Origin of the sequence: Nocardia sp. NPDC050793, assembly GCF_040654065.1 — a bacterium.
Lineage (GTDB): Bacteria > Actinomycetota > Actinomycetes > Mycobacteriales > Mycobacteriaceae > Nocardia.
The window spans coordinates 515290-629318 of sequence record NZ_JBFAHG010000001.1; the positions used below are offsets into that span (position 1 = coordinate 515290).

Consider the following 114029-nt stretch of genomic DNA (forward strand, 5'->3'; position numbering starts at 1 on the left):
CAAAGTCGCTGCCCGCCAGCTGGGTTGGATGGCCAAAAGCCGACCCGAACTGCGCGCCATGATCACCGATCTCACCGCCGACTCCGATCCCGGTCTGCACCGGCCCGCGCTGCCCGATCCTTCGCAGGTGTCCATCGAGGCCGCCGAGTGGGTGCGCCGCTCCATCCGCGAGCGCCGCAACTGCGACCGCCTCACCGCCACACCCTCACCCGCGACCGACGCCGCCCGCTACACCCCCGCCGCGATCGCCCACCGCCGTTCCCGGCGGCCGGTGGCCGGTGCGGTGAGCCTGCGCCACCGCGACCGCGACCAGCGCAGCGCCGAGCAGCGACGTCGCGCCGATGCCGAGTTCGCCGACTACGCCGCCGGGCGGCTCTTCGCCATCGACGGTGAGGTCGAGCCCGATCACACTGTGCCGGTGGCGGATCCGCGTAAGCCCGCGCATCTGTTGTGGGCGCATGTGCAAGCCGAGTTGTGGGATCGCAGCTACTTCCTGCACGTCGCCGAGAACTACACCGAACACGACTGCGACCTGCTCGCTCCCGAATCATCCACCTCCCGCTCGACCCAGGGTCACACCCGACACGGTCGCCACGCGGTCCTCGACGACGCCGCCCGCGCGTTCCTCGACGAACGCGACACCGACCCCGTCGACGATCGCCGCCGTTCGGGTCGTCGCCGCGGCTGGGCCACCCTGCCGCCGAGGATCACCGCGGCCGACCGGATGCGGTTCGCGTCCAAGCGGACCGGGTTGTCGACCCCCAGCGACTACGACGAGTTCCTGCCCTACAGCGACCTCGATGTTCCCGAGGACACCTGGCAGGGTTCGGGTTTGGACTACGACCTCGCGGCGATGGTGCCCTACCTCGGGTGGCCATGTGTCGGCTGCTGGATCGACCGCCCCAGCGCCGACCGGCGCGCCATCCACACTCGTGATGGCCGCCGGGTCAGTGACGACGGGCTCTGCGATGTCTGCCGCGCCGACGGCCACCCCGGCATCGCGCCGTTGCCCGCCCCCTGGGGGATGCCCAGGAAGGGGTCCGACGGACAGGTGCACCCGGCCGCAGGCCTCACCCGTGAGGAGATGCAGCAGTTCGTCGAATCCCGCTGCGCCTATATCGCCGCCACCCATCCGCAGCAGGTGCGTGCGCTCCTCGACCGGGTCCGCGCCGCGGCCGCCAACACCGGACCCACGTGGCGGATCATCACTCGCTGGATGGCGATGAACCTCGAGCAGCCCGCCGTCGAACGGGCGATGCGACGTCCGACTGCTCCGTGTCGGCGGCGGCCCGCCGCGCTGGGTGCCGGGCAGCGGATCGGCCGCTGCGACGCGTGCGCTCGTCCCGGTGTCGTGCACGCCGACAACTACTGCACCTCCTGTCGGCTCGACCTCGGCCTGGTGCCCCGACGCGAACGCACCGCCCGCGGCGCCTGATCCATCGCTTCCCTTTTCGGCTCCGGTCCGCCGCGGTGACTCGCTCCCGCGCCGGACCGGCCTACCACCGATCCCGTCAGGAGGCCCGCATGCACCATCCGCCGATTCGTCCCCGCCTTCTTCTTCGTGCCTTGCAACGATGGCTACAACCTCAGGTGACCGTCACGGTCTTGCTCAACGACGAGCACGACGCCATCATCGTCGGTTTCCGCCCGGGCGCACGACTGGTCCTCGCCTACCGCTACACCCTGCCCGCCGCGACCGCCGGAACCGATCCGCTACTGCTGGAACGGGTCTTCGCCGCGTTCAACGGCGAGCCCGTCCATCCCGACGATGAACGCCACGCCGACGCGTGGCCAGCCAAAGGACTTCGGTCGCTATCGGTTGGTGATGTGGTCGCGATCGACAACCGCCATTACGCCTGCGACTCGGCGGGCTGGACGCCTATCCCCGCCCTGCGCACCTGACCGATCCCGACGGTGACCGCCGGACCGGGACCCGCCAAGCAGCACGGTCCCGGTCCCTCAGCCCCCACCACTGCTCTCTCGCAATCAAATCCACACAACCCCAGCCCTCACACCCCCTCATCGCACCCCATATCCCGCCTCCTCAACCATCTGATCCCCACCACCCCCTCCCTCCTCTTCCCTTTTTCACAAGCACACCTCTGGCATCCAAGGTAACGATCAGGTAACGACCAGCGGTTTTGTGGATTGTCCGATATTTCGGACAGTCGGAGCCCTGGAGATAAATGTCGCGGGCGCGCTGGATGGGTTTATGACCGCGACGATTCATAAAGTCGTCGCAGGCAACGGCTTTCAGTACTACCTGCGAAATGTCGCCGCGAATGATGCTACCTCCCGCGGCCGTTCGAGCCTGTCCGACTATTACTCGGTGCACGGTGAGTCGCCGGGGCGTTGGCACGGCACCGGCTTGAGCGCACTGGGCATCGATGTCGGCGCGGAAGTGACTGAAGCGCAGATGAAGTCGCTGTTCGGGGTGGGTCGCCACCCGAACGCCGAGACGATCGAAACAGCGGTCTACGACCGGCAGATCCACCTCGGTGCGAAACCCAAAGACGCCGCCCGCGCCGCCGACGAGGCGTCACGTTTGGGGAATCCGTTTCGTGTTTATGCCGAGGTTTCCGAATTCCGCAAACGCTGCGAACAAGCCTTCCGGGAACACAATTGCGCGCACGGCCGGGACCCGACCGCAGCGGTTCCTGATGAGGAACGGGCTCGGATTCGCACGCATGTCGCGTTCGATATGTTCACCGACGAGTACGGGCGCGCGCCCTTGGATGCGCGCGAGTTGTCGGGGTGGATCGCGAAGCACTCGCGCCCACCGACCACCGCGGTCGCGGGTTTCGACATCACCTTCTCCCCGGTCAAGTCCGTCTCCGCGCTGTGGGCGATCGCGCCGCGGGCGGTGGCCGAGAAGATCGAGGCCGCCCACCAGGCCGCGATCGGCGATGCGTTGCGGTGGCTCGAACAGCACGGCATCTACACCCGGTTGGGCCGCAACGGGATTCGACAGGTCGATGTCGAGGGCATCGTCGCCGCTTGTTTCACCCACCGCGAGTCCCGCGCCGGGGATCCAGACCTGCACACCCACGTGCTGATCGCCAACCGCGTGCGCACCCTCGACGGCCGCTGGCGCACCCTCGACAGTTCCACGCTCCACCAGGTCGTGGTCACGGTTTCGGAAATCTACAACACCCGCCTGGAACACCACCTCTCGACCACCGTCGGGGTGGAGTTCGCCGCACGTCCCGACACCGACCCGGCCAAGCGCCCGATCCGCGAAATCGTCGGTATCCCCGTTGAGTTGATCGAGCGGTGGTCACAACGGGAGGCCGCACTCAAAGTGCGGTTGGGTGGGCTGGCCGCGGAGTTCCAGACTCGGTTCGGGCGTGAGCCGATGCCGATCGAGATGTACAACTTGGCCCAGCGCGCCACCCTGGAAACCCGGCCCGCCAAACACTCGCTGCGCTCCCGAGCCGAGCAGCGCGCCGCGTGGCGCGCCGAGGCAGTCGAGCTGCTCGGCGGCCGTCAGGCGTTGGCCGATGTGGTTGCTCGTGTCTTGAATCCGGTGCGTGCCGCGCGGGTTTCGGTGTCGGCGGAGTGGATCTCTGGTGTCGCGCAGCGGGTTCTCGAGGTCGTCTCCGAGCATCGCTCGACGTGGCGGGCCAGCAACATTCGCGCCGAGGTCGAGCGCCAAGTCCGCGGCCACATCAGCGCGGCGGATTGGGAACAGGCGACCGAAGCGGTTCTCGCCGAAGCACTCTCACCGGTGCGGTCGATCCAACGCGGTGACCCCGACCTGGCCGAAGAGCCCGTACTACGCGTAATCCCGCAGTTGGTGCGCCGCCGCGACGGCACCAATGTCCACGTCCGCGCCAACACCCAGCTCTACACCAGCGCGCACACATTGGCCGTCGAGCAGCAGCTGATCGAGCTGTCGGTGCAACCCGGCGGACGCCAACTTCGCGCCGAAACTGTCGCCGATGCGGTGGGCGACTACAACGCCGCGAATCCGGATCGTCCGCTCAACGCCGGGCAGGTCAGTGTGGTCGAGGGCTTCGCCAGCTCGGGTTTGCGGGTGCGCACCGCGAACGCGCCCGCGGGGTCGGGCAAGACGACCGCGATGCGGGTGCTCACCGACGCCTGGCGCGCCAGCGGCGGAACAGTGCTCGGTTTGGCGCCGACCGCGGCCGCCGCGGCGGTGCTGGGTGAGTCGATCGGCGCGCGGGTGGAGACCGTGGACAAGGTCCTCGACGTGCTGAACCGGCACAGCCTACGTCCGGACAACCCCGCGCTGGCACGGGAACACCCGCCGTCGTTGCCGCAGTGGGTGCTCGACATCGACGCCGACACGTTGGTCATCGTCGACGAGCACGTCAAGATCGGCAACCGCAAACGTCTACAGCTCCTGCAATTCCTGGCGCGGCGCGGCGCCACGATCCGCTGCCTGGGCGATGACCAGCAGCTGCCCGCGATCGAGGCAGGCGGTGCGCACACCGACATGGCCGCCGCCGCACCCGAACACCTCATGACGCTGACGCACGTCGTTCGTTTCGCTTCCGCGGCGGAGGCGAGTGCGAGTTTGCAGCTGCGCGAGGGTGATCCGGCCGCACTCGGGTGGTATCTGGACAACGGGCGCATCCACGCTGGACACCACGGCGCCACCCACGACGATGCCTACACCGCCTGGATGCGCGATCACCTGGCCGGTCGCGACACCATCATGCTCGCCCCCACCCACGAGGTGGTGACCGCGCTCAACGCCCGCGCACGCACCGACCGCATCGCACGCAACGGGGGCCGATCTGGTGCGGAAGTGATGCTCTCGGACGGGCTCTATGCCTCGGTCGGTGACACGATTCGCACCCGCCGCAACGACCCCAAGCTGCGTTTGGGTGCACGCGATTGGGTCCGCAACGGCTACGCCTGGACCGTCGAGCACGTTCACGACGACGGCAGTCTGACCGTCACGCACCTGCGTTCCGGCACCAAACCGGGCGCGACGGTGCGCCTTCCCGCCGCCTATGTGCGCGCGCACGTGCGCCTCGGATACGCGACGACGATCGATTCCGCGCAAGGAATCACCGCCGACACCTGCCACGTCGCGCTCACCGGATACGAAACCCGCCAACAGCTCTACGTCGCCCTCACCCGCGCCATCCACGCCAACCATCTCTACGTTCCCACCGCGCTCGACGGCAGCGAGGCCTCGTTTTGGAGCGAGCCCGCGGTCTTTCCCCGCACCGCCGTGGAGGTCCTGTTGCGCGTTCTGGACCGCGACGGCGCCCAGAAATCCGCGCACACCGCACTGCGCGACGCGCTCGATCCGTATCAACGGATCGGTCGTGCGCTCGATATCTACCTCGACTCCATCGGTCTCGCCGCCGAACACGCGCTCGGCGTCGAGGGCCTGGAGCGTATCGACACGGCTGCGGAAGCCGTGCGCGCCCACCTCACCGACGCCCCCGCCTACCCGGTGCTACGTCAGCACCTGGCGATCATCGCATTGTCCGGACACGACCCGATCGCCGCCTTGCAGGCCGCCGCAGCCGAACGCGAACTCGACACCGCCGACGACCCCGCGGCTGTTCTGGATTGGCGTTTGGACCCCACCGGCGCGCACTCCAGCGGCCCCGGCCCTGTCCCGTTCGCGCGCGGTCTACCGCGCACGCTGGCCGATCATCATCCTCTCGCCGAGCAGCTGGGGGCGCGCGAGCACATCGTCACCGACCTCGCCCACCAAATCCGCGAGCACACCCAGACCTGGACACCAGCGACCGCACCGCACTGGGCGCGATCCCTGCTCGGCATCGACAACCAGCTCGTCGCCGAACTCGCGGTCTGGCGCGCGGGACTGCATGTCCCCGACCGCGACCTACACCCCACCGGCCCCACCCGCTACGCCGTCGTGGAGCGCGAATACCAGCAGCTCCTCGACGAACGCCTCACCGACGCCCTCGGCGACACGAACCTGCCCATCAACAAATGGGGCCCGGTCCTCGAACAGCTCGACCCCCGCATCACCGACGACCCGTACTGGCCCGTGCTGGCCGACAAGATCGAACTCGCCGACCGCGCCGGCCTCGACATCACCACCCTGCTCACCGACGCCGCCGCCAGGCGCCCGCTGCCCGACGAGATGCCCGCCGCCGCGCTGTGGTCCCGGCTCGAACTCGAACCCTCCGCCCTCGACCAGAACCTCACCAGCCACGAACTGCGCCCGCACTGGCTGCCCGCACTACACACCGTGCTCGGCACCGTCACCGCCGAACGCGTCATCGAAGACCCCGCCTGGCCGCGGATCGTGGCCGCGATCGACCGCGCGACCGGCACCCGCTGGACACCCCACGACCTCCTCGCCACCGCACACGAACTGCTGCTGAGCGCCCAACCCGACCACGCCCCCAACCTGCGCCCCGACCAACTCGCCTCCGCCCTGGCCTGGCGCATCGACGCACTCCTGCGCCACCACCCCACCCCAACCCCACCCTCTCCCGCCGACCCGAGCGCACCCGAACCGGCCGAACCAACCGTCACCGCCCCCAACAACCCCGCCATCGACCCTGTCCAGGAGCCCCACATGGACACCGACCACAACCAACACCCCTCCCCCGAACCGACATCGACCGCCACGACCACGGCCTCCCCCGGAACCGACAACCTTGCCGCCGACCTGCGAACAGTCGCCGAACTCTTCCGGACCGGGCAGATCCCCGCCGCCATCGCCGCTTTCCGCACCGCCACCGCCTCGCTCACCGACGATCAACACGCCGTCCTCACCGCGATCGCGGAAACCCTCTACCACAACAGCTTTCCCGTCGCCCGCGCCCGCCTGGCATGGGCCGCCGAACAATTCCCACAACACGCCACGCTCATCCGCGCCTGCACCCCCACAACCGACCCGAACACCTATCAACCCGACACCGACACACGCCAACCCACCTATCGGCGCGACCGCCGCCACGAAGCCGCCCACGATCACCGCCAACACCGTGACCCCACCCGGCGACGAGCACCCCGCACCCGCGCCGAGATGGCCGCACACGACCTCGCCGAGGACTTCTTCGACCAGCGCGCCGACACAGCCATCCCGCCGCCGGACCAGCCGCTGGACGACGGCATCTGGAACCCCTTTTCAATCCACCCGCCCACCAAAAAGCGACCACCCGGCTACACCATTGATTACGATCGCGCGGCCCTCCCCGACACCCGCGGCCTCGAATGTGTCAGCTGCGGACTCGAACGCCGCCGCGCCGACGCCACACCCATTCCCCCGCGCCGCAGCGACGACGGACTGTGTAGCCAATGCCGAGGCTTCGGCGAAACCGGCATCCCCGACCACGACCCCGCCGAACACATCCGCGCCCGCTGCGCCCACCTCACCACCACCAAACCACCCGCCGCCGCACGCGCCATCCTGCGCCGCGACTGGCGCGCCACCCCAAACCCCCACCACCGCAGCATCATCGAAACCTGGGTACGCGAGCACCTCCCCGACAACACCACCACCGAGCCAGCACAGACCTCATCGATCGACCAAACCCCCGACAACCCACTGATCCTGCTCACCGACGACCAACTCGCCCAGGGCATCGACCACCTCGAGCTGCGCTTAGCCCTCACCGACACCGAAACCGCGATCTTCAACCCACCCACACACAGCCCCGACGAAACCGACCCCGACGAACTCGCACTCCGACATCGAGATGCCCAAGAGGCCATCCGCCACGCCCACCACACCGCCCAACAACTCCACCAGGCGGTGCAAGTCGCTCACGCCGCCGCCGTCGAACTCGACGATGCTCGCGCGACGCTCGAATCCACCCCCGGCTACCGACGAAACCAACGCCGCGAACTACAGACACGAATCACCGCGTTGGTCGCCACGCACAACGACCTCGCACGTCAGCGCGACGACGCCCGGACCGCCGCCCGCAGCGCCCACCGGGAAGCCATCATGCTCGCCGGACCCGAAACCGACTGGCACCACATCCTCACCAACAAACCCGAACCCCCAACCGCCGCAGCAGCAGCCGAACCCAGCAACACCGCCGAACAGGAAACCCGAGCGCGCATCACCGACATCACCAACGAACTCGATCAACTGCGAGCCGAACAGCATCGCCGCCACACTCTCACTCCAGACCAAATCCGCCATGAGCAGCACCAACGCACATCAGCAGCCGAGGACACCGGCGCGTTCCTCTACGAGGCCGATGCCAGCTCTTCGTCTCCCGGCCCCGACGACGGCATCGGTCTGTGACCGCAATCGACAGCGATAACACCGTGCGTGATGATCAGAACTGTCGTGTACGCAACCTACGCCGCCGTAGCGGCATCGGAGTATCCGGAGCGCCCGCATGTGTTGGGCCGCAGAGTATTCAGCCGCCTCGAACGGCCAGACTCTCAGCATCGCACCTCAACACTCGTGAGCTCCGGCCTAACGGATTCCGGTTGGACGCGTCCGTAACGACAAGACACGGTCATCTCCGGTCGTGTTCCTTCTCGTCCGATCGAATTTCATCCCACCGCCGATGCGTGTGGACACGATCGCCTCCGGATCCACCCAGCACGTTTGTGGCCATTCCGCCACAGCGATGGCAGCCGAATTCGAGAATGGGAATGACACGAGGAGGGGACCGCGCTGATGCCATCGACTGCCCTACTGGTGATCGACATGCAGAACTCCTATCTGCGCCAGGACGTGCGCGATGCGCTCGGATGGCCGCCGATCTGGCGGCTCCCGGAAGTCACCGACGAATGCCAGTCACTGCTGAGCGCCGCCAGAGACCTCGGCGTTCCCGTGATGTATTCGCGTCAAACAACCACTCCCGCAGGTCATCTAGCGTTCAATCCACGTTCGGCGCGGCACCTGCGGGCTCGATCGCCCCTCGTTCCAAACCTGCCGGTCGCGGAGCGGAAGTGGCGCGGTCAGGTGATGGACGCCGTCGCGCCGCAACCCGGCGATATCGTGCTCGACAAGACCCGTCACAGCTTCTTCGCCTACACCGAGCTCGACCCGATCCTGCGTACCCTCGGCGTCCGACGACTGATCGTGGCGGGCCTGCAGACCAACGTCTGCGTCGAAGCCACCGTCCGGGCCGCCCTCGAACGCAACTACGAGGTCGCCGTCGCCGAGAATGCCGTATCGACCGACGGCCCGGCGCTGCACGCCGCGTCGCTGAACTCGATGCGAGTCATGTACGTCGAGGTCGCACCGTGGCAGGAGCTGATCGAGCCGACGGCCACGTGGAGCCGTGCCTACCAAACCCCTGACTACGGACGCGATCCCACCTACTGGTCCGACCCGACGATTTGCGCCCTCGAGGAGCAGCAATCCGATGGCGACGCCTCGACAAGCTCGGCGGGGAGCGCTTCCCTAGGCATCGGCAGTACGTCGGAGTCGATGCAGTACAGCACCATGGGGTCGAAGCCCTCGCCGGACGCTTGAACTACGGCCCATCCGAGTAGGTTACGGGCTCACTTGCCGCTGGTCACGTCATCCCCGATGTCGGTGCGCGTAGCGATGAGCTGGAAGAACCTCGCTGTGTAGATGTAGGGCGTGCGTGTGGCCAACGCGAGTTCGAGGCGTTCGAGCTGAGCGAAGAAGACCGGGTCGGTCTTGCGGTTGTCGTCGACGATGAGGTCGCACACGCTACGGATCCCGCAGTGGGCAACCACCCGCAGCCCGGCGGCGGCCAGATCGAGCGCGACGCGATCCGCGTAGCAGGCACGAGTCTCGGTGCTGTAGGTGGCGGTGAAGCGAATGGGTGCATCCAACAGGCGCAACGCCTCGTCCAGGTCCAGGCTCCGCACTGCGGTGAGCAGCGGATCAGCATCAGCGTTCGGCGCGATCACCGAAACAAGTCCCGTCGCAGACAACGGCGCGGCCAACTCGGCGATCACGCGGCCGGGGTCAGCAACGTACTGAATGAGGTTGTGGCACAGTACGACATCGAAGTCGGCGCCCCCGAACTCACGAGCAACGGATTCGACACCGACCAGACGCGTGCTGATCCGGTCACCGACACCGCGCCCATCAGCGAGAACCCGCGCTTCTGCGAGGGAGGGCTCGGAGATGTCGGCGATCGTGACGCAATGACCTCGTACAGCGAGTTCGATGGCGTCGAGGCCGCTACCGCCACCGACATCGAGAACCTCGAGCGGTCCGGGCGGCAGATGCGCAGCCAGGTTGGCCGCCGCCGTCGTGTATCGCAGCCTTCCCCACGGGCTGGCCTGCCACCGCCGGAACTTGCCCAGCTCGAGGTCGAACACAGTGTCACTCGATTCGCCCATCGCACCTGTTCCCTTCGTCATCGCCTTCGCTGTCCCCGCCGACCCGGACGTCGCCGACTACGACCGCGGACACGCGAAGACCGCACACACCTCGTTCAGGCTCAACAACTTCGGAGCACTCGACTCCGCCACCACGAACCCGCCCCTGCGAGGACGGAATGTCCCCTGCCGCATCAGAATAGGCATCCCTCCCGCCGACACACTTCCCACACTGCCTGCGGCCCGGCAAGGCCCGCCATCTTGGTTGGCACTACGAGAGTCCTCGTAATGGACCCGGCGCGGCGTCGATCCCAGAGAGCCGGCAGGCGTGTCTGCGCGCCGGTGAGGGCCTGCTCCAGTTCGGCGATACGCTCGCGTCTCGACGATAATGCGTTGCGCCGCTGGCTGGTTCTGATCAGGCTCAAGCGATGCGCATCTACCGAGTGGCAGCTGACAGTTGGCAGCTCGTGCGTGATGTACGTCTGCAAGCCCTGCGGGAAGCAAGGTTCGGTGTTTTCGGTTCCGGGTTCGAGGTCGCCTCGGCGTGGAGCGAAGAGCAGTGGCGGCGCTGGATGGCTCGGCACACGCTGTTCATCGCCCAGCACGACGATGCGCTGGCCGGTTCGGCCAGCGGGTTTCTCTATGACGGGCAGCCCTCGTTGGGGTCGGTGTGGGTCCATCCGGATACCCGCGGCACCGGTCTCTCGGATGCGCTCGTCGGCGCAGTCGTCGACTGGGCACGCGCAGCCGGACACCACCAGCTACACCTGTGGGTGTTCGAGGACAACAACTCGGCTCGTGGCCTGTACACGCGGCTTGGATTCGCCGAGACCGGCAGGCGCAAACCGGCATTGGATGATCCTGATGTCACCGAGATCGAGATGTCGCTGCCGCTGATCTCAGGTACCAGCAACCGGGCTGATGTCCGGCTGCGGCTACTCGGGCAGGGCGACGAGCAGCAGTTCCTGTCGGTCCGCAGCCGTCTGCAGGCCGATGGCTTCACCTTCGCCAAGGACTACCGCGGACCGTGGGTCGCCTATCTCGATCGGCTCGACAGGACTCGCCGCGGCATCGACCTCGAGCCCGACGCGGTGCCGAGCACGTTCCTGATGGCCGAGGACACCACCGGGCAGATCATCGGCAGCAGCGACATCCGCCATATGCTCACCGACAAATCGATGCGCTGGGGCGGCCATATCGGCTACGTCGTCGTCCCCGACCGGCGCGGACAAGGAATCGCGACCGAGATTCTGCGCCAAACGCTGCCGCTGGCAAAGGATCTCGGCATCGTCCAAGCCAGGATGACCTGCCGAACCGACAACGTGGCCTCCCGCCGGGTTATCACCGCCTGCGGCGGCGAGCTCGACACCATCACCAGCGACGGCATCTGCCAGTATTGGCTTCCAATCTGAAGCTGGCCGTGCGGCGGTTCGCCGAATTGCTCTGGGCTCGAGCGGATCAGCCGGTCGGATACGATTCGGGGGCGGTCTGTATCACCAAGGGGGAGGTCATGTCTGGCGAATTCGAGGTCGAGGTTGGGCGTCTGCGTGAGGTGTCTCGGTTCATCGCGGATAAGGCGCGCGCCATCCAGGACGAGCTGGGTCGATTGGACTCCACGATCGGCAAAGAGCTCCTCGCCGACGGTTGGCAGGGCAAGGCAGCCAGTGCATATGACGAGTCGTGGGTGGAGTGGAAGCAGGGCGCCGACACGATCGTCGCGGCGCTGGAGGAGTCCGCTGCGAGTTTGGCCGAGGCAGCGATCCAGTACGAGATGCAGGACGAGGCCACCAGCTCTGTGCTCGGCGGTCTGCGAGGGCTGGATCTGCCGTGACACATGATGACCGCTTCCGGGTCGATCTCGAGCAGCTCGATGCCGCGATCGACACGATGGACAAGTTCGGCAAGACGGTTGCCGACTGGCTGGCCGAGATCGACCGGCAGATCGCTGATCTGCATTTGAGCTGGTCCAGTCAAGCTGCGACCGCGCAGCGCACTGCTCATGACAAGTGGAGCGCAGGGGTGGATGAGATGCGGGAGAACCTCAGCGAGCTGCGGGAAGTGGCGCGGATCGCGCACACCAACTATTCGAGCGCGATCGAGTTGAACCAGAAGATGTGGCCCTGAGATGACGGCCCTCGTCGTGACACCGGCGGAGTTGCGTACGGCGGCGGGGTCGATCAAGACGGCGTGGCAGTACTCGTGGAACGACATGAACGCGCTGTTCACGCGTCTACGGGAGTGCGGGGGCAGCGCGGGCACCGACAAGCCAGGGCGCCAGTTCTCCTCGGACTACGACCCCGTCGCGCAAGCGGCGGTCGACGCGGCAACAGCGTTTGTGATCGGCCTGAGTCAGATGCACGATCTGCTCCAGGCCACCGCCGCCAACCACGCCAACGCCAATCAACTCTCGGTGCTCGGCGGCCCGCCGGACGCACTGGCATTTCCGCCGGGCTCGCTGGAGTGGATGCAGCGACCCGAGATCCCGAACATCTTCGGCGGTGACTCCGGCGCGCCGTCGTGGTGGGACAAGATCGCCGAGTACACCCAGGGCGAGGTGTGGCCCAACGCGAAGGTCGACACCCTTCGCGATGCCGCGACCGGGTGGAGTTGGTGCGCTGAACAGCTGAACACGCATCTGAACTTCCAACCCGCCCGCGATGCCGTCAGCGGTCAGCAGACCCCGGAAGCCCAGCAGATCCTCGACCAGATCACGCTGCTCGAGAACCAAGCCAAAACCCTGTCCTCGCAGTTCATGACGCTGGCGCACGGGTTGGCTGGCTACGCCCAAGCTGTCGAGGACACCCGCAGCACAATCCTGCACGAACTCGGTGAGTTCGCGGCACTGTTCGTCGCTGTCGAGGGCGTCTCGTGGGTTCTGGCCAGCGGCACGGGTGGGTTGTCGGTACTGGGCGGCAACGGCGCTCTGGCCGCGCGTGCGGCGGTGGTCGGCGGCCGGATCGCCAACGCATGCCGCGGTCTGGTCGTCACCGCCCAAGCCACCGGTCTGCCGGTGATCGCGGCGACCGGTGCGTTCGTGCGGTCGGTGCAGGAACTCACCCCGCTGATCACCTCGCAGGTCAGTCTGCTCACCGCGCAATCAGCGGGCTTGGTGAATCCGCTGACGCTCGATGATCTGCGGTTGCTCTCGCGCACGCGACCGTATCTGCGGGTGACCACGACGCGGCCGGTCCAAGCAGCCGCGCCGAAGACCACCGTCAACGGGCAAGAGTTCTACATCAGCGCGACCGATCAGAACGTGCTGATCCCGGTCAGCGGCAAATACGATGATCCAGCGATCCTGAAGCTGCCGAAGGATCCACGCGGTGAGTACTACCTCGGTGCGGGCGGTATGAAGTACCCGATCGACTCGACGCCGATCATGGGTCACCAGTACGGCCACGAGTTTTGGCGGATGCGTGAGCACGCCCTACGGGAAGGGATGACCTGGAAGGAGTTCTGCGACTACGTCAACAACCCGAGGTTCTATCGAATCGAAGACGCCCCCGGTAACTCCCGCCACCTGTTCGAAGCCCCGCGATAGGAAGGACCACGGCCGATGTGGAAGAAGAAGCAACCCACCGTCTCCCGCGACCGCGAAGGCCGCACCGAACTGCACTACGCCGCCGCCGACACCGAAGGCGACAAACACGCCCGCGTCGCCGAACTCCTGGCCTCGGGCCTGGATCCCAACGACCGCGACAACGACGCAGTCACACCCCTGCACGGCGCCGCCCAATACGACGGCGTCGAGACCGTGCGCGTACTGCTCGACGCCGGCGCCGAGGTCAACGCCCAAGACCATCAAGGCGACACCCCACTGTTCTACGCACTGCGCAGCCCCTGGAGCAGCGCGGCGGTCGTGCAGCTGCTACGTGACCGCGGCGCAGACCCGCTGCTCGCGAACGCCCGCGGCAACACCCCCCTGTCCTACATCCGCATGATCACCAACAAACCCGACATCCGCGCCGTCTTCACCGACCTGCTCGACGACAAGCCGTCATGACCGACCTCACGGAATGGGAGCGCCAACTCGAAGCCAACCTCACCGAAATCCGCCAGAACACAGCCCAACTTGGCAAAGCTGTGGCGGCTGTACGTGGACGAGCGGAGATACCCGGACTCGCTGTAGAGGTCGACGCTCACGGCACCATCACCGACCTACGAATCACGCCGGGCGCGATGCGCTGGACCAACACCCAACTGGCCAAAGCAATCACCGACACCCACCGCCGCGCCCGCGCCGACGCCACCGCGAAGACCGACCAGCTCCTGCAGACAGCGGACCCCCGCATCCGCCCCGCAGCCGAACATCTGCGCGGCGAACCCACACCCACACCCATACCCAGCCCAGCCGATCCTCGGCCGATGACCGAAGACGAGATCCAAGCCGCCGACGATGCGTACTTCGAACGGCGCAACCGCGAAGGCTGGAACGCAAGATAGGACAGTGGCGCGAGCATTCGCCGTCGCAGGCGGTGACCAGCCACCGCACGCCTGGCCCTGGCCAACAACCCAGAGGAACAACCACTGATGCGCGCCCACGAACTCACCCTCGGCCGAACATTCGGCCTCGTCTTCGACCACGGCGAAGACTTCTACCCGACTCTCATCGACTTCTGCCACCACCACGGCATCCGCAGCGGCTACATCCCTTCCTTCATCGCAGGCTTCAGCGAAGTCGACCTCGTCGGAACCTGCGACCGCCTCGACAACCCACAAGCACCACTCTGGAGCAAAGTCCACCTCCGCAACGTCGAAGCATTCGGCGGTGGCACCCTTGCCCATAACCCCGAAACCGGCGAGATCAAACCCCACATCCACGTCGCAGTCGGGTTGAAAGAACACTCAGCCACCGGCCACACCAGCCACCTCCTCGACGCCCGCATCCAATTCCTCACCGAACTGCTCATCATCGAAGTCGTCGAACCAGGCTTCCACCGCATCCCTGACAAAGATCTCTATGACGTTCCACGCCTGCATTTCACCCCGAATGTGGGCAATTCGTGACCAAGGAGCTGGCGGGTAAACGGTTGCCCGGCCGGGATCCTCAGCCATTGAGGATCAAATCGCAGCTGGCGCGCCGAGATCGGCAGCCGCAATAATTGCGTCGTGAGGCCAAACTCTCGCGACCTCGATCCGCGTGACACAGCCGAGGCTCTGTTCGGAGCCGAGCTTCGAGCTCGGCGGGTTGCGGCAGGGCTTTCGCTGCGGCAGCTGGCATCGCTCGTGTTGATCAGCCACGCCCTGCTTGCGCGGATCGAGACCGCTCAGAGACGCCCACAACCGGACGTGGTCGACCGGCTCGATGCCGTCCTTAGGGCAAACGGAGAACTAAAACGCTGGGCAGAACCTCTCACAGACTTCGCCCGACCGCCGTATCGCATTGAGTTGGATCCTGATTCGGCTGAGATCGCGGTTCGCAAACTGATCACGAAAGTGCGCACAGCGGATCACACGATGGCTGCCGGACATCTCGATGACGTAATCGTCTATGCCCACGGGGCTCAGCAGATCGTGTCGCGGGTCGATGCATCGCAACGTGTTTCACTACATCGGGCTATTGCCGAAGCTCACCAGTTAACTGGCTGGATGCAGTTCGACCGCGGCAGCGTTGCGGCGGCCGAGCGCTCCTTCACTGCCGCGCGGCGAGCGGCAGAACAGGCCAACGCGTTGGATCTGCTGGCTTTCGTCGGTGGACCGAACGCGGGCTTCGTGAGCACATGGGCCGGCGACCCGGACCGTGGCGCCGAACTTTGCTATGCGTCACTGGGCTGGGCGCGCCGCAGTCAGAACCACCGTCTGACCGCGTTCGTCACAACGATGGCGGCGCGTGCTCACGCTCGAATGGGTGAGACGGAATTGTGCCTACAGATGTTGGGCGAGGCGGAGACAGCATTGTCCAGGCATCGGCCCGACGAACCTGATCCGGTGTGGCTGGAAGTGTTCGATGATGCGGCGCTGGCTGGGCATCGCGGATCGTGCTTGCTGGACCTCGGTCAGTTCCGGGCCGCGGTGGATGCGTTGCGTGAGCAGGAATCCTCTAGCCCGGCGGCGTTCGTGCGTAACCGGACGATCTGGCTGCTGGAGCAAGCTGAAGCACAGTTGCGCATGGGTGACCAGGAAGCTGCGGCAGCGACGGTGGAGCAAGCGATGAATGGTGTGGAGTCTGGGTTGATAACTCCACGAGTCGCACGACTGTTTCGCTCGATCGATCTGAAACTTCGTGCCTGCGAAGACGCGGCCATCGCTGAAATCCGGGACCGCTTGGAGCTGTTCATCGCGGCGTCCTTGTGAGCGGGTAAGTCGCCCAGCGCATCTCGATACCTCGAAGTGATTCGGCGACCTCGAGTAGTTCGCCCTGGAGTCGACCTTCAGCGGCGCGAAATCGTCCAGGGCCTTCTTCGATGAAGTGGGTGTCGGTGGTGTCCGGTTCGCTTGCGAGTCGGGCGTGTAGGCCGTCGTGCTCCCAGCGAAACACCGTTTCGTCAGCTTCTGACCACCAGCTGCCCAAGATCTGCTGGATATTCTCCGGGCACGGTACAGGGCGCCATTCCATTTTTGGGGCTGCTGGTTGTAGTGCGACCACCTCCAGAAGAACCTCTTTCGCGAGATCAGCTGGTCGTACTCCGCGGGTCACGTTGGCCAGCACCACAACGGTTACGCCGGCACAACGATCCATTATCAGCGCGGATTGGAACCCCGGCATCGCGCCGGTATGACCGGCGACCACCCGGTCGCCGCACCGCTCCAGGATCAAACCGAGGCCCCATCCGCGCGTCCACCCTGTGGTGTCGACCATGACTTGCAGGGTGTGCATCTTCTCGACGACAGCCGCGGGCAGAACCGCTGATTCGCCTCCCGCGAGGGCATAGCCCCAGCGCAGAAGATCATCAGCTGTGGACCACAGCTGGCCCCCCACGCCGATCGCTGCTTGATTCATCACCGGCTCGCGGTGCACCCCGTCGATATTAGGGTCCAGCCGGTACCCCACTACAGCACTGGCCGGTTGAGTCCACATCGTGTCAGTGAGCCCCAACGGGGTCAGTAGGGTCTGTTCGATCGCGGCTTCGCATGGCCGATTGGTGACGGTCTCGATGATCTGTCCGAGGACCGCATAACCCAGATTGGAGTAGTGCCATCGCTGGCCAGGCTCGGCGACCAATTCGACCTGGCGAAACGCGTCACGCAACTCCGCAGCCGATGGTCCTTGCATGGTCTCCCACATCCTGGTCGGAGCTTCACGCTGCAGCCCGCTGTGGTGGGACAGAAGCATCCGTAAGGGCAGGTGTCCGAACGGCGTGTCAGGTAGGTATCGGCCGACCGTGTTGTCTAGGTGGAGATCGCCTTGTTCGGCGAGCAGCAGTGTCAGCGCGGCAGTGAAGGTCTTGGTGATAGATCCGATCCGGTAACTGCTCTCACCGGTCACGCGAACGCTGTTCTCCCAATCAGCCCAACCAGCCCAGGCGTGGGCGAACAGCTTGCCATCAACAGCGACGGCCACCGTCAGCCCCGGGATCCGCGCGGTTGCCTGCGCGTGGACGACCCGGCCAACTAGTGCCTTCTGGAAGTCGCTGTCCATAAGCCTCTTTCCGTCGGCTCCAGCATCCCACACGCCGTCCCGACCGCCTGTCGCCAAATTATTTGTCAACATCATCAGCCTTCCAGACACCGTCACCGCAGGCCAGGGTAGGGGGAGCACTCGGCGCAAGCCGTTCGGTTTCCTCCGCAACACCAAACGGCGGGCACCAGCTGTCGATCGGACAAACCCGGCGAACACGACAACATGTCCGAGAAACGGTCCCGGTGCCCAAGTCGCCGAGTGCCCCGACAAGGAGGCTCTCGAATGCACCCCACATCAGCAACCGCCCTATCAGCAGCCATCACGCCCACACCGTCATCGCCGGTGCAACTCGCCGCGCCGCAAACCGACAGGACCATCACCGCGGAGGTCGCCCGCAATGTGTTGAGTCAGGAGCCTTGCGTGACGCCCCAGCTGTGGACGCATGCTGCGGCGCTCTTGTCGGCCGGGCTCGACGAGGACTAGCCGAGGGGACACGTCCATGTGGTTCGGCTATGCCCGCTGGGAATTGCTGTCTGGCCAGGAGCACGCGGCCATGTACCGGGCAGCGATGCACGAGTACGCAGCGCACTTCGGCTTCGACGGCCCGGGGGAGGTGATTCTGGAGCCGACAGCGCCCGAGCAGCTGCTGCGACAGATGCTTCAGGAGGTCGATCACCACGATCCGGCGGTGGCGGTGATGTGGCGGCTGCAACAAATCGCCCAAGCCCGGGGCGTGGATTTGGACCGCGTCTTCGACGCCAAATCGCCTCGCACACAGAGGTTGTGGCAGATCATGGACGCGCTCGAGGGCTCTGCCGGTGGTCACCTGATCGTGCCGTCGCGGGCACATTTCAGCGGCCTCGGTCCGTCCGGGCGTGCGGTCATCGCGCGGCTCACGCGGATGCCTCAAGCCCACCTGTATTTCCTCGAACCCCCTGACGTAGACCTTTTCGAACCGCTCCCAGGGGCCGAGGCGCACGAGGTGGCTCCTGCACGGCGCGACGGTGAGCACGTGCTGGTGGAATCGCGGGTGGGTGCGATCCCGACCGTGACGCGCCTGGAAGTGATCGAAGAGCTGGCGCGGCGTGGATGGCCGGAGCTGATGGAACCAGTCGACGGGCTGTATCTGGCTCTGGTCGAGGACGCGACCGCCGCGGCCGAAGCAGCCGGTGTTCTCTCGTTCGGGGTGGGCGGCGGAGACGGCGTTATCCGCCTGCTGCAGCGCGAGGACGGGCTGCTGGTGGTCGAGCTCGAAGAGTCCCGCCACCGTGTCGACGAGCCCAGTGCGAGGTTGTCGGCGCTGTGCGCGAACGCGCAGCGCCACATCGCGCACGGCCGGACGTTCACCCGATGCACCCTGCCCCCCGAGTTCGCGCCGCAGCTGGCCGCGCGGTCCGCCTACGGAGGTGTTCGGTGATGAGCGGCGCCGTGCAGGGCACGCGGATGGCGCGGTGGCTATCGAGTCGTGACGGGGACAGCCCTGCCAATGCGACGGCGTTCTTGTCGCCGGAGCAGCTGCTGGCCGCGATCGCCGGCCATCTGGTCAACCACAGCGGCGGCTCGCCGCTGATCGGTTGGGCGCGCGAGCTCGGCGACTTGCACGCGACCTTGCTGACCAGCTGTCTGGATCCGCTGCGGCGGCCGACGGATTTCGACGAGGCCGTGCTGCGCCGACGGGTTTGTGAGGTGGTCGGTGAGATCGATTCGTGGGCGGTGTTCGTTTTGCCCCGCCCAAAAGTGGGCGCGCGCAAGCACACCCACACCCTCGGTGAGGTCGTCAGCCACCTCGCCACCGCGTATGTCGATGCGTGGTGGACAGTGCTGCACACCGGCGACGAACAGCAGCGCCATGAAGCGTGGTTTCACCTCGGCCAACTCCATGAGGGCTATGCCTGCCTGCTCGATGACCTCCATGCCCGCCGCATCGAGCTGCCCCTGGGATGGCGCGGCATCACCCCAGCCCCCTGATTACCGGATGAGGAGTATCGCTCACAGTGGATTCTGATGCCCTGCACCTGAGTGGGCTTCCCCAGGCAAGAGACTGGATCGCCCAATTCGCCACCCACCGGCCGCTGCAGCGCAGCCTCGGCGAGGCCATCCAAGCCCTGCTGCGGTACGCGCTGAAATTGGTTGTCCCCCGGCCCCGGCCACAGCCGCGGGCGCCCTTGCCGGGTTGGTTCTTCATGCTCGCCGCACACCTGGTCGATGACCACGCACGCCACGCGGCCACCGACGACCCGAACCCGCAGGTGGCCCTCGACCGGCGCATCGCGCTGGCGGTTCGGCGTATCGACATCGAATCCGCCGCGATCGTCCAAATGCCTGCTGCGGAAGTCGGTTTGGGTGAGCTCGTCTCGCACATGGCGCGGTGCTGGATCGCCTTCGCCGCCTTCCCTGGTGACCAGACCGCACTGACCACGACGATCGCGGCTCAGCGCGCCTACAGCGACCGCGTCGAGCAGCTGGCGCACCTGCTGTCGGGAGGAGCCCGGTGACCCAACCAGATTGGTATGAACAGCTTCCGAGCGCACGCACGCTGTGGCGTGCACTGCGGACGCCGGTGTTCGATCCCAGCGACTACCCCCACCCGGAGATGGTGGCCGCCGCAGTCGGGCTGCTCGATGCCCACTACCGCCACAAAGCAGCGGTCGACCAGCTCACACGAATAACGCAATCCAGCACACAGATTGAGGAAGGCGAGTGGCGGGTGGTCAGCGACTTCTTCGCCGAGGCCAGCCGCGACATCGCTGCCCTGATCGCCCGCGTCGACACCTTCGCCCACCACCGTGTGCTCGCCCTCGGTCTGGACAGCTCTCTCGCCGCGATGCATCCGTGCGGGCTCGGGACCGTACTCACCCGCCACATCCGCCGCTGGGCACTGGCGACCGCGCAGACCGGCACGCTGATTCCCTCCTCAACCGCACTGACGATCTTGGTCGAGGAGGCCAGCGGCTACAACCGGCTCGTCGAGCAGGTGATCACCGGACAGGTGCACCTGCCCGCGCCAGCCCGAACAGCTCGGACGCTGTCGTGAGAGGCCTGTCGCAGCGCAAGCCGCCGCCACCGCCGTCACCGCAGGTCGCCGTCGGCTACTTCAACACCCGGCTCGTGCCGACCGCGAATATCGCGCTGATCGGTGCCCGGATGCGGCATCGCGCCGAAGGGTGGGGATATGCCTGGGGCGGAACCTATCTCGATCACCGCCCCAGCAGCGACACCGTCGACGCGCTCATCCGCCGCGCCGCCCGCGACCCCGACATCTGGGTGATCGTCGTCCCCGACCACGCACACCTGCCCGCTGGACGAGCTCTGCTGTGCACCGGAACCAGCCTGGTGCGGGTGGTCGACGTCGGCAGCGACGACGGCACTCCTCGCCCACCGCAACAGATCCCCGCCTACCCCTGACCCCGGCGCCGCCCCGGCGCACCGACCGATGGCTCCGTCCCTCGTGAAGGACTCCCTGTGATTTCCGTGTTCTCGTTGTCGTTTCCTTTCGGCACCGACGTCGATGGTGTGCTGTATCGCCGGTCGCGTGACGAGGTTCGGTGAGCATGACCCTTGCGCTGCTGCCCGACATGAAACGACCGCACTCGTTGCCGGTAGTTCTCGCCAGCCTCGCCGTCGTTCCCACTGCGCGCTGCCGATCGCAAAACCACGCCGCATCGCGCTGCGTATCCGCCCCCGGCGAGATCACCGCATGCGCTGATCGCACTGTCCACGTGTCGAGTCGTCGAACTGCTTCGCCCCCAGGAAAAGAACAAGGTGATGTTCGAGAACTGCCACACCCCTGATGATGTCGCTGGCGTCTACCGCCGCCTCGGGTTCACCGTGACCTGTGCGGGTGGCCGCGTCGCGCTCGTCGCCACCCCCACACTCGGTGGCATCGCCATGCCCGCCCACCTCGTCGCGGGCGTGCGCTCCCGGATGACCGACATCGGCGACACAACCACCACCCTGGTCGTCGGTCGTCATCTGGCCGGACCAGCGACTCAGGTGTTTCTCGTCGGCCCAGCCTTCAACCGCCGACTCAGCACCGAAGCGCTGGCCCTATTAGAGGACGCGGGTGTGCGGATTCTGGATGATGGCCAACGGATTTGGTTGCCGATGAGCGATTCGGTGACCGGCTGGACCTGGATCGGCGGTATCCAGCCGTTCCTCGGCATTCGCCTGCCATCGGCGACCAGTGTGCTCACCGCCGCACATGACCTACTGCTGGCAACACGGCGCGGCGCCCTTCCCTTCTGATACCGCGTTTTCTCTCGCTCTGCCTCGATCCTCAGCAGTTCCCACGATTCCGAGAGGAGGACTCCCCGTAGTGACCACCAACCGCCGCACCGGCACCTCCGCCGACGAACTCGGCGAGTACCAGCAGCTGCTCGCCGCCACCGCCAGCCTGTTCCTCACCCGCAGATATGACGCAACCTCGGTCGGGTTCATCTGCGTGCACGCAGACACCCGCCGCGGCAGGTTCTTCCGTCACTTCGACCACAAGTACGACGCCGCCCATGCCGTCGCCGCCCACCTCACCGGCCACGCCCTGCGCCGGATCGACGGCTTCACACCCTGTGACGGTGAGCACCTACTCGCGACGCTGACCACCTGGGCTCGGCTGCTGGCCACCCGGCCGGGCTGGGTCTGGCTCGAACTCGACCTCGCCGACCTCGCCTCGCTCAGCCGCGCCGAAGTCCACGCGCGTGCCGAGTGCCTGCGCAGAGCCGTCGCCAACCTATTCGCCCGCAGCCCAGGCCTGGATGCCTCCGAACGCACCGACAGCGAACGCGAGCAGCTGGTGTCGCTGCTTTTCACCCTCGTGTTGGGCATGGCCATCCAGCACACCCACGCCACCACGCTCACCACCGCAACGGTTCGCTCCCACCTCGCGCTCATCCTCGGCACCGACCACTCCAGTGAACGCCGCCTGGCCGACGCCGCCGACGTCCTCAGCGGCTACGGCACCGACCACCACCACTGAGCCACCGACACCTACATCACCGACCAATTCGCTTTCCACCACACAAACCGATCCGATTTCGAGGAACTCCCATGGAAACAGGCATCGTCAAATGGTTCGACTCGACGAAGGGCTACGGATTCATCGCCAGCGACACCGGCGGCAGTGACATCTTCGTCCACCACTCCGAGATCCAAACCGAAGGCTGGCGCTCCCTCAACGAGGGACAACGCGTCCAGTTCCGCCGAGGCACAGGTCCGAAAGGACCCGCCGCACAGCAGGTTCAGCCGCTGTGAACCTCGACCACCACCGGACCGACTGTGCGCTGGGCGCCGCGGACACCGCCGCTGCCCAGCCAGCCACCGCGGCCCGCGACCGTCTGCTGGTCGCGGCGACGCAGTTGCTGCTGACCGGCGGATACGCCGACACCAACATCGACAGGATCTGCCGAGCCGCCGGCACCAGCTACAGCACCTTCACCCACCACTTCGGCCGCAAACGCCACATCGCACACGAAGTCGCCGACACCCTCGCCACCCGCGCGACCCACCGTATCCTCGCGACCATCCCCCGCGACACCGACCACCTCATCACCATCCTGGCGATCTGGGCGAGCATGCTGGCGAGCAGACCCGGATGGGTGTCATTGGAAATGGCCCTGGCCGCACTCGACGACACCAGCCGCCGCGAGGTCAGCGACCGAGTCGCCGTCATCGGCGACTCGGTCACCGAACTACTCACCGCCACAGTTGGTTTCGAGCCATCCGAGCCGAGGCTCGATGTGGACCTGGTGGTGTCGTTCCTGTTCACCGTGGTCATCGGCATGACTGTGCAACACGACAACGGCATCTCGACGACGATCTCCGGCATCAGACCTCAGATCGAGCTCATTCTGCGCGCCGCCCAACTCCCCTGACACCAGAACGATCTGCCGCGCAACAGCTTTCGGGAGTCGGCAGTTCGCATCGCCAGCAAACGCGATCGGCCCACCACGCTGCCGCAACTACACTCACCAGGAGCATCATCATGGACACCACCACCGAAACCGGCTTTCCCGCTTACCTGCGCGAGGACCCAACCAGCACCGACGCGCTGGTGAGCGAAACGGAGGTCCTGGCGGTCCCAACCAGCGCTGACCTCGAACTGCTGCACGCGACGCTGTGCGGCCTGCGCGCCGAACTCGACCGCGCCGCCAACCGTGGCCGCTCGGCGTAGCGGACCAGGAGACCACCAGTGCCTTACAGCGAGAACCCGCTGTTGGTCCGCGAGGATATCCCGCAGTCGGCCCGGATCTGGAACTACTTTCTCCGGACTAACAGCTCGGGGAATACTGAGGTCGGGTTGCCCCGCATGTCGGAGTCGCCAGGATCAACTCGCGTCGATCACCTCGTCGAGTGCTGCGCGTGCGACGCCGATGAACTCGTGGTGGGCAACCAGATAGTTGAGTCCGGTCGTCTCGGCTGCCCTGGCCCGTTCATGGGAGGTTTCCGCCGAAGCTGCATGTGCCTCACCATATTCTTGCACTTCCCGGACCAGAACAGCCTGCACTCCGACCAACTTGGAGGCCGCTTCAGCAACGTCCGCTGGCCCTTCGAGCAAAACCTTGTTCCCAGCGTGCTCCGTCTCTTTGAACAGTTGCCTGATTTCCGCAACCCGGGCTTCTTGAACTGGCACCGATTCGGGCGCGCCGCGGCGGTCACGGAAGTACTGCTGGTTGGCCCGATCTGCGGCGTTGAGGGCATCGAGGAAGTCAATGTAGGCAGACTGGCGGCGCTCACGGCGCCACCGGAGATGCTCGATCCGCACTTCGAGAGCCTGGTTGCCCTTTTGAGTCAGCTCTTGCCGCGCCTGCTGCCGCTCCAAGGCAGCCTGTCGACGGTTCTCGGTGCGGGCCGAAATGATGGCTGTGAGCGAGGCCCCGAGGGCAGTTCCCAAGACACCGACGACTGCAACAAGAACACTGATCATGATTCATCAGCATGCCAAACTCCGTTGCGACGCAGGGGGAATCGTCGATACGTCGGGCAATGCGGCCCTGGCAGTGTCGGTGTTCACGGCGATCGTTCACCTGCGCGGCCCGTGCACCGCCGGCAGCGGCAATTCGGTCTGTTCCAGCGTGGCATCGGCAACGAACGCCGGGCTTACACCGCTACCGGCTTGCGGCGCGCTCGCACGCGTCCTCACCCGACAAGCCCTCGGGGAACGAATGACGAACAGACCAGCGCGGCGGCGAATGATGACACTTGCTCGCACGATTCGGCCGGGCGCTGATCGCCGGCCACCCCCGCTACCGCGGCCCGAACGGCGAACTCGCCGACGACGAAGTCGATCAACACGCACTGCCGCCGTGGATCTGGCCCGAAGCCGACAGGACCAGCGCATCCCGCCGAACACCGCATGAACTGCTGCGCAACCGTGATCGTTGTCATGCAACATGGTTCACGCGCGTTTGTGGAAGGGTCGAGGATGATCCCTGACAATGGCTGGGCACGCCCGATTCGATCGATAGGGAGTACGACATGGCCGACGCCTTCTTCACCGTGAACAACCGCCCTCGATCCGTAACCGGCATCCGACGCGACAGCGACGGCAACCCGCAAACGCTGGAACGATCCATCCCCGACGGCGACACCACCGGCGTCCACGTCCAAGGCAGCATGCTGGTGCGGTTCCTCGGAATCGACACCCCGGAAAAGAGGATCGACCTTCCCGGGCCAGACTCCCAGACATCGCTGGACTCCGATGACTGGGAAACCTATCTATCGGATCCCTTCCGCCCCGAATTCGGCGCGTTCGACCTCTATCCGTCACTTGCCGCGCATCTCGCAACCAGGATCGGCGCCGGTGCGGCCGCCAATCACCACCGCCACGCCCTCAAGGCCGGGGACTCGCTGCGCGAGCTCGTGCAGTTGGACATGACCGCACTCGGTCAGACCGCAGCCGAGTTCAACTACTTCCTGGCCTTCGAGTTCGAGGTGTTCGATTCCCGTGGCCGCTTCCTGGCCTTCGTCAACCGCGATCAGCCCAACCCCACCGTGCCCAGTCCGCGGCCGCTGTCCTACAACGAACGCCAGCTGCAGCGTGGCGTCGCGCTGCCGTTCTTCATCTGGCCCAACATCGATCCCTTCCGCGATGTCACCCTCCTCGACGCCGTCCTCGAACCGGGCACCGCACACGATGTCGCTACGACCTCGCCGTCGCTGAAACGTGCGCGCGAGTTCGTCAAGCAGGCCCGCGCCGACAAGAAAGGAGTGTTCGATCCGCAGGATCCACTGCGCTTCGAGGCCTTCGAGATCAGATACCTGGCCCGTCGCCAATCACCGGACCGGGCGGTGATCGACCTCAGCCGCAACGACGACACACTGCGCGCCGCGCAGCGGTATTTCGAGATCCCCAATCCAGAAGACCGCCTCTACATTCCGCCGCAATTCGTATCCCTGTTCGTGAGCCGCGGTTGGCAGCTCGAAGACTGAGTGCCCATGCGGCTGCAGAAGCCCGGAGTAGCTGCACGCAGTAGCGCGTTTTGGCGCACAACCGGGCAATGCTCGGGTGGGCGCCATTGGCGTGTGAGGGACGATTCGAGCTGCGATGGCTGCTCGATCGTCGTTCTCGTCGGCTGATTGGCAGGTAATTGGGTCGTGGGCGCCATGGCGTGTGTGGTGGGGTCTGCGCCGTGAAGATGAGCCAGTACTGCTATTTCTCGGTGATGAGCACCTCGCTGACGGCCGCAGACGTGACTGCGCGGCTGGGGATGGAGAAGACAAAGTGCGTGTCATGGGCAGCCGGTCACCCGAACGGGTCCTTCCGCGCTTCCATGCCTGGAAGATTGTCCGCCGCAGCAATGACAGCGTTGGCGACCAGGTTCAGCATCTGGTCGATCGGCTGGAGCCGGTTCGTGCCGAACTGGTCGCTTTGTGCTCCGACGATGAGGTCAGCCCGGTGATGCAAGTTGTCCGCTATTTCGGGGATCCGGATGGCGTCGAGGCCTCGCCCGATGGCATTGCCTGGGATCAGGCCAAGGATTGGCCGCGACCGCTGGGATGGCATCTGCCGCTCTCGGTGCTGGAGTTTCTGGTGGCGACTCGAACCGAGCTCGACATCGACGAATACGACTTCGAGTCAGGACAGCCGCAGGAATACTCGAAGTCGGCCTCAGTGTGACACCCGCGGTCGGCCTTCGGCGCCCTCCGCGTTGAATGCGAGGGTGCGGGGTGAGCCGTCTGCGCCAAGCACAGACGGCCGGTCTCGGTGTCCTACGCTGCAACGGTACCCAAGATGTCCTCATGTGAGTCGCTGTCAATTCCGGCGGCTTCTCGCGCTCGGGTTGGCCTCGCTGTAGCGGAGGGGCGAGTCGATGGGGACCAGCAGACGCCGCAGTCTGCGGCCGGGAAGCACCAACGCTGAGAGGTCCTGGGGCGGTGGCAGACTTGAGCGCATTGTTTCGGTCGATGATGGGAAGGCGGCAGCGTTGCGGGTAGCGATCGCAGGTGGTGGTACCGGTGGGCATGTGTTTCCCGCGCTCGCTGTGGCGCGCGAGCTACGGGCTGGGGACGATCCGGTGCAGGTGCTGTGGCTCGGGCAGGCGGATTCGCTCGAGCAGCGGACCGCGGCCGCCGATGGCATCAACTTCACCCCGGTCGCAGTAGGCAAGCTGCGTCGTGAACGCAACCCGCTGCGGATGCTCAACCGCGCCAACATCACCGACATGGCGCGGGTGCCGGTCGGGGTAGCCCAGGCCGTGCGGCGGCTGCGCGCCTTCACTCCCGACGTCGTGTTGACCACGGGCGGATACGTGGCCGTTCCGGTCGGCGCGGCCGCCGGTGTGCTGCGCATTCCTCTGGTGGTGCATGAGCAGACGGTCGGGTTGGGCCTGGCCAACAGGGTGCTGGCACGGGCCGCCACAGCGGTGGCGGTGACATCGGAGGCGACCGTCGCGGTGCTGCCGCCGCGGGCGGCCGCGCGCGCGGTGGTCACAGGCAACCCTGTCCGGGAGTCGGTGCTCGCCGGCAGCGGCCCCGCTGCGCTGGAGCGGTTCGGGGGCGGGTTCGACCGCAGGATGCCGACCGTGCTGGTCACCGGCGGTGCGCAGGGCGCTCACCAGATCAACACCGCCATCGCCGAGGCGCTGGAATCGTTGCTGGTCCAGGCCAACGTGATTCACCAGGCCGGTGCTGCGGATCTGTCGATGTTGCAGAGTGCAGCGGCGGCGTTGCCCGGGGAGATGGCCGGGCGCTACGTCGTCGTCGACTTCATCGATGGTGCGGGGATGGCCGATGCGTTGGCGTTGGCCGAGGTGGTGGTGTGCCGTGCTGGTGCCGGCACGATCGCCGAGCTGACCGCGCTGGGTAAGGCCGCGGTGCTGATTCCGCTGGCGTCCTCTGCTGGTGGCGAGCAGGCGCGGGCGGCGCGGCTGCTCGAGCAGGCCGGGGCGGCGATCACGGTGTCGGGCACGGTGGCCGGGCAGAGTATCGGCGCCGCTGTGACCGGGTTGCTGGCCGATCCGGACGCCCGCGCCCGACTGGGCAAGGCCGCGCGGGAGCTGGGGCGCCCGGATGCCGGGCAGCGGCTGGCCGGGCTGGTGCGCGCCGTCGCCGACGGCGCTCCGGTCAGGTAGCCGCGGGCGCGAGCGCAGCGGCCAGCGCCTCGACGACAGTGGCGACATCGGCGTCGGTCATCGCAGGGTGGAACGGCAGTGACAACAGTTGCGGCGCGGTGCGTTCGGTGGCGGGCAGGCGGCGGTGCCAGCGCTCGAAGGCGGGCTGTGTGTGGTTGGGCGGATAGTGGACCCCGACCCCGATCCCGGCGGCTTTCATCCGCGCGAACACCTGGTCACGGTCGTCGACGAGTACGACCACGTTGAACGGCACCGTGTTGTCGATATCGACATCGATGAGCTTCACTTCCCCGAGCGCGGCGAGCGCGCGGGCGTAGCTGCGCCACAGGGCCGTTCGCAGGCCCACGACATGGTCGAAATGGGCCAGCTGGACACGGCCGACGGCTGCGTGCACGGCGGACAGGTGATAGGGCAGTCCGTGTCCGTCGACGCGGTAGTCGGTGGTGCGGATTCGGGTCAGCTGGTTAACGCGAATGCCCAGTGTGCGCATGGTGCGCAGGCGTTCGGCTTCGCGGCGGTTGCGGGCCACTATCGCCCCGCCCTCGAGGCAGGTGATGTTCTTGATCGGGCCGAAGGAGAAGCAGGTGAGCTGGCCGGTCGCGCCGACGCGGCGGCCGTCGCGGTGGCGGGAGCCGAAGGCGTGGGCGGCGTCTTCGACCACGGCGATCTCCCGGTCGCCCAGTCGGAGTTCGGTCAGGTCGACCGCGCGGCCGCCGTAGAACACCGGCAGCACCGCGCGGGTGTTGGCGGTGATCGCGGCCTCGACGGTTTCGGGGGTGACACACTGGGTGGCGGGGTCGATGTCGGCGAAGCGCGGCACCCCACCGGCAGCGCGGATGGCGTGGATGGTGGCGCAGAACGTCTGAGAGGGGACCACGACTTCGTCGCCGCGCCCGATCCCGACCGCCATCAACGCCATGTGCAGGGCCGCGGTGCCGCGATGGACGGTGACGACGTCGGCGACGCCGAGGTATTCGGCCAGTTCCTGCTCGAAGCTCTCGGTTTCGGTGTTGTGCCCGTACTGGCCGGCGGCCAGCGCGCCGGTGAGGGCGTCGGTTTCGGGACCGTGCAGGTAGGGGGCGGCGTTGCGGGCGACCGCCGGGGTGTCAGTGGGTGCGAGCATCACGGCCTCCTGTGGTGACGGCGAGGGTGTCGACGTATTTGGTGAGGGCCACCCCGGGTTGGTAGGCGAGCTGGTCGTAGTCGATCGGCCCGCCGAGCAGGGCAGCGAGGTATTGGCCGGTCAGATCAGCGCCGGCGGCTTCGGCGGCCAGGAACGCACCGGCGGGGCGGGCGTTGACCTCGGTGATCTGCGGCCCGGCGTCGGTGGCGAATCCCTGCACGCAACACCACCCCCGGATGCCGACCGCGGCCAGGGTGGCGCGCACCAGCGCGTCGATGTCGGGGTCGGTGAAGGTGCGGGTCACGATCGACAACCCGCCCTTGGTCAGCAGCCGCCACCGCAGCACGACACCGGCGCGGCCGTCGTCGCCGACGAGACAGTCCGCGGTGAATTCGGCGCCGATGACCCGGGTTTGCACGATCGGGTCCTCGATCAGCAGGCACGCCGCGCGCGCCTGTTCCCGGCCCCGGCATTCCAGGACTCCACGCGAGCCCTGGCCCGTGCGGGGTTTGACGACGAACTCCCCGTCGGCGGGCGCGTCGTCGAGCTGTTCGGGCAGCCACGTCGCCGGGTGCGCAACCGCCGCTTCTGCGAGCGCCTGAGCGAAGACGGCCTTGTCCCGGCAGGAGGCGGCCGCACGGTAGGTCGGCAGCCAGGTCCGTGCACCCACTGCGGCCAGTTCATCGGCGAGGCCGATCAGGGCGGGCAGCTCGGATTCCACGGTCGGGGCCACCGCGTCGACGGCCTCGGTGTCGCACAGCTTCACCAGCGCTTCCCTGTAGCGGGAGTCCTCGACGTGCGGGCACGAACGCGGCTCGATCCCGTCCAGCAGCAGCCCGTTCGCCAGAGGGTCGGCGTCGACGCCGATCACCGTGGCGCCGAGCTGGTGCAGACGCCGGGCGAGGTCGAAGCCGGGCTGGCCACCGACACCGGTGACCAGCACCCGCGCCCCGGTCACTGCCCGACCCTGGCGCCGGTGCGGGCGGCCAGCATCGGCGCCCACATGTCGGCGTTGGCCCGGTACCAGGCGATGGTCTCGGCCAGCCCGTCTGCGATGCTGCGCTGAGGCCGGTATCCCAGCCCGGCGATCTTGTCCCAGGTCATCGCGTAGCGGCGGTCGTTGCAGCGGCGATCGGGCACCCGGATCACGCGATCCCAGTCCGCGCCCATCGCGTCCAGGATCAGCCCGGTAAGCGCTTCGTTGGTCAGATCCGTGCCGCCGCCGAGGTTGTAGACCTGCCCCGGGATCCCGTGGCGGCGCACCAGGTCCAGGCCCGCACAGTTGTCGGCGACGTGCAGCCAGTTCCGCACGTGCTGGCCGTCGCCGTGCAGCACGATCTTGGCGCCGTGCAGCAGCGCGGTGATGTGGGCGGGGATGATCTTCTCCGGGTGCTGGTGCGGGCCGTAGTTGTTCGACGAGCGGGTCACGCACACCGGCACGGCGTGAGTGCGGTGGTAGGACAAGGCGATCAGGTCTGCGGCGGCCTTGCTCGCCGCGTACGGCACCGTCGGTGCCAGCGGCGCGTCCTCGCTCGCGGCACCGTCGAGCACCGGCCCGTACACCTCGTCGGTGGACACGTGCACCACCTTGGCGATCCCGTGCCGGAGCGCGGCATCGAGAATCGTCTGGGTGCCGGCCACGTTCGTGGCGATGAACCGGGCCGCCTGGGCGAAGGAGTGATCGACGTGCGATTCCGCGGCCAGGTGGACGATTTCGTCATGATCGGCGACCAACTCGTCCACCAGGGCGGTGTCACCGATCTCGCCGGTGACCAGACGGAGTCGCGCCGAGAGCATCGCGGTGCCGAGGTTTTCCGCGTGCCCGGCGTAGGTGAGTGCGTCGAGCACGGTGACCTGCTCGACGTCGTCGTGGTCGAGTAGATGCCGGACGTAGTGCGAGCCGATGAAACCCGCACCGCCGGTCACCAGGACTTTGCTCATGGTGTGCCTCCCCGAACTCGATCGGCCCAGCGAACTCTCCCGGATCGGTCAGAGGGTGAAGTTCGGGCCGCTGGTGTTCCATTTCCCCACGGATGCAGGGTGTTTCGGCAGTGTGGGCGCATACTCACGGGGTACGCACGCACACGCACACCCGGCGAACAGGAGCACCGCGACAGTGACCCCGGCCGATACCTCGCCCGCCGACGATGCCGCGGCGCAGGTCAACGTCTTCGCACTCGAGCTGCGCCGCTGGCGCGATGTCCGCGGCCTGTCGCGTCGGGCGCTGGCTGCCAAACTGGGCTACAGCCGCCCGTATGTGTCCAAGATCGAGTCCGGCACCGAGAAACCGTCGAGGGAATTCGCCGCCTGCGCCGAATCGACCCTGCAAGCCGGCGGGGCGCTGCGCGCCGCCTTCGCCGAGTTCAACGCCACCCGCACCACAACCACCCGCACAGCCACCATCGCCGACCCCGCCGACACGGCCGGATCGCTGGTGGTCGACCACGACGATGCGAGCCTGTCCTTCGACGGACACACCTACCGGCTCCGTCAACGGCGGCGCCTGATCAACGGCGGCGCCGAACCGATCACCCGCTACCTGATCAGGATCTCCGTCGATCGCTATCCCGGCGACCCTGAACAATCCAACCAGCTCTACCAGGAACACCCACTGACCTGGGACGAGATCGACCTGCACGCCTGGCACGGCGAACACCGCGCCGAGCCCATGGCCTGGACCGCCCACCACGACCGCGATGCGTTCAAGGAAGTGTGGCTCGAGTTCAGCGAACTCGGCGGCGGCCGCCATTTCCCGCTCTACCCCGGCCACGCCTGCTGGATCGAATACGAGTACACCGTCTCAGCGACCCACTGGGGCAACTGGTTTCAGCGCGCAGTCCGCCTGCCCACCAACCGGCTGTCGGTGCGGTTGGACTTCCCCGCCGCGCTGGAACCCTCGGTCTGGGGACTCCAGACCTCGATGGCGGCCGAAGGCCAACCATTCCCCACACCCATCACCCATCACGCCGAGCAGGAACGCCACATCTACGCCTGGTCCACCGACGACCCGCCCCTGCACGCGCGCTACCGCCTCGAATGGGACTTCCGCGGCCGCAACGACGACGAACGCACCCCACCGAGCAAGGTCATGGCCGGCCTCGGCATCGCCCAAGAAGGTGACGAGATCCTGCGCCAGATCGCGCGCCCGTTCGACCTGCCGACCGAAGCCGAAGACGCCCGCCGTGTCGTCGCCGAACTGAATTCGGCCGCCGAACGTGTAGCCCAGGCGCACGTGTTCGGCAAGGGAATGGGCATCGCCGCACCCCAGATCGGAATCAGCCGTGCCGCAGCGATCGTGCGCACACCCACCGGTGACACCATCACCCTGTTCAACCCCCGCATCGTCGAAACCAGCGGCGAAGACGAACAATACGAAGGGTGCTTGAGCTTCTTCGACCTACGCGGACGGGTACCGCGACCACTGACAATCCACGTCGAACACACCGACATCAACGGCACCACCCGGATCACCGTGTTCGATCACGGTCTCGCGCGCCTGGTCGCCCACGAAGTCGACCACCTCCACGGACAGCTCTACCTCGACCACATGAAACCCGGCGTCGAACCCATCTCCGTCGAGCAGTACCGAGGCACCGGCACGAACTGGACCTACTCGCGCGAATAGCGAGGTTGACCATATGGCGGAGATGTTGCCGAAATCCAGTTGCGCGGGAACCCGCCGCCGCCGCAGAAGCGATACGGCAACGGGCGTAAACGGCTCAGGAACCGAGGTCCTCGTTCAAGACGAACGTGCGCTTCTTGGGCGGCTCCATGAACGAATCGGCCAGGTCGGCGTGCTTCTTCTTGAACGCGGCATTGTCGTAGGTGGTCTTTTGGAACTGCTCCCACAGCTGCGGATGTTCGGCTTGGGCCCGCGCGGCGTTGAACCAGCGCACCGAATCGGCCTTGTCGAACGTGGCGATCCCGGCGATGCCGCGGTTCTTGCCGATCGCGAGCATGATCGCCCGCCGCAGCGGCTCGGCCTCGGCGTTGAGCCGGCGCAGGTCGGCTTCGATCGCGACCAGGCGACGATGCGCGGCGAGGATGTCGGCGGAGGCCTCGATCATGGTGTCGTCGTTGTCGACTGTTTCCAGCTCGGCCAGCTCGGCTTGCTGGGCCAGTTCGGCCGGCAGGACGTCGGTGAGGTAGCGGCGCAGCTCGTCCATCCCGGCGCGGACCTCGTCCTCGGTCAGCCGGTAGACCTCTTTGCGGTGCTGGTGCAGCCGCACGATCCACAGGCGTTTGAGGAACCGTTCGCCCTCGAGCGCGTGCTCGGTCTCGACGTAGTCGAACAGCTCGAGCTTGCCCGAGCTGCCGGTGCGCAGCGAGCTCTGCCGCTGCGACAGAGTTGTCGCCTTGCCGATCTTGTACAGCGAGCCGGTGTCGTACTGCGAAACATAGGTGTAGCCCATCAACGTCCCCTGCCACGTGAAATGTGTTCTCGCCCAGCCGAGAACACGACTAGACCCACATGGTCGCACCAGCCACCGACAACTCCGGCGCTCGCGGAAACGGATCAGCCTGCAGCAGAGCCTATTCTGGCCGATCGGTGTCGGCCTGGGCGAGCAGCGCGCGGGCCGCAGCCTCGGCTTCGGCGCGGTCACGACCGCTCGGCCCCTCTCCGTCACCGCCTCGAGCCTGCCAGACCTGCTGCGCCACCTTGTGGGCGTACTGCTCGGCCTCGACCTCGCGAAAGCCGCGGGCGCGTTAGGCGCTCGCCACCGCAGCTTCGGCCGGATGCTGATGCTCCACTCAACGAGGGCCCAGCATTCCTCGCTCGGCAGCCGGGACGGACACGCTTTCGCGATCCAGCCAGACGGATCGCCTCCGGCCGCGGCCCGTACCTGTGCCATCAGGACATCATCGAGGGAGATGATCGTGGTCGCCATACTCGGCAACGATTGGTCTCTGCGGCAACCCTCACCTGCCAGCTGGCGGGATCAGCCACGGAATCTGCAGGACTGGGCCAAGATTGACCGATGGGGTATCAGCAACCCGGGAAAACAGGCCAACCCGGTGTCGAAGTGGGGATCATCCGCCCATCATGGTCGATGTGCACGATGAAAAGGCCATGAAGCATTGTGGATTCGGATGTACGCGAACCCCAGCTGAGCGACAAGCTCCAACCAGTGTCTACAGCAGCGCCGGGCAGGCCGCAGAGATAGCGCCTCGATCAGGTCACGCACAGGGTCGATTCGCTCGCGGTGCGGCGCATCAGACAAGGCGGCAACGATGTTGGTGACAGGAGGGATGTGTGAGACGGGTCGGGGTGGACAGCGAGTTCGGCCAGTTGCGATCAGTGGTGATGCGCCACGCCGGACCGGCCGCCCTGGACTTGTCGGGCTCACTGGATCCGGTGCTGACGCGGCAGCGTGAGACCAGTCGGTGGGCGCCGTACTCGGCGGAGCGAGTGCGCGCTCAGCAGCACCGTTTCATCAACCTGTTGCGCTGCCGGGGTGTAGAAATTGTGCTCGCGGACCAGGTGCCGGGATCCTATGGCCAGCACTACACCCGTGATCTCGGGTTCGTCATCGATAGCATTTTCATTGTGTCTCGGCTGAACTCGCGGCGGCGGCAGGGTGAGTTCGCTGGGGTGCGGCGTCTGTGCGAGCAGATCGACCATGTCGCCTACCTCGATGCCGGGACCATCGAGGGCGGCGATGTGATGCTGCACGACGGAATGGTGTTGGTTGGGCTGAGTGAGGAGACCTCGCCTGCCGGGGTTGACGCGCTGCGGTACCAGCTCGACCGACTCGGCGTCGAGCGGCAGGTCATACCGATCGAGTTCGTCTGCGGCGGCATCGTGCACCTGGACGACCACTTCAACATCGTCGCACCGGAGGTGGCGCTGGTACATCCGGCGGTGTTCGATGATCTACAGATGCGCTGGTTTGCTTCGCATTTCGACTTGATTCCGGTCACTGGCGAGGAAGCCTTGGCGGTGGAGGTGAACGCGTTGGCTCTCGCACCGGGGGTCGTGGTTGTTGCCGAGCGCAGCGAGCGAATCGCCACCGAGCTCGACGCGCGGGGGATCGAGGTGATCCTGGTCGACTATTCGGAGGTCACCAAGATCCCGGGATCGTTTCGCTGCTCGACACTGCCTTTGGTCCGCTCCAGTACCTCCCGCCGAGACTAGGACGCGGGCAGTAGTTCGAAGGCGGTCTCGGCGACCCGGGTGCCGTTGATCTGGATCTGCAACAGGCTGGGACCCGGGGCGAGCTTGCGGCTGGCCGTTGAGCGCAGCGGCTGCGATCGTGTCAGCGGACGGGATTCGCCGGGTGACAGGTCTGCGGTGGTCCACTTGAACACCGCCTCGCCGTGTCCGGAGCTGGCGCGCGGATACTGTACGACGCAGTCGATGATGACGCGCTCGGAGTTGGCCCCGGTCGCGTGGATGGTGCAGTCGAAGATCAACGCTTTCCCGATCGGGACCGCGTGGGAGTTCACGCGCAATCCGGTTACCTCGACGGCGGGTGTTGTTGACAGGCCGAGGAATTCGAAGGCTTCAGGGTGGCCCGTTTTCACCAGCGTCCGCAGCGATTGTTTGATGATGAAGTTCATTTCGCCTGGACGTTGCTCGTTCGAGATCTGCCATCGATCCAGCGTGGCCAGCGCGAGGCCGGGAGCGGTGCGGGTGATGTCGTTGAGATGGTTGGCCACCGATTGTGTGACGAAGCGCGAAGTGTCGGTGTAAAGGTTGTCCAGCACCGGAATTGCCGCTTCTACGGGCAACATGATGCGCGGCGACCAGGGCAGGATCGGACGCGTTCCTTCACTGGCCAGACGCCGGACGTGATAGTCGGGATCGCGGCTCCACTGCATGACGGCGTCCATCGCGGCGTCAGGGAAGGCGTTGAGGAAATAGCGCAGCGCGTCTTCGGCGGTGAAATGCTTTGTCGTCTCTTTCAACGCATTCAGCGATGATTCGAGATGTTCGGAGGTGCAGCCGTAGCGGGCGATGAAGTCCGAATAGGGGGCGTATGTGTAGAGGCCGAAGTCGCTGCCGGTGAAGGTGGCATCGTCGTGCGGGGGCAATGCGGCGAGAATTACTGCGGTCGCAGCCTCGACTTCGGCGGGCAGGTGGACTGCCAATGCGTCCGCGACACAGGCGATTCGGGCCTTGAGCTCTAGTCCAGGTAGCTGTGCCATGACGGCGGTGACGAAACCAATGGCGTTGAAGCCGGGTTCGACACGGGATAGGTCGGCAGCCAGCGACTCGACACGTGCCTGGTTCATGGCAGAGTCTTTCAGCGGTATCCCCTGACTCATGCCGGAATGATAGCCCACCTGCCCCGTCGGCCAGCGCATTCACATCGGCAGTCGCAGAATCGGTGAAACCTGGCGTGGCACAGCATGATTCTTCGCACCGCACACCCGAATCCGGCCTGGAATCCAGCGCTGTTTTGCTAGAATTCGGCGGTGAGTCGCTATCATCTCGACCCTCTGACACCGAAATTCGGTGCAAGCATTTTCGGCATAGACCTTTCCCTGCCAGTGGACGAGTCGGATGCCACTTCCCTCATCGAGGATCTGCTGAAATACCGGGTTCTGGTCGTGCGGGATCAAACCCTGTCGCATGAGGACCATCTCCGGGTGAGCAGGTTCTTCGGTAAGCCGGAGACTCATGTGCAGGATCAGTACACTGTGCCGGGCTTCCGCCAGATCGTGACGATCAGCAATATCCATCGCAACGGTGTGCCGATCGGCATGTACGACGGCGACAACGAGCAGGAGTGGCACACCGATCTGTCGTGGAAGGCTCAGATGAGCGCGGTGTCGCTGCTGTACTCGGTGATCGCGCCGGAGGTCGGTGGCGAAACGCGCTTCGCTGATACGATCGCGGCCTACGACGATCTGCCCGCCGGGCTGCGTGCCCGGATCGATGGGCTCGAGACGGTGCATTCGATGCTGCACCTTTTCGAGCGGCAGGCCGCGGACAATCCGGCGAAGGTGCCGCTCACAGAGGCTCAGCGCGCGCAGGTGCCGGATGTGGTGCATCCGCTGGTGCGGTTGCACCCTGAGACCGGGCGTCGCTCGCTGCTGCTGGGCGACATGATCATCCGGGGAATCGTCGGCGTCGACGAGACCGAGTCTGCGCAGCTGCTCGACCAGCTGCACACCCATGCCACCGCCAGTCGGTACGTGTACTCCCACCGGTGGGCGGTGGGTGATCTGGTCATCTGGGACAACCGGGCCACGATGCACACCGCCTCGCCGTGCGATCACACCCGCCATCAGCGTCTGCTCTATCGCACCACGGTCATGTGATCCGCGGTTGCCGCGCCGACGCAAGGCACTCGGCACGGCAATCGTGTGGTCATGAGCCAGCGTCGATGGTTTCGATGACCGGCAGCCACGGCACGGCATTGTCCTTGCAGGACTGGTGCACGGGGGTGAGCGCGCTGTGGTCGTCGAGGGACATCATCGTGATGCCCATCGCGGTGCCGCCGTCGTCGATCGCGGCGACGAGCGAACCGCAGGTGGGGCAGAACCCGCGCGCGGTGGTCGGGTAGGTGTTGTACCAGGTCGGTTCACCACCCTCGCCGGTCCATTCGAACTTCTCGAGCGGGAAGTCGACCCACGCGGTGACCGGCCCGCCAGCCAGCTTCTGGCAGTGCGGGCACGAGCACAGGTGCGGCCAGCCGGCCTGCGCGTCGGCACGGAACCGGATCCACCCGCACAAACAGCCACCCTCATACATCAACTCTTCCCCTTCTCTATCCAATTGCGTTGTGGCCACGGTGAATTGAAGCCCGGATATGTGTGTGGTCCGGGCGTCGGACCCGGCAAGCGTAGAGCAGCGAAGCCCGCCGGGCGGGGACTTGCGGGATGTGGCGCGGTGGTCGGGTCAAAAGCACGCAGATTGCTGGAATAGCGCGATGTCGCGGGCGCCGGTGGCGGCCATACAGAGCCGTTCGATGCCGATACCGAGTCCGACGCTGCGGGCGGGCACCGCGCCACCGAGTATCGCCTTCTGCACCAGGGCCTGCTCGTGGTTGTAGAGGCCGATCGCGCCAGCGCGGGCGATGAACGCCTCGGCGTCGGTCTCGTCCTCGTAGCCGTGGACGACCTCGATGCCGTCGATGAATACCTCGAACCGGTTGAGGATCGCGGCGGTGCCCTCGCGCAGCTTGGCGCATGGCTCGTTCCCGCCGAGGGGCATGTCGACCAGGAACGTCGCCGCGCCGATGCTTTGCGGTTCGAGTTCGACAGCGATGTAGGTGTCGAGCAGGTCGCGCAGGGGCGTGTCGGCCGGTCGGCCGAGGTGGTGGGCGAGCGCGCCGATGTGCGGCTCGAGGGTGTCGAAGGTCAGGTCGATCCTGAGGGTGGCGCCCAGGTGCTCGGCGACCGAGATCCGTCGGGTGGGGCCGGGGTAGGCCAGTTGAATCAGGTTCTCGGCGAGTTCATTCAGGGTGTCGAAGTCAGATTCGGCGGCGTAGAGGTCGAGCATGGTGAACTCGCTGCGGTGCGTGGCGTCGGCGGGATCGTGACGGAAGCAGGCGCCGATCTCGAACACGTTGGCTGCGTGCGCGAGCTGATAGCGCAGGGCGGGGCCGATCATGCTGCGCAGCCAGCCGTCGCGGCCGCCGACGGTGGCGGAGGCACGTTTTCCGGTGAGGTCGTCGGCCTGCCGGAAAGTTGGGGTGATGACCTCGGCGAAGCCCTTGCTGCGCAACAGGATTCGGATGTTGAACAACAGCTCGGATTTGATGTCGATGGCCTCGCGGGCACCGAGTTTCACGGCCGTCGCCGAGATGGTGGGGTTCATGCGAAGTAGTCCTCGCATCCTCCGGCACGCACGGTGTCGAGGGTGAAGCAGTGGAAGCCGCCGCCGAAGAGACGACGGTGACGGTGCTGGACCGGGATGACGGTCAGGCCCTTCTTTTCCAGGGTGCGCATCAGGTCCGGGCACAGCGAGTTCACCACGACTGTGTCTTCGTCGACCGAGAGCACGTTGATGTCGATGTAGCGGCTGGCCAGGTTGAATCCGAAGTCGCTGTAGTCGGGGAAGGCGTCTTCGTCCTGTTCGGGCGGGATGATGATGTCCCAGCGGTGCAGCGGTTCGGGCAAGGGGTCGAGGTAGTCCATCGAGCGCAGCATCAACAGGCCGGGGCGCAGGGGCACCACGATGCTGTCGATGTGGCTGTCGGCGATGGCGTCGAGCCGATGCCACCGCAGCTGAGGGAAGGCGCGCCGCAGCCAGGTCAAGCCCAGTTCGTGGTTGGTGTTGGCGACGTTGACCAGCACGTCACGGCCCAGGCGGATGCACTGGGCGCCGTCGAAGATCAGCTCGTGCCCCAGGCCGGGCAGCACACGGGTTTCGGTGTCGGCGGTGACTGCCGACAGGTCGAAGGGCTGGCCATCGAAAAAGCTCGGGTCCAGCGACTGGCGTGCCAGCGCGGGCCGCGGCATCGACATCCACGCCGATCCGGCGTTGAGGTATCGGTAGAAATGTGGCTTGAGGTAGTCGTTTTCGAAGATGCGGCCGCGGATGTGGGGTGCGGTCTCGACGATGGTGTCGCCGAGGATGATCGTCTGGTCGCGAACATTGAGCGGCGGGGTCTCCCGGGCATGCCACCATGGCGAGCAGATCATGGTCCGATCGGTGACCGGTTCGGGACGCAGCACCCGCACCCTGGCCTCGGTCAGTGCAGCGCACAGGCCTTCGACGTCTTCCTCGAGCTCGTCGACCAGCCGCGGCGGGATCGCCAGTTCCCTGCTGCCGCCGGCGACGAGAGGGGTGACGTTGTCGAGGTAGAACAGCCGAAAGCTGCTGTCGGTGTCGTGGGAGGTGTAGCCGTGGGGTTCGCCGACGATGACTTCGCGCAGCGTGGTCCATTCGTCAAAGCTGTTGATGGGCTGAGACATTGGGGTGGTTCCTGTTCGGTTGGATTCCGCGGGACCGCGAAAGAGGCGTGTCAGGTGTTGAGCTGGTGCTCGGTGAGCTGGAGATGCAGCCTGGTCACGATGTCGTCGAGCACCGAGGGGATGTGCGGGGTGGCGCGGCGGCGGAAGAAGAACCCGGAGCACCAGGGCACCTCGTCCCAGCGGGGATAGTGCTCGCGCAGGATCGCGGCGGCGTCAGGGAGCTGGCGCCAGCCGATGTTGGGGAACCAATGGTGGATCGGATGGAACATGTCATCGTTGTGGCCGCCGAGCAGGTGGCGGGTCACGGCATGCGAGCTCCAGCCCCGGGTCTGCGCGATCACGTCGGTGTTGTGGATCAGGCCGGCATGGTTGCCCAGATCGGTCAGCCACGTGACGATCGGGCGGACCACGATCAGCGGAAGCACCCAGTACAGCGCGAAGTCGCCACCGTGCCCGAGCGCGGTAGCCACACCAGCAACGCCGAGCCAGGCCGCCCACCGGGTGACCGCGGCCGTCCAGCTCTCGTCACCGGTTTTGCCTGCCAGGGTGAGCAATCCGTACTTGGGCAGCTGCCACAGCGAGTTGCGGATGATCACGTGGGTGACGAAGGCACGTTTGTCCGGCCACGGGGCGTGCGCGCGGCGGGAGATGTAGGAACGCAGCATCGGATCTTCGGGACTGCCCAGTTTGGCGTGGTGGATACGATGACCGCGCCGGTAGGGGGTGAACGGCTCCCCGAGCGCTAGGCAGTTGAGGTGTCCGAGGATGGTGTTCGCGCGGCGTGAGCGGGTGAGTTTGGTGTGGATCGCCTCGTGGGTCAGGTTCGACAGGTGCCGTTGCCGGATGCCGATGTAGACCATGCACAGCATGGTCAGGATCGGATGGCCGACGATGATCCCGACCGCGGCTGTCGCGGCGGCTGCCAGATAGTCCCGCGCCAGGTCGAGTGGGCCTTCGGCGCGCCCGCGCGTGCACAGCGCGTCCATGCGCGCGATCAACTCGGGGCCGAAGGTGCGCCGGACCGGGCCGGACGCTCCTGCCGACGGGCGCCGCTGGGTGGACTCGCGCGCCGCGATGGTCATGCTCAATCTCCACGCTGAGGGTCAGGGGCGAGGGGTCCGTGGCCCGCGGCGAGAACACGACCTGCGAGCGGGATACCTCAAGAAGGGCGGATGGGAGAGGTGGTGGCAGGGCCACGCGACCAGACACGGGCGTGCCGTCACGTGGCCCCGCACACGGGTGGTGCAGACCTCAGCAGGCGTCCGGGCGAACCCCGGCCTTGAGTCCAGCGTCCGGACGCACCCCGGCCTTGAGTCCAGCGTCCGGACGAACCCCGGCCTTGAGCGCGGCGTCCGGGCGAACCCCGGCCTTGAGCGCGTCGGGCCGGACACCGTTCTTGAGCATGGGCGACATGGTGTTCTCCTTCTTATCGGTGGGTTACTACAGGACCGGTGGTCAGGGGAGGGCGGCGACGCGGGCGGCCAGCTGCGACCACCAGAACGTCATGCCCTCGAGTATTTGGAGCCAGCCGTCGACGATCTGCGGCAGATCCAGGCCAAACAGCTGGTGCTCGCGGATGAACCGCGCGATGCCTTCGATGTGGGCGGCCTCGACGCTGAGCCCCTTCACGGCCGCGGCCTCGTGGTCTTCGTCCAAGTGCAGCGAGTAGTAGTAGTTCAGCTGCGGCAGTTCGGCGTCTTCGCCGAGGGCCAGATCGGCGTAGCGGTCGGTGATCTTGCGCAGCAGCACGGTTTCGTCGATGGCCACACCCTCGGTGGCGTAGTAGCCACCGCAGATGCGGCTCGTCGACGACCCGGTGACCAGCCAGTCGTGCAGTGACACCAACGTCACGGTCTCCGCGGCGGGGACGTGCCCATTGACAAGCAACCCGACATCGGACAGCAGTGCCCCGGAGTAGAGGGTGTAGTGCGCGGGCACCTTGCCTCGTTCTCCGCCCTCCTCGAGGTGGTTGCGGCGGAGCTCGTGCGCGAGCTCCATGCATCCGCCCTGCACTGTGTCGGCGGCGCGGCGCAGGAAGTCGGAGTTGTGGCGGGCGAACACGCTCAACTCCAGGATGTAGAGCGCCGCTTGCTCTTTCGACAACGTCGCTGGTGACACCTCTGCGGTGATCTGCTCGAACAGGGCGGCCACCATCGGCACCATGTGTTTGTCGACCAGGTCGTCACCGCTGACCGCGGGTTCGTTGAGCAGGACGCTGGTGATCGCGGCCTTCGTGTCGGGGTGTTCGTCGAGGTAGCGCTGGACTTTCGATGTGCTCATGCCGTCTTCCTGGCGTCGTCGTGGGTGAGGACCTGGATTCCGCCGGACGCGAGCAGCAGCGCCAACGTGTCCCCTCCGAGCTCGTCGGTGCGCACTGTTTGACCGTCGGCCAGCGCCGCCAGCGCGCGACCCCACGCCGGGGATTCCGGCAGGGTGAGGACCTGACCGCGGATCGTGACGGTGATGTGGAGGCTGTCATCGATGCCTGGATCGGCGTGCAGGGTGAACGGCGCTGCAACGCGCAGGTGAGTGCCGCCCGCGGCGAGGGCAGCGGCAGCCTCGCGGGCCGCGTCGCTGCGGGCGAGGTCGTGTTCGGTGAATTCCCAGCCGCCGTTGCTGAGCAGGGTGCGCCACCGCGCGCTGAGCAGCTCGCCGATCTTTGCCTCCAGCTGCATCGACACCGCGGTGAGCATGCTGGTGGCCGCAGTGGTCAGCGTGGCGACGACTGGGCCCGGCCCGGCGGTGAGGGAATGCATCGGCGAGGGCGTCGTGTCGGCGGCTGCGGCGGACTCGAGCAGTTCGGGCAGCACCGACAGCGCCAGCATCCGGGTGTCGGGGAAGGTGTAGAGCGGGACAGCTACCGAGGCCGAGAACTCGTCTTGGACGCCCACGTGGAATACGCGCCGGGGCAGGAACAGCACATCCCCAGGTTCGAGGTCGAAGCGCTCGCCACGCTCGAGCAGTGCGGTGTAGTCGCCGAAGGTCGGGGCGTCGCTGCCGGTCAGCTCTCGGTAGAGCTGACCGGACCAGCAGTAGAAGTGCTTGGTGCCTGGGCCGAGGTGCACCAGGAAGGCGTCCTCGTAGCCCTCGTGTACACCGAACGCCGTGCCGCTGTAGTTCCCTACGAAGGCGACCTGTTCGGCACCGCCGATGGGTACACCCCACCCAGCGAACGCCGAGCCGACCAGCTCACCCAGTACTGCCGACAACTTCGACGAGGTGGTCTCGAGGTTGTTGATCACCAGCGAAAACCGTTCGGCCCCGGTGAGTTGCTGCATCCAGCCCACGAAGTCCGTGTCGGGTGCCCACGGCGCCGACAGCACGCTGTCGATCGCCTCGTCGCGGCGGTCCTCACCGACGTAGACGCGGGTGCGGGCGCTGCTGTGCTCGCCGGCGGCAGTGGCGCTGCGCAGCCTGCGCAGGCCGTCGAGGACATCGTTCGGACCGAGCCGATCGGCTGGCACGATGCCTTTGAAAAGGAACGGTGCGACCGCACCTGCGGTCTTCTCCTGGAATTGCGTCGACCAGAATTCTGGCGAGGGCGGCCAGGTGATCACGGGGTCCGCAGCGGTGGTCATGACGTCGGTCCCGTCTCCGGTGAGGATATGCAGGTGTTCAAGGTCTCTCCTCTCCTGCTGCCCAGCCCGCGGGATCGGCAATCGAGACATGCGGGTGCGGACTGCGACAGACGAACGTCTTCGATGCCCCGCCGCATTCGGGCACGCGCCCGGGCGGCGTACGAGAAGTGTTCGCGCTCAACGTGTCTAGTCGCGTCGCCGTGCCGGTCCGATCTCGCCCACTCTGGTCTTATCTCGTCCACTGGACTCGGGATTGTCGCTAAGATCGGGCGCTAGCTCGACAGCTCGACATCTGAGAAAAGGGGACTCTGGTTGGGGACCGTGCTCAAGATGCTTCTGGCCGAACGGCATCTGGCGAGTCATCAGGATTTCTGCGCGGCATACAAGCAATGTGCCGCTCAGCTCGGTGCTCCTCACGCGAAGGACGACCCGCCATCGAAAGCCCAGTTCTACAACTGGATGTCGGGGGAAAAGATGGTGGGCCTTCCGCACAACCACCACCGCCGGGTCCTGGCACACATGTTTCCTGGCTGGTCGGTCAAGGCGCTGTTCTCACTCGCGAACGCGCCGGGCGTGGCATCGCAGGCACCAGACGAACCGGCAGTCATCGATCAGTGCCTGGCGGCGTTCTTCGGAAGCGAAATGATCGATCGCGGCGCCACGTTGGTCGTGCCAACCTTCGAGCTGGCCACACGCTCGGTTGAAGTGCTGGAAGCGGCGGGCATCCCACGCCAACACATCTTCAGCAAACGGGCGAGCGTGTTCAACGCTCAGCACCGCATCGACGTTCCGACCGCGCTGGCGGAGAACGACGTCCGCGGGATGCTGTATGTGATGTCGATGATGCAGCGGCACGACGGGATGACAGTCGAGATCCAAAGCGACCGCGAGGTGGTGCTGGCCTGCGACCGCCCCTACATCAGCTTCGGGCTCTCCAGCAACGACTGCACCCACATGTACCTCGAAAGCACCAACACTCCGCTGTTCACCATCCAGGACACCGCACCCTCCCACGGCCCGTACCTGGAACACCTGGTGCTCGCCGACGGCCACCGCTACAGCTCCGACGACAGCCGCAACATCGGCATCATCGCCCGGGTGCGTCCGTCGGCGGATCTGCACCCAGACAGGTACTGGATACTCTGTGCCGGCCTGGGATCGCGTGGCACGACCGGCGCCAGCTGGTATCTGGCCAAGCACTGGCGCACATTGCAAGAACGCGCGATCGATCGAGAGTTCGTGGCCGTCATAAGCGTGCGCACCTACTCCGACCAGACCGCCTACCTCGAACACCTGCTGATCAATTGACACGAAGGAGAGACATCCGGTGACCGCAGCACTGTTCGTCGGTCTGGCCACCCTCGACATCGCCTACGCCGTCGACCACTATCCCGGCGAGGACACCAAAACCCAAGCCCAAGACCAGTTCCTGGGCGCCGGTGGACCAGCCGCCAACGCTGCTGTCGCCTACGCGATCGTCTCCGGCCAGGAGCCGACGCTGATCACCGCCCTTGGCCGTCACCAGCTCGCCGACCTCGTACGCAATGACCTGACCAGCCACCGCGTCACCGTCGTCGACGCAACACCCGACAGCGTCGACCGACCGCCGGTGTCCTCCATCGTGGTCGCGATGGAAGCGCAGTCCCGCACCGTCGTCGGGCTCGACGCCGCCCGGATCCACGCCCCATTCACTACCGAGTTCACACAGTACGTCGACCAGGCGTCTGTGGTGCTCGTCGACGGCCACCATCCCGATCTCGCGATCGGAGTCGCACGTCACGCCACCAAGATCGGGGTGCCGGTCGTCCTCGACGCAGGACGATGGAAGCCGGTCCATGACCAGCTCCTACCTCTTGTCGATGTCGCGATCTGCTCGTCCGCCTTCGCACCGCCCGGCTTCGACGGTGACAGTGCAGCGCTGCTGGATCACCTGCGAGCGACCGGACCGAAGCATGCGGCCGTGACACGCGGACCGGAACCGATTCTGTACACCGCAGACGGCCGACACGGCGCCATCGACGTCACCCCGGTCACCCGCGCCGATACCCTCGGCGCCGGCGATATCCTCCATGGCGCGTTCTGCGACGACTACGGCCACAGCCGTGACTTCGTCGGTGCCCTCACACGCGGCTCCGCGGTTGCCACGCTGTCGTGCCAATCTTTCGGCACCCGCCGCTGGGCCGAGAGCGTCAGCGAACTTCGCAGATGAGGTAGCTCCCGGACGTTCCGCGCAGCACGACACCGGCGCGGTCGCGAGTGTGCGCAATCAACCGGGCGTTGGGCATATCGCTGTCGGCGATCTTGGATTGCGCCTGCTCGGCGGTCTTGCCTCCGAGCAGATGCCGATCGGTCAGCCGCTGCTCGATCACGCCCTCCTCGGCATCGAGGTACCACACCTCATCCAGATGGCTGCGGACCTCTGCCCATCCAGGATCGTCGAGTAGCAGGTAGTTCCCCTCAACCACCGCAATCTGCTCATCGGCGAAAGTGATTGCGTCCGGGACCGGATCATGCAGTTCGCGGTCATAGATCGGCCAGCCCACACGCGCGCCGAGCGGGGCTTCGCGCAGCAACTTCAGCCGGGTGAGGAACCCGCCCACATCGAAGGTGTCGGGCTGCCCCTTGCGGTGCCGTGCGCCGACAGCGTCCAACTCGGCCGAAGTCTTGTGAAACCCGTCCATCGGAGCGATCTCCGCTCCAATCCCGCATGCGGTGGTAATGGACGCAGCCAGATTCTGCGACAGCGTCGACTTGCCCGCCGCCGGTGGACCGGCGATGCCCAAGACGTAGCGGCGCTCACCGGGGACGCGCGCCGACACCCACACCGCGAGCTCGGTCACGGAGACTTCGCTACCTGCACGCATCACGGAATCCTTTGCACGTGAGTCGAATCAGTGGTGCGACCACGGTACCAACCGCGCGCCTCGCACCCGCTTTCCGCAAAATGGCGTTCACAGGGGGTGGTCGGTGCCGAGGGCGAGCGCTAGGTGGGAGCGAACCGTCGCAGCGGTGAACGTGGTGTCGCGGCTGTGCTGGTTGTCCCCGTTCACGGGGCTCTCTCCCAACTGGAATCGGTGGCTTGGTCTGGCTCAGTCGGCGAGGCGGCCGAGCAGAGCGCCCTGTCCCGATTGCAGGACGTGGGCGGCTGCGAGCGGAATCCAGAAGCATTCGAACCGTGTCGGCTTCGCCCGACCGTCGTGGTCTTCCTGGCTCGCCCACCGGTCCGGCGCGTCCTGGCACAACTCCAGCTCGAAGAAGTGCCGGTGCTGGATCTCGAATCGATAGGGGCTGATGTCGTACTCGGCTTCTCCGAGTTTGCCTACGATCTTGAAGTCCAACATCCCGGTCTCCTCCCGCGCTTCGCGCAGCGCCGCATCCTCGGGTGTTTCCCCGGCGCGAATGCTGCCGGCGGGCACCTGGATACCGACTTCCTCCAAGGAGTAGTCGGTGTGCCGGAACACCAGTAGCTTGCCGTCGCGAACGACGTAGACCAGGACCTTCTCCTTGACGACCTTCTCGGGCATCAGGCGCAATCCTTTCTGCGGATCATGAGATCACGATGGCGCGGAATGAACGAGCGGCCAGACCGAGCGCAGCCCCCGGATGGCACGTACGGCCGACTCCAGCCAGGCAGTCTTGTAGCGGACCCAATATGTTCACCCTGGCGCCAGGGTACCGGCGCTATCGTCAAATAGACTGCGTTCCAGATGTTTTCGCAATGGCGACGATACTGGTCGGTGTGTTACGGGCTCTGCCTGGGCTGTCGTAGGACCACGACGTCGCTGCTCGGTGTCGAGTCAACCTGTTTTCGGAGCGCACACCATTCCAGGGCGGGCGTCGGTTGGACTTGCTGGGCACAGCGCGATCAGTCTGTCGTGTGCTGACAGCATTCGGTAGGCGATCTCGACACATCCAGGCTCCGAGCTGGTGGCCGCGCAGGGGTTGTGCCAGTTCCGCATGCAGCACTATGACGACGTCGTTGATGGGTGTTGCGTCGAACTGGTCTTGCGTTTGAACCAGTCACCCTGGTGAAGTCGTCGTTGGGCCACGTCGCGCGGACCGCTTCGACGCGGTCGACGGTCTTCTTGGGCGTCGTGGTGTCCCCCTTCGTAGTCAGATTGTCGGGTCGTGGTGCAGCGCGGTCAGGGCTTCGAGGCTTCCTTGATCCAGAGCACCGCGTCCGGGTCGGCGAACGCTATCGCCGAGTCGGTGCGGGTGAGCCGGGTTCTCCCCGAGACCATTTCGAATCCGGCGTCGTAGAGCGCCGGCACGACCTCGGCCGCAACGCGCTCGGCGGCGGCCGCGCGCCCGGGAGTTCCGGGTTCGCCGTAGTCGTCGAGGTTGTTCGAGTCGTGCCGGATCGTGAGCCCGCGCCTCGGTTTGCTGACGGTGTGCACCCAAACTTGCTCCGTGTCGTCGGAGGTGAGGACGGCGACCCCGGCGTCGGCAAGGATCTGGTTGACCTTGTCCTTGCGGTCGATCAGCGACAGCACCGACAGCACGGTAGGTCGGGAAAACATGGGCACCCGGCGTGCAACTTCGTTGCGGGTGACGCCGCGCTGCAGCGCATATGCCATCACCTCCACCAGCTCAGCATCGGCGAATTGCCACTGCTCCACGGCGACGTCGAGGTGTTCCAATACCTTGTCGCGGTCGTTGTCGGTCACCATGTCGGCCAGGCTATCGGCAAAAAGTTTGACCGGTCAAGAGTTTGACCGGTTCGAGTCAGGGCTTCTTGGAGGTTCGATGCGGCACTGATGCAAGGTCGCAATTCCCTTGTATGGTGTCGCCGATGGGGTTAGTCGTGGCTGCCGAAGGGCTTGGTCCACCTGGCCATTTGGTCGGCGGTGAGGGTGATATCGCGGTCAGCGATCCGGTCCAATGCGGTGCGGGCGCTTTCGAGTGCGGTGTAGGCGCTGGCCTGCGCCAGGAATCCTTGGCAGTCGGTGACAGGGACCAGGCCGCAGCTGCGCCAGTGTTGGGTCAACCGTTCGGTGGCCACTCGTCCGGCGTGGGTGTTCGGGTCGATGTCGTCGGGTATGGGCCGGGCCAGGACAAGACCATCGTGGGAGGACAGCATCCGGTCGGAGACTTCGCTGAGCATCCAGGCGCCGAGCTGGTGGCCGCGCACCGGCAGCGCGAGCTGGGCATCGAGGACAACGACGACGTCATTGATCAAGGTGGCATCGAACTGCTCTTGCACCGCCTCATCGAGCCACAACCCGTCGAACAGCGGAGCAAACTCGACGGCGGCTTGGGAGTAGGAGTCCAAGATGTGTCCAAATCGTCGCGGTCAATGCCGAACACCGCCACCGCGGGGGTTGGGTGGGTCAGCACGCCGTTCGTCGGTGAACGGAGGGGTTTTCGGGTTGTCGTGCTGGAGTGGGGTTCGGGGTGGTCGCGGTTGTGCGGGTGCTGTGTGCGGTGAAGGTTCGCGCGGGAGCATGACGGCGCAGTAGCCGCTTGTAGCGGCGGGTGCTGGCGGGCCAGGGGTTGGTGATGCGGCCGGTGGGGTGTTTGAACCAGCTCGGGGTCACGGCGGGCCAGACGGTGTGGGCGAGCGCGTCGTCGAGCCAGCGTTGGTGTGCTCGCATCGCCTCGTGGCTGACTTCGATTGCGGCAGTGCCGATCTGGTCGCGCCAGCGTAGGCAGTCGATGATGTAGTCGATTTGGTGTTGTTTCATGGCCGGGTTGCTGCCCGCGGGGTTGAACGAGTTGGGTCCGGCGATCAGGAAGGCGTTGGGGTAGCCGGGCACGGCCAGGCCGAAGAATGCGCGGGCCCCGTTGCGCCACTGCTGGTGCAGCGAGATTTCTCCTCGCCCGCGGACATCGATGGGGAGGAGGAACTCGCTGGCTTTGAATCCGGTGGCGTAGATGATCGCGTCGGCGGGATGGGTTGTGCTGCCAGCGGTCTGGATGCCGTTGGGGTTGATGCCGGTGATGGGTTCGGTGACCAGTTCGACGTTCGGTCTGGTCAGTGACCGGTAGTAGTGGTTGTCGAAGATGATGCGTTTGCCGCCGAGGGGATAGTGCGGGGTGAGCTTGGCTCGCAGCACCGGGTCGCTGACCTGGTGTTGGAGGTAGCGGCGGGCGGCCCATTCGGTGGGTCGGGCCGACCAGCCGCGGCGCATGATCGGCGCCAGCACGGCGTCGGCACCCACGCCGAGACTGTGCCGGTAGAAGTGGTGTGCTCCCGGCAGCCGCAACATCGTCCGGGTGATCGGGCCGAATCCGGTGGCGGGCTTGGGCAGCACCCAGTGCGGTGTGCGCTGAAATACCCGCACGTGGCGGGCGAGCTGGGTCAGGTGCGGCAGGATTTGGGCGGCGCTGGCGCCGGTGCCGACAACCGCGATGTCCTTATCGCACAAGTCGACGTCATGGTCCCAGCGCGCGGTGTGAAAAACCGGTCCGGTGAAGGTGTCACGGCCAGGGATCTCGGGCAGGTGAGGGCGGTGCAGTTGGCCGACGGCGAAGACGACGGCCTCTGCCAGTACACGCTCGCCGTCGCCGGTGATCAGTTCCCAGCATGCTTGGTCGTCGAGGTAGGTGGCTTGGGTGATCGCGGCGCCCAGACGCAGGTGCCGTCCCAGGTCGTGGTTGGCGACGACGCTACGCAGGTAGGCCAGGATCTGCGGTTGGCTCGGATACCGGATGCGGGTGTCGCGGTAGGGCTGGGCGGATAACGAGTACAGGTGGGCTGGGACATCGCAGTGGCAGCCGGGATAGGTGTTGTCGCGCCACACCCCGCCGACGTCGCTGGCGTGGTCGAAGATCGCAAAACGGTGGATTCCCGACCGCTGGAGCGCGACACCCATTCCCAGTCCACCGAACCCGACCCCCACGACCGCCACCTGCAACGCCGAGTCCTCAGCGGTCGAGGTCCCGGCGGACCGACGCGGCTGCACCGGTAGAGCGCTCATTGCCTCACCGCCCGGTGAAACAGGGTCTCGCTCGGTAGGGGCGCCACGACGGCGGGCAGGTCTGCCCAGGAGCGCAGGTCCACAGGCAGGCCGGGTGCGCACAGGTTCATCCCGCATCGGCGATAGAACGCCGCGACACCTGCGGCGTAGGTGGGGAACTGGCCGTAGGTGATTCGGGCACTGCTGTTTTCGGCGATGGTGAGCGCTTCGTTCAGTAGCGCCCGTCCGATGCCGCGACCACGGTATGCGGGTAGCACTGCCAGGGCATGGACTTTGATCGTCCTCAGCGCCGCCTGCACGACAGCGGCTTGTCCCAGTACGGCCAGCTGCGAGACCAGGTGAATCGATGGTCCGGCCGCCAAGCCGCCCACCGCACGCCCCTCAGCGAGGGCGACCAGCGCCATCGTTCGTGCGGCCAGCACCGTCGATACCCCACCGGCGGCGCTGACCTCGGCGCGCGCTGATCTCGTGTAGTCGCGCGACAAGCCGGTCGACAACACCTTGTCGTCGTGGGCTTGCAGCAGGTTTCGTGCCGCACGGCGGGCGTGGGGCACCCCGCAGAGCCGATGCCATCGCTGGAACTCGCGCAGTTCGACTCTGTAACGGGCGGTTCGGACCTCAACGGTCACGCCGCCGGAATTGGGCGAGGGTGTCATTGTGCCTCCTGGAGTAAAGGGGAAGGGTTCGGCGGTGGCTGGCATGTCCGCCGAGTTCGGTTGATATGCAGGCTTATTCGGGCTGCCATATGTGTTGTCCGTCGTCGTTGGTGGTGACGCGGCCGATTTGGATGTCGGCGAAATGCCCGCCGAAGCCGCGGGTGTCGGGTCGGGCGAGTTCGTCGATCAGTCGCATCGCGGTCGCGCGGGACAGCGCGGGTTGGTCGTCGGTGACGGTGGTCAGGTGCGGGTGGGCAATTTGGGCGGGGGTGGTGAGCGCGTCGCCGAAGGCGATCAGCCGCTGCCCGCCGGATTCGATGAGGTAGCCGGTGTGGCCGAGGCTGTGGCCGGGGGTGGCCATCGCGGTGACGCCCGGGAAGATGTCCTCTCCGGCGCCGATGGTGCGGACTTGGTGGGCGAAGATGTCGAGGACTTCTCGGGGTGTGCCGTCGACCGCGGCGAGTTCGGGGTGGTCCCATTCGGTGCGTCCGACCACCACCGAGGCGTCGGCGAATGGGCGGTGGGTGTGGCCGGGCGCGTGGGCCCATAGCCAGCCGATGTGGTCCATGTGCAGGTGAGTGATAGCGATGAGTTCGATGTCGGCGGGGTTCTTGCCCGCGGCGGCGAAGCTGTCGAGCAGCTGCCCGCCCCGCAACAGCCCGACCGCCGTCGGGACCGCCAGCGGGCCGAAGCCCGCGTCGATCAGCATCGCCCGTCCACGGTGTTCGACCAGCAGCGCGCCGACGCTGGCCACGAGGTAGCCGTCCCCATCGATCAGATCGGAATGTTCGGTCCATACCTTCTCGTCGCTGTCGGGCAACCAGGCGTCGGGTTCGAGCAGGGCAACGCCGTCGGGTAGGTAGGTGATGGTGTGCTCGCCGAGCTGGTGGCTGTGCACGGCGGCGGGGCGAGCGCTGCGGTCGAGGCTGAGGGTCATGGCGGGGACTCCTGTTCGTGCGGGGCGGGTGTGCCGCCGTCGTCGGCGGCGGGGGCGGGTCGGCGGTCGGCGAGTGTCGCGGCGGGGCGGTGGTCTGGTCACTCGCGGGGCGGGTCGGTGGATAGGTGGGGGAATTGGATCGCGAGGCATTGGTCGTGTTTCCGAGTGGTTGGTTCGGGCAAGCCAGGTCGCCGCCGCTGGGGTTAGGGATCGGGTCCGGCGTCGCGATATGCCTCGGTGCTGTTCGGCTCTTCGCCGTCGAGGTTTGGGTCGGTGTCCAGGTCGGAAGCGAGATGGTCTGGCATGGCGGCGGCGATCGCGGCCTCGGTCGCGTCACCGGACTCGGCGTGGTTCACGGCTACCGCCTCGCCGAGGGCGGCGCGGGCGCGTGCTCTCAGCTCTGCTGGTTTGGGCAGGTAGGCGTCGATGAGATCCGGGATGGAGGTTGTTACGGTCGTGCGGGCGTCGCGGCGCAGGCTCGACAGTGAGCGCCGAACACTCGCGGCGATTTCTGGGTTTGTGTGGCTGCGCCATTCGGCGTTGAGCTCGTCGAGTCCATAGAGCAGGTACTGCTCGGTGCGCTGCTCCACCTGATCGGTGAGGGTGAACGCGCGGGTGCGTTCGCGCTCGTTCATCCCGATCGCTGCTGCGGTGTGCACCGCACGCGTCCACAGCGCCTCCATGGTGCGGCGCAGTTGTTGGGCGGCAGCGGGTTCGGGCTCGCTGGTGAATCCCTGGGCGGTAAGCAGGTGTTCGCGGGCGGCGGTGAGTGCGGCCATGTCGACCAGCTGGCGAATATCCGCTGTGACCCGTTTGACCGTCCGACGGCCTGTCTGCTGGCGCGGCGGGGTCCGCAGCAGCTGCTCGTCGGTCCAGGCGCGCCCGGTTTGCCCGGCTTGGCGTGCCTGCTCGACCCAGGTCGGTGGGAGACCTTGGTTGCGGGCTGCGATTTCGGTGAGTTCCCGGTCCCGGTCTAGGTTTCCGAGCTGGGTGAGGGCTCGGGCATGATCGGCGGCGCTGCTGGTAGTGGTGTTCATGGTGTGGCGCAGTCGCGCGCCTTCGGCGGCGAGGTGGTGGATCGTGCGCAGCAGCGCGGCCTGCTCGCGCGGGAGATCCCCGACGCGCGTATCGGTGTTCGGGGCGCTCATCGCTCCACCCCCTCGGCCGTTGGCAGGATCGTGATCTCGGTCCAGGGATCGGCGCCGTCGGGATCGCTGAAGACCGGTGGCGCGGAGGCGGATTCGAGGTCGGCCTCGGGGCTGTAGGTCAGGTTCGCGGCGTCGACGGCGGCCTCGATCTGCTCGGCCGCGCTGCGCGCGGACTGGAACAGCGGTTGCGGTGGTTGCACAGCGCCCGCGACGCGAGCCCGCAGATTCTCGAGCCGAGGGAGTGCTGCGGCGGTGTCGATCGGTATTCCGGCCTCGGCCAGCGCGGTGGCCTGCTGGGTGTAGCTGCCGGTGTCGGTGCGCATGGCGTGCTGCCAGCGTTGAGCGATGCCCTCGGCGGAAAGGCCGTCGAGCATCGTCACCGAACCCTGCACCCAGTCCTGGGTAGTGCCCCACAGCTGGCGGCCTTGGCCAGCGGTGAGGCCGAACAGGTTCGCCACCCCGGTGATCCGGGTGTTCAGCGCACGCAGGTTGGCCTCGAGCCCGGCGCCGTCCGCAGCGCCAGGCCCGGGGTGGGCGGCATCGAGTGCGGTCCATTCGCGTAGCCGCTTTACGTCGCGGTCGAGGCTGTCGAGTATCTGGTCCCACGCGATTGGTTCCGGGGCCCGCAGATACAGGTCCGGGTGCCAGGTGATGCTCCGCTCGCCTCGCTCACGGACGTGGTCGATCCACGCCCGCGGGACGGCGGCGGCCAGCGCGGCCTCGGTCAAGGCCTCGCGGGTGACGGCGTGGTGGTGGAACTCGGCATACCACGCCGGTGGTGGGCGTTGACCGGTCCGTTGCTGGTGTTCGGTGGCGGTGGCGTTCAGGCCGTTCAGGTGCACTGACTGGTTCTGCACGGTTTCGAGCACCTTGACCTGTGCTGGTGTCGGTTCCTTCATGACCGGCCTGCTGCCGGGTCGCTGCCGAGTGCGCGGAAGTCGGGCCCGAATCCGAGCCGGTCGATCGGGGTTGTGGCTCCTGGTGGGCCGAACCAGTTCTCTGGGATCGGTGCTGCGGGTAGTCCGGGTGTGGGGTTGTGCTGGTCGGGGGTGCAGCGGTGCAGCGGTCCGTTGGCGGCATCGAGGATGGTGCGCATGTGTGGGTCGATGTGGCGGGTGAACAGGCTGCTCATCGCCATTTTGTCCTCGGCGCGCAGCGCCGCTTCGAACACCGCGTGCAACCCGGCCAAACGTACAGCGACCCCGTGGTGGCCCCACCACTGCCGACACCAGGTGTATTGGCCCTCACGGTTGCTGGCTGCGATCCGCACCGAGGTGACCGGCAGCAGCCACTCCTGCACGAACTGGCTGAAATGAGAGAACCGCGGCGGCGGCTTCTTCTCCTTCTGCTCGCCGCTGGGGCTGCTGCTGGTGTCGTTCTTGGCTTTCGCGAGTTTGCCCCAGCTGGCCGGGACCGGGGTGAACGGCAGCGAGGGTGTGGCCACATGGGTGGCGCGGGTGCAGCGGTGTAGTGGTCCGTTGGCGGCGTCGCCGATGACCTTGAAGTGGGCATCGACGTGGGAGAGCAGATACGAGCTGAACGCGTTGCCGGTTTGGGCGCGGCGTTGGGCTTCGAAGGCGGCGTGTAGGTGGGCCATCCGGACCGCGACCGCGCGGTGGGCCCACCACTGCGAACACCAGGTGTAGGTGTTTTCGCGGTTGGCTTCGGCCAGGCGGACGCTGATGACCGGCAGCAGCCATCCTTCGACGAAGTCGGTGAAATGGGTGAACTGCGGCGGCTTGGGCGGCTTCGGCTTCTTCGCGCCCGCCGCGGCGGGCGGGGTTGGGCTGGTCATGGCTGTTCGCCCGCCGTGGGATCGCTGCTGCCGCTGGGCAGGGCGATCGGTTGGGCGGCTTTGTCGAAGCGCGCCAAGGACTTGAGGATCAGGGGTGCGTATTCGGTGTCTTGCCACCAGATCTTGCGCACCACCACCGGCCCGTGATTCGGCAGCCGCACCAGGGCACGGTCTTTCGGGAGCGCGGCGAGCAGAGAGACATCCAGGATCGGCTCGACGCGCCAGGACAGGCTCCGTTGCACGCCTTGAGCGCCGTGGCTGCGGGAGCGCTCGGCCACATCGTGCGGGCCGGTCATCGCCGCCCAATGCTCGAGATAATCCGTCGCGGCGATCCCACCGCCGTAGACCTCGATCGACTGAGCGCGCATCGTCTTCAAACCGCTGGCACCCCAGAGATCTTCGCCTTGTTCGAGGACCTGAAGGATGGTCATCAGGATGATTCCGCAGCCCCCCGCGTAGGTGTAGTAGCTGGGCAACTCGGCTATGCGGGCGCAGTTGGCGGCCTCATCGAGCACCCCCAGCAGCGGCACCGCCAACCGGCCATCGGGGCGGGCGCGGGCGGTCTCGAGTCCGGCCTCCAGGATTTGGCCGACCAGCGCCGAGGTCAGCGGTGTCGCACCATCGGGTCCGGCCATCGACAGCGCATACAGGGTGTCGGTGGAAGTGACGAACTGTCTCGGGATGAACTCCGGCAAGCTATGGGTCGGGTCCTGTGCGGTCTTGACCACGACGAGGCGGGTCTTGCCCGCAGCGTCCTTGTCGGGTTTTTCCTGCACTTGCAGTTTCTGCCGCTGAGGTGGGGTGACCAGCTGGGCGTAGCCCTCGTCGGTGAGCACGTTGAGGTAGCGGCGCGCCATGTCGTAGAGGCCGTCGCGTTGGCGGGCGTAGAGGGCCTGGGATTCGAGGATGCGTTCGGCCGACCGCGAGTGGCCGTAGCTGCGCAGGATCAGGGCTGGGGTTTGGTCCTGGTCGCGGCCCAGCCACTCGGCCACGTGCAGCAGATCCCCCTCGGCGCGGGCGGCGGCGAACATGTACAGCGCCAAAAGTTCTTGCGCGCCACCATCGAAATAGCTGTCCACCTTGGCATTTGCCGCTTGGGACGCCGAGCCGGACGCGGCGGAGACGAAGAACCCGGCCAGCTTGCGGGCAGCGGGCAGGCTGCTGACCTGAGCCAGCAGGTTCACCCAGAACCCGCACTCCACTCCCCCAGTGACCGCTTGCAGATCGCACAGCCAGACCCGGCCGCGCTGCTCGCGCCCGAACGCGGTGTGCCGGTACAGGTCCGGCTTGTTGCTGGTGGCCAGACACGGCCCCCACGCCGCCAGCACCGCCGGAATGGCCCAGGCCATGGTCTTGCCGGTCCGGGTGCCCGCAGCGATCGTCACACCCAGCTCGGTGGGCACGAACAACTCCACCCCACCGATCACCGTCCTACCCAACGGTGGACCTTTCATCGCCTGTATCGCTGGGCTGGCATCGCGCAGCAGCCGCTGGTTGGCGGCGGCGTTGTCGCGGGCGCGAGCCATCCGGATCCGGCCGGGGCGTTGCATGGTGCGTGCGGCCGCGTCGAGTTCACTACCGGCCGACAGCGCCCGCCACCCGGCCACCGCCACCGCGGCTGCGGCGAGGAGGAAAGCGACCAGCAGCACGCTGGATTGCCAGGGCCAGCGCTGCTGCCCGGAGACCACGGCCAGCAGTGCGCGCACCGGGTGGGCGATGACCGGTTGCCCGGCCCACCAGCTGCCCACGCTCAGTGCCGCCCACGCCATCAGCGCGACGACGATCACCGCGAGCGCCAGCAGAAGCAGGGTGGTTTCCTCACCGAGGCCGCCTTTGGTGCGGCGGCGGGTTTCCCGGGTCGAGATCATGAACAGAACTCCTTCGTCATGGGTTGCTGTGCTGTGGGGGTGTTTTCACGAAGCGAGGTCGACGCCGAGGTGGGTCTGTGTCGCCTCGGCGGGGACGTCGTGGGTCGGTTCGCCGCTCCAGTCGGCGACCGATCCGGCAGGCATCGCGGCCTCGATCGCGGCCTCGATCTCAGACCCGTCTGGGAGTGGATCTGTGTGGGCCGCCTGCCCGTCGCGGTCGGGCAGCTGGGGGCCGGGCTGTTGGTGCCAGTAGTGGCCGTCGCGTCCGGCGAGGTAGGCCGCGTCGATGTCGGCCATCGGCACCCCGGCGTCGGCTGCGTTGATTCGGGCGGTGCGCGCGGCATCCAGTAGCGATTCCAGGCGCGCGATCTGGGCTTGATCGTGTTCGGGTGAGCCGTCCCAGGTTTCGGCCAGCCGCGCGTGCTCGGCGGTGTAGTCCTGCAACGCGCGCAGCGCGGTGAGCTGGCGGGTCTCGCGCTCGGATTCCTCGCTGGCGCCGGTGTCGGGCACCGGTGCCGCACGCAGCTGTTCGGGCAGCAAGTCGGTGTGCTCGTGTTCGCCGCGGTCGAGGTCGCCGGCCTGTTCTTCGACCGCCAGCAGGCGATCGGTTTCGGCGATGACCGCGTCGACATCGGTCAGGTCCAGCTCGGGTCCGCGCCCGCCGAGGGCGCGGTCGAAGGCGGTTGCGCGGTGTGCCTCACGGTCGAGGGAGCGCTGCGGTGGTTGCCAGCGAGCACCGTCTTGGTCCGAGCCGGTGACGGTGGTTTCGAGGTGGCCGGTGAGTTCGGCGGCCTGGCGCAGGTTGCGCCACACCATCTCATCGACGGGTAAATCACCGGCTGCTCTGGCTTGATCGAGGCGGGCGAAGAGTTGACGGGTGGTTTCGGGGCGCAGTTCCCACCCGGCGACCGCGGCCTGCATCTGCCCCCACAGCGTGCGAGCCTCGATCGATTCGTGGCGGCCGTGCTTGGCGGCCAGCTCGTCGGCGCGGGCGGTGAGTTCGCGCTGCTGTTCGGGAGTCTCGCTGTGTGGGGCGATCAGCCGTAGCTGGTAGTAGAGCGAGAAATCGGCGCGACTCTCGGCTTCGAGGCTGCTGGCGGTGTCGCGCCAGTAGGCGGGGTCGGTGGGTCCGCGGGGCGGATCGGGCCAGCTCATGCCCGAGCCCCCGGCTCAATGTTCACCGATGAGTGGGACAGGTGTGGTGATGCGGTGGTGGTGGTGGACATCGACGACCTCCGGGGAATGGAAGGCGTAGCGCCAGGCGACCGCCATGTGGTGGTGCGAGGCAGGAATGTCCCGGCAGTGATGGTTCGACGTCACGGTCTGTTGGCCCGTAACCGGATGTCGACGAAACACGCGGTAGCGGAGATGGTTTCGATTCAGTGATGCATGGGGTGCTCCTTCCGAATTTCGGGGGTCACATCTCGGTGCCGAAATCGGTTGCCCGGTAGGGCTCGTAGGGGTCGGCGGGATGGTCGAGCTGCCCGGCCCCGATGGTGTCGCCGTCGGGCAGTGCCGCATCGGCGCCGCTATCGGGCAGCGCGGCCTCGATCGCGGTGGTGATGGCGGTGTGGTCGGCGGTGAGGTCGTCGACCTCGGCGCTGTCGGACAAGGCGGCGTCGATGAAGCGCGCGCGCAGCGAGGCGCTGGCGGCGTTGATCATCTGCTGCGGCGTCGGCGGTAAAGCGTGCGCGCCAGCGGTGGGGGTGTCGGTAGCGGAGTCGGCGGGAAGGTAGGGCGGGATCGCCAGGTCCGGGCTGGCGATGGCGTAGGAGTTCCATTCGGCGACCACACTGAGCTCGTTGTGGGTTTCGATAAACACTGCATGCGCGCGGCGCGCACCCTCGGCACTGGCGCCCCACAGGGTTTCGGCTTCTGCCGGGGTGATCTCGGCGGCGTGGGCCAGGGCGGTGACGCGCTGGTGGCGCAGCTGCATGTTGTCGGCAAAGCGTTGTTCGGCGATCGGGTTGGCGCCGAAGCTCCACCGGCCGGTGGCGATGCGGTCGGAGCGTGCGGCGGCCAGGCTGGCCATGCGTTCGAGGTGCCACAGGTCCAGTCCGAGCATGTCGACATACATCTCCTGGGCGGCGTTGTCGCGCGCAGGTGCGTGCCGTGTGGCGGACCGGGTGGGTGGTGGAGGGGCGTCGCGGCCGCCGAGTTCCCGCATGTCTTCGATCCAGCTGGGATCCAGCCCCGCCGACAGCGCGGTCTGTTCGACCTGCTCGCGCTCGGCTTCCAGGCTGTCCAGATGTGCGAGGTAGGCCGCACGGTGCTCGACGTTGCGGTCGGGGTTTTCGGTGATTTCGTAGCCGGCATCGCGGACGCGGGTGTGTTCGGCGGCCAGCGTTCGGATCCGTAGCAGCAGCTGGGCTTGCCAGCCGACCACGGTGTCCGGCGGTGAGGAGTCAGGGGCGCTCATCGCCGTGTCCTCAGAGTTCGTGGCCGGTCGACGGGCCGGGTTCGGGTGGTCGATGCTCGGGTTCGGTCGCCGGTTCGCTATCCCAGTCCAAAGCCACACTCTGTGGAAGTGCGGCCCTGACCGCTGTACTGAGCCCGTCGTTGGTTGCCATGAGGGTGGGATCGATGGTGGTGATGGCGTTGGTCGCGTGGTGAATCATCACGTGCGGGGTGGGTGGGGTGAGGGCGGCCTCGGCGGCGGTGAGGTGCTCGCTGGTGCGGCGGGCGCTGTGTTCGATGCCGGGCCAGGCGTAGGTGCGCCACCGTTGGTGCAGTTCGGCGTCGTCGAAGCCGCGCACGCGCATCGCTACCGCCTGCCACCCGGCCGGGTCACGCTCCCACAACTCCGCAGCCTCGTCACCGGTCGGTCCGGCACGACGAGCGGCGGTGTCGGCGCGCGCCCACAAAGCGACCATGTTGGCATCGAATTGCGCGTCGGCGGCCGGATCCCGTGGTACTCGGCCATCGAAGCCGCGCAGCCGGTGTTCCACGGTGATCACGGCCATCTGCTCGAGCTGCCAGACATCGGCAGCGATCTGGTCGATCATGGCCGCGCGCTCCGGATCTTCGCCGTGGCGGTGCGTGCGCGCAGCATGCACACTGTCGTCCCACTGCAAACCGCGCTGCCCCACCGCGCGCGCCTCGGCGATCGCCACCGCCGAAATCCCCACCGCGGCGGCGTGATCCTCGATCTCGGCACGCTCGGCGGCCAGCGCACGTAGATGCGAGTGCCAGTTTTGGATCGGGATGTGCCCGTCACCGTAATGCGGCTGATAGTCCGGATGACCGCGCAAAAGGACCCGGGCATGATCGGCGGAAAGATTCTGGATGCGTTCGAGCAGCCGCACCTTCCAGCTCGCTAGTCGATCGGGCTCCGATACCGGTTGATTCATCAAAGTGCCTTTCGTGCAGAAACGTTGGTGTGCAGTGCTTGTCGCTCACCAGGCGGTCAGGGTCCGAGCCCGAAGTCCAGATCACGCTGGTGAGCGGTCGGCTCGGCGCCGTCACTGGCGGGGTCGAGCTGCCTGGCTGACGTAGCGGTCAGCCCCGCCGCGTCGACCGCGGCCGCGATCCCCGCCGCGGTGTCGCGCTCGCGCACAGGGTTGGTGATAGTCAGCCGCGCGGCGGTCGGGTCGTGACCGGTGAGAGCGGTGGCGGCGAGTTCGACCATGCGATCCGGGGAGATCGGCATCTGGGCGGCGGAGTCTTCATGGGTGATTCCGGCCCATTGCAGGACCAGTACCGGCGCGGCCACCACAGGAAAGTCCATGCGCGCCACGTGATTCCAGGTTCTGACCAGGTCCTGGTCGGGGTAGCCGCGGACCTGGGCGGCGACCACCGTGGACCAGTGCTGGTGCCCGCGCTGCCAGACCTGATGGCGTTCGGGTTCGCTCAGCGTCAGGACGTGGGCGACCGCGCCGAGCCGCTGCCAGGTCATACCCATCACCCGCCGGAAAGCCGCGACCGGACCACCGGTCAGGTGCCCGCGGCTGGTGTAGGCGGCATGGACACCGGCCATGTCCTGCAACCCGTGCACCTCCCGAGCCAGCGCGGCGATCAGCATCTCGCGTGGCACGTGCCCGGAGCCGAGCATCACCTGACCGGGCTGCCACAGCGCGCCGCGCTGCCCGGCCGCGCGGGCGTAGTCGATCCACGCCTTGGGCACGCCGATCGCCACCGCGGTGGCTTCGAGTTGATCACCGGAGCGCTCACCGATATCGAGGGTGCGCAGCACCTCCGGCGACGTATCGGCGTGGCCGGCGGCTCGAGCCCGCGCCCGCAGCTGCTGGTTGTCGTAGGCGAGGTTTTGCACCGCTTTAAGCAGATGCGCCTGTAACGGAGTCGGGGTATCCATCACCGGCACCCGCCCGCACTCAGCAGCAGCGAAACCGTCGGTGTGTTCATCGCTCGACCCCGGCTTCCGGCACGGGCCCCAGCGGAATCTCGACCGGATCGATCTCGACATCCACGTCGATGACCGCCCCGTAGTCCACACCGGCAAGCCCCGCGGCCTCGACAGCTGCCTCGACGCCCGAGCCGTCGACGACAACCTCGGCTTCCACCACCCCGCCGCCGGTTTCGTGCTCGACCTGTGTAGCGACACTCAGCCACTCGGTCAGCCCGGCGACGTCGTCGAGCGCGCCCCTCCACGGCCCGGCCTGCTCCCAGTCCGCGGCCAGATCGGCGAGGCCGTGGTCGAGCACGTCGTCGATGTCGAGGTCGGTGTCCTCGGCTAGGCGCGCCTCGTAGGCGGCCGCGGCCTGCCGATGCTGATCTGAGAGTCCCTCGGCGCTGTGGGCGTTGGCGAAGGCCGCCGCCGAACCCATCGCCGCCCCGGCATCACCCTGCTCGCTCAGCGAGTCGGCGAAACCGGCGGCGCGGCGGCGGATGTCGATGAGCAGCTTCTTGTACTCCACCTCCAGCTCATGCACCTCGACCCCGCGGGCTTCCCGGTTGATGTAGCCGTCGACCTGATGCTGGTGGAGCTCGGTCTTGTGCTCACGCTCCAATTTCCCGGCGGCATTGCGGCGCGCGAGATCGGCATCGGCTCGCGCGTTTTGGCGGATCTTGTGGCGTGTGTCCAGCTCGTGTTGCTGCCCGCCGCGCCAGATCCGGGCACGGACTTCCTCGACCTTGGCCTGATTCAATTCCCGTGTCTGGTTGGCCGATTCGATCGAATCGCGCACACGGATCCAGTGTTCGAGGGTCGAGCGTTGTTCTTTCGCTGTGGCGTGATCCATGCGTTGGAGGTGTTCGGCTTTCGACCGGGATTCACCGCCGCGCCCGCGCATCAGCGCCGCGGTGGTGTGCGCGGTCTGCAACGCCTGGACGAACCCCTGGCGCACGACCTGGCCGCCTTCTTCGACGGGATCCCCGCTCACGGCCGCACCTGCATTCCTGTCAGCAGCCACGCCGAGCTCGCGCTGACCCGGCGGGCGTTGGCGTAGACGGCGAACCCGATCCGTTGCTGGCCGACGGGTTCGATCGCGACGGCCAGGACTCGATCGGCGGTGGTGGCGGTGTCGGGCAGGTGATCGTCCTCGATGATCCGCACGCGGGTGGTGAGCTCGATGTCATCGCGCTGCCAGCGCTGGAATTGCTCGGCGGTGATCGGCGCCCACACCAACGCCGCCGGTTCGGCTGTTTGAGCGAAGCGGGGATCCAACAGCGGGTAGGCGCTGCGGAAGGCGGTGCGCTGGTCGGCGTGCTCACGCGGCCGGTAGCCAAAGATCGTGCTCACCGCTGCGACCAGAACCGCTTCGGCCGAGCACGGATCCAGCTCGTGAAAGGGTGGGGTGAATCGTTCGGCGCGGCATGGGGCTGGATTGGGTGAGGCATCCTCCGAAGAAGACGAGCACCCCACCAGGCTCGAGAACACCGCGCATGCCGCGATGAGGAAGATTGTTGTTTTCATGCTGGTTCCCGTTGTGGGCCAACCAGCCCGCCCAGGTCGGTGCCGCGCCAGTCGATGGAGGTGGGGCGGGTGCATTGTTCGGCGGCGGGGTGGTGCACCGGATCGGTCGTCACCTCTAGGAGCAAGGCGGCGGCGACCGCCGCGTGGTGCAGTGTGACCAGCTCGATTCCGCGATTACGGGCCAAGACCAGATGCAGGGTGGCGACCTCGGCACCCCACTGGGCACGGGCCTGCCCCGCCAGCCAAATCGCCTGTTTGGCAGAGGTTTCGGCGGCGTCGGATCCAGTTTCGATGACGCACTCGCGGGGGAAGCGGTTGTGCCAGATGACTCGCCCGTCGGCGCGGCAGATGGTGAAGGTCTCCATCGTCGCCGCCGACCACAACATCACCTGCGGCCCGCGCTGCGCCATGGACACCAGTCGGCGGTGCACGGTGCGACGCGCGATCTCGACTTGGCGAAGCCCGTCGTAGTCGATGCCGGCCACAGTCTGTAGCGCGGTCACGAACCGCCCGAAGGTGGCCGAGTCGGTGAAGCCGTAGCGCATCGCGACTTGGTCGAATTGGCGCTTCCTGGTGAACTTTCGCAACTCGGTGGCGCGCTGTTGCACGACGATCTCCGGCGTGATTCGGCTACCGGCGGCTGATCTCGATACGCGGTGGGTGTTCATGTTCGACCTCCTGGGAGGCTGGTGTCGGGGTTCGAGGTGGCGGGGGTCGAGTAGCGGCGCACGTCGATGTGCTCGCCGTCCCACGCCGAGAGCGGGGTGAGGGTGACGGTTTGCCCGGACTGCGGGGCGTGCAGCAGCAGGTCGCGGCCCTGTTCGTCGCGGCCGTAGTAGATGCCGACGTGATGGGAATCCGCATCGCCTGGGGCGGTGAAGAAGATCAGGTCGCCCGGTGCCCGGTTCTCGAACGGGACGACTTGGGCGGTGGGGTGGTCTTGTTGGGCTTGGGTGTAGTGCGGCAGCCGAATACGCCCTCCGGAGGCGTGGTAGACCGCGTAGAGCGTGAGTCCCGAGCAGTCGAATCCGCCGCCGGTCGGACCGGTGGTGTCCCCACCGCCCCAGACGTAGGGGGTGCCCATCCAGCGGGCGGCGTGCTCGATGACCGCGCGCCCGAACTCGCTCGCCTCGGCGGGCAACGGGGTGCCCGATCCGCCCGGTCCGCATCCCGCCGCGGGTGATCCGGGCATGGTGCGGGGCATCGAGGCGGGGTCGATGTCGGCGAACAGCGCATACAACCGGCGCGCCAGCTCCAACTGCCCGCTGTAGGCGTTGGGTGCCGAGCGTTCGATCTCTTGGGCGAGTTCGGCCGGGGACATCGCACCCGCCGCGGCGCCGAGTCGCTCGGCTTGGTCGTAGAACCAGTTGATCTGGTAGAGCGGATCCATCAACGTCGCGATGCCGACCGATCCCCAGATGCTGGCCCGCATCTGGTGCGGGCCGACCGAGTCGTGGTCGTATCCGAGCCCGTCGTTGCTGTAGTTCAGCGACTCCGGTACTGCGGGGTTGGCGAGGTTGCGGAAGCTGGATTCTGTTGCCTGGGCGGCTAGTTCGGCGATGATCACCGGCTCGGGCATCCGACGCTGTTTGCCGATCGCGACCCCGTTGCGGGCCAGCTGCAACTGCCGCTCCGAGAGCCCGGCCACCGTCTGCTCGGTCGGGCCCTCCACTCCAGCCGCACCACCGGAGGCCAGCGGTGTGGCGCAGCTCGAGCTGGGGTCGGCGCCGACGACCACCAGCAACAGCAGCAGCAATACCGCAGGTAGGCCGAGGGCTGTGGCGATCACCGCGCGTGAGGAGCTGTCCACTGGCCATCACCTGCTCGCCTCACCGGCGGCGGGGAGGTTGTCGAAGCGGCGGTTGGTGTTGTGCACATCCGCGGCGCGTTCGGTCGGGGTGAACTGCATCCGAAACGGGATGCCGGGCTCGTTGGCTTCGCCGGTTTTGAGCAGGAAACAGCCTGTGCCGGGCGGTGTTTCGCGCCGTGAGGGGTCGAGGTCGTCGTCGCTGGGTGGGCGGGGCGCGGCCCAGGAGGTGACGAGCAGTTTTTCGGTGTGGGTGATGCCGACCGCGTTGCGGATGCGGTCGATTTCCTCCGGCCCGACCGGACCGATCAGCTTCGCGCGCGCTCGTTCGAAGAAGCCGAGTGCTTTGGCTTGGGCGGCCGGGGAGTCGAAGGCCGAGAGGTCTTTGATCGTGTGCGAGCACATGATCAACCCGGCGGCGAGTTGGCGGTTGAGGCGGGTCAGCGCGTCGACGCGGTCGACCATGAATTCGCCGACTCCGAGGACACGCCAGATTTCGTCCATGACGACCTCGAATGTGCGGGGCGGGGCGAGCCCGGCGTCGGCGAGGGCGTGCGCGGCGGCGACCGCGCCGAATCCTTCCGACCAGCAGACCATCAGCACCGCGGCCAGCAGTTTGGTGTCCCCTTCGGGGATGCGAGAAACATCGACGCACACCGCTGGGCTGTCTAGATCGAGGCGGGTGGTGGTGGGGCCGTTGAAGATTGCCCCGAATGGTCCCTCCACCAGTGCGCGTAGTGACCGGCGCAGGGTTTTGGTGCTGGTCCGGTAGGTGGTCTCGTCGTCTTCCTCGGCGAACTGGCGCAGCTGCTCGCCTCCGCCGGAGATGATCTCGAGCAGATTCTCCAGCAGCGGCGGCTTGGCGTAGCTGAATCCGTGTGCCGGGCTGTAGAGTTCGCGCAGCCCGGCGGCGAGGAGGACTTCTTCGTAGTCGGCCACTCGTGAGCCGCGCACCAGCTCGATCAATCCGGCGACGATGTTGACCTGTCCGGCTTCTACTCGGGCGGTGACTTGGCGGCGTTGATCCGGGTCGGTGAGCCGCGCGACGACCGCGCCGAGCGCGCCGATGTCGAGGGGATTGATGGTGCCGTGCCCATATCCGACATCGACAACCTGACCGCCGAGGCGCTCGACGAGGTCGCGGTAGTCGGGCTTGGTGTCGCCCATGCACAGCACGGTTTCCCCGGCCGCGACCGCGCCGGTCACCATCCGTCTGATCAGGCTGGATTTGCCGAAGCCGTTGAGCGCCAACACGAACGCGATCGGTGCGGTGATAAACCCCTTGAGAAACCAGCTCATCGGGTCGAAATGCACCGGGGCGCCGGTGATGTAGTGCGCACCGACCGGGGTGCCGACCGTGGGAGCGCTGGCGCCAACACTGAACGGGAAGAGCCCAGCCACTTGGACGGTGGTCGCACGCCACTCGGGGGTGGCCGCGACCACGGCGGCGCGACCGCCGCCGAGCCCGCGATATCCGCGGTCGGTGAGAGTGGCCAGCGATCGGTCGAAGCCATCACCGCCATGGTCTTCCGCGCGGCGGGCGGCGGTGGCGCGTCGATGATCATCGCTCGATATCGCCAGCCGCGCCCGCCAACCACGCAGACCGGGCCGGGCGGCGGCAGCCTCGGTCGCGGCGCGTGCCTGGGAGGTGAGCACACGCACGCCCGCGACGGTCTCGGTACGGGCGGGCCTAAAAGCGCTGGTGCGGAGGGTCTTCATGCCGAGACCCGCTTGGAGATCGAGGTGTGCTCGGGCAGGATCAACCCGATCCCGAGGGAGGCGGCGAAGGCAGCGGCTTGGCTGCCGTAGCAGCGGCGCACGCCCAGCCGCGAGGCTGCGGCCATGCCTTTGACCGAGGCTTCGATTCCGGGCAGGTCCCCGTTGAGGTGATCGGTGACCGTGACCAGCGCCCCGAAACGCGTCAGGCCTGCGCCGCGGGCTTGTTCCTCGCGGGTGGCTTGGGTGTTGGCGACGCGGATGCGTGCCGAGGCTGTGGAGATGCCGCGTTCGGTTTGCTCGGCGGCCACCGCGTCGCGGAAGTCGGAGTCCACGAGGCTGGTGGCCTCGGCGGCGGAGTGCAGTCGGTAGATGATCGCGACCCGCTTGCGGGGCACGTCCGCGCGGGGACGCAGCAGCTCCTCGAGCACGGTTTCCATCACCGCCCCACGCGGGGCGGCGTCCATCTCCCACGTGATCGAGCGCGCGCCGTCGTGCACGTAGTGGTCCCACCGATCCTGATGGGCTATCGGACCAACCGAGTCCCACGACTGATTCGACGTGATGTCCGCGCCTGCGGCTTCGACATCGCGTTGTGAGGCGAGGTCGTAGCGGGTGCGCACCAGGCCGAGCACTTCCCACGCCTGCAGCGGGGTCGCGGGTAGCCCGGCGCGGGCGAGCTGGGACAGGACCCCTTGCAGGCGTTGCCCGATCTCGCGGGCCTGCTCGGCGTCGTCGCGGCGGATCTTGCCTTTGCCGATCGCGCGGTAGGTGATCGCGATCCGTGCCTCGATCCGCACCCCGACCCCACCGATATCGGCGGCGGCTTCCCGCATCACCGCCTGCGCATACGCAGGCGCGTCCGGACGGACCAGGCGCGCGACCTCACGCGCTTGCTTGAGCCGGGTTTCGACGGTGTTGTCCAGCACCGCGGTCACCGCCACCACTTCCCCGCCGCGGCTCTGGGTGGCGAGGAACTGGCCGTATCCTTCGACCCAGGCGTCGATCTGGGCTTGGTCGACCAATTCCTTGCCGCGCGGAACCACCCGCAGAACGACGGTGTAGTGGTTGCTGCGGCGGATGTGGATCATCGCGAACCGCTTCCCGCCCGCGGTCTCGTACTCACTCAGCCGCGAATCAGCGAGCAGCCCAGGGAGTTTCGCGATACCGGGGATTCTGGAGAACCGTCCGGCGCGGTAGACGTGCTCGCCGCGGGCTTGGGCAGCGGCGAACTGCACTCGCAGCAACAGGATTTCCCAGCCGGTGCGACCGTTGCGGGTGATCGCCAGCGGGGTGAACACCACGGCCGCGGCCGCGATCAGCCCACCGGCGACCGGCAGGGATCGGGTGATCATGAACCCGACCATCACCATCACGATCAGTCCGAGCCCCAGCATCGACACACCCCAGGTCAGGCCGAAGAAGCCGGCGGAGCGTGGCCGTTCCCAGCGGCCGTACATGCGCGCGGTCATCGCCGCACCTCCCCCGGCCCCAAAGCGTCCGGATCCCACCCGGCTTCGCTCGCGTCGCGCACCTGACCCTCGACAGCCGCGACCCCCTGCTCAGCCGCACTGGCCCCCATCTGCGCACCCATCACCACCGCACCGGCCGGGCCCCCACTGGCAGCAGCACCCGCGCCACCACCAACACCGCCAGCAGCCTTGGCACCCGAAGACTTCCCGGCCGCTGCGCCGCTAGGCCGCACGCCGCCTCCGCCACCACCCGACCCGCTCGTGCCGGACTGGGAACCACCGGCGGTACCGAGATCCGAACCTGGCGCCCCCCCTGCGCCACCCGACATCGAACGTCCCCCACCACCGCCACCGGTCGGTCCCGGCGCGGAGCCGGTTGCTGAGGGTCCGCTCGGCGCGTTCTCCCCCTCGCTGACCTTGCGTCCTTCCCCGCGTCCGCCGAGGGAGGCCATCGCGACTCCGGCCGCGCCACCGGCTAGCACAGCGGTCGCGCCGCCGCCTCCGCCGAGGGTCGCGACCGCGGGGGCGACGAGCCGGATCAGGGCGGGCAGGACCACCACGCTCATCACCAGCAGGATCAGCCCCAGCAGCACTAGCTGCGGATCGCGTTGGTCCTCGTTCCCGATGACCGCGAACGCGATTGCGTACACCAGCGCGCCGACCGGTTTCCACAGCACGAACGCGAGCGCCCAGGCCAGCAGCCGCTTGTAGGCCTGCGATCCGGGACCTGTCCCAGAGGCTGCGGCGGCCATCGGGATCACCGCGACAACCACGATCAGCAGCGCTTGCCGGATCACCAGCATCACCAACTGGATCAGCGTGCTGATCAACCCGAGCAGACCAACCAGCAGCAGGACCCCGGTCCCGAGCCCGGAGCGGGTTTCGGCGTCGAAGTCGGTCAACCGGTTGACCACTCCCGCCCAATCACCGCTGCTGGCATCGAAAATGACCCAGTTGGCGAAGGCGTCGCCAGCTCGCGTTCCCGCCGCGATCACCGCGGCAAAGCTCATCGACGCGATCACCGCCCGCGCCAGCATCAGGAAACTCTCCTGCGCCTCACCGGCCAGGCCACCTCGCTTGGCCAACGCCAAGCGTGCGGCTGCGAACATGATTCCGGTCGTCAGGAACACCACTTGCAGGCTGCTGGTGTAGTCGCGGATCGCTGAGAGTGCGGGGCCGGGCTCACCCCCGGGATCGGTCAGTTCTGGCGCTGGGAGGTCGGTCCACCAGGTGATTACCATTCGCAGTCCGGTAGCGAACCCGCTGAGCAGCGTGTCCGCGAGGTCCCCGAAGGCCGAGGACGCGGCCTCGGAGGCGGTTTGTTGGAGTTCTTCGCAGGCTTGCCGTGGTCCCAGAGGTAGGTCGCAGAGGTTGGGTCCGGGTAGCTGTGTTCGCCAGCTTCCAGCTCCTCCGGGGGCGTAAGCGAGGGTGCGGTGGGTCATGGCTGTCCCTTCCATGACCCGAATCCCGCCAGGGTGGCTACTGAAGTCCCTGGTCCCCAGAGGGTTTCGATGTTGTCGGGGACGCGCACGCGCCAGTCACCGTCGATCCAGGTCATCGGCCAGGTCGCGACCGTGTAGCCGAGGTCGTCGCGGGTCGCGAACTGCACGACGGCGAGGTCGTCGGCGTAGCCGGGCTGGACTCGCACGCCGTCGGGGACCACGACGTACCGGGCCGCGCCGATAGTGCGCCGGGAGCGGGCGAATCGGTCCAGCAGTTCCTGGCCGCCGCCGTAGTAGCGTTCGCGCACCACCTGCTGCCAGACGCCTTCCGGCGCGGACAACGCCCGAGCCATCGCGTCGAAGGCCGCCAGCGCTGCGCCTTGTGGTGTGCGCGCGAACGCGATCGCCACACCGTCGAAGACCGCGGTGGGGCCGTCGCTGCCCGAGAACGGCAACGCCGCACCACCCCACCCGCGCTGCCACTGCATCCGCGCCGGTGCCGTGCTCAAGTAGTCGGGGCGCGCCGGGTCGGGCCGGGCAGTGAAATCCTGGGGAAGAACGACACCGGATTCCTGGGCTGGAGTTTCGAGGCGGTTGCCGAACAGGTCGGTACTCGGCGGCAGCGGCGGTGCCGACGTTGGTGTCGGTTGGGGGTAGGTGCGTTCGGTGGGGCCGTGGCCAGGATCGGCGGGAATGTCGCCGGCGCCGGGATCGTCGCGGGTGACGGTGAGCACGAACACCGACGCGACGACGACGGTGATGCCGACGAGCAGGATGATCAGCAGGCGTTGGGATTTCATGATCGAGCGGTTCTCCTCACCGGGGCGTGAAGGCGACCATGTCGGCCGGCGGGGATGTCACTGCGGTGACTGGGCTGGTGGTCGGGTTCTCGGGGAGGTGCAGTCGCCAGTCCTCGCGCTGCCACAGCACGTGGGTGTCGTGGCGGGTGGCGGAGTTGTCGGGATGGCGGCTGTAGACCTCGATGTCGCTGGCCTCGGGGCTGTAGCGGGTTACGCGGTAGCCCAGGAGTTTCGGTGCGCCGTCGGTGATCGGGGCGGTGATCGAGATCTGGGCGCGGGCGGTCGCCCAGGCGTCGCGGCCGGGGCCGGGGCCGAGCATCTGCTGGCCCACCGCGGCCCAGGCGCCGTCGGGGGCGATCGACATCCGCACACTGGCGTGGACCGCGGCCAGCGCGGCACCGGCCGGGGAGCGATCGAACCCGCGCACCACCGCGCCGTCAGTGTGGTGTGGGCCTTGGTCGCTCACCGGCAGGTCGATCCCACGGAAGGGCTGCCAGTGCAATCCGGTCGGCGCGGTCGCGACCGCGGCCGAGGTCTCTGGGTGCGATGCGGTGGGGTCGGTGCTGCTGCACGCCAGCAGTGCGGCGGCGGCGATCGGTCCGGTGAAGGCGACCACGGCCAGGACGCCGAGGCGATGTCGGCTGGTGGGGTTCACAACGGGGTTCTCCTCAAGGATGGTCAGTTGGGTAGGACGGCGGTAGCGATCGAGCTGGCCGCGCCGAGCACGGCTGCACCGAGCAGGGCGCCGAGAAGCCCTTCGAGGCTTTCTTCGCGGTAGCTGCGGATGGCCAAAAGTCCGCCGACCCAGACCGCGCGCGCGATGCACAGCAGCAGCACCAGCCAGGCGAACCAGCCCAGCACTTGCGTCAGCGGTGAAATGACTTGCGCGGGGAGGGGTTCAGCGATCACCACGGGCCACCGCCCTGACGTTGGGTGCGGTAGGCGACTTCGAGGGCAGCCAGAATCGGTTCGGCGGCGCGAACCGGATCGACGAACGGCAGCGAGTGACCCGCGTCGGGCACGCTGTCGAGGTCGGCCCAGATCTGTTCGGCCAACCGCTCAGCACTGCCAGCTGCCACCACCGGGTCTCGGCGACCGGCCAGAACCCAGGTCGGGATGGTGCGCAGCGTGCTGACCGCGTCCTCGGTGAGGCGCAATCGCCCGTAGGCGGCCAAGACATCCAGCGCGACGTCGAGGGTGCCTTGGCCCGCAACAGGATCGTCGATGCCGGAGCCGAGCAGGTCGGCGACCTGCTGGCCGTGGCGGCGAAGTCGGCGTCGTGTCGCCCGACCGGTGGAGGTCACTGGCGTCAGTCGGGGTGGGAAGGCGGGGCAGCCGTTGAATAGGACCAGCCCTGCCAGCGCGCGGGCGCGCTGCCGATAGCGCTCGACCCACGCCGCTACCAGTGAAATCGCCACCGAGTGAGCTACCAGCACCACCGCGCCGGGCGCGTGGGCCACCACCGTATCCAGGTCCTCGACGAACACCGCCAACTCGATGCCCGCTGCCCCGGCCGGGCGCGGGGAGCCACCGTGACCGCGCTGGTCATAGATGATCTGGGTGATCGCGCCGTCGAGGCGCGCGTGCAGATGCTCGACCAAAGGCGTCCAGTAGCGGGAGTCGGTGAGCATGCCGTGGACATAGACCACGCTCGCCGGTGCCGAGGCCGGGCCGAGACGAGTCACGGCCAGTGGGTCCGCACTCGAGATCGAAACTGTTAGTGCGCTGGCGCCTCGATGCGCACCGAGCACGCGAGTGGGGTGAATTCTCGACTCGGCCATGGCTATCGGGCGGTGACGACGGCGTTCATGATCGCTCCAGCGAACGTGGCGACAACGCCACCGAACAGCGCGGCGGCGATGATCTTGGGGCTTTCGACCGCACCGCCGTGCCAGCGTTCCCAGCCGAACTTGCCGCCCGCGTAGATCAGAGCGGCGATGCCGGCGAGCATGACCAACCAGCTCAAGTAGTTGACCAAGTTGATGAGCCCTGGTGCGCCTGGCGGCTCGGTGGGGGTGATCTGTATTTCTTGGGCGAGGACGGTCAGCGTCTCGCCGACCGTGTGGGCGGTGGTCATGACGTGGGCTCCGAATCGGGTTGTGCCGCAGACACTTTCTTTGTGGCGGCGAGGTGGGTGATGATCTGTGTGCCCGCGGCGTGCACGTCGGCGGGCACCGCCTCGGTCAGCGCGGTACGCCGCCGTGGTGCTGGCGGGTCGAACGGGGTGTATTGCGCCAGCTCGGCCAGCTCGCGCACGACGAGTTCGTCGTGCCAGCCGATGTCGTAGACCGCCTCGGCGAGCTCGGTGACGACGCTGCGATACCGGCGCACCGCCGCGGGCAGCTTCCCGGGCCGGGCAGCGGTCAGCGCCAGCCCGATGACTGTGACGCCGTCGGGGGCGAGTCCGGCGTGGTATTCGCGCAGCCGCTGTGCCGCGGCGGTCAAACCCGGCATGCACAGTCGCGCCGCGATCAGCACCCGTTGGGTCGTCGACGATGAGGCAGGCCAGGCCAGCCCGGTGTCGGCGGCCGGAGCCAACCATCGCGCCAAGGTCGAGGCCCCGGCTCCGCCGTGCGCGCCCAGCACCGCGAACAGCGGCGGATGAGCGCCGGTGATCGGCAACGGTGCTTCGCGGACCGGCGCCTGCTGCTCGATGCTGGGAGCGGTGACGGTGGCGGGATCGATACGGCCCGGAATCAGGTGGTGCGGGTGGTTGTCGGCGTCGAGTCGAAGCGGTGCGGCCATCGCTCAGCCCCGCTTCTGGATGTTGGTGATGACCATGCCGCGGTCGGGGTGGTGGGCGAGGTTGATCAGTTGCAGGTAGTCGATGCGCTGCCCGTCTGGGTGTAGCTCGACCAGGTGCACCTCGGCCGCGCCCTCGGCGATCGGGGTGATCGCCACGCAGTGGGTGGTGCCTGCCGGGATGGAGGCGATCCCGGCGGCTAGTGCCTCGGGCACGATCCCGATCTCAGGGGCCACCAGCCGCAGTGCGGCTTCGTGGTTGCGTTGCACGTAGTAGGCGTGTTCGAACGCCGCGATCACCCCTGCCGCACTGCCGGTGTCGCCTGCTCCGGCGGTCACGGTCTGCCCCGACAGCCCCGCACACGCACCAACTACCGCAGTCGAGGTCGCTGTCGGCGGGCTCGCCGTCTCCGTCGGGATCACCGCGGCGGTGTAGTCCCGGTCGGCGATCGAGACGATGCCCGCAACCACCAGCACCCCCGCGACACCGAGTGCAGCGGCCAGGCCGATCCACGCTTTGCGGGGCATTCGTGCGCGGCGCGGCGGGGCGGCGGAGGTGTCCACCGTCGCGGGTGGGTGTGCGATCCACTGCCACTCGTTCGCGCTGCCGGTCGTGCGGTGATCGGGATCGTCCGGTGGAATCGAGTGCAGGACAGCGGGTTCGGCGTGCCCTAGCCATCCCCAGCCGTGCTCGGGGCGGGTGTCGGCTTCGTGGTCGGGGTGGTTGTCGGTCATGTAGGTTTCACCTCCTCGGGGGACGAAGGTTCGGGGTGGGGCCCTCCGGGCGGGAGTGCCGGGACAGCAGGGCTAGACGGACCCCTAGCGGCTGCTGAGCTCCCGCCCGAAGGGGTTTCAGGGCCCGCCGCGCGGCGTCGGTGACGCCGCGGGCGCGCTAGTCGTGGGGACCGCTGTCGAAGTGGACGAAAGGCTGGGATTCACAGGTGGTTTCGGTGCGCCGGGATCGGGTGTGGTGGTGGCAAGATCGCGGGCGACGGCGGTGAGCCAGTCGGCGGTCGTGGCGAGGACCGAGCGCCCAGCGGCGGTCGACGGGACCGTGCGGTAGGAGCCGTGGCGGCCGGTGGTGTCGCTGTAGCGGGCCGAGGCAGCCACTGTGTAGAGCTGGCTGGGGTCGGTGATCGTGGAGGTGATCGCTTCGAAGGCGTCGTTGACCCAGCCGACCGCGGTCTGCGGCGGTACCAGCTCCACGACCGCGCCGGTGAGCTTGGCGCCCAGCGCCGCGACCGCCGCCCAGGGGTTGGCCAGCCCGACGGTCGCCAGCTCGGCGACGGTGGCGGGGGTGAACACTTTCTGCGCCACCGAGACCACCGCGTTCAGCCCGATCGTGCCGATCTTGAACAGCGCCGCCAGCGCCTCCTGCGGACCGGGCGCGGTCGCGTTCGGTTGGGAGGCTTCGGCCAGGCGCTGGCCGAGGGGTTTGGCCGGGTTGTAGGCGAGCTGGTCCAGGCTCGTGCCGGTGAGGTCTTCGTTGACCACATCCACCGCGGTCGAATAGAGCGTCGTCGACATCGCTTCAGCGACAGTGGAAATCGCCGTGATCGGGTCACGCAGGTCCGAGCGTGCGGCGATGTTGGCCACCGTGGTCGCTAGCGCCCCGCCGGCCGGGGTATCGCAGGTGGCATCGCCGGGCACACACAGATCCGCGACCCGACCGGTCAACGCTCCGTACCCGACCGATCGCTGTGCCGCGCTGATTCCCGCGCCCGCCAGTGCCGGGTTGGTCAGGGTGATCGTCGAGACCTTCTCCCCCGCGGTGCCCGGGACAGCAGCGGGTGTCGTGCCTGCCACGCCGGGCAGCACGGGTGTGCCGGGCGTCCGTGTCGGGTTGGCCAGCAAGGCCACTGCCGCGACCCGGTCGGCGTCGACCTCGGCGGTACCGGTTCCGACGCGGTGGGCGAACTCGGACACCGCGGGGGCGCCGTGGGCGTAGCCGACTGCGGCGATCTTGGTGTCCAGGCAGCGCGTGGTGACCTCGGCGGCCATCTGCTCGAGCCGCTCGGCCGCCGCGGCCACGGCCTGCTCGAAGGGCAGCTCGACTCCGTCGGTGCCGCGACCGTAGGGGACGTAGGCGCGCTGCACCAGGTCTCCGGCTGCGGCGCTCAGTGGCCCGAACACCTGCCCCAGCGCACCGGAGTCACTGGTGCTCACCCCGGCCGAGGAGGATTCCTCGCTGCCCTGCACGCCCAGGGCATACAGGCTCGGGCAGCTCGCACCGATCGGTGCGTCGGTGTCGGCGTCGGCGATGTGCATCTGCGCTGTCGTGATCGCGGCCACCGTCGCTGTCACCGCCAGAGCACGGCTCATCACCGTGGCCTGGATGTGGAAGTGGTTGCGCTGCATCGTGTTTACCTCGGTGTCGGTGGCGGCTGGGATGCCTGCCCGCACCCGCGGCGAGGGGTCCTGGGGTGCGGGCAGGCGATTCAGGTGGTTTGGGGAGCCGAGCGTGCGGTGGGGCGACGCAGCAGGTAGCTGGCCAGGCGGGCGATGGCTTCTCCTGCCCCGGCTTGGGCGCTGCCGCGGTGGCCGGTGGGGTATTCGCGCCAGCTCAGATCCACTCCGAGGGCGCGGTATTCGGTGAACAGTTGCCGGCCCATGCCGACGGGGATGAGGGTGTCTTCGGTGCCGTGGTAGAGATGCACCGGCACGGTCGGGGTCTCGCGTGCGCAGGTTTCAGCGGCCAGCACGTAGCGCCACATCGGGTCGTTCCACGGGTCCGGGCGTTCGCACCAGCGCGCCAGCGGCTCATCGCGGTAGGTGCCCAGCAGGTCCAACGCGTCCAGCTCGGCCGCGGCGCTCACCGTGTGCTGGCCCTCTGCGGTGAGGATGTGCCCGACCGGCAGATGCGCATACGCGCGGGCCAACCCGACCAGACCGGCCAACGCCAGCCCCGCCCACGCCCCGCCGTCCATCCTCCTCACCAGCGTGTCGGGGTCGGCGACGACCGCACCGGCGGCGACCCCACGCAGGTCCAATTCCGGGGCGTACTGCGGCTGGTGTTCGGCGGCCCAGACCGCCGCTCGCCCGCCATCGGCATAGCCCCACACCGCGATCGGCGCGTCAACGGCCTGGGCTTCGGGCAACAGCTGGGTGGCGCGGGCCAGGTCGAGTACCGCGTGGGCGGCGGCGCTCCCGGCCAGGAACTGATGCGCGCCCAGCCCGGTCATCCCCAGCCCGAGTCCGTCGGGTATTCCGACGGTCCAGCCGCGCGCCAAGGCCGCGCTGATGAAGACGGCTTCGGGCTCGACACCCGCGGCGAGCAGTTGCGACGGCGCGCATCGCCCACCGAGGCCGTGAAAGGCCGGGCAGTAGATCGCGAGCGGGCGCACGCCGGTGTCCCCGCCGTTCGCCGGGGTGATAACGGTTCCCGAGGCGGGGATGGGGGCGGAGAATCCGCCGCGGCTGGCGTAGACGAGTTGCCAGGCGCGCCCGGCACCGTCGAGCCTGGTCAACTCGATGCTGCGCTGGCGCAAGATGTCGCCGGGCTTGGGTTCGAAGCCGATCTGGCTGCCGGTGTAGAACTCATCGACTGGGCCAGCTCCGCGGGATTTGCTGGGTGGGGTGAGATCGGTCATTAGCGGCTTCCTGCGATGTCGTGGGCCAGGGCGACCATCCAGGCGATGCCGGAATTCAGCTGCCCGCTGATGGCGTAGTTGTTGTGGCGGGCGACGGTGTCGGCGTAGCGCAGCCAGACCGCGGGATTGACCAAATCGGCGTTGTCGGCGACCAACTGCCCCCACGCGGCGCCGAGCTGCCCGGCGAGTTTGGGCAGCAACCCGATCGGGTTCGCGGCGACTGTGGCGGTGATCTCGTTCCACCGCGTCGCCGCCGCACCGACGTCCTCAGGCGTCGGGGCGGGGATGCGGGGGTCGGCGGCGTCGATCAACCGCCCCGCCAGTCCCAACTGCGGGACGTAGTCGACGTTGCCGCCACCGACCTGGAAGTCGTTGAGGATCACCGTGGTCCACGCCTCCCCCAGCGCTGCCTGGAACAAAGCGTTCAGGGTGCCGATCGCGGCCAACGGGTTGCGCAGGTCGGCCTGGGCGGCGATCTCGGCACCGACCCGCAGTAGCGCGGCACGGTCGGGCGCCGAGCAGGCCAAGTCTCCGTCGGTGCAGATGTCGGCGACCCGCCCGGTCAGCTCGCCGTATTCGGTTGCACCATCAGCGATTCCACCGCCTGCTGCGGGTGGGTTGGTGATCTGGACCGCCGACACCGCAGCACCGGTGGTGCCCGGGGCCGGGTCGGGCACCGTCTGGCCGGGGCGGCCGGGGAAGATCGGCGAACCGATCGCGCGGTCGGCATGCGCGTACAACGCGATGCCCGCGATCCGCTCCGGCCCGATCGGACCGGCGCCGGCGCCGATGTCGTGGGCGAAGGATGACATGGCTTGTGCGCCTTGGGAATAGCCGATTCCGGCGATGCGGGTGTTGGGGCATTCGGCCGCGATCTGGGTGACCGCGGCGTCGAGCTGGTGGCGGGCATCGGTCACCGACACCACGTACGGGTCCGGCCCGCCGCCGGGGACCACGCCGCCGAAACCCGCGCCGTAGGGGATGTAGCTGCGCTGCACCACACCGGGCGCGGCGTTCAGCACCGGGGCGATCAGAGCACCGACCACGCCGGTGTCAGCCAGCGGATCGGCGGTGGGTGAGGACTGGCCGGTGCCTTGAATGCCAAGGACATACAGCGCGGGGCAGCCCGGTCCGATGGGCACCGCCGACGCCTGGCCACTGGCGGTGGTCGCGGTGGCCAGGCCGACGGCGGCGGTCAGCGCGGCGGCAGCCGCAGCAGTGCGTGCGCGGGTGGTGGTCGAGATGTTCACGGCTGGCCGACCCCCACCCCGGCGCCGAACCCGGCACCAACGGTGCCGCCGGCGACCGCGCCAACGGCGGCGGCCGGGACACCGACGACCGCGGCACCAGCCGCGGCGCCCGCGGCGGCACCGATCGCGGTACCGGCGACTCCGGAGGTGACGGTGCCAATCACGGGCACCGGGACGATCGTGCCGAGCGCGGCTCCGGCGATGCCGCCGATGGTTCCGCCGATCAGGCCACCGACCACCGCGCCCGCCGCGCCTACTGGTACCCCGGCCAGCCCCGCGCCTGCCGCGCCGCCGATCCCGGCACCGGCGAGGGTGGCGCCGCTGACACGGTCCGAGCGCCCAGCCGGGATACCGATCGAGTCCAGCGCGGTCGCGACCTGCGCCTCGGCGCCCGCGGCGGTGTCGTTGATGACCTCCGCGCACTGCGGGGGCAGCCATTCCGGACGCGGGGCCTGCCACTGGCCGATGCGGATGGTGTTCTCCGGCGCTTCGATCGGCGCGACCGGCGCCACCGGCTCCGGTAGGTGCAGCTCCTCGATCCGGATCGGCTCGACCGGCGCCTCCGGCGGAGGCGCCGGACGCGAGGGGGCTTCGTTACGGACCTGCGGCGGCTGGGAGTAGTACACGACCCGCGGCGGCGCTGGCTCCGGGGCCGGCTCCGGGGCCGGTGCCGGAGGTGCGGGTGGAGCCGGGGGCGGGGTCGTGCCAGGCTGCGCGGGCCCGGTCACCCCGGGCTGGTCTGCGATCACCGCCGGGATGTCCGCGGCGCTCGCCGCACCAGCGGCGGCGATCACCATGGCCATCGGAATCGCCCCGACAAGCAGCGCACGGCTTCTGCAACCGCTGCGGCTCAACAAGATTCGCCGATCGGGACCACTGTCGCACCGGTTGGCAATTTCCGCAGGAATGGCCTGCGCGGTGCATGACTTGCTGAATTTGGGCATGCCGAATAAACCCTTCGACCCTAAAGGAGAAATGGTGAACTAAGTCACTAGAGGTTGTGACCGCTTCGTCGGCCTACGGTCCCCCAGAGGTGAGATCACCTCTGGGAGAGCGCATCTCAGGCGTGCTGGTCAGATGAATGGCAGGACGAGCGTCAGCGCCTGCGCTGCCAAGGTGAGGCCGTTGGACAACACCGACAAACCGGCATTCACCCAACCCAGAATCACGTACGGGTCCAAGACTGTTTCCCTTCACTCGGTTCGGACTTGCTCTTCTATCCAAACCTCGAAACCCGTTGAAGCGCTAGGGGTTCGACTGTCCGAAATATCGGACATTTTCCGCCAGATACGCACCTGCCCGTCGCATGCAGAGGAGTTGCGGATCGTTCGATTACTTGACGCCTGGGCGAATCCTTGTGGCGCCGTGGAGTCCACGAGTGGGGTCGCATCTCCGGGTACGCCTCAGTCAGCTACCGCGTGTGGGCTTCTTGGCGGGCAACTGCCTTGCCGGGCGCTATCCCATCTGGTAGGAACGAACCATCACCTCGGGGGTAACCGCTCATCGTATATCGACCAGCCCTGCAACGGAAGCCAAATCGCGAAGGGGGGAAGCCTGGCATGAGCCAGAATCCCGCACACCGAGCACCGATCAGAAGACCCCAGCCACAAGCCAAAATCCCCACACTCGGCCGCACCTGCCGACTCCTGCGCCGCGAGCGAAAGCTGACGTTCGCCAAGGCCTACGCTCTCCACGGCGTCTCCCGGTCCTACCTCTCCGACGTCGAGAAGGACACTCGCCCACCCTCGCTGGACATACTCGAAAGGATGATCGAGGGCTACGACCCCGATCCCTTGATGGCGCGACACCTACGGGAATTGCGCGCTCCCGCCGAAGATCTCCCTCCCACCGACTACCTGCGCCAGTGCGTGCGCGAGAACACAGCCGCGATCGATCATCTGCGCGATCTGGACGACCGCGGGGTCCTCGCCGCCTATCTCGACCCGCTGTGGAACATGCTGGCCTGCAACAGCACCTTCCGAACCGCGACGCCAGGACTCGGCGACACCGTGCTGCTCCCGGCGTGGCTGTTCAGCCCGTCAGCCCGAGACTTCTTCCTCGACTGGTCCAGTGAGGCAACCCACACCGTCGCCTCTCACAAAGCCATCCTGGGCCGCTACCGCGATTCCGAACAAGCCCGGCACTTCATGCAGATCCTGGGACAGAATCCCGAGTTCGTCCGCTACTGGACCGCGAGCATTCGCGTCGCCTACGGCCGCAACGCCAGCGATCTACTGCATCTCCTCGACCCGACAACCGGCGAACCCGCGTCCTACAGCCTCAGCATCTCCAACCTCACTCAATCCGAGCACGTGCTGCTCGTGACCGCGATCCGCAAGCCCTATTCCGGGCCTGCGCTGCGCCACCCCCCAACTATCTCGCGACATGCTCGCGCGACACGCCGATAGCCTTCTGTTCTGTCATGAGCGCCACACCAAGTCCGACACCGCGAGCGCCACACCACCGTGCCCATCGAACTCGGAGTGCATCAGCCCGTAGCGAACCGATGGCACAACAGCAGCAAGCAACGCCGATGCCCGGTCACCGCGGTCGTGCATCTCCCCCCAATCACCACCACTTCGGATTTGCCAACCAGCAAAACGAAATTGGAAGAGATTAGGCGAAGAGCCAACCACGGCGAGTCGTGAAATGGCTCGTGCGACATGAACAATGCACCCAACGAGACGCTATCGACCGCCGGTCTGCACCCCACGCCCCTCGCCAGGCATGCCGCCGGGCTCGGCACGGACCTGCAAGCCCGCGGTACCGCCACCATGAACAGCAAGGTGCCGCCGGAGCGTGCCGTGGACGACAACCAGGAACTCTGTTGGACGAGTTCAATTTTGATGGTTTGCCCGGCCCGGGATTGACGCTGGATAGAGGTTCGCGCGAGGTGCCGACCGATCGGCAAGGAGCGCCTTTACTCGTTTGGTCGGCGCTCCTGTTGCCTGGGCGATGTCCCCCAGCGTTGTCGAGCGCAGCGCCAGGACAGTCACCGCCGCTCGCAGGGCCGTCGTGTAGGTGTCCTGGACGGCCCGCAGGTTCTCCAGCTCCGGTGTCACCGCGATGATGGTGAACTGTGCGGTCACGCCGATGTGCGCGAGCCCGTCGGTGATGCTGGCACCCACCGCCTTCATCGTCCGCCCGTACCCGTACACCCCGTGCTCGGGAACGTGTGCCACCCAGGCCCCGTCGCGCCTGTAGGCCGACACTCGATGCTCTCGCTCACGTCGCATTCTTCATGTCGGCGATTACCTGTTGCGCGACCATGTCCGGGATCGGGGAGGGCAAGACCACCTTCCGTCCACCGATCCGGTACAGCGTGTGCGTATCACTGCTGCTGCCTTCGGTGACGGTGAGCCCCAGCTGGCGAGCCGCGATGTGTATCAGCAACAGCGAGCCGCCCTCCTGCCGTCCCGCGCGCAGCGCCGTGGTGACTTCTTGGGCTTGTTTCCACTCTTGCAGGCTGACCACCGGCTCGTGCACGATTTCCGGCGACCACACCCACTCCGAAACCGGATTCTGCCGGGAACACCCAGGGCGGCCGGTGCGGGTTGCCCGCCGGTTATACACCTGGTGGCCGGTGAGTTTCGGGTTCGCGGCCAGGCCCTCTACCAGGTTGTGCGTCCATCGGCCCTCGATCGGGTACCGGTCCGGCTCGGCGGCAAGGATGGCGATGATCTCTGCTGACTTCAGGTGCTCCTCCCGTCGCAGGCGGCACAGCTCCCGGGCGGCGTCGAACCGGCGCGAGTCTGGGTGGGGAACGAGTTTGCGCTTCGGCCGTGTCGCGCCGAGTCTTCCCCTGGCAGGCGCGGGGGCGGTCTCGTCGATCACCGTGGTGTAGGGGTAGGGCGGATATCCGTGGTTCCAGCCGTTGATGGCGTGCTGGATCTGCCCGCCCATCGACATTTCCATCAGCACGGTCCGGTAGATCTCCGCATCGACCTGGCTGTAGCGGCGGGTGCGCAGCCGTCCTGATTCGGTGCCGCCGACTGGTTCGTTCGCGTACACGACTTCGACCCCGACCTTCCCGAGCTCGTGCTCGACGGTGAGGCTGGTCAGCATCGCGCGTGCCACACGGTCCGAGCGCTCGGCCAGCACATGGGTGACGCCCAGCTGCTCAGCACGGTCCACAAGATCTTGCAGTCCACCGTCGCGAGGAAGCGGCACACCAAGCGCCTCATACATCTCCCGCGGCCCGAGGCTGCGTAGCTCCGGGGGAAGCATTCCGGACTCGACATCCCAGTAATACCCGGCGAACTCCTCTCCCGCTTCCAGTCGCGCGGAGGCAAGGACCACCTGCCGCGGCAGCGATGAGGCCGGATTCTGATTGTCCTTGGTCGATATGCGCCCGACGAACACCGAGCAACGCGGACGTACATCCGTCTTTGCGAAGTTCGGCAGGTCGGTGAGATCGATGGGCGGTCCGAACTGAAAGGTCATAGCCCTTCCTGAACTGTCAGCTGACACAAAATCTTCCGCAGTACATATATGTATCACATTGGTGGCGCTTGAACGGATTCGAGGAGGACCCGGAATCATGTGGGTTGACGAGAATGGCGACATGCGGCGGAAGGGCAGCGTGCGCGGCGACAAGGCTCCGCAGACCTACACCAAGGGCGAGTGGCCACACGACGCCGTACCTCAGCCGGACGCCCCGTTACCCGTGCACTACAGCCTCACTCTGGCCCGCACGCTCGACGACCTGTGCGCAAGGCGGGGCCTTTCCCATCGCGCTCTGTCGCTGGCGGCTGGCATCGCGCCGAACGCGGTCGGCCGGATCGTGCGCGGCGAGCTCTACCCCGACTTGGCAACCCTCGCTCGACTGGAGGCAGCCGCCGAAGAGCCGATCTATCCCTACAGGGCGTATCTCACCCTTCGTCGCCTGAGTGAGTAGCGTGCCCGCGAGAAGCTGAGATCGCCGGGCAGCGCGCCCGTGGTGAACGTCAGCTGCCCCTCGGTTGATGAGGCCGGATTCCATCCACCGGCGCCGGGCGGGTTCATCGCGGAACCACTGGATAGCGGTACTGCGCGGATGCCATTGCGAGGGTGGGCTGCTCGGCGCCGAGTCGACCATCCGACTGCAGCCACATCCGCAGCGCTCGCACACCGACCAGTAAGCGGTCGAAGGTGGCGCCATCGAGGTCGATGTCGTGCGAGGAATCTCGCCAACGCCATGGGTGATCTGCATTGCTTCAAGCCGCCTGACCCGGGGTTCCCGCTCGACCCCGTTGCCTTCGCTTGACGAAGTGGGCCAGGAACCTCCTCATCACGCTGTCGATCTCAGGCGAGGTCAGATCGGTGTGATGATCGCCGCTGGAGCTGATCAACCATATCTTCTGCGAATTCATCGTCTCCTCGTAGTAGCCGGACCGCGCGCCGACCCGCCCGTCCTGCCACGACTGTGCATCCAGGGCCGGCACGTCGACCCGGCTGGTGTGCAGCATCGCAGTCGCGGTGAGGATTTACCCGGATTGCAGGACTACCACCAGGAGATGTTCGTTCGTCGGGATGCAGGAACTCGAAGACATCACAACACATCAACCTCGACATCAGCGCGGTGGCGATCCTGCGCGGAAGCCCCTGCCCGCGCGCAAAATTCACCGCCCGCATGGCCGAGCGGATCGGCGTGAACCCCGGACTGCGCCAGAGACGGCAAACCGAGCTGCCGCATACAGCAGCCCAGACAATGCGGCCACGCCGAAAACGGGATCCCCGTCTGCGCCGAACAGATCAAGCGCGGCCTTCATCTCCGGATCAACAAAGGATTCAGTGACGCACTGTCCGCACGGCTCGGCGGCACGCGTCTCGGAATGGGTGGCGCCAACGCTGAAGTTCAGGTTTGATGGACCCGGGACAGGCAGGCTCGACGGACAGAGAGTGAACGTCCCGTGCCTCCAGTTTCACCACGGCCCAATCCGCGTGCGTCGACCCACGACTACCGGCCGCCACCAGCCCGTTCGAACAGGTCCAGCACTGAACTCCACACCGAGACACCCGCGACCACGAAGCAGCCCGGACAGACAGTGGCTGACCAACTTGCTGGCAACGACGACCAGCGCGGTCCCTGTCATCCAGAGTCGCGCCTTGAGTTCGACGGCTTGCTCCATCACCGGACAAGAAAAGCTAAGACGCTCGCCACTATCCCATTTCAATTCCCTGAAGCACTGCCCCGATCTCCGATAGGCGATTTCTTCTACGCCACAACAACTCTGGACAACCGCGGCCGTCTCGGCAACAAATCACTGTTCCGCATGATGCCGTGGACATCCAGTGACCGCCTCACGATCAGTGTCGAGAGACGGATTCCGGTAATTCGACGCTCGCGATCGGGACCGTTCTCGATCCACGCAAGCGGCTTCCTTTATATGCCGGCCGCGATCCGACACGGCTGTGCCCTTACTGCCGGCGAACGAATCCTGCTTGCGGCAGCACCCGCACAGGACGTCGTCGCTGTGTATCCACCGCAAGCAGTCGCCGAGGCGCTATGGGGCTACGGTCGCCAAATCTGGGAGCACAGGCCGTGACCACCGAGGAGGACATCAGCACCGCGCTACACCTGCTAGCACGTCTCGGGTTGACCGTCGAAGACCTGCAAACCAGTCCGCAAGCCGCAGCTCCGGTGCCGACGTTCCGGACCTACATCCCCATCGTTTCGGGAAGGCTCAGCGACAGCACACTACGCAACTACGGAACATACTGGCAGTACCTCGAAAAGCAGTGGAGCGAAAGGCATCTCGATGAACCGAATCCGGCCGAGATGGAAGCATTGGTCGAACAATACCGAAAACAGGCAGCGATTCGCGCCAACACACGGGATGGCCGCGGCGCAGCCCGAATGTTCGTTTCCGCCCTGCGGCATCTCTACCGACACGCTGAACGTGACGGCTTCATTCACCCCTCCGCCAACCCAGCCGCAGCCGTGCGCAAACCCGGTCAACTGGCGAGCGCCCGCCACGCCCTCACCACCCGACAGATCAACCAACTCGCACACATCGCATCCACCACAGGCAACGACCCCCAACTCGATGCGCTGCTGGTCCGATTCCATATCGAGACCGCATGCCGCCGAGGTGGTGCTCTACGCCTGCGAGTAGCTGACCTGAACATCGAGCACTGCTTGGTCAGGCTTCGGGAAAAGGGGGGCACCGTCCGATGGCATCCGGTATCACCAACCTTGATGCGCCATCTCGTCCAGCACGTCCACGATCGAGGCGGCGCAACCCGAACCGATCGGGTGTTCCGCTACCGTAACGGCCGTGCGATGGGCCGCCGCCGCTACGACACGCTCAATCAGCGTCTTCGCGCCTACCTTCCCTGGGCTGCCGCCCTCCAAGTCACCGCGCACTGGTTCCGCCACACCACCCTGACCTTCGTGGAACGCGAGTTCGGCATCGCAGTCGCGCGAGCCTACGCTGGCCACACCGGACCTGGCACCGGATCCCGATCCACCCTCATCTACGTCAAGGCCGGACTACCGGAGGTGGTCGAAGCACTCGTGGCACTCACCGGCGAGCCCCACCCCCTCTTCGGCATCGACCAACAACCGCCAATTGCACCATCGGGAACGACGGGGATCACGTAAACGTAACCCGCACACCATATTCGCGCCGATCCCGAAGGCTCGGCGCTGCGGCAGCGGAGGTGGGTGCGGGTGATCGGGCCGGTCATGTTGAGATTCTCGCCGAGCCCTGAGGCTCGGCGCTGCCCAGGAATCTCCGGCCTCTTGGCCGATCCAGACGCCGTTGAGATTCTCGCCGAGCCCGGGGGCTCGGCGCTGCCCGTCCCCGGCGCGCCCGAAATCGGCGGCGCGGCACAGGTTGAGATTCTCGCCGAGCCCCGAGGCTCGGCGCTGCCGACTGGGTGCCCATGGACTAACCCGACGTCCCGAAGGTGTTGAGATTCTCGCCAAGCCCGGAGGCTCGGCGCTGCACCTGGCGGGGCGCGAGGTCGACGAGCACCTCGGCGTTGAGATTCTCGCCGAGCCCGGAGGCTCGGCGCTGCGACTGCGGCAGCTCTCATCACGATCCCCTCGTCGTTGAGATTCTCGCCGAGCCCGGAGGCTCGGCGCTGCACCCGCCTGGCCGCGGGCCGAATCTCGTTGCGCGACTATGTTGAGATTCTCGCCGAGCCCGGAGGCTCGGCGCTGCCCGAAGGTCGCCAGCGGCTTGACCTTCGCGCCGGTGTTGAGATTCTCGCCGAGCCCGGAGGCTCGGCGCTGCTGACCGAAGCGGGCGGCCTTGTCGGCCATGCCATCGTTGAGATTCTCGCCGAGCCCGGAGGCTCGGCGCTGCGCTTTCACCGCGGCGTCGTACTTCTCGGCCATCGTTGAGATTCTCGCCGAGCCCGGAGGCTCGGCGCTGCGGCCTCGACGCGGTCGCCGCCCGACGTACCGCGCACGTTGAGATTCTCGCCGAGCCCGGAGGCTCGGCGCTGCTGCCCAGGCCCCCGGCTTTCTGCGCTCCATCGACCTGGTTGAGATTCTCGCCGAGCCCGGAGGCTCGGCGCTGCTGCCGCGCACCTCGGCGGCGGCGCGCGATTTCGGGGCGTTGAGATTCTCGCCGAGCCCGGAGGCTCGGCGCTGCCGCCATGCTGAAGCGGATGCTCGCCATCGTCAAGGTTGAGATTCTCGCCGAGCCCGGAGGCTCGGCGCTGCCGCCATTGCTCGGGCACATCGTCGTCAGGGTCGTAGTTGAGATTCTCGCCGAGCCCGGAGGCTCGGCGCTGCCTCGTGCAGCTGCGCCCGCTCCCGATCGCGCTCCTGAGCGTTGAGATTCTCGCCGAGCCCGGAGGCTCGGCGCTGCTCCAGGCGGGTCGTCAGCTCGCGGGCGCTGCCGTCGTTGAGATTCTCGCCGAGCCCGGAGGCTCGGCGCTGCCTGCCCGTTGCGCAGGGCCCCGAAGATCGGGCCGATCGTGCGGTTGAGATTCTCGCCGAGCCCGGAGGCTCGGCGCTGCCGGGGCCTACCACGCTCCATTCCTGCCAGAAACAGTTGAGATTCTCGCCGAGCCCGGAGGCTCGGCGCTGCCCGCGCTGGACGCTGAACGCGCCTGGCACGTGGACGTTGAGATTCTCGCCGAGCCCGGAGGCTCGGCGCTGCCGTGATCAGTGCCGGGCGCGGCGGCAGTGGGGTCGTTGAGATTCTCGCCGAGCCCGGAGGCTCGGCGCTGCTCTCGGGTACTGCCTGACCACCGAGACCCGCGAGCAGTTGAGATTCTCGCCGAGCCCGGAGGCTCGGCGCTGCTGACCTTGTCCGTGCTCTGATCCGCGGTCATCGGTCGTTGAGATTCTCGCCGAGCCCGGAGGCTCGGCGCTGCATGAGCATCGACCCGAACGAGCGCGGCACCGAGTTGAGATTCTCGCCGAGCCCGGAGGCTCGGCGCTGCGCGGCGGGGTGCTCGGCTCGTCGGTGACCTTGCCGTTGAGATTCTCGCCGAGCCCGGAGGCTCGGCGCTGCAGGTGTACACCGCGCCACGTGTCGCGAGCATCCGACAGTTGAGATTCTCGCCGAGCCCGGAGGCTCGGCGCTGCCACCGAGGAGGAAACTCGGGTGCGGTGGGACGAAGACGTTGAGATTCTCGCCGAGCCCGGAGGCTCGGCGCTGCCTCGGAGTTCTCGTGGTCAGTCGTTCGTGTAGACGTTGAGATTCTCGCCGAGCCCGGAGGCTCGGCGCTGCCGGTGAGGGGCCCCACCAGAACCGGCCCAGCGGAACGTTGAGATTCTCGCCGAGCCCGGAGGCTCGGCGCTGCCGGGATCAAGTCTTCTGGGACCAGATCCTCGGGGCGTGTTGAGATTCTCGCCGAGCCCGGAGGCTCGGCGCTGCCCCCGAAAAGCAGCGCAGCGGCATCTTCTCCACCGCGAAGTTGAGATTCTCGCCGAGCCCGGAGGCTCGGCGCTGCCTGACCACCTCGACCTCGAAGTCGCAGGGGCAGGGCCAGTTGAGATTCTCGCCGAGCCCGGAGGCTCGGCGCTGCGTCGTGGACGCGCTTGATCGGCTTGCCCGTATCTGTTGAGATTCTCGCCGAGCCCGGAGGCTCGGCGCTGCCCCCGAACCTTCGCTCGTTCTTCCGCAAAACGGTCGTTGAGATTCTCGCCGAGCCCGGAGGCTCGGCGCTGCAGTTGCCGCACAGGTACTCCGACTTGTCCTCGGTCAGGTTGAGATTCTCGCCGAGCCCGGAGGCTCGGCGCTGCCTCGGCTACGCGCTGACCAACGAGACCCGCGAACAGTTGAGATTCTCGCCGAGCCCGGAGGCTCGGCGCTGCTGTCCAGATCCTTGAGCGGATTCGGTTCACGGGGCCGTTGAGATTCTCGCCGAGCCCGGAGGCTCGGCGCTGCGGAGAAGCGCGCCCGTGGCCTGTCCGACGACACGGGGGTTGAGATTCTCGCCGAGCCCGGAGGCTCGGCGCTGCTCGGGAAGGATGAACGACGGAACCGGGCCAGGGTCGTTGAGATTCTCGCCGAGCCCGGAGGCTCGGCGCTGCATCGTCGCGGACGGCAAAGTGGACACCGGCCTCGAGTTGAGATTCTCGCCGAGCCCGGAGGCTCGGCGCTGCGGTCGCGTTTGCGCTGGAACGCGGTCGCCCGGTCGTTGAGATTCTCGCCGAGCCCGGAGGCTCGGCGCTGCGCGACCGCCGGCGGTTGTGGGTCGCGGCGGCCGTTGAGATTCTCGCCGAGCCCGGAGGCTCGGCGCTGCGTCGGCGAGTTCTGGATAGGTGTCCTCGCAGCGGTAGTGTTGAGATTCTCGCCGAGCCCGGAGGCTCGGCGCTGCATGCTCAGGCATCGGGATCGGGACCGAGGCGGTAGGTGTTGAGATTCTCGCCGAGCCCGGAGGCTCGGCGCTGCTCATCCGGGGGCGGATGAGCCCCAACCCGGTGGGTGCGTTGAGATTCTCGCCGAGCCCGGAGGCTCGGCGCTGCGAATTTCGAATCGGCCGCCGCATCCAAGCAGAGCGTGTTGAGATTCTCGCCGAGCCCGGAGGCTCGGCGCTGCCGCTGCCGCAGCATCCAACCGCCCGCGCATCTCTGCGTTGAGATTCTCGCCGAGCCCGGAGGCTCGGCGCTGCCTGCATCGCCACGACGTTCCCGAGCGCCGCGACCACCTGTTGAGATTCTCGCCGAGCCCGGAGGCTCGGCGCTGCCCGGTTCGCTGGACACGTGCCCACACGATTTGCAACCGGTTGAGATTCTCGCCGAGCCCGGAGGCTCGGCGCTGCCGCCGGATCATGCGGTCTCGGCGCAGCGCCTCGCGGTTGAGATTCTCGCCGAGCCCGGAGGCTCGGCGCTGCATCCGCGTGGGCAAGTACGCGGGCCTGCTGCTGCTGGTTGAGATTCTCGCCGAGCCCGGAGGCTCGGCGCTGCCAACGGGCAGGTCGCGGCCGGATCGTAGGTGATCGGGGAGTTGAGATTCTCGCCGAGCCCGGAGGCTCGGCGCTGCCGCGAGAGCCACAAAGCGCGAGTACGCGGGAAGCGACGGTTGAGATTCTCGCCGAGCCCGGAGGCTCGGCGCTGCATTGCAGGTCAGAACATTGCGACCACAGATTACAAGTTGAGATTCTCGCCGAGCCCGGAGGCTCGGCGCTGCGCGACCATCGGCAAGCTGGCTGCGGCGCCGTACAAGTTGAGATTCTCGCCGAGCCCGGAGGCTCGGCGCTGCTCCACCGGATTCGAGGGCTTGCCGCGCCCGGCATGGTTGAGATTCTCGCCGAGCCCGGAGGCTCGGCGCTGCGCGGGGTCGCGTCCGTCGATCGCGACGCAGGCCGGGCAGTTGAGATTCTCGCCGAGCCCGGAGGCTCGGCGCTGCAGTCCGCGCGGCGGGCAAAGCCATCGCCGCCGGTCAGTTGAGATTCTCGCCGAGCCCGGAGGCTCGGCGCTGCCCTGGATGACCTGCAGTGTTGTTCACAGGCTCCAGTTTTGGTGTGTGAAGCGGCGTTGTCGGGTGTCTGTTCGCCCAGGTCGGTACTGCGGAACCCTCCAGGGAATTCGGTCGCACCTAGGGTTCCGAAGCGACTCGACACTGACTACAGGACCAGGGGTCCATCGTGTGGAGGGTTCACTGACGCACCGCGGTGGCGGGCGTTGGCGAAAGTTCCTTGATCGAGTTGATAGATGCGAATGCTATCGCGGATGCGGTCGATAGCGGCGTCGAGCGCAGCTTCGAGCCGAAGTCGTGTAGTGGGTGTACATGTGACTTCGAAGACTGATTTCTGCACTCGGTGGCCGTAGCCCTCGCATATTCGGGCAACCTTACGCAGCCGGGCGGCGCCTTCGGGGGTGGTGGTTTCGACGTCGTAGGTGATCAGCAGTTCCATCAGGACACCGTCCAGGGAATGTAGCTGTCGGTGTCGCCACGGAGGTGCCGTGCGAGTAGCCGGGCCTGTACGAGAGGTATTGCAGCGGCGGTGATTTCGCGGTCGAGATAGCAGTGGCGCCAGGTGCGTTCACGCGCGAGCGACCATTGTTCGAGGAAGTACTTCCGGCCGGTGTCGGTGAGCTGGACTTGTCCGCCCGGCAGAGTTTCGGTGTGGGTCGATTTGATTTGTCCTCGGTTGACGAGGGTGAGGACGAGCCGGTCGACCAGCAACGGTCGTAGCTCTTCCATCATGTCCAGGGCCAGTGCCGGTTTGGCGGGACGGATGCCGTGCAGGTACCCGATATAGGGGTCCAGCCCAACGTGTTCGAGTGCGCCGTGGACCGCCGTGCGCAGCATGCCGTATCCGAAGGACAGCAGGCAGTTCAGCGGGTCGGTGGGTGGGCGCCGAGCCCGACCGGGTTGGGCGGAAGGTGCCAGGGCCGGTAGGGATTGGAAATAGTCGCGCGCTGCCCTGCCTTCGATGCCACGGGTTACATCCAGCGTGTCAGCGTCGCGGAGCAAGGTCAATGCCGTTGCGTGGCGGTCTGCGATCTCACGCACGGTGGTGAGGCGTTGCCCGGAAAGGTCGCGGGCGCTGCGCAGGAGAAGTTGGCGATAGTTGTGCAGCTTGCCGGCCACCATCGCTTTGGCCAATTCCAGGCATGCGGTCGGATTTTCGTGAGCGCGGACTTGTGCGATGCGCAGGTGCGGGTTTCCGCTGACGGGCCCGGACACCCGAGCGAGGAATCTGCCGTTGCGCGTCAGCCACGTCAGGCCCCGTCCGTCGGCTGCACACCGGTGCATGAGGTCGTCGGTGACGGTCACGCCGTTGAACGCGACGATCTCATCGAGCCTGACCAGTGGTAGGAGGTGGCGTCCCGGGCGGTCGGGATGATACACCCGAAGTGCGTCGCCGTCGAGGTGGAGGCTGGTGCCCGGGGTGGTGACGTACAGGGTTTTCAAGACTTCGCTCATAGACAGTCTCCCAGGGCTCGCGGTGCGAACAGATCGACAGCGCGCTGAGGGCGAGTTTCTGGAATGCAGCCGGGCCGCAGTGAACAACGAACGCAGCGTCGATCATTGACCGGCATGGGCACAGCGCTGCCGAGAATGCCTCGACGTAAGTCCTCGACCGCGGACCGTACGGCCTGTTCGAACTCGTCATCGACGACCACAAGGTGATGTTTTCGGTCTCGGCCTGCGAATACCTCTCCGTGGGGCACGTTTTCGTTGAACATCTCCCGCAGGCACAACACTTGTGCTGCCACTTGCAGATCGGCGGGGCCGCCCGGCCGGTAGCTGCCCGACTTGTGTTCGACAGGTACCGGGCCCTGGGCAGTCCAGTGCACGGTGTCACAGATTCCATGGATCCCCAGGTGCGTGCTGTGCACTGGCAGCGACCGCCAGATCCGGGCGCCCTTGCGTCCGGTCAGCACGCCGCCTCGGTCGACGGCTTCGTGCGCCAAGTCTCCGCGAACGGTGTCGAGGTTGGATTCGAAATACGATTCCTGCCAGATCAGTACCGCTTGCCGAGGACAGTAGGCGTGATGCTCCAGTGCCGAGATCGGCACGCTCCACCGGTCCTCGGCCGCGGACTCGACGCACATCTCAGGCGAACACCTGGTGATAGGTGATTCCTGCGGGAAGATCGTCGACATCGACGCTCACGGTGTAATCGCTGAACCGTCGTGGGCTGCCCTCGACCTCGCTTCGGTCGTGCGCAGACGCGACGTGGACGCGTTGCACGAGTTTCTGGGCGGGGGCGTTACCGAAGGTGTTGTCGTGGCTGAAGACGTACAGACCGCGGGCGGTCATGCGACCGCGCGCGGCGGAGGCGTCGTGGTCGAACATCATCTCCATCACCTGGTACAGCAGTTCGAAGTCCTTGGTGTCGACGCCGGTCTGAATACCGCGGGCAGCGGAGTAGCTGACCTCGACCCGGTAGAGGCCGTAAGGCACGGTCCATTTGGAGCCCATCTCGGTGGACTCGCCGCGGTCGATGTCGTCCTTACGGGTTTGGGTGACCCGGGTGATGGCGTGCGTCGCCGGCAGAATCGGGTCGATCGAGCGGGCCAAGCCGAACTGCAGTGGGCCGCGGATGCTTCCGAGGGCGTTGGTGTCGCCGGTGGACAGGACCGCGCCGAACAACCGGATGTCGGCGTAGCGTTCACACAGCCATGTCCGTGCCGTCTGCGCCTCCTCCTTGGTGAGTTTGCCCTTCAACTTCAACCCGTTGGCGGTATAGGACTCGGCCAGACGGGTGTTGAGGGCGTGACCGGCTTCGACGAAGATCCCGTACCGCGGGTTGCCCGCGGCCGCCAACGCGAGGGTGTCACGGATCTTTCGTTTCAACGCGACATCGGTCACCAGCCCGTGCCCGGATTCGATGTCCATGCGTGGCTGGTTCCCGGCATCGGGGTCGCCGTTGGGGTTGCCGTCGGTGACGTCGAACAGGAACACCATGTCGTGGCGCACAGCGGAATTCAGATGAGCAGCGGTAGTCATCACAGGTCCTTCTTGGTCAATAGGAGCAGTTAGTTGCTGGATTCGTTACTGTTGCCGCCGAGCTGGTGGTAGTAGCCCAGGACGAACCACTCCTGCTGACGCAGTCCGTTACGCAATGGGCATCCGATCGGCATGCTCAGGATCTGGCACAGCTTTTCCACGCGCTGTTTGTGCCAGTGCGCCCGTCCATCTCCGTCGCGGCGGCGGATCTTGCTCAGCCATGCCGATGACATCCGATGCCCCTGAATCAGCGCAGGTCGTGGGCTCACAACCGCGCTGCGGAAGTACTTGTCCCCGAACGTCGAATTCAGCGATGCACGCGCAGTCTCGCCTCCGGCCGGTCCGGCGTGGCCCGCTTGTTGTTTCGGCGGCTGGTGTGCGGCGCGCTGCATCTGCTCAAGCACCGCGAACAGTCGTCCGGCGACATAGGCGGGGTCGGTGCAGGATTCGTCCAGTCCCATCGGTACGGGCATGGTTCTCCTTCGGTCAGGGCTGCGGGTGGCGCTGAGACGGATCAATGCGGCGCGCACGTCATCGACGTGTCCGTCGCTGCAGATGCGATGGAGCAGGTGAACCCGCAAGGCCACCGGGACCGGGCGGTTGAGTACGGCGACGTCGAGCATGTGGCGTAGTGCGCTGTCGGGCCGATCCGGGTTAGGACCGGCCGACTTGGAGTTCTTGCCCACGAAGGGCAGATATCTGTTCTTGACCAGATCCGGATCCCAGCGGCCGAGGCTGGCTGCCATCGCCGTCACGCTGTGCCATCGTCGGCCTGCCGGAATCTGTGTACCGTCGGGAAGCGTCACAGGTGCGCTGCGCCGAGGAACGATTTCGTGGTCGCTGAACCACGCAGCGACGTTCGCGTCGTGGTTGACGATGTCAGGATCTTCGGCGGCCAACGGCATATCCACCCATTCACGGACCATGATCCTGGCGACCTGCCCGCCGACCGCTAGCCAGCAGAACCGTCCAGCCAACCGTTCAGGCGCTGGCGGCTTACCCGAATGGACCGACCGGAACAGCTCACCCACGTCGTCGGGGTCAGGTTGGAATACCAAAGACATGTAATCGGAGGCGCCGGTTTCCATGGTCCACCACGCCAGCCGGGTGTCCTGCCCGCTATAGGCCTTGGTGTGGTCCGAGGACAACACCCCAGTCAGACCCACCATCACATCGTCTGCACAACTCATGCAGATCGGTGTGTGGGTCAGCTGGGTGGTCAGGTCATAGCCGAAGCTTCGTTCGTTGATGCTGACCAGGGCCGCGTCGTTGCTCGCACCTGGAACCAGCGACGCAGGTACCTTGCCGGGAATCGTGTTCGCCAGCGGTCGCACAGTGTGACACACCAGGCAGATTCCGCTGCGCCCGCTACCTTTCGTCGAGGCCACCCGGTCACGCCAGAATTGCGCCGCAGTCGAACTACGGTGCGCCAGCTTCCCATCGACGGTGGTCAGCACGCCGTCCTTGGCTTGCAGCCCCTCGGACTCGGGTAACTTTCCGCATCCACCGCCGCGGTAGAACGCGGTGAGCACGTGAGGAATCCGATCTTCCTGCGGCGTGACGGAATCCGCCCACGCATGGATCAGATCGACATACGCCTCGTGACACTGCGCTACCCGAGCAGGGTTGGACTTCTCATCACCCCGCCCCAGCACGTACTGGGCATCATCGGCCGCCAGGTTCGCCGAGACACCGACCGTCCGCGTCGAGGCAGGAACGGTGTGCACCACACCACGCAAGGGCCTCTCACCATCCCGAACCTCCAGCAGCGACACCTTCCGCACACCGATGCCGCCGTCGGTCGTGATGTCCAGGCTCCAGCGGAATTCCCGGTCGCGATGAAACGCCGCCACTTCGCCGCGGTGATCGTCGGCATAGGCCGCCAGACGCTCCAACAGCATTCACGCCTCCCCGTCGGCGATACCATGGCGCGGCACCTGAAGAACCCCGCCTTCGAGCCTGGCCCGGAACCAGCGCGACCGTCGTGGAGTAATCGAATAGTCGATGCTGTGCAGCATCAGCCCGAGATCGGCCGACAAGCCGATCGGTGTGCGATCGTCGGCTTCACCGAAATACCCTGGGAATTCCCGGGTCCCCAGATACGGCTGGCTGAAGCACTGCCCCTTGGCTACACGACGGCGGAACTGGTCACGATAGGCAGCTTCCGGCTTGTCCGCGTGAGGATACAGCTCGATATGCGCCAACACCCGATACTCGACATCCTTCAGACACAGCGCATTACGCTGCGCACGATGCGCGACAGTGTCCACCTGGCGCCGACCTGTCACCGCCTCTGCCAACGACACAACATCGGTGGTCTCGTTACGACGCAGCGTGAACTGACGGATCGGCCGTAGCACTTCGATGCGCTCGATCCGGTACTCGAACTCCGGCTTCCAATACACCGCCTTCAACGCACCCACCGCCGCCGTCGGCGTCATCACCGGATAGGTCACCCGCTCCGCCGATAGACCCGGTTGCGTGAAACACGCCCCCGATCCCCTGATCTGAACCACCACCGGCACCAGACACCCCTCCTAATCGAATCAGACCGAACACCCCTGCGCCTCAACCAGAACCACGAGACGACGCGAAGCATGATGCCCGACCCCACCGACAAGTACCGCCGAAACGATCGTTTCTCACGAAAGTTCCGATGGTGACGGACGGTTCACCACGCCGACGTTCGCGGGCTTCCGAGACGTTGCGCAGCAGCGATGCTGCGACGCCTGCACTGGTCCCATCAACGGTCGATCGACTGCTCGCGGCTGGGCGCCCGAGCATGCATGAGAAGACCGTCGACGCTTTCCGGGCCATGCTTCACGCACGAACGTCCTGTGGCCGTATACGAGGACGTGCCTGATCGGACCTATCGGACCGACCAAATCGGCACACCTCCAGGCACACCCTTCATGCTGAGCGCGCATCACGTACTGGACGGAATTCTCTGTTGTTCAACAGCTTTCGCGCATGAACTCGCGGTCTACGACGGCAAGCTCGGCGGTACACTCGCTAGCCGAAGACTCTGGTTTAGATGAAGCTCGGTAAGGGAGGTTCGGATGCCGTCGGCATATCCGCGTGAGTTCCGTGAATGTGTGCTCCTGCTCGTCGACAGCGGCGAGGTTTCGATCAGGCAACTGGCGCGAGCGCTACCCGTCTCGGAGACGACACTACGGCGCTGGGTCGCAGCCACGCCCCCTCTCGGCCACGGCCGCCTGAGGGCAGGCCTTTCCGGCGTCGACACTTGCGCAGCAGTCCGGCACCGCGACGAGGTACCGGCGCACCGCAAGGGGCGGAGATGCGGTGCGTGCTGCAATGGTTTTCCCTGGCTCATAAACTCGAGCGCCATCGAGTATGAGCCCAACTGTTGGCCCTCCGGCGGCGGCGCAGCCCCAGGCCCGACATAAGACTCGATCCAGTAGAGCAATCGGGCAACACCTCGAGATGTTGCCCGACTCTGCACTAGCCCACTGGTATAGATATTGAGATTCTCGTCAGGCCTCCAGCTTCCGCCAGGACCGGACGCTGCTCGGTAAGGATGCCGCGATCATCCCGCTGAAGCAAACGACGAAGGATCAGAAAACCGTTTCCGCGATCGTCGTTTCCATCCCGATACCGCGGAAGGTCGAGGGATCCCAATCGTAGGGGCCTTTCCACCGGCCCAGATCACCGACGACATTGTCGATCAGCGCGGCGATTTCCGGTCGCGTGGCGGTAGAGCGACGCAATTGGACGATCCATGGCTGCAGTTCCCGCAGGGCCAGCCCTGCGGCGACGGTTCCTGCGGCGAGCTCCCCCAATCGGCTTTCGATCTTTGCCTGGTGCTGGTCGTCGACGACAACGACCGGCATCGTGTCGTCGGTGATCATGCGGAATGCTCGCTTCGGGTCGCGCTGCCCGTTGCCTGTCTCGGGGCCGTCGGCGACAGCGAGGTAGTCCATCTTCGCGCGGTTCTTTTGAATCGTCTGCCCGACAGGTTCTTTCGACCGATTCAGCGTCTGGTTGTCCAGTCCCAGCCGGTCATACAGCTGCCGGTAATAGCTCGCGAGGGCATCCTGGTCGTCCAAGTCCGGACCGGCAGGCCCGAAGCAGGAGACGGCCAGCGCGCTCGGAGTCGCATAGTCAGCTGGTGCTCGTCCATCGACCGGGTCGAAGATCACCACCAACCCGCCCTCGGGGTACTCCCCGCCGCGGTTGGCACGACCACCGGCCTGCTGCAGCGAATCCGCAGGCGCGATCGCCCGCCAAACCACCGGGAAGCTCAAGTCGACACCAGCTTCGATCAGAGGTGTGGACACGACAACGGTCGGCTGCCCGGTCCGCAATCGTGCAGTAATGCACTCGAGCGCCGCGCGCCGGTGCTGCGGGCACATCATCGTGGACAGATGCCACACATCCTCACGCCGATCCGCCAGCAACCGGTACAGCCGCCGCGCATCGGCGATCGAATTGACCACGACCAGCGCCTGGACGAGACCACCGACCTCCTCGGCCACAGTCTCCCAGGTCGGTTGTGGATCGAGACGCCACTGATATCGGACTCGACGTGCCCTGTCGAACAACGGCTGAGGCTCGCTGACGACTTTCCGAATATCCAGCGTGGTCCCCGCTCTGCCAGGCGTGTTCCACACCGACAGCGCTTCGAAGTCCGGCTGCGTCGCCGAAGTCAGTAAGACAGTCGTGTTGAACTGCTCGGCCAGAATGCGCAAACCGTCCAGGATCGGCAACAACAGGCGAGTCGGTAGCGCCTGAACCTCATCCAAGATCAACACCGCATTCGCCAGTCGATGCAACTTGCGCACCTGACTCGGCTTTCGCCCGAACAGCGACTCGAACAGCTGGACCGTCGTCGTCACAACGAACGGAGCATCCCAGTTCTCCGCGGCAAGCCGTGCCCACCGATCTCGCGAATCCGGCCCTCCTTCACCGTGCTCGCGAAAACGAACCCCCGAATGATGCTCCAAAACCACCGACTGCTCGTCGGTGTCGAGCATCTGCCGATACACTGCGGCGTTCTGCTCGGTGATCGTGATGAACGGCACCGCAATGACAACCCGAGACTTGTCATGCAACCGAGCATGATGCAGCCCAAAACCAGCCTGAGCGAACGTCTTTCCCAACCCTGTCGGAGCAGCGAGCCTGAAAATGCCCGGCTCACGCCCCGCAGCAGCGACCGCCGCCCGATACACCTGCTCCCTCAGAGCCCCTATCTCACTGGCCTTCCCACCAACCTGCTCTTGCCGGCGAGCTTCGAAAAGTGCGGCCAACCCGTCCATGTCAGCCGGTGCAGCGACCCGCGGGCCAGCAAGCCCAGCACGATGCGCAGCGGTATCCAGATGATCGGCGTCAACGAGCGCGGAGAACAACATCCGCACTCGCATCTCCCGCACCAACGCGTCATCACCCTGCCAGTCCGCGCCCAGCAAACTCCTACCCGCCAGCACCGCCGTCGCCTCCGGCACCTCACGCCAAAACCGCTCCCCTGTCGCCGCATCCGCTGATTCACGCGGCCGACGCAACAGATCCCGGAAATGCGAAGGGTTGGTCAAACCACCATGGTGACCCGACACCGCCAGCGCAGCTGATCCAGCGACGGGAGCTAGCAACCGAGCACCGAACTCCTTGTGCGGCACCCCGACACGCTCTTGCGTACCATCGACAACCGCCAACCGGTCCTGCCACGCGCACGACGCCTTCCCCGCATCATGAAACAACCCCAACGCATACGCCAGCTCACCAGCGCCGAACGAACCCGCAAAACGAGCAGCCCAAACCGCAGTCGACCGGCAATGCTCCGCCAAACCATGCCGAACACCCGATATCTCACTACGACTATGCGCCCAAAGACTCACCACGCCAACCTATTACAGACACGCGGACAACCTTCCAGCAACGGGTACAAACACCGCAAGCAGACGACATCAGAAACAACAACAGTGCTGAAGGCTCGGTACCACGTGAACAAGGGAGCATAGGTCAACCAACCGACCTGGCATTGAGGTTTTCGGCGGACCCAGACCTCCCGAGTCCTACTACCGCTTAACCTCTGCGCCCCGAGCTCCTGAGTCAGGCTCTCGCCGGACCCGGAGGTCCGGCGCTGCTTGACGGTGCGGGCCACGACGCCCATCTTGGCCCCGTTGAGATTCTCGCCGAACCCGGAGGTCCGGCGCTGCCTTGTCGTAGCCCTTCTGCACGGCGTCCGCGAACGCGGTGTTGAGATTCTCGCCGGACCCGGAGGTCCGGCGCTGCAATCTGCGCCCGCCGGTAGGTAAACGCCTGGTTGTTGAGATTCTCGCCGGACCCGGAGGTCCGGCGCTGCTTTCCTCAACCCAGCAGAGAGGTAGGCCCTGCCGTTGTTGAGATTCTCGCCGGACCCGGAGGTCCGGCGCTGCGACTGCGGCCACGCTACTCGGGTCGGGCGCATGAAAGTTGAGATTCTCGCCGGACCCGGAGGTCCGGCGCTGCTGTTGCTGACTCGTACAGTGCTGAAGCCGACGAGTTGTTGAGATTCTCGCCGGACCCGGAGGTCCGGCGCTGCCCCGATCCGCAAACCCTGTCCGCCGCGCCAGATCCCATTGAGATTCTCGCCGGACCCGGAGATCCAGCGCTGCCCCCAGATGTCGAGGTGCAGATCCTCGTAGGAGGCGTTGAGATTCTCGCCGGACCCGGAGGTCCGGCGCTGCCTGATGGCCGACTTCGCGACCTCGACCGAGCTGGGGTTGAGATTCTCGCCGGACCCGGAGGTCCGGCGCTGCCTTCGCTGGTCACGGATCCACGGATGGATCGTGGTGTTGAGATTCTCGCCGGACCCGGAGGTCCGGCGCTGCATCGGGAGCCATTCGATTTCCTGACCGTCGGTGATGTTGAGATTCTCGCCGGACCCGGAGGTCCGGCGCTGCGGCATTGGCTACCAGCACCTTCGACGCCTCGGCGGTGTTGAGATTCTCGCCGGACCCGGAGGTCCGGCGCTGCCACTGACGGCACCGAAGAGACGTCGGAGGGTCCCGTTGAGATTCTCGCCGGACCCGGAGGTCCGGCGCTGCGTGTGCGCGTCGAACGTGGACATGACCGAGATCCCGTTGAGATTCTCGCCGGACCCGGAGGTCCGGCGCTGCAGGCCGACACCCTCAACCTCGCCAACGGCACGTTGTTGAGATTCTCGCCGGACCCGGAGGTCCGGCGCTGCTCGCCGGGCGACCCGCACCACGTGCTCATGATCGACGTTGAGATTCTCGCCGGACCCGGAGGTCCGGCGCTGCTCGACCGATTGGCCTGCGACTCGGGCGCGTTGGGTGTTGAGATTCTCGCCGGACCCGGAGGTCCGGCGCTGCCGTCGCGGTCGACGTGATCGGGCCACAACTTCGCGGTTGAGATTCTCGCCGGACCCGGAGGTCCGGCGCTGCCCGGGCCGCTCAGCGCCTCGTCGCGGCCACGATGGTTGAGATTCTCGCCGGACCCGGAGGTCCGGCGCCGCCCCCAACGGCCAAGACTCCGCCGCGCTGATGGTCCGCGTTGAGATTCTCGCCGGACCCGGAGGTCCGGCGCTGCCCTGCGTCCCAGCTCTGGGACTGCGATTCGTTGAGTCGGTTGAGATTCTCGCCGGACCCGGAGGTCCGGCGCTGCTGCATGCTCGGCCAGACGACGCAGTACCGATGGAAGTTGAGATTCTCGCCGGACCCGGAGGTCCGGCGCTGCTTGGGAGTTATCAAACTCGCAGTCCCCGAAAAGCGGTTGAGATTCTCGCCGGACCCGGAGGTCCGGCGCTGCCGGTGGGTGACCAAGTCCACCGACGACGAGCCGGTGTTGAGATTCTCGCCGGACCCGGAGGGTCCGGCGCTGCCAGCGGCGAAGCCAATTCCGATGCAGGCGGCCCCGAACAGTTGAGATTCTCGCCGGACCCGGAGGGTCCGGCGCTGCATGCCGAACGGCGCCCAGCACACAGCCCAGCACGAATTGAGATTCTCGCCGGACCCGGAGGGTCCGGCGCTGCACGACTACGCGCATACGCGTACGGACCCATAGGAGATGAGATTCTCGCCGGACCCGGAGGGTCCGGCGCTGCCCTGGATGAGCTGCAGTTTCGCTCTGCCAGGCATTACACCGAGGCGTGAACGACAACTCATTGATGCGATCCTCCCATGTCGCCACTTCGGAACCCTCGTGGGATTTCCGTTGCACCCCACGTTCCGAACTCAGAACCCAACAAGGGCGACCGTCGCATCACCAACCGAACAGCCCGTGCACTCCAAGGGTTCGAGGCGACTCCGCTGACTACCTTCACACCTTCGCTGAAGTCCATGCAGGTTGTCGACTCAGCCTGGCGTCTACCGTCGAAATTTGTTGGTAGTAGGAACATCTCGGCTGATCGTACGCCGGAACAGGATTCCTTGGGCCTATCGACGTGTGACATGGAGGCGAGGTGGGCGGACCGCGCAGTCAACCCGGAATTGGATGGAGGTGTAATCTCACTCGGCATGAACACATTCGCGTTGCAACCGTGCAGCGCGCCGTGGACTCTTACAGATGCAAGAACACAACAGAAAACGCAATATTGCGTTCCCTCTGCGGCGACTTGCTTCCACCTGGCCTACGGACCGCCGCAACCATGCAGCTAGGACGTGTTCCGGGCCACAGAGAGGCCCGAATGCCGTTGCGTAAGGGGCCTTTCCACAACCGGTTCCAGTAGCCGAGACTTCGCCCCGAACCGGACGAAACGCCTGCCTTGCCGAGCGAGCCTCAGGCATTGCACAGGAGGTGCCCGAGCCCTTGCCACGCCGGGATCCCCAGGGCGGCTGTCGACGTCGGCCACACAGATCGCTGAGCGTGTCTGCCTTCGCGGCGGCGCCAGAGCCTTAAGCCTGCCTCTAATGTCCGATGAACGCCGATGAGTTTCGAGCGAGTAGGAGGTCTACCCGGTCATGAGGAAACTGATCTACGGATTCAGCGTGTCCCTGGACGGCTATATCAACGACCGCGACGGCAGCATCGACTGGACCAATCCGGACGAGGAGCTGCACCAGTTCCACAACGACCGCTACCGCGAGATCGAGGTCTCGCTACACGGCCGTCGCTTGTACGAGCTGATGGCCGAGTACTGGCCGCAAGTGCCCGAGGACGCGCCGCGTATCGAGCGTGAGTTCAGCAGGCTCTGGATGGAGAAGCCGAAGGTCGTCTTCTCCCGGACGCTCACCGAGGTCCACTGGAACAGCACGCTGATCAGCGAGAACGCGGTCGAGGAGGTCCGCAGGCTCAAGGCTGGAGGCGATGGCGTCATGGAGGTCGGTGGCGCGAGCCTCGCGGCCTCGCTGATGCCACACGGGCTCATCGACGAGTACCAGCTGTTCGTCTTGCCCGTGGTGCTCGGCGGCGGCACACCGCTCTTCCCATTGCTGGACAAGCGCATCCAGCTCCGATTGGCCGAGACGAGGCACTTCAACACCGCGGTGATGCTGCGCTATCTCGCCGACTGAGGTCCGTTCAACCGCAGCAGCTCCCGCTACCGGACAGGGGCGCCACGTTGATCATTTTGTCAGGACAGTAAGCGAGTGGCATCGGCTCCGGAGCCTTCGCAAACCCGTTGGCAGACCACGGCGACCACTGTTAGCCTTCCGCAAGCCGTGCCAGAGAACGAGGAGGTGGTACCCGTGAACGCAGTATCTACATGGGTGCTCCCCTCCTGGGTCACGGTCGGGCGATAGGTCGTCCGGGAGCGCCGTTCAACAGCACTCCCGAAAGGCACGACCGTGCAATTCATTACCGAACAGCGCCTCGACGACGACATCCTCGAGCGCGAATTCACCCTCGGCGAGATCCCCGGCATCCTGTGGACGCCAGGATCCGCATCCGGGCCGGTACCGCTGATCCTGGTCAGCCCCCCTCCCCTCGGGCTGCGCAAGGTGTACCCGCGACTGCTGGCCAGGGCCCGGCACGCCGTGGCGGAGGGCTACGCCGTGGCCACCATCGAGCTCCCCTGGAGCGGTGACCGGCCCCGTTCGGCCGCCGGCGATCAGGCCCTCACCGACCTGCGCCGGGCGCTGGCCGCTGGCGAACGGGTCACCGACGACATCATCGACCGGCTCATCCTCCCACTGGTCGACAAGGCGGTCCCGGAATGGCAGGCCACCCTGGACGCCCTCCTCGCGCTGCCCGAGATCGGCGGCCCGGTCGGATATTCGGGCGGGGTGATCTCCATCGGCACCCGGCTGGCGGTGGTCGAGCCGCGCATCGCGGCCGCCGTTCTGTTCGCTGGTAGTTTCGTGCCGCGCGCCATGTTCGAGGAGGCCCGGCAGGTCACCATTCCACTGCATGTCCTGCTGCAATGGGACGACGAAGGAAACGACCGGCAGATGGCCCTGAACCTGTTCGACGCCTTCGGCTCCAAGGAGAAGACGTTGCACGCCAATATGGGCGGGCACACCGGCGTCCCGCAGTTCGCGGGGGAGGAGGCAAACCGGTTCTTCACCCGGCACCTGAAGTGAGGCCGGCCCGTCAGGCCGGCAGCAGACGATAGGAACTGCCGGCCAGGACGCCGCTCATCGACGACAGGTCCCGGCCCTTCTCGATGAGCGGTAGCCGGCAGATGCACAACCGCCCCGATCGCGGCGGTACCGGCCATCGGCGGTACCGGCCGGTCGGGGCGGCGCTTCTCAGGCATCCGATATCACACCGCAGTCCGATTCCATGTCATACCAAAGGGTTACGGGTAACGAGAATCCGGCCGATAGCTTCGGGGTATCGAATACGGCGCCCCGCTCCGACATCGACCGGCCGACATCGTCGACGGACGGAGGTGGCGTCTCCGACTCAGCTCTCAGGAAGATCCATGACGACACCTGCCTTGGTCCCCGAGTCATCTCCACGGTCACCGCAGCGCGGCGCCGACGGTGATTACGCCCGTCTGTTGCGCCGGATCTCCGACGCGGGGCTGATGAACCGGCGTCCCGTCTATTACGCCGTCCGGCTCAGCCTCGTCGGGATCGCGTTCGCAGCCGGCTGGGCGGCGTTCGTCCTCATCGGCGATTCGTGGTGGACGCTGCTGGTCGCGGGGTTCATGGCCGTGACGTTCGCTCAAATCGCCCTCGTCATGCATGATGTCGCGCACCGCCAAGTCTTCCGGCTCCGGAAGCCGACGGAGCTCGTGGGACGACTCGTCGGCAACGCCGGCATCGGCCTGGGCTACGGCTGGTGGCAGGACAAGCACACCCGGCATCACGCCAACCCGAACCACGAGGAACTCGACCCCGATGTCGCGCCCGACATTCTGATCTGGTCACAACAGCAGGCACGGTCCAGCCGCGGTCTGCCTCGTCTCATCGGGCGGGCGCAGGCGTTCCTGTTCTTCCCCCTCCTGTTGCTGGAGGGCCTGAACCTCCATGTGGCCGGCGTACGTGCGCTCAGAAATCGATCGGTCAAACACCGCGGATTGGAGGGTGCACTGCTGTTCGGCCACTTCGCCGCCTACCTGGCCGCACTGTTCGCGGTTCTGCCCGCCGACAAAGCCTTCGCGTTCCTCGCTGTCCACCAGGGACTCTTCGGCCTGTACATGGGCTGCATCTTCGCCCCGAACCACAAGGGCATGCCAACCTTGACCGGCGACGAACGCCCCGACTACCTCCGTCGCCAGGTGATGACCTCCCGCAACGTGCGGGGTGGCGCGTTGACCGACCTCGCCCTCGGCGGGCTCAATTATCAGATCGAGCATCATTTGTTCCCGAGCATGCCGACGCCGAACCTGCGTCACGCCCAAGTGATCGTCCGCGACTACTGCACCGAAATCGGCGTGCCCTACCACGAAACTGGGCTGATCTCCTCTTACCGCGAGGCGCTGAGACACCTGCACCACGTCGGCGCTCCGCTGCGCACTCCCGATCGACACCCGGGTGCCGGAGTGCCACAACGCAATCGGTGAACACAAGCTGGACATCACGACGCCCCGGACAGCTACCAGCCGTGCACCGGCCTACCGGCGCAGCCACTCGTCCAGGAGCGCGGCCTCGGCCGAACTCAGGCCGGGTAGGTCGGGCAGGACCGTTCGAAAGGCGGCGACGACGGCCGCCGGTTCGCGGGCGGGGACGGCGGGTTCGTTCACCAGGATGGCGCGGGTGACGGCGTCGAAGGCAGCGTCGGCGAGGTGTGGGTCGCGGTGGTCGGGCGGCAGGGTGAGCAGGGTGTGGACGGTTCCGGTTCCGGCCGCGCGGATGAGGTTGACGGCGCGTTCCTCGCTCACCCGGAGCATCCCAGCGGCGGCGATGCGGTGCACACGCTCGGCGAGGATGCGGACGCCCTCGACCTGTGCGGGAGATTCCCGGGCACGGGACGGGTCGATGAGCAGCGCGAAGACGTAAGGGTTGGCGAGGCCGAAGCCGATATGGGTGTCCCAGCCTGCGCGGAGATCCTCGACCGGGTCGTCGGAGGGGGCGGCGGTCTGCTTGCTCGCCACGTGCTCGACGAAGACGTGCTCGGCAGCGGCGTCGAGCAGATCGCCCTTGTCTTGGAAGAGGCGGTAGAGCGCGGGCGGCTGCAGTCCGGCCTCCTGGGCGACGCGGCGGGTGGTGACCGCGGCCGGGCCCTGCTCGCGCAGCAGGTCGGCGGCGACTTCCACGATGCGGTCGCGGGTCAGATCGCGCCGCTGCGGATTCGGTGGCATACCGATGATGATATCGCCGATACCAGGATTTCCCTTCAGCGTTATTATCAGTGTTATCAAGATTTTGATTCCACTGGAAACGGAGCCGTCATGCTGATCGTCACAGGAGCAACCGGCCGCCTCGGGGCGCTGATCGTCGACCGACTGCTGGAGCGAGTACCTGCGGAGCGGATCGGCGTCAGCGTGCGGGACGCAGGCAAGGCCGCCCATCTCGCCGAGCGCGGGGTCCGGGTGCGCGCGGGCGACTTCACCGAGCCCGGCGGGCTCGCGCACGCCTTCGAGGACGCCGAACGAATCCTGATCATCTCCGCGGCCATCAGGGGCGAGGGTGCGGTCGCCGCCAACCGCGCGGCCATCGATGCGGCGAAAGCAGCGGGCGCCGGGCGCATTCTCTACACCAGCCACCAGGCCGCCTCCCCGACCTCGCTCTTCCCGCCGCAGCGGGTACACGCGGCCACCGAGGAGTACCTCGCACAGCTGGGAGTCCCGTACACCGCGCTGCGCAACGGGTTCTACGCCTCGGCGCTGGAGCAGCACGCCGGGGCGGCGCTGGCGACCGGCACACTCGCCGTACCGCAGGACGGGCCGGTCTCGTGGACCGCGCACACGGATCTGGCCGCCGCCGCGGTCGTCGCGCTCACCGACAACGGGGCGCTGGACGGGGTCACGCCGCCGCTGACGGCCACCCGCACACTCGACTTCGCCGACGTCGCCGGAATCCTCGGCGACCTCACCGGCCGCACCATCAACCGGGTCGTGGTGGACGACGACGAGTGGGTGTCCCGGATGATCGCGGGCGGCGTCCCGCGACCGGCCGCGAACTTCCTCCTGACCATGTTCACCGCCGCACGCGCGGGTGAGTTCGCCGTCACCGACCCCACGCTGGAGCGGACCATCGGCCGCCCGGCCGCGACCGTGCGCGACACCCTGGAGTCCTTTCTGCGCGTCCGCTGAAGCACGCTGCGACGCGGCATCGAATGATCCTGGAAGCCTCAGAAACCCATTCCGGTCAGGGTTGGCAGGGAGATGGGGATTGCTGCGGTAAGGATTTCGAGGCATCGGCGCGTCGGATCGACGACTGGTGCGGAACAGCACCGCCGCGTAAGAACGCGTGCCGGGAGTAATCTTTTCGTAGGTGCGCCGGGAAGTCTGGTCGGCAAACAGTCCGCTGACCAGGAGGGTTCCGATGTCCACTGTCGCGGCGCTGTCCGCGCGCTCCACCGGTACCAGCGCGGCCATTTCGATAGAACGTCTGTCGAAGCGATTCGGTCGCATCGTCGCCGTCGAGGACCTCAGTCTCACCGTTGCTGCCGGTGAGGTGTTCGGCTTCCTCGGCCCGAACGGTGCGGGCAAATCGACCACCATTCGGTTGCTGCTCGGCCTGATCCGGCCCACCGCCGGGGTGGCGCGCGTGTTCGGGGATGTCGCGGGCGACGTCCGTGCGGCGCATCGCCACTTGGCCTACGTGCCCGCCGACGTGGCTTTGTGGCCGTCGTTGACCGGCGCGGAGGTCTTGGAGTTGCTCGCCCGGGTCGGTCCCGGCGTCGACACGGCCTATCGCGCGGAGCTGGTAGAGCGCTTCGCGCTCGAGCTCGACAAGCCGGGCAAGGCATATTCGACGGGTAACCGGCAGAAGGTCGCCTTGATCGCCGCGTTCGCCACCCGCGCACCGCTGCTCGTCCTGGATGAACCGACCAGCGGCCTGGATCCATTGATGGATCGGGAATTTCGTCACTGCGTCGCCGAGGCGCGGGAGCGCGGCCAGACGGTGTTTCTGAGTTCCCATCAGCTCGGTGAGGTCGAGGCGCTGTGCGATCGGGTCGCGATCCTGCGGGCCGGGCGGCTCGTCGACATCGCGACCTTGACCGAACTGCGTCGCCTGCAGCGCACCGTAGTAGAGGTCTCCTACCACAGTGATCGGCCGTCGCTGGACGCCGTGGACGGCGTGCAGGGAGTCGAACAGCTGGACGGCAACCGTCTGCGATTCACCCTGTCGGGTCCCCCCGCGCCGACCTTGCGTGTGCTCGCCGATGCCGAGGTGACCGCGCTGTCGCTGCGGGAGCCCACGCTCGAGGAAATCTTCCTCGACTACTACGGCGAGGCGAATCGATGACCACCACCGCCGACCGGGCACTGGCCGGGCAGGCCACCGCGCCACGGCGTGCGCTCGCATGGCTGACCGCGCGGCAGGTTCTCCGCGGGACAATCCTCGTTGCGCTGACCGCCGCGGGGATGTCCGCGATCGTCGCCGGCCAATACGAAGCCGCCTTCGCCGACGCCCTCGACACCGGAGCGCTGCGTGCGCTGGCCGAAAACCCCTCGATCCGAGTCCTTTTCGGGACGCCGCTGGCACTGGACGACCCCGGCGGGTTCACCGTGTGGCGCACGGGTACGCCGATTTCGGTACTCGGCGCCGTGTGGGCTCTGCTGGCCGCCACCCGCATCACCCGAGGCGAGGAGGATGCCGGCCGGTGGGACCTGCTGCTCGCCGGACGCGTGCGCATGGTGGATCTGGTTGCCCAGTGCATCCTCACGCTGGTTGCCGCTGCCGCGGTGATCGGTATGGCCGTCGGGATCGCGTTGATCGTCACCGGCACCGATGCCGCCGGAGCGCTCGTCCACGGCATCGGCGTGTTCGGCAGCGCGCTGGTCTTCGCCACCGTCGGGTTGCTCGCCGCGCAACTGCTGCCCTTCCGTGCGGCCGCGGCCGGTGTCACCGGCGGCGTCGTCGGTATGTGCCTGCTGCTGCGGATGCTGGCCGACGGCGTGACCGAGCTGAGTTGGATCGCGTGGATCACTCCCTTCGGCCTCACCGCCCGTGCGGCGCCCTACGCCGGCAACCGATATCAGCCGTTGCTCGTGCTGGTGGGTGGTGGCGTCCTGCTGGCGATCGCCACGCTCGCCGCCGCGCGCACCCGCGACCTGGGCGGCGCCATGATCGTCCCAGCGGCAACTCGTCCGCCCCGGAGGCGTTTGCTGGGCTCGTTGAGTGCCTTCGCCGTGCGACGCGCACGATCGACCACCACGGCGTGGGCGGTCGGTGTCGGAGCGTATTTCTTGCTGATCGGTGCGCTGATCTCGGCGATCATCGAATTCCTCGACAAGAACGCCCGTTTCGCCGACCTCGCCGCGACCGCCGGGTTCGCTGGACTGAATTCGGCAACCGGATTCGCCGCGGCGATGTTCAGCCTGCTGACCATACCGGCAGGGCTTTTCGCGGTGACCCGCCTCGAAACCATGGCCGCGGACGAAAAGGCTCGCCACTGGACCGCCCTGTATGCCCTACCAATATCCCGCAATCGCTTGCTAGGCAACGAAATCGCCGTGACGGCAACGGCAGTCGCGCTGCTGTTGGTCACCGCGGCCGTCGCGATGTGGACCGGAGCCGCGCTGACCGGCGCGCCGCTGAGTATCGGCGCCGCACTCGCCGGTGCGCTCAACGCCGCCCCGATCGCCTGGCTGGCACTCGGCGCCGCCGCGGTCGCACTCGGCTGGTACCCGCCCGCGGTCGGCGCGATCGGCGCACTACCGGTCGTCGGCGGGTTTCTGCTCAACGTCGTCGACCACAGTGTGCCCGTACCGTCCTGGCTGGCCACGCTCTCACCGTTCGCTCACCTGGCCGCCGTGCCCCACACCCCACCTGACTGGACCGCCAGCGGTGCGCTCACGGCCACCGCCATCGCCCTGACAGCGCTCGGCCTCCTCGGCTACCAGCGCCGCGACCTCGACACCTGAGCGAAAACCGCTCGGACGCTGTTCAGTTCGATCGGCCATCGGATGGCCTTGGTAGCGCCTCAGAGCTTCCAGATGTAGGTGTCGGGAGCTGGTTCGACATGTTGCAACAGACTCCAATCGAAATGTGCCCAGTAGACACGATTGCGCCCGGAGTCGGGATCGATTGCTCGGAGGGCTACGACGTCTCCGATCCCGCCGAATCCATCGACAAAGTCCGTCGGTCCCATGGTTCCATCGCGGAACTCGTTCCAGGTGCATGACCAGGGTGTCAGGTCGGCGATAGATTCCAACCGCGGCCGTGGGCAGTCGGGGTGCCGGAGAAGCTGCCTGAACAGGCTGGGGTGATGCGGAATCTCCATCCATTCGATCTGCAGGCCGGGCCAGAACGGCAGATCCCACCCCGCATACCGAACCTCGCGATCGCCGTGGCGTTCAATCCGCTCTGAAGCTGGTGCACCCCAAGCTGTTACGTACTCAGCGATCGACCTGAAGTTGTTCGTCGCATCAGCGAAGAACCACCGCTCCTCGGCGATCGCGGTGTCGGCGTGAGATGCCGGGTGCATCGCCCACCCCGCTTGCGGCCGGGCCCCGGTCCGGAAAGAGACCGGGGCCGCGGCTCGCCTTATCTCGCAGCCCTCGTCAGCGGCGCACGGCGGCGACGAGTGCGTCGAGTTCCCGCGCCTGCTCGGGCTCGAGCGGCAGCAGCGGACGGCGCGGGATCCCCGCGTCGACCCCGGTCGCCCGCAGTGCGGACTTCACCGTCGTCGGCAGCCCGCGACTGACCAGGGTGGCCAACAGTGGCTGCAGCGTGTCGAAAAGCGCTGCCGCTCCGGCTTCGTCGCCTGCACGCAGCAATCGCCAGAACCGCACAACCTGCTCCGGCACCAAACATGGTGCGGCGGTGCACCATCCGGCCGCGCCCGCCGAGAAGGCGCGCAACGCCAGTGGATTGCTGCCGTTGAAGAACGGGACGCGTCCGCCGCCCAATTCGACGATGCGGTGCATGCGCCCGATGTCGCCGCTGGATTCCTTGATCATGGCGATGGTCGGCACCTCGTGCACGAGTTCGACCAGGAACTCCGGTGACATGTCGATGCCGGTGGTGCCGGGGTTGTTGTAGACCATCACCGGCAGCGCGGTCGAATCCGCGACGGCGATGAAGTGGGCGCGCAACTCGGCTTCAGTGAGGCGCCAGTACGAGATCGGCAGCACCATGACGGCGGTGGCCCCCGCCTTCTCGGCGAACTGCGCGCGGCGCACGGTGCCCGCCGTGGTGAGGTCGGAGACGCCGACCACTGTCGGCACCGCGCCGCCGGTGTGCTCGACGCAGGCGGTGGCGACCTGCTGCCATTCGCGCTCGTCGAGATAGGCGCTCTCGCCGGTGCTGCCCAGCGGAGCTATCGCGTCCACGCCGGCGTCGAGCATGCGGTCCAGCAGCCGCGCGAGTACCTTCGTGTCGACCTCCCCGGCCGAATCGAACGGCGTGACCGGGTAGGCGACGATTCCCTCGATGGGGCGAGTCATGCGGTGGCTCCTTGCGTTTCGATGGCGTCGGGGTGGTTGCGCAGCGCTTTGCGCGCGTAGTAGGCGAAGTTGGCTTGGCTGCGCCGCGGCTTCAACGTCCAGTCGTGGGCTTCCTTGGCCAGCCGCGGCGGCAGCGGCTTGATCTCCCCCGCGGCCATGGCGAGCAGCTGCAGTTGCGCGGCGCGTTCGATGAGATGCGCTAGCGAGCACGCCTCCTCGATCGTCGCACCGACCACCAGCTGGCCGTGGTGGGCGAGCAGGATCGCCCGCTTGTCGCCGAGGGCCGCGGCGATGATCTCGCCCTCCTCGTTGCCCACCGGCACGCCTGGCCAGTCCGGCAGGAACGCGCAGTCGTCGTAGAGCGGGGCGATGTCCATCTGCGAAACCTGAAGCGGCACTTCGAGCATGGACAGCGCCGCGCAGTGCAACGGATGGGTGTGCACGATGCAGTTGACGTCCGGGCGGGCCCGGTAGATCCAGCTGTGGAAACGGTTGGCCGGGTTGGCCATTCCCGTGCCTTCCAGCACGGTCAGATCCTCGTCGACCAGCAGCAGGTTGGTCTCGGTGATCTCGTCGAAGCCGAGGCCGAGCCGCTGGGTGAGGAAGGTGCCCGGCGCCGTGCCGCGCGCGGAGATCTGCCCGGCCAGGCCGGAGTCGTGCCCAGCGTCGAAGAGCGCGCGGCAGGTCAGGGCGAGTTTCTGGCGGTCGTTCCAGTCGCCGGGTTCCAGTTCGGTCTGCATGGACCGGGTTGCCATGGTCATCAGCTCGGACTTTCCGAGGTTCATGGTGGTGGCCATCGCCTACCTCCTTCTCGAAGACACGAGTTGACTATAGGACACCTTGTGTCATCACGCTAGTCTTGTGTCCTGCCCTAGCCATCAGCAGCGGAAGGAGACCGGTGGCCGCGTACCTGAAAGCGCACCGCAAACGCGCCGACCTGACGCTGGACGCGCTCGCCGAACGGACCGGGCTCACCAAGAGCTATTTGTCCAAAGTCGAACGCGGACTGAGCACCCCGTCCATCGCCGTCGCGCTCAAGATCGCCCGCGCACTGAACACCGATGTGGGGCAACTGTTCTCCGACGACCCCGACCCCACGCTGATGCAGGTGGACCGCGCCGGCGAGCGCGCAGACCTGCCCTCGACATCGGCCGCGCACTACCTCGCTATCGCGACCGGCGTCGGCCACAAGACCATGCAGCCGTTCGTCGTTCGCCCGACGACCGAACCCGGCACGAAATACCTGGAACACTCGGGCGACGAATTCGTCTTCGTGCACAGCGGCAGCGTCGAGATCTCCGTCCCGGGCGAAGACATCGTGCTGCACGCGGGCGACAGCCTCTACTTCGCCGCGACCACACCGCACCGCATCAGGTCGATCTCCGCCGAACGCGCCGAATTGATCGTCGTCGTCAGCGAAGTACACGCCGCCGATTCCGGCGCATGAATGGTCGTGGCCGGTGCGTCACAAGGGTGTTCAGTTCGTCGGCACACAGCAGGGCGGGGTCGGCCTGTTGCCCGGCCGTCCCGTCGCGCGATGTCTGAGAAGTGTCGAGGGCCGCTACATCGATATCCCCGCCGATCTGCACCGCGTCGTGATCACCTGCGTCGAACTCGTCCTACCATGACGACGAGCACAGCGGATTGGACCGCGGTCCACTGCACGAAAGGGACGGGAGCCGATGAGCCTTCGCCAGTTCGAGTACGCCCTGGCCGTTGCCGAGGCGGGCTCGGTGACGGCAGCGGCGGAGCTGCTGCACGTCGCTCAACCGTCGATGTCCCAGCAGATCCGCAACCTGGAGCGGGAACTCGGTGTGACACTGTTCGCCCGCACACCGACCGGACTGGTGCCCACCGTGGTGGGTCGCGCATTCCTGCGCGAGGCGGAGGTCGCGGTGAGGGCGTCGCGGCGGGCGCGGGCGACGGCGCGGGCCGGTGCCGATGAGCTGGTGGGCGAGTTGGTGGTCGCGGCGCAGATGGGCTTCGGCACGCGGCAGCTGCCGGGGGTGCTGAGCACGCTGCGCCGCCGCTTCCCGCGGCTGGAGATCACCGTCTTCGAGGAGCCGAGTTCCGCCGAGCTGGAGCGTCTGTGTCGCCAGGGCGTGCTGGACCTCGCCCTGATGGCGGCCTGCGAGCGTGGCCCCGCCGACGCCCACCACCTCGGCTACGAAGAGTTCGTCGTGGTGCTGGGCGCCGGGCACCGGCTGCTCGCCGTGGACCGGGTCGAGCTGCACGAGCTGGAGGAGGAGTCGTGGGTGCGGTTCGACCGCGACAGCGCGCTCGACGGCGTGCTGACGGGCGTGCTGCGCGACAACGAACTGACCCCCAACACGGCCGCCCGCGTGTCACAGACGGCGACGGCCGTGCGCTGGGCCGCCCACGGACTGGGAGTGACGCTCGTCCCCGCCTCCGTGGTGCCCCACGGTGACGAGCACCTCGCACGCCCGGTGGTCCCGGGCGTGTCCCAGCCCGTCGTCGCCGTGGTCCGGCAGGACGCGGGTCCGGCGGAGACGGCCTTGCTCGAACTCCTGCGTGCGGAGAGCTGGCACAAGCCCGCTCAGAGCTGGGTGACACCTCCGTCCACGACGAACTCGGTGCCCGCCGCGTAAGTGGCCTCGAAAGCGAGAAATGCTGCCGCCCTGGCAATTTCGTCCGGGGTGCCGAAACGCCGCATCGGATTGTCCGCGACCCGTTCCGCTTTGAACTGTTCGGCGGCCTCTGCGGTCATCGTATTTTCCAGAATTCCCGTGTCGATGGGACCGGGGCTGATCGCGTTGACACGAATTCCGCGCGGAAGCAGCTCGCGGGAGAGGGTGCGGGCCATCGAGCGCAGCGCCGCTTTGCCCGCGGCATAGACACTGGTCTCCGGCAGGCCCATGACGTTCGCGTTCGAGGTGGTGAGGACGACGCCCGCGCCGGCGCTGAGCAGCGGGGCGAGCTTCTGCACCGTGAAGAAGGCGCCCTTGACGTTGATCGCGAACAGCTCGTCGAACATCTGCTCGGTCGTCGACTCGAAGGGCGTGAGGGTAGCAATGCCCGCGTTCACGAACAGGGCCTCGATCGTGCCGAGTTCGGTCTTCACCCGATCTGCCAGAGCATCCAGATCGGACAGTGCGGCCACATCGCCTCGGACGGCAATCGCGTTCTCGCCCAGCCGCTCCCGCGCGGTGTCGAGTGTGGCCTGCGAACGACCGGTGATCACCACGCGGGCTCCACCTTCCACCAGCAGCTTCGCCAGCGTGAACCCCATGCCGCTGCCGCCACCCGTGATCACTACATTCTTGCCGCTGTATTCACCCATGCCAGGATTCCTCCGTTCTTGTTTCGA

General features: G+C 66.9%; 108 protein-coding genes and 2 CRISPR repeat arrays (1 of these 110 running past the window's edge). Of the genes, 45 read left to right on the forward strand and 63 right to left on the reverse strand.

Annotated features, from left to right (window positions below; genetic code table 11):
- From AB0H50_RS02295 to AB0H50_RS02310, 4 genes are all read left to right on the forward strand, one after another.
- Positions 1-1435 carry the 3' portion of a hypothetical protein gene (locus AB0H50_RS02295; protein WP_357445405.1) on the forward strand. The gene continues 212 nt to the left of window position 1, outside the view, so the window shows 1435 of its 1647 coding nt (coding positions 213-1647); its start codon lies beyond the left edge, outside the window; it ends in the stop codon at positions 1433-1435.
- A 155-nt stretch (positions 1436-1590) separates the two neighbouring features.
- A complete protein-coding gene (locus AB0H50_RS02300) occupies positions 1591-1902 on the forward strand; it encodes a hypothetical protein (protein WP_357445408.1) in 312 nt (103 codons plus the stop codon).
- A gap of 310 nt (positions 1903-2212) precedes the next feature.
- Positions 2213-8221 (forward strand): MobF family relaxase, encoded by a 6009-nt coding sequence (gene mobF, locus AB0H50_RS02305; protein ID WP_357445411.1) that lies wholly within the window; start codon positions 2213-2215, stop codon positions 8219-8221.
- A 384-nt stretch (positions 8222-8605) separates the two neighbouring features.
- Positions 8606-9409: an isochorismatase family cysteine hydrolase gene (locus AB0H50_RS02310; protein WP_357445414.1), complete on the forward strand. Its 804-nt coding sequence runs from the start codon at positions 8606-8608 to the stop codon at positions 9407-9409.
- A 29-nt stretch (positions 9410-9438) separates the two neighbouring features.
- Here the strand turns inward: AB0H50_RS02310 and AB0H50_RS02315 are convergent, their stop codons facing one another.
- Positions 9439-10254, reverse strand: coding sequence for a methyltransferase domain-containing protein (locus AB0H50_RS02315; protein ID WP_357445417.1), 816 nt, complete (start codon positions 10252-10254; stop codon positions 9439-9441).
- A 407-nt stretch (positions 10255-10661) separates the two neighbouring features.
- On the opposite strand from AB0H50_RS02315, the gene AB0H50_RS02320 reads away from it, so the two are divergent.
- The 8 genes from AB0H50_RS02320 (at position 10662) to AB0H50_RS02355 (ending at position 16527) form a co-directional block, all read left to right on the forward strand.
- Positions 10662-11645, forward strand: a complete 984-nt coding sequence (locus AB0H50_RS02320; RefSeq protein ID WP_357445419.1) for a GNAT family N-acetyltransferase — start codon at positions 10662-10664, stop codon at positions 11643-11645.
- Between the two features lie 98 nt (positions 11646-11743).
- Positions 11744-12064 carry a WXG100 family type VII secretion target gene (locus AB0H50_RS02325; RefSeq protein ID WP_357445422.1) on the forward strand — a complete coding sequence of 107 codons (321 nt, stop codon included), beginning with the start codon at positions 11744-11746 and terminating at the stop codon, positions 12062-12064.
- Entirely contained in the window at positions 12061-12357 is a 297-nt protein-coding gene (locus AB0H50_RS02330; RefSeq protein ID WP_357445425.1) for a WXG100 family type VII secretion target, read from the forward strand. Before AB0H50_RS02325 ends, AB0H50_RS02330 begins: the two co-directional genes overlap by 4 nt.
- Before the next feature lies 1 nt (position 12358).
- A complete protein-coding gene (locus tag AB0H50_RS02335; RefSeq protein ID WP_357445428.1) occupies positions 12359-13774 on the forward strand; it encodes an HNH/ENDO VII family nuclease in 1416 nt (471 codons plus the stop codon).
- Positions 13775-13789: 15 nt separating this feature from the next.
- Positions 13790-14236: an ankyrin repeat domain-containing protein gene (locus tag AB0H50_RS02340; RefSeq protein WP_357445431.1), complete on the forward strand. Its 447-nt coding sequence runs from the start codon at positions 13790-13792 to the stop codon at positions 14234-14236.
- Positions 14233-14676, forward strand: coding sequence for a hypothetical protein (locus AB0H50_RS02345; protein ID WP_357445434.1), 444 nt, complete (start codon positions 14233-14235; stop codon positions 14674-14676). The genes AB0H50_RS02340 and AB0H50_RS02345 overlap by 4 nt, the downstream gene beginning before the upstream one ends.
- Before the next feature lie 87 nt (positions 14677-14763).
- Entirely contained in the window at positions 14764-15240 is a 477-nt protein-coding gene (locus tag AB0H50_RS02350) for a PPC domain-containing DNA-binding protein (RefSeq protein WP_357445437.1), read from the forward strand.
- Between the two features lie 102 nt (positions 15241-15342).
- The gene (locus AB0H50_RS02355; RefSeq protein WP_357445440.1) at positions 15343-16527 is read left to right on the forward strand and encodes a helix-turn-helix transcriptional regulator; all 1185 of its coding nucleotides are present in this window, start codon (positions 15343-15345) and stop codon (positions 16525-16527) included.
- Here the strand turns inward: AB0H50_RS02355 and AB0H50_RS02360 are convergent.
- Positions 16508-17812 carry a serine hydrolase domain-containing protein gene (locus AB0H50_RS02360; protein ID WP_357445443.1) on the reverse strand — a complete coding sequence of 435 codons (1305 nt, stop codon included), beginning with the start codon at positions 17810-17812 and terminating at the stop codon, positions 16508-16510. The two genes, AB0H50_RS02355 and AB0H50_RS02360, sit on opposite strands and share 20 nt — an antisense overlap.
- 670 nt (positions 17813-18482) lie before the next feature.
- Between AB0H50_RS02360 and AB0H50_RS02365 the strand changes: the two genes are divergently transcribed.
- From AB0H50_RS02365 to AB0H50_RS02410, 10 genes are all read left to right on the forward strand, one after another.
- Positions 18483-19211 carry a hypothetical protein gene (locus AB0H50_RS02365; RefSeq protein ID WP_357445445.1) on the forward strand — a complete coding sequence of 243 codons (729 nt, stop codon included), beginning with the start codon at positions 18483-18485 and terminating at the stop codon, positions 19209-19211.
- Positions 19211-19762: a hypothetical protein gene (locus AB0H50_RS02370; protein WP_357445448.1), complete on the forward strand. Its 552-nt coding sequence runs from the start codon at positions 19211-19213 to the stop codon at positions 19760-19762. Before AB0H50_RS02365 ends, AB0H50_RS02370 begins: the two co-directional genes overlap by 1 nt.
- A 26-nt stretch (positions 19763-19788) precedes the next feature.
- Positions 19789-20289, forward strand: a complete 501-nt coding sequence (locus AB0H50_RS02375; protein ID WP_357445451.1) for a hypothetical protein — start codon at positions 19789-19791, stop codon at positions 20287-20289.
- Complete coding sequence (locus tag AB0H50_RS02380) at positions 20286-20828, forward strand: hypothetical protein (RefSeq protein WP_357445454.1); 543 nt, start codon at positions 20286-20288, stop codon at positions 20826-20828. The genes AB0H50_RS02375 and AB0H50_RS02380 overlap by 4 nt, the downstream gene beginning before the upstream one ends.
- On the forward strand, positions 20825-21199 hold the full coding sequence (locus AB0H50_RS02385) for a hypothetical protein (protein ID WP_357445457.1): 375 nt from the start codon (positions 20825-20827) through the stop codon (positions 21197-21199). Before AB0H50_RS02380 ends, AB0H50_RS02385 begins: the two co-directional genes overlap by 4 nt.
- A gap of 357 nt (positions 21200-21556) precedes the next feature.
- Positions 21557-22039 (forward strand): hypothetical protein, encoded by a 483-nt coding sequence (locus tag AB0H50_RS02390; RefSeq protein ID WP_357445460.1) that lies wholly within the window; start codon positions 21557-21559, stop codon positions 22037-22039.
- A 70-nt stretch (positions 22040-22109) separates the two neighbouring features.
- Complete coding sequence (locus AB0H50_RS02395) at positions 22110-22766, forward strand: hypothetical protein (RefSeq protein WP_357445463.1); 657 nt, start codon at positions 22110-22112, stop codon at positions 22764-22766.
- A gap of 71 nt (positions 22767-22837) precedes the next feature.
- The gene (locus AB0H50_RS02400; RefSeq protein ID WP_357445466.1) at positions 22838-23041 is read left to right on the forward strand and encodes a cold-shock protein; all 204 of its coding nucleotides are present in this window, start codon (positions 22838-22840) and stop codon (positions 23039-23041) included.
- Complete coding sequence (locus AB0H50_RS02405; RefSeq protein WP_357445469.1) at positions 23038-23661, forward strand: TetR/AcrR family transcriptional regulator; 624 nt, start codon at positions 23038-23040, stop codon at positions 23659-23661. Before AB0H50_RS02400 ends, AB0H50_RS02405 begins: the two co-directional genes overlap by 4 nt.
- 110 nt (positions 23662-23771) lie before the next feature.
- Positions 23772-23960, forward strand: coding sequence for a hypothetical protein (locus AB0H50_RS02410; RefSeq protein WP_357445472.1), 189 nt, complete (start codon positions 23772-23774; stop codon positions 23958-23960).
- Positions 23961-24113: 153 nt separating this feature from the next.
- Here AB0H50_RS02410 and AB0H50_RS02415 read toward each other — a convergent pair whose 3' ends face one another.
- Positions 24114-24713, reverse strand: coding sequence for a hypothetical protein (locus AB0H50_RS02415; protein ID WP_357445475.1), 600 nt, complete (start codon positions 24711-24713; stop codon positions 24114-24116).
- 275 nt (positions 24714-24988) lie between these two features.
- Here AB0H50_RS02415 and AB0H50_RS02420 point away from each other — a divergent pair, with 275 nt between their 5' ends.
- The 4 genes from AB0H50_RS02420 to AB0H50_RS02435 all read left to right on the forward strand — a co-directional run bounded on the left by AB0H50_RS02420 (position 24989) and on the right by AB0H50_RS02435 (position 28359).
- Positions 24989-25222: a hypothetical protein gene (locus tag AB0H50_RS02420; RefSeq protein ID WP_357445478.1), complete on the forward strand. Its 234-nt coding sequence runs from the start codon at positions 24989-24991 to the stop codon at positions 25220-25222.
- Between the two features lie 42 nt (positions 25223-25264).
- The gene (locus tag AB0H50_RS02425; protein WP_357445481.1) at positions 25265-26218 is read left to right on the forward strand and encodes a hypothetical protein; all 954 of its coding nucleotides are present in this window, start codon (positions 25265-25267) and stop codon (positions 26216-26218) included.
- 292 nt (positions 26219-26510) lie between these two features.
- Entirely contained in the window at positions 26511-26906 is a 396-nt protein-coding gene (locus AB0H50_RS02430; protein WP_357445484.1) for a DUF4279 domain-containing protein, read from the forward strand.
- A gap of 307 nt (positions 26907-27213) precedes the next feature.
- Entirely contained in the window at positions 27214-28359 is a 1146-nt protein-coding gene (locus AB0H50_RS02435; RefSeq protein ID WP_357445487.1) for a UDP-N-acetylglucosamine--N-acetylmuramyl-(pentapeptide) pyrophosphoryl-undecaprenol N-acetylglucosamine transferase, read from the forward strand.
- On the opposite strand, the gene AB0H50_RS02440 is transcribed toward AB0H50_RS02435, so the two are convergent.
- From AB0H50_RS02440 to AB0H50_RS02450, 3 genes are read right to left on the reverse strand one after another with little or no spacing between them, the layout of a single operon-like run.
- Positions 28352-29482 (reverse strand): DegT/DnrJ/EryC1/StrS family aminotransferase, encoded by a 1131-nt coding sequence (locus tag AB0H50_RS02440; RefSeq protein ID WP_357445490.1) that lies wholly within the window; start codon positions 29480-29482, stop codon positions 28352-28354. The genes AB0H50_RS02435 and AB0H50_RS02440 overlap by 8 nt on opposite strands.
- Positions 29466-30440 (reverse strand): ATP-grasp domain-containing protein, encoded by a 975-nt coding sequence (locus AB0H50_RS02445; protein ID WP_357445493.1) that lies wholly within the window; start codon positions 30438-30440, stop codon positions 29466-29468. The genes AB0H50_RS02440 and AB0H50_RS02445 overlap by 17 nt, the downstream gene beginning before the upstream one ends.
- A complete protein-coding gene (locus AB0H50_RS02450; protein ID WP_357445496.1) occupies positions 30437-31423 on the reverse strand; it encodes a dTDP-glucose 4,6-dehydratase in 987 nt (328 codons plus the stop codon). Before AB0H50_RS02450 ends, AB0H50_RS02445 begins: the two co-directional genes overlap by 4 nt.
- Before the next feature lie 175 nt (positions 31424-31598).
- On the opposite strand from AB0H50_RS02450, the gene AB0H50_RS02455 reads away from it, so the two are divergent.
- Positions 31599-33107: a peptide deformylase gene (locus AB0H50_RS02455; protein ID WP_357445499.1), complete on the forward strand. Its 1509-nt coding sequence runs from the start codon at positions 31599-31601 to the stop codon at positions 33105-33107.
- Between the two features lie 94 nt (positions 33108-33201).
- On the opposite strand, the gene AB0H50_RS02460 is transcribed toward AB0H50_RS02455, so the two are convergent.
- Positions 33202-33894: a GIY-YIG nuclease family protein gene (locus AB0H50_RS02460; RefSeq protein ID WP_357445502.1), complete on the reverse strand. Its 693-nt coding sequence runs from the start codon at positions 33892-33894 to the stop codon at positions 33202-33204.
- Positions 33895-34751: 857 nt separating this feature from the next.
- On the opposite strand from AB0H50_RS02460, the gene AB0H50_RS02465 reads away from it, so the two are divergent.
- Positions 34752-35618, forward strand: a complete 867-nt coding sequence (locus tag AB0H50_RS02465; protein ID WP_357445505.1) for an arginine deiminase family protein — start codon at positions 34752-34754, stop codon at positions 35616-35618.
- On the opposite strand, the gene AB0H50_RS02470 is transcribed toward AB0H50_RS02465, so the two are convergent.
- Positions 35615-36751: a hypothetical protein gene (locus AB0H50_RS02470; protein WP_357445507.1), complete on the reverse strand. Its 1137-nt coding sequence runs from the start codon at positions 36749-36751 to the stop codon at positions 35615-35617. The two genes, AB0H50_RS02465 and AB0H50_RS02470, sit on opposite strands and share 4 nt — an antisense overlap.
- Positions 36752-36901: 150 nt before the next feature.
- Between AB0H50_RS02470 and AB0H50_RS02475 the strand changes: the two genes are divergently transcribed.
- Positions 36902-37750: a TauD/TfdA family dioxygenase gene (locus AB0H50_RS02475; RefSeq protein ID WP_357445510.1), complete on the forward strand. Its 849-nt coding sequence runs from the start codon at positions 36902-36904 to the stop codon at positions 37748-37750.
- Positions 37751-37799: 49 nt separating this feature from the next.
- On the opposite strand, the gene AB0H50_RS02480 is transcribed toward AB0H50_RS02475, so the two are convergent.
- The 7 genes from AB0H50_RS02480 to AB0H50_RS02510 all read right to left on the reverse strand — a co-directional run bounded on the left by AB0H50_RS02480 (position 37800) and on the right by AB0H50_RS02510 (position 43929).
- A complete protein-coding gene (locus tag AB0H50_RS02480; protein WP_357445512.1) occupies positions 37800-38165 on the reverse strand; it encodes a GFA family protein in 366 nt (121 codons plus the stop codon).
- A gap of 165 nt (positions 38166-38330) precedes the next feature.
- Positions 38331-39251, reverse strand: a complete 921-nt coding sequence (locus AB0H50_RS02485; RefSeq protein ID WP_357445515.1) for an amino acid--tRNA ligase-related protein — start codon at positions 39249-39251, stop codon at positions 38331-38333.
- Complete coding sequence (locus AB0H50_RS02490) at positions 39248-40351, reverse strand: inosamine-phosphate amidinotransferase 1 (RefSeq protein WP_357445518.1); 1104 nt, start codon at positions 40349-40351, stop codon at positions 39248-39250. Before AB0H50_RS02490 ends, AB0H50_RS02485 begins: the two co-directional genes overlap by 4 nt.
- A 50-nt stretch (positions 40352-40401) precedes the next feature.
- Positions 40402-41433 carry a fatty acid desaturase gene (locus AB0H50_RS02495; protein ID WP_357445521.1) on the reverse strand — a complete coding sequence of 344 codons (1032 nt, stop codon included), beginning with the start codon at positions 41431-41433 and terminating at the stop codon, positions 40402-40404.
- Between the two features lie 169 nt (positions 41434-41602).
- On the reverse strand, positions 41603-41764 hold the full coding sequence (locus tag AB0H50_RS02500) for a hypothetical protein (RefSeq protein WP_357445524.1): 162 nt from the start codon (positions 41762-41764) through the stop codon (positions 41603-41605).
- 42 nt (positions 41765-41806) lie between these two features.
- Positions 41807-42631 carry a DUF3865 domain-containing protein gene (locus AB0H50_RS02505; RefSeq protein WP_357445527.1) on the reverse strand — a complete coding sequence of 275 codons (825 nt, stop codon included), beginning with the start codon at positions 42629-42631 and terminating at the stop codon, positions 41807-41809.
- Complete coding sequence (locus AB0H50_RS02510) at positions 42628-43929, reverse strand: cupin domain-containing protein (protein WP_357445530.1); 1302 nt, start codon at positions 43927-43929, stop codon at positions 42628-42630. The genes AB0H50_RS02505 and AB0H50_RS02510 overlap by 4 nt, the downstream gene beginning before the upstream one ends.
- Positions 43930-44259: 330 nt before the next feature.
- Between AB0H50_RS02510 and AB0H50_RS02515 the strand changes: the two genes are divergently transcribed.
- On the forward strand, positions 44260-45237 hold the full coding sequence (locus AB0H50_RS02515; RefSeq protein WP_357445533.1) for a hypothetical protein: 978 nt from the start codon (positions 44260-44262) through the stop codon (positions 45235-45237).
- Between the two features lie 19 nt (positions 45238-45256).
- Complete coding sequence (locus tag AB0H50_RS02520) at positions 45257-46138, forward strand: PfkB family carbohydrate kinase (RefSeq protein ID WP_357445536.1); 882 nt, start codon at positions 45257-45259, stop codon at positions 46136-46138.
- On the opposite strand, the gene AB0H50_RS02525 is transcribed toward AB0H50_RS02520, so the two are convergent.
- The 33 genes from AB0H50_RS02525 to AB0H50_RS02685 all read right to left on the reverse strand — a co-directional run bounded on the left by AB0H50_RS02525 (position 46119) and on the right by AB0H50_RS02685 (position 78747).
- Positions 46119-46793 (reverse strand): nucleoside/nucleotide kinase family protein, encoded by a 675-nt coding sequence (locus tag AB0H50_RS02525; RefSeq protein ID WP_357445539.1) that lies wholly within the window; start codon positions 46791-46793, stop codon positions 46119-46121. The genes AB0H50_RS02520 and AB0H50_RS02525 overlap by 20 nt on opposite strands.
- A gap of 225 nt (positions 46794-47018) precedes the next feature.
- Positions 47019-47453: an NUDIX domain-containing protein gene (locus AB0H50_RS02530; RefSeq protein ID WP_357445543.1), complete on the reverse strand. Its 435-nt coding sequence runs from the start codon at positions 47451-47453 to the stop codon at positions 47019-47021.
- Between the two features lie 618 nt (positions 47454-48071).
- Positions 48072-48599: a hypothetical protein gene (locus tag AB0H50_RS02535; protein ID WP_357445546.1), complete on the reverse strand. Its 528-nt coding sequence runs from the start codon at positions 48597-48599 to the stop codon at positions 48072-48074.
- A 128-nt stretch (positions 48600-48727) separates the two neighbouring features.
- Entirely contained in the window at positions 48728-49201 is a 474-nt protein-coding gene (locus AB0H50_RS02540) for a hypothetical protein (protein ID WP_357445549.1), read from the reverse strand.
- Between the two features lie 58 nt (positions 49202-49259).
- Positions 49260-50849: an NAD(P)/FAD-dependent oxidoreductase gene (locus tag AB0H50_RS02545; protein ID WP_357445552.1), complete on the reverse strand. Its 1590-nt coding sequence runs from the start codon at positions 50847-50849 to the stop codon at positions 49260-49262.
- The gene (locus AB0H50_RS02550) at positions 50846-51505 is read right to left on the reverse strand and encodes a GNAT family N-acetyltransferase (protein WP_357445555.1); all 660 of its coding nucleotides are present in this window, start codon (positions 51503-51505) and stop codon (positions 50846-50848) included. The genes AB0H50_RS02545 and AB0H50_RS02550 overlap by 4 nt, the downstream gene beginning before the upstream one ends.
- A gap of 73 nt (positions 51506-51578) precedes the next feature.
- Positions 51579-52442: an MBL fold metallo-hydrolase gene (locus tag AB0H50_RS02555; RefSeq protein WP_357445558.1), complete on the reverse strand. Its 864-nt coding sequence runs from the start codon at positions 52440-52442 to the stop codon at positions 51579-51581.
- A gap of 203 nt (positions 52443-52645) precedes the next feature.
- Positions 52646-53590: a hypothetical protein gene (locus AB0H50_RS02560; protein ID WP_357445561.1), complete on the reverse strand. Its 945-nt coding sequence runs from the start codon at positions 53588-53590 to the stop codon at positions 52646-52648.
- The gene (locus AB0H50_RS02565; protein ID WP_357445564.1) at positions 53587-54489 is read right to left on the reverse strand and encodes a hypothetical protein; all 903 of its coding nucleotides are present in this window, start codon (positions 54487-54489) and stop codon (positions 53587-53589) included. The genes AB0H50_RS02560 and AB0H50_RS02565 overlap by 4 nt, the downstream gene beginning before the upstream one ends.
- On the reverse strand, positions 54486-55385 hold the full coding sequence (locus AB0H50_RS02570; protein WP_357445568.1) for a DUF4913 domain-containing protein: 900 nt from the start codon (positions 55383-55385) through the stop codon (positions 54486-54488). Before AB0H50_RS02570 ends, AB0H50_RS02565 begins: the two co-directional genes overlap by 4 nt.
- Positions 55382-57253 carry a TraM recognition domain-containing protein gene (locus AB0H50_RS02575; protein WP_357445571.1) on the reverse strand — a complete coding sequence of 624 codons (1872 nt, stop codon included), beginning with the start codon at positions 57251-57253 and terminating at the stop codon, positions 55382-55384. Before AB0H50_RS02575 ends, AB0H50_RS02570 begins: the two co-directional genes overlap by 4 nt.
- A 45-nt stretch (positions 57254-57298) precedes the next feature.
- Positions 57299-58408, reverse strand: a complete 1110-nt coding sequence (locus tag AB0H50_RS02580; protein WP_357445574.1) for a hypothetical protein — start codon at positions 58406-58408, stop codon at positions 57299-57301.
- 262 nt (positions 58409-58670) lie between these two features.
- Entirely contained in the window at positions 58671-59672 is a 1002-nt protein-coding gene (locus AB0H50_RS02585) for a hypothetical protein (protein WP_357445577.1), read from the reverse strand.
- 10 nt (positions 59673-59682) lie between these two features.
- Positions 59683-60603, reverse strand: a complete 921-nt coding sequence (locus AB0H50_RS02590) for a hypothetical protein (RefSeq protein WP_357445579.1) — start codon at positions 60601-60603, stop codon at positions 59683-59685.
- Between the two features lie 56 nt (positions 60604-60659).
- The gene (locus tag AB0H50_RS02595; RefSeq protein ID WP_357445581.1) at positions 60660-61565 is read right to left on the reverse strand and encodes a hypothetical protein; all 906 of its coding nucleotides are present in this window, start codon (positions 61563-61565) and stop codon (positions 60660-60662) included.
- Between the two features lie 46 nt (positions 61566-61611).
- Positions 61612-62592, reverse strand: coding sequence for a hypothetical protein (locus AB0H50_RS02600; protein WP_357445584.1), 981 nt, complete (start codon positions 62590-62592; stop codon positions 61612-61614).
- Positions 62589-62951 (reverse strand): hypothetical protein, encoded by a 363-nt coding sequence (locus AB0H50_RS02605; protein ID WP_357445587.1) that lies wholly within the window; start codon positions 62949-62951, stop codon positions 62589-62591. The genes AB0H50_RS02600 and AB0H50_RS02605 overlap by 4 nt, the downstream gene beginning before the upstream one ends.
- 170 nt (positions 62952-63121) lie before the next feature.
- Complete coding sequence (locus tag AB0H50_RS02610) at positions 63122-63793, reverse strand: hypothetical protein (protein ID WP_357445590.1); 672 nt, start codon at positions 63791-63793, stop codon at positions 63122-63124.
- Positions 63790-64935 (reverse strand): NlpC/P60 family protein, encoded by a 1146-nt coding sequence (locus AB0H50_RS02615; RefSeq protein ID WP_357445593.1) that lies wholly within the window; start codon positions 64933-64935, stop codon positions 63790-63792. Before AB0H50_RS02615 ends, AB0H50_RS02610 begins: the two co-directional genes overlap by 4 nt.
- Before the next feature lie 6 nt (positions 64936-64941).
- Positions 64942-66651, reverse strand: coding sequence for a hypothetical protein (locus AB0H50_RS02620; RefSeq protein ID WP_357445596.1), 1710 nt, complete (start codon positions 66649-66651; stop codon positions 64942-64944).
- A complete protein-coding gene (locus tag AB0H50_RS02625; RefSeq protein ID WP_357445598.1) occupies positions 66648-68120 on the reverse strand; it encodes an SCO6880 family protein in 1473 nt (490 codons plus the stop codon). The genes AB0H50_RS02620 and AB0H50_RS02625 overlap by 4 nt, the downstream gene beginning before the upstream one ends.
- On the reverse strand, positions 68117-69361 hold the full coding sequence (locus AB0H50_RS02630; protein WP_357445601.1) for a hypothetical protein: 1245 nt from the start codon (positions 69359-69361) through the stop codon (positions 68117-68119). Before AB0H50_RS02630 ends, AB0H50_RS02625 begins: the two co-directional genes overlap by 4 nt.
- A gap of 197 nt (positions 69362-69558) precedes the next feature.
- A complete protein-coding gene (locus tag AB0H50_RS02635; protein WP_357445604.1) occupies positions 69559-70362 on the reverse strand; it encodes a hypothetical protein in 804 nt (267 codons plus the stop codon).
- Between the two features lie 16 nt (positions 70363-70378).
- Positions 70379-71017, reverse strand: coding sequence for a hypothetical protein (locus tag AB0H50_RS02640; RefSeq protein ID WP_357445607.1), 639 nt, complete (start codon positions 71015-71017; stop codon positions 70379-70381).
- Positions 71018-71040: 23 nt separating this feature from the next.
- The gene (locus tag AB0H50_RS02645) at positions 71041-71274 is read right to left on the reverse strand and encodes a hypothetical protein (RefSeq protein ID WP_357445610.1); all 234 of its coding nucleotides are present in this window, start codon (positions 71272-71274) and stop codon (positions 71041-71043) included.
- Entirely contained in the window at positions 71268-72047 is a 780-nt protein-coding gene (locus tag AB0H50_RS02650) for an alpha/beta fold hydrolase (protein WP_357445613.1), read from the reverse strand. The genes AB0H50_RS02645 and AB0H50_RS02650 overlap by 7 nt, the downstream gene beginning before the upstream one ends.
- A 98-nt stretch (positions 72048-72145) precedes the next feature.
- The gene (locus tag AB0H50_RS02655) at positions 72146-72439 is read right to left on the reverse strand and encodes a hypothetical protein (protein ID WP_357445616.1); all 294 of its coding nucleotides are present in this window, start codon (positions 72437-72439) and stop codon (positions 72146-72148) included.
- The gene (locus AB0H50_RS02660; protein WP_357445619.1) at positions 72436-73107 is read right to left on the reverse strand and encodes a hypothetical protein; all 672 of its coding nucleotides are present in this window, start codon (positions 73105-73107) and stop codon (positions 72436-72438) included. The genes AB0H50_RS02655 and AB0H50_RS02660 overlap by 4 nt, the downstream gene beginning before the upstream one ends.
- 3 nt (positions 73108-73110) lie before the next feature.
- On the reverse strand, positions 73111-73839 hold the full coding sequence (locus AB0H50_RS02665; protein ID WP_357445622.1) for a hypothetical protein: 729 nt from the start codon (positions 73837-73839) through the stop codon (positions 73111-73113).
- A 117-nt stretch (positions 73840-73956) separates the two neighbouring features.
- Positions 73957-75462, reverse strand: a complete 1506-nt coding sequence (locus AB0H50_RS02670; protein WP_357445625.1) for a cutinase family protein — start codon at positions 75460-75462, stop codon at positions 73957-73959.
- Between the two features lie 80 nt (positions 75463-75542).
- The gene (locus AB0H50_RS02675; RefSeq protein ID WP_357445627.1) at positions 75543-76694 is read right to left on the reverse strand and encodes a lipase family protein; all 1152 of its coding nucleotides are present in this window, start codon (positions 76692-76694) and stop codon (positions 75543-75545) included.
- Entirely contained in the window at positions 76694-77944 is a 1251-nt protein-coding gene (locus AB0H50_RS02680; RefSeq protein WP_357445630.1) for a cutinase family protein, read from the reverse strand. The genes AB0H50_RS02675 and AB0H50_RS02680 overlap by 1 nt, the downstream gene beginning before the upstream one ends.
- On the reverse strand, positions 77941-78747 hold the full coding sequence (locus AB0H50_RS02685) for a hypothetical protein (RefSeq protein WP_357445633.1): 807 nt from the start codon (positions 78745-78747) through the stop codon (positions 77941-77943). Before AB0H50_RS02685 ends, AB0H50_RS02680 begins: the two co-directional genes overlap by 4 nt.
- A 756-nt stretch (positions 78748-79503) precedes the next feature.
- Between AB0H50_RS02685 and AB0H50_RS02690 the strand changes: the two genes are divergently transcribed.
- Positions 79504-80352, forward strand: coding sequence for a helix-turn-helix domain-containing protein (locus AB0H50_RS02690; protein ID WP_357445636.1), 849 nt, complete (start codon positions 79504-79506; stop codon positions 80350-80352).
- Positions 80353-80781: 429 nt separating this feature from the next.
- Here the strand turns inward: AB0H50_RS02690 and AB0H50_RS02695 are convergent, their stop codons facing one another.
- Positions 80782-81072, reverse strand: a complete 291-nt coding sequence (locus AB0H50_RS02695) for a hypothetical protein (protein ID WP_357445639.1) — start codon at positions 81070-81072, stop codon at positions 80782-80784.
- Between the two features lie 97 nt (positions 81073-81169).
- Positions 81170-82486, reverse strand: a complete 1317-nt coding sequence (locus AB0H50_RS02700) for a recombinase family protein (RefSeq protein ID WP_357445642.1) — start codon at positions 82484-82486, stop codon at positions 81170-81172.
- On the opposite strand from AB0H50_RS02700, the gene AB0H50_RS02705 reads away from it, so the two are divergent.
- Entirely contained in the window at positions 82485-82841 is a 357-nt protein-coding gene (locus tag AB0H50_RS02705) for a helix-turn-helix transcriptional regulator (RefSeq protein WP_357445645.1), read from the forward strand. The genes AB0H50_RS02700 and AB0H50_RS02705 overlap by 2 nt on opposite strands.
- 298 nt (positions 82842-83139) lie before the next feature.
- On the opposite strand, the gene AB0H50_RS02710 is transcribed toward AB0H50_RS02705, so the two are convergent.
- Positions 83140-83391, reverse strand: a complete 252-nt coding sequence (locus AB0H50_RS02710) for a hypothetical protein (RefSeq protein ID WP_357445648.1) — start codon at positions 83389-83391, stop codon at positions 83140-83142.
- 579 nt (positions 83392-83970) lie between these two features.
- Here AB0H50_RS02710 and AB0H50_RS02715 point away from each other — a divergent pair.
- Positions 83971-84471 (forward strand): hypothetical protein, encoded by a 501-nt coding sequence (locus AB0H50_RS02715; protein WP_357445651.1) that lies wholly within the window; start codon positions 83971-83973, stop codon positions 84469-84471.
- The gene (locus AB0H50_RS02720; protein ID WP_357445654.1) at positions 84468-85529 is read left to right on the forward strand and encodes a site-specific integrase; all 1062 of its coding nucleotides are present in this window, start codon (positions 84468-84470) and stop codon (positions 85527-85529) included. The genes AB0H50_RS02715 and AB0H50_RS02720 overlap by 4 nt, the downstream gene beginning before the upstream one ends.
- A gap of 12 nt (positions 85530-85541) precedes the next feature.
- A CRISPR array of direct repeats spans positions 85542-89815; the repeat unit is 37 nt; unit sequence GTTGAGATTCTCGCCGAGCCCGGAGGCTCGGCGCTGC.
- A gap of 144 nt (positions 89816-89959) precedes the next feature.
- On the opposite strand, the gene cas2 is transcribed toward AB0H50_RS02720, so the two are convergent.
- The 6 genes from cas2 to cas5c are packed head-to-tail and all read right to left on the reverse strand — an operon-like array spanning position 89960 to position 95321.
- Complete coding sequence (gene cas2 / locus AB0H50_RS02725; protein WP_357445657.1) at positions 89960-90250, reverse strand: CRISPR-associated endonuclease Cas2; 291 nt, start codon at positions 90248-90250, stop codon at positions 89960-89962.
- The gene (gene cas1c, locus AB0H50_RS02730; protein ID WP_357445660.1) at positions 90250-91266 is read right to left on the reverse strand and encodes a type I-C CRISPR-associated endonuclease Cas1c; all 1017 of its coding nucleotides are present in this window, start codon (positions 91264-91266) and stop codon (positions 90250-90252) included. Before cas1c ends, cas2 begins: the two co-directional genes overlap by 1 nt.
- Positions 91263-91949, reverse strand: a complete 687-nt coding sequence (gene cas4, locus AB0H50_RS02735; protein ID WP_357445662.1) for a CRISPR-associated protein Cas4 — start codon at positions 91947-91949, stop codon at positions 91263-91265. The genes cas1c and cas4 overlap by 4 nt, the downstream gene beginning before the upstream one ends.
- Positions 91900-92796 (reverse strand): type I-C CRISPR-associated protein Cas7/Csd2, encoded by an 897-nt coding sequence (gene cas7c / locus AB0H50_RS02740; RefSeq protein WP_357445665.1) that lies wholly within the window; start codon positions 92794-92796, stop codon positions 91900-91902. The genes cas4 and cas7c overlap by 50 nt, the downstream gene beginning before the upstream one ends.
- Before the next feature lie 29 nt (positions 92797-92825).
- A complete protein-coding gene (locus tag AB0H50_RS02745; RefSeq protein ID WP_357445668.1) occupies positions 92826-94697 on the reverse strand; it encodes a type I-C CRISPR-associated protein Cas8c/Csd1 in 1872 nt (623 codons plus the stop codon).
- Positions 94698-95321, reverse strand: coding sequence for a type I-C CRISPR-associated protein Cas5c (gene cas5c / locus AB0H50_RS02750; protein WP_357445671.1), 624 nt, complete (start codon positions 95319-95321; stop codon positions 94698-94700).
- A 534-nt stretch (positions 95322-95855) separates the two neighbouring features.
- Between cas5c and AB0H50_RS02755 the strand changes: the two genes are divergently transcribed.
- Positions 95856-96203 carry a helix-turn-helix domain-containing protein gene (locus AB0H50_RS02755; RefSeq protein WP_357445674.1) on the forward strand — a complete coding sequence of 116 codons (348 nt, stop codon included), beginning with the start codon at positions 95856-95858 and terminating at the stop codon, positions 96201-96203.
- 168 nt (positions 96204-96371) lie between these two features.
- On the opposite strand, the gene cas3 is transcribed toward AB0H50_RS02755, so the two are convergent.
- Positions 96372-98651 (reverse strand): CRISPR-associated helicase Cas3', encoded by a 2280-nt coding sequence (gene cas3, locus AB0H50_RS02760; RefSeq protein ID WP_357445677.1) that lies wholly within the window; start codon positions 98649-98651, stop codon positions 96372-96374.
- 209 nt (positions 98652-98860) lie between these two features.
- Positions 98861-100858: direct repeats of the CRISPR family, unit length 37 nt; unit sequence GTTGAGATTCTCGCCGGACCCGGAGGTCCGGCGCTGC.
- 856 nt (positions 100859-101714) lie between these two features.
- On the opposite strand from cas3, the gene AB0H50_RS02765 reads away from it, so the two are divergent.
- From AB0H50_RS02765 to AB0H50_RS02775, 3 genes are all read left to right on the forward strand, one after another.
- Positions 101715-102266, forward strand: a complete 552-nt coding sequence (locus AB0H50_RS02765; protein ID WP_357445682.1) for a dihydrofolate reductase family protein — start codon at positions 101715-101717, stop codon at positions 102264-102266.
- Between the two features lie 273 nt (positions 102267-102539).
- On the forward strand, positions 102540-103274 hold the full coding sequence (locus AB0H50_RS02770; protein ID WP_357445685.1) for an alpha/beta hydrolase: 735 nt from the start codon (positions 102540-102542) through the stop codon (positions 103272-103274).
- Positions 103275-103618: 344 nt separating this feature from the next.
- Complete coding sequence (locus AB0H50_RS02775; protein WP_357445688.1) at positions 103619-104704, forward strand: acyl-CoA desaturase; 1086 nt, start codon at positions 103619-103621, stop codon at positions 104702-104704.
- Between the two features lie 51 nt (positions 104705-104755).
- On the opposite strand, the gene AB0H50_RS02780 is transcribed toward AB0H50_RS02775, so the two are convergent.
- Entirely contained in the window at positions 104756-105442 is a 687-nt protein-coding gene (locus AB0H50_RS02780; RefSeq protein WP_357445691.1) for a TetR/AcrR family transcriptional regulator, read from the reverse strand.
- A gap of 90 nt (positions 105443-105532) precedes the next feature.
- Here AB0H50_RS02780 and AB0H50_RS02785 point away from each other — a divergent pair, with 90 nt between their 5' ends.
- The 3 genes from AB0H50_RS02785 to AB0H50_RS02795 all read left to right on the forward strand — a co-directional run bounded on the left by AB0H50_RS02785 (position 105533) and on the right by AB0H50_RS02795 (position 109177).
- Entirely contained in the window at positions 105533-106396 is an 864-nt protein-coding gene (locus AB0H50_RS02785; RefSeq protein ID WP_357445694.1) for an NAD(P)H-binding protein, read from the forward strand.
- A 232-nt stretch (positions 106397-106628) separates the two neighbouring features.
- Positions 106629-107555 carry an ABC transporter ATP-binding protein gene (locus tag AB0H50_RS02790; protein ID WP_357445697.1) on the forward strand — a complete coding sequence of 309 codons (927 nt, stop codon included), beginning with the start codon at positions 106629-106631 and terminating at the stop codon, positions 107553-107555.
- Positions 107552-109177 (forward strand): polyketide antibiotic transporter, encoded by a 1626-nt coding sequence (locus AB0H50_RS02795; protein WP_357445699.1) that lies wholly within the window; start codon positions 107552-107554, stop codon positions 109175-109177. Before AB0H50_RS02790 ends, AB0H50_RS02795 begins: the two co-directional genes overlap by 4 nt.
- A gap of 59 nt (positions 109178-109236) precedes the next feature.
- Here AB0H50_RS02795 and AB0H50_RS02800 read toward each other — a convergent pair whose 3' ends face one another.
- The 3 genes from AB0H50_RS02800 to AB0H50_RS02810 all read right to left on the reverse strand — a co-directional run bounded on the left by AB0H50_RS02800 (position 109237) and on the right by AB0H50_RS02810 (position 111498).
- The gene (locus AB0H50_RS02800; RefSeq protein ID WP_357445702.1) at positions 109237-109740 is read right to left on the reverse strand and encodes a hypothetical protein; all 504 of its coding nucleotides are present in this window, start codon (positions 109738-109740) and stop codon (positions 109237-109239) included.
- Between the two features lie 76 nt (positions 109741-109816).
- Positions 109817-110701 (reverse strand): dihydrodipicolinate synthase family protein, encoded by an 885-nt coding sequence (locus tag AB0H50_RS02805; protein ID WP_357445704.1) that lies wholly within the window; start codon positions 110699-110701, stop codon positions 109817-109819.
- Positions 110698-111498, reverse strand: a complete 801-nt coding sequence (locus AB0H50_RS02810; RefSeq protein WP_357445707.1) for an aldolase — start codon at positions 111496-111498, stop codon at positions 110698-110700. The genes AB0H50_RS02805 and AB0H50_RS02810 overlap by 4 nt, the downstream gene beginning before the upstream one ends.
- Positions 111499-111599: 101 nt before the next feature.
- Between AB0H50_RS02810 and AB0H50_RS02815 the strand changes: the two genes are divergently transcribed.
- Genes AB0H50_RS02815 through AB0H50_RS02825 form a run of 3 tightly spaced genes read left to right on the forward strand, consistent with a single transcriptional unit; the run spans position 111600 to position 113310 of the window.
- Positions 111600-112148, forward strand: a complete 549-nt coding sequence (locus tag AB0H50_RS02815; RefSeq protein ID WP_357445710.1) for an XRE family transcriptional regulator — start codon at positions 111600-111602, stop codon at positions 112146-112148.
- A 13-nt stretch (positions 112149-112161) separates the two neighbouring features.
- A complete protein-coding gene (locus AB0H50_RS02820) occupies positions 112162-112329 on the forward strand; it encodes a hypothetical protein (RefSeq protein WP_357445713.1) in 168 nt (55 codons plus the stop codon).
- A gap of 54 nt (positions 112330-112383) precedes the next feature.
- Complete coding sequence (locus AB0H50_RS02825) at positions 112384-113310, forward strand: LysR family transcriptional regulator (protein ID WP_357445716.1); 927 nt, start codon at positions 112384-112386, stop codon at positions 113308-113310.
- Here AB0H50_RS02825 and AB0H50_RS02830 read toward each other — a convergent pair.
- The gene (locus AB0H50_RS02830; RefSeq protein WP_357445719.1) at positions 113259-114002 is read right to left on the reverse strand and encodes an SDR family oxidoreductase; all 744 of its coding nucleotides are present in this window, start codon (positions 114000-114002) and stop codon (positions 113259-113261) included. The two genes, AB0H50_RS02825 and AB0H50_RS02830, sit on opposite strands and share 52 nt — an antisense overlap.
- Positions 114003-114029: the final 27 nt, after the last annotated feature.

Excerpts from the sequence above, each read along its gene's own strand:
- AB0H50_RS02345 (WP_357445434.1), top strand. The coding sequence starts at position 14,233 with ATGACCGACCTCACGGAATGGGAGCGCCAACTCGAAGCCAACCTCACC.
- AB0H50_RS02595 (WP_357445581.1), bottom strand. The coding sequence starts at position 61,565 with ATGGATACCCCGACTCCGTTACAGGCGCATCTGCTTAAAGCGGTGCAA.
- AB0H50_RS02710 (WP_357445648.1), bottom strand. The coding sequence starts at position 83,391 with ATGCTGCACACCAGCCGGGTCGACGTGCCGGCCCTGGATGCACAGTCG.
- AB0H50_RS02460 (WP_357445502.1), bottom strand. The coding sequence starts at position 33,894 with ATGGGCTACACCTATGTTTCGCAGTACGACACCGGCTCGCTGTACAAG.
- AB0H50_RS02555 (WP_357445558.1), bottom strand. The coding sequence starts at position 52,442 with ATGACCCTCAGCCTCGACCGCAGCGCTCGCCCCGCCGCCGTGCACAGC.
- AB0H50_RS02765 (WP_357445682.1), top strand. The coding sequence starts at position 101,715 with ATGAGGAAACTGATCTACGGATTCAGCGTGTCCCTGGACGGCTATATC.
- AB0H50_RS02670 (WP_357445625.1), bottom strand. The coding sequence starts at position 75,462 with ATGCAGCGCAACCACTTCCACATCCAGGCCACGGTGATGAGCCGTGCT.
- AB0H50_RS02775 (WP_357445688.1), top strand. The coding sequence starts at position 103,619 with ATGACGACACCTGCCTTGGTCCCCGAGTCATCTCCACGGTCACCGCAG.
- cas4 (WP_357445662.1), bottom strand. The coding sequence starts at position 91,949 with ATGTCGACGATCTTCCCGCAGGAATCACCTATCACCAGGTGTTCGCCT.
- AB0H50_RS02790 (WP_357445697.1), top strand. The coding sequence starts at position 106,629 with ATGTCCACTGTCGCGGCGCTGTCCGCGCGCTCCACCGGTACCAGCGCG.
- cas2 (WP_357445657.1), bottom strand. The coding sequence starts at position 90,250 with ATGGAACTGCTGATCACCTACGACGTCGAAACCACCACCCCCGAAGGC.
- AB0H50_RS02490 (WP_357445518.1), bottom strand. The coding sequence starts at position 40,351 with ATGTCTCAGCCCATCAACAGCTTTGACGAATGGACCACGCTGCGCGAA.
- AB0H50_RS02690 (WP_357445636.1), top strand. The coding sequence starts at position 79,504 with ATGAGCCAGAATCCCGCACACCGAGCACCGATCAGAAGACCCCAGCCA.
- AB0H50_RS02340 (WP_357445431.1), top strand. The coding sequence starts at position 13,790 with ATGTGGAAGAAGAAGCAACCCACCGTCTCCCGCGACCGCGAAGGCCGC.
- AB0H50_RS02450 (WP_357445496.1), bottom strand. The coding sequence starts at position 31,423 with ATGAGCAAAGTCCTGGTGACCGGCGGTGCGGGTTTCATCGGCTCGCAC.
- AB0H50_RS02630 (WP_357445601.1), bottom strand. The coding sequence starts at position 69,361 with ATGGTAATCACCTGGTGGACCGACCTCCCAGCGCCAGAACTGACCGAT.
- AB0H50_RS02505 (WP_357445527.1), bottom strand. The coding sequence starts at position 42,631 with ATGAGCACATCGAAAGTCCAGCGCTACCTCGACGAACACCCCGACACG.
- AB0H50_RS02510 (WP_357445530.1), bottom strand. The coding sequence starts at position 43,929 with ATGACCACCGCTGCGGACCCCGTGATCACCTGGCCGCCCTCGCCAGAA.
- mobF (WP_357445411.1), top strand. The coding sequence starts at position 2,213 with ATGACCGCGACGATTCATAAAGTCGTCGCAGGCAACGGCTTTCAGTAC.
- AB0H50_RS02470 (WP_357445507.1), bottom strand. The coding sequence starts at position 36,751 with ATGAGTCAGGGGATACCGCTGAAAGACTCTGCCATGAACCAGGCACGT.
- AB0H50_RS02635 (WP_357445604.1), bottom strand. The coding sequence starts at position 70,362 with ATGAAATCCCAACGCCTGCTGATCATCCTGCTCGTCGGCATCACCGTC.
- AB0H50_RS02400 (WP_357445466.1), top strand. The coding sequence starts at position 22,838 with ATGGAAACAGGCATCGTCAAATGGTTCGACTCGACGAAGGGCTACGGA.
- AB0H50_RS02685 (WP_357445633.1), bottom strand. The coding sequence starts at position 78,747 with ATGGCCATGGTGATCGCCGCCGCTGGTGCGGCGAGCGCCGCGGACATC.
- AB0H50_RS02545 (WP_357445552.1), bottom strand. The coding sequence starts at position 50,849 with ATGAGCGCTCTACCGGTGCAGCCGCGTCGGTCCGCCGGGACCTCGACC.
- AB0H50_RS02325 (WP_357445422.1), top strand. The coding sequence starts at position 11,744 with ATGTCTGGCGAATTCGAGGTCGAGGTTGGGCGTCTGCGTGAGGTGTCT.
- AB0H50_RS02825 (WP_357445716.1), top strand. The coding sequence starts at position 112,384 with ATGAGCCTTCGCCAGTTCGAGTACGCCCTGGCCGTTGCCGAGGCGGGC.
- AB0H50_RS02370 (WP_357445448.1), top strand. The coding sequence starts at position 19,211 with ATGAGCGGCGCCGTGCAGGGCACGCGGATGGCGCGGTGGCTATCGAGT.
- AB0H50_RS02675 (WP_357445627.1), bottom strand. The coding sequence starts at position 76,694 with ATGACCGATCTCACCCCACCCAGCAAATCCCGCGGAGCTGGCCCAGTC.
- AB0H50_RS02585 (WP_357445577.1), bottom strand. The coding sequence starts at position 59,672 with ATGAGCGCCCCTGACTCCTCACCGCCGGACACCGTGGTCGGCTGGCAA.
- AB0H50_RS02580 (WP_357445574.1), bottom strand. The coding sequence starts at position 58,408 with ATGAGCTGGCCCGATCCGCCCCGCGGACCCACCGACCCCGCCTACTGG.
- AB0H50_RS02425 (WP_357445481.1), top strand. The coding sequence starts at position 25,265 with ATGGCCGACGCCTTCTTCACCGTGAACAACCGCCCTCGATCCGTAACC.
- AB0H50_RS02515 (WP_357445533.1), top strand. The coding sequence starts at position 44,260 with ATGCTTCTGGCCGAACGGCATCTGGCGAGTCATCAGGATTTCTGCGCG.
- AB0H50_RS02500 (WP_357445524.1), bottom strand. The coding sequence starts at position 41,764 with ATGTCGCCCATGCTCAAGAACGGTGTCCGGCCCGACGCGCTCAAGGCC.
- AB0H50_RS02620 (WP_357445596.1), bottom strand. The coding sequence starts at position 66,651 with ATGAAGACCCTCCGCACCAGCGCTTTTAGGCCCGCCCGTACCGAGACC.
- AB0H50_RS02570 (WP_357445568.1), bottom strand. The coding sequence starts at position 55,385 with ATGACCAGCCCAACCCCGCCCGCCGCGGCGGGCGCGAAGAAGCCGAAG.
- AB0H50_RS02320 (WP_357445419.1), top strand. The coding sequence starts at position 10,662 with ATGCGCATCTACCGAGTGGCAGCTGACAGTTGGCAGCTCGTGCGTGAT.
- AB0H50_RS02525 (WP_357445539.1), bottom strand. The coding sequence starts at position 46,793 with ATGCGTGCAGGTAGCGAAGTCTCCGTGACCGAGCTCGCGGTGTGGGTG.
- AB0H50_RS02535 (WP_357445546.1), bottom strand. The coding sequence starts at position 48,599 with ATGGTGACCGACAACGACCGCGACAAGGTATTGGAACACCTCGACGTC.
- AB0H50_RS02755 (WP_357445674.1), top strand. The coding sequence starts at position 95,856 with ATGCCGTCGGCATATCCGCGTGAGTTCCGTGAATGTGTGCTCCTGCTC.
- AB0H50_RS02350 (WP_357445437.1), top strand. The coding sequence starts at position 14,764 with ATGCGCGCCCACGAACTCACCCTCGGCCGAACATTCGGCCTCGTCTTC.
- AB0H50_RS02590 (WP_357445579.1), bottom strand. The coding sequence starts at position 60,603 with ATGAATCAACCGGTATCGGAGCCCGATCGACTAGCGAGCTGGAAGGTG.
- AB0H50_RS02795 (WP_357445699.1), top strand. The coding sequence starts at position 107,552 with ATGACCACCACCGCCGACCGGGCACTGGCCGGGCAGGCCACCGCGCCA.
- AB0H50_RS02550 (WP_357445555.1), bottom strand. The coding sequence starts at position 51,505 with ATGACACCCTCGCCCAATTCCGGCGGCGTGACCGTTGAGGTCCGAACC.
- AB0H50_RS02360 (WP_357445443.1), bottom strand. The coding sequence starts at position 17,812 with ATGGACAGCGACTTCCAGAAGGCACTAGTTGGCCGGGTCGTCCACGCG.
- AB0H50_RS02415 (WP_357445475.1), bottom strand. The coding sequence starts at position 24,713 with ATGATCAGTGTTCTTGTTGCAGTCGTCGGTGTCTTGGGAACTGCCCTC.
- AB0H50_RS02530 (WP_357445543.1), bottom strand. The coding sequence starts at position 47,453 with ATGCCCGAGAAGGTCGTCAAGGAGAAGGTCCTGGTCTACGTCGTTCGC.
- AB0H50_RS02625 (WP_357445598.1), bottom strand. The coding sequence starts at position 68,120 with ATGACCGCGCGCATGTACGGCCGCTGGGAACGGCCACGCTCCGCCGGC.
- AB0H50_RS02565 (WP_357445564.1), bottom strand. The coding sequence starts at position 54,489 with ATGAAGGAACCGACACCAGCACAGGTCAAGGTGCTCGAAACCGTGCAG.
- AB0H50_RS02440 (WP_357445490.1), bottom strand. The coding sequence starts at position 29,482 with ATGCTCGCACCCACTGACACCCCGGCGGTCGCCCGCAACGCCGCCCCC.
- AB0H50_RS02785 (WP_357445694.1), top strand. The coding sequence starts at position 105,533 with ATGCTGATCGTCACAGGAGCAACCGGCCGCCTCGGGGCGCTGATCGTC.
- AB0H50_RS02705 (WP_357445645.1), top strand. The coding sequence starts at position 82,485 with ATGTGGGTTGACGAGAATGGCGACATGCGGCGGAAGGGCAGCGTGCGC.
- AB0H50_RS02610 (WP_357445590.1), bottom strand. The coding sequence starts at position 63,793 with ATGAACACCCACCGCGTATCGAGATCAGCCGCCGGTAGCCGAATCACG.
- AB0H50_RS02805 (WP_357445704.1), bottom strand. The coding sequence starts at position 110,701 with ATGACTCGCCCCATCGAGGGAATCGTCGCCTACCCGGTCACGCCGTTC.
- AB0H50_RS02660 (WP_357445619.1), bottom strand. The coding sequence starts at position 73,107 with ATGGCCGCACCGCTTCGACTCGACGCCGACAACCACCCGCACCACCTG.
- AB0H50_RS02830 (WP_357445719.1), bottom strand. The coding sequence starts at position 114,002 with ATGGGTGAATACAGCGGCAAGAATGTAGTGATCACGGGTGGCGGCAGC.
- AB0H50_RS02335 (WP_357445428.1), top strand. The coding sequence starts at position 12,359 with ATGACGGCCCTCGTCGTGACACCGGCGGAGTTGCGTACGGCGGCGGGG.
- AB0H50_RS02575 (WP_357445571.1), bottom strand. The coding sequence starts at position 57,253 with ATGATCTCGACCCGGGAAACCCGCCGCCGCACCAAAGGCGGCCTCGGT.
- AB0H50_RS02410 (WP_357445472.1), top strand. The coding sequence starts at position 23,772 with ATGGACACCACCACCGAAACCGGCTTTCCCGCTTACCTGCGCGAGGAC.
- AB0H50_RS02745 (WP_357445668.1), bottom strand. The coding sequence starts at position 94,697 with ATGCTGTTGGAGCGTCTGGCGGCCTATGCCGACGATCACCGCGGCGAA.
- AB0H50_RS02800 (WP_357445702.1), bottom strand. The coding sequence starts at position 109,740 with ATGCACCCGGCATCTCACGCCGACACCGCGATCGCCGAGGAGCGGTGG.
- cas1c (WP_357445660.1), bottom strand. The coding sequence starts at position 91,266 with ATGAGCGAAGTCTTGAAAACCCTGTACGTCACCACCCCGGGCACCAGC.
- AB0H50_RS02655 (WP_357445616.1), bottom strand. The coding sequence starts at position 72,439 with ATGACCACCGCCCACACGGTCGGCGAGACGCTGACCGTCCTCGCCCAA.
- AB0H50_RS02780 (WP_357445691.1), bottom strand. The coding sequence starts at position 105,442 with ATGCCACCGAATCCGCAGCGGCGCGATCTGACCCGCGACCGCATCGTG.
- cas7c (WP_357445665.1), bottom strand. The coding sequence starts at position 92,796 with ATGACTACCGCTGCTCATCTGAATTCCGCTGTGCGCCACGACATGGTG.
- AB0H50_RS02700 (WP_357445642.1), bottom strand. The coding sequence starts at position 82,486 with ATGATTCCGGGTCCTCCTCGAATCCGTTCAAGCGCCACCAATGTGATA.
- AB0H50_RS02485 (WP_357445515.1), bottom strand. The coding sequence starts at position 39,251 with ATGAACCCCACCATCTCGGCGACGGCCGTGAAACTCGGTGCCCGCGAG.
- AB0H50_RS02665 (WP_357445622.1), bottom strand. The coding sequence starts at position 73,839 with ATGACCGACAACCACCCCGACCACGAAGCCGACACCCGCCCCGAGCAC.
- AB0H50_RS02560 (WP_357445561.1), bottom strand. The coding sequence starts at position 53,590 with ATGAGCGCCCCGAACACCGATACGCGCGTCGGGGATCTCCCGCGCGAG.
- AB0H50_RS02310 (WP_357445414.1), top strand. The coding sequence starts at position 8,606 with ATGCCATCGACTGCCCTACTGGTGATCGACATGCAGAACTCCTATCTG.
- AB0H50_RS02810 (WP_357445707.1), bottom strand. The coding sequence starts at position 111,498 with ATGGCCACCACCATGAACCTCGGAAAGTCCGAGCTGATGACCATGGCA.
- AB0H50_RS02315 (WP_357445417.1), bottom strand. The coding sequence starts at position 10,254 with ATGGGCGAATCGAGTGACACTGTGTTCGACCTCGAGCTGGGCAAGTTC.
- AB0H50_RS02495 (WP_357445521.1), bottom strand. The coding sequence starts at position 41,433 with ATGACCATCGCGGCGCGCGAGTCCACCCAGCGGCGCCCGTCGGCAGGA.